This window comes from Knoellia locipacati (assembly GCF_044791685.1).
Taxonomy (GTDB): domain Bacteria; phylum Actinomycetota; class Actinomycetes; order Actinomycetales; family Dermatophilaceae; genus Knoellia; species Knoellia locipacati_A.
The window spans coordinates 628,013-742,739 of sequence record NZ_CP087730.1; the positions used below are offsets into that span (position 1 = coordinate 628,013).

Below are 114,727 nucleotides of genomic sequence, written 5' to 3' on the forward strand. Positions count from 1 at the left end.
GATGGCCCGTGCGGCGGCGGAGTCGGTGCCGGTCACCTCAGCGGTCACCTGAGCCCCATCGCCTTGAAGGCGCGCAGGGCGAGCGTGAGCCCCTGGGTGTAGCGCTCCTGCGAGACACCGGGCAGGCCGGCCATGGGGCCTGCCAGGTGCTGGGCCGTGACGTTCTGGGCCTCGGTGTACTTGAGGATGCCCTCGCGCCCGTGCCGGCGACCGATGCCGGAGGCCTTCATGCCGCCCATCGGCGCACCGGTGCTGGCCCACGCCGGGATGTAGGCGTCGTTGATGTTGACCGTCCCGGTTCGGATACGCGAGGCGATCCGGCGCGCCCGGCGCACGTCACGGCTCCACACCGAGGCGTTGAGGCCGTACTCGGTGTCGTTGGCGAGGGTGATCGCCTCCTCGTCGGAGTCGACCTCGTAGACGGACACGAGGGGGCCGAAGGTCTCGCCGTCGCGGCACTCCATCTCGGGAGTGACACCGGAGAGCACGGTCGGCTCGTAGACGAACGGTCCGATGTCGGGGCGGGCACGACCACCGGCGAGGACGATTGCCCCCTTGGCCCGCGCGTCCTCGACGTGTCGGGTGACCGTGTCGACCTGGTCCTGGCTGACGAGTGAGCCCATGTCGAGGCCGTACTCGAGCGCGGTGCCGAGACGCATGGCCTCGACCGCCTCGACGAACGAGGTGACGAACTCGCCGTAGACGTCGCGGTGGACGATGAGGCGCTCGGCACTGATGCAGACCTGTCCGGCGCCGCTGAAGCAGGCCCGCAGGGCGCCGGCGACCGCCTTGGGGACGTCGGCGTCCGCCGCGACGTACATCGAGTTCTTGCCGCCGAGCTCGAGGCTGAACCCCACGAGCCGCTGGGCCGCGGCGACGCCGACGCTCCGACCGGTGGGCGTCGAGCCGGTGTAGCAGACGTAGTCCGCCTGGTCCACGACGGCCTGTCCGGTCGAGGAGCCCGGACCGAGCACCACCTGGAGCACTCCCTCGGGCAGGCCCGCCTGGACGAGCAGGTCGTGCGCCGCCAGGGCCGTGAGCGAGGTCCGCTGGTCGGGGCGCAGCACGACGGCGTTGCCGGCCATGAGGGCCGGGAGCGCGTCGGTGATGGCGAGGATGAGCGGGAAGTTCCACGGAGAGACGATGCCGACGACACCCTTGGGCAGGTGGCTCACCACGGTCTGGGTGATGACGGGGAAGACCCCCATCGGGTGCTCGTCGCGCAGGTACGACGACGCCCGGCGCGCGTAGTGCCGCGCGGTGTTGGCCGTGTCGGCGATCTCGGCGAACGCGTCGTGGCGGGTCTTGCCGCTCTCGAGCTGGATGAGGTCGAGCAGCTCGACCTGTCGCTCGAGGACGAGGTCGTGGAACCGGAGCAGGATCCCGGCGCGCTGCGACAGCGTGGTGCGCTCCCAGGCGCGCTGGGCGGTGCGCGCCGTGGCGACGGCGACCGTGACGTCCTGCGGCGTCGAGACCGGAAGGGACGCGAGCGGGGCGCCGGTCATCGGCGTGTGGCTGACGTGCTGCTCGGCTCCCGGCCCGGCGACGACGCGAGCGGCGAGCCTGCGGGCTCGGCTCGGGTCCACGGCATACGTGGCGGTGGGGTCGAGCTCCGGGTCTGCGATGACGTCGGCCATTACCCGAGGGTAACCAACGCGACGCGCTCAGGACAGATCGCGTCGGGGTGACCTGCGACCCACCGCCGCGATCACGGGGCGGGTCCGCTCAGCCGCCCTCGTAGGGCGCGACGACGACCTCGACCCGCTGGAAGTCCTTGAGCTCGGTGTAGCCAGTCGTCGCCATGGCGCGGCGCAGGGCACCGACGAGGTTGGTCGTGCCGTCGGCGACCTTGCTCGGGCCGAACAGCACCTCCTCGAGCGAGGCGACGGCGCCGACCTCGACCCGCTCGCCGCGGGGCAGCTCGGGGTGGTGCGCCTCGGGCCCCCAGTGGAACCCGCGACCGGGAGCCTCGGTGGCCCGGGCCAGGGCGGCACCGAGCATCACCGCGTCGGCGCCGCACGCGACGGCCTTGACGATGTCGCCGCTCGTCCCGACGCCACCGTCGGCGATGACGTGGACGTAGCGCCCACCGCTCTCGTCGAGGTAGTCACGGCGCGCGGCCGCGACGTCGGCGATGGCCGAGGCCATCGGCGCGTGGATCCCGAGCGTGCGCCGGGTCGTGTGGGCAGCACCGCCGCCGAAGCCGACGAGCACACCCGCGGCGCCCGTGCGCATGAGGTGCAGGGCAGCCGAGTAGGACGCGGCGCCACCGACGATGACCGGGACGTCGAGCTCGTAGATGAAGCGCTTGAGGTTGAGCGGCTCCGCGCGGCTGGACACGTGCTCGGCGGAGACCGTGGTCCCGCGGATGACGAAGAGGTCGACGCCCGCGTCGACGACGGTCTTCCAGAGCTGCTGGGTGCGCTGCGGCGTGAGGGCGCCAGCCACCGTGACGCCGGCGTCGCGGATCGCACGCAGCCGCTCGACGATGAGCTCCGGGACGATCTCCGCCGTGTAGATCTCCTGCATCCGCGCGGTCGCGAGGGCGGGCTCGAGGGTCGCGATCTCCGCCAGCAGGGGGGCCGGGTCCTCGTAGCGGGTCCACAGGCCCTCGAGGTCGAGCACCGGCAGGCCACCGTGCTTGCCGAAGGCCACCGCGGTCTCGGGCGACATCACCGAGTCCATCGGCGCCCCGATCACCGGGAGGTCGAAGTGGTAGGCGTCGATCTGCCACCCCACGGACACTTCCTCGGGGTCGCGCGTGCGGCGCGACGGCACCACGGCGATGTCGTCGAAGGAGTACGCGCGCCTGGCCCGCTTGCCACGTCCGATATCGATCTCGTTCACGCGTGCAGCCTAACGGGACCCTCACGACGTGAAGCACATCACGTTCCTGTTGTGATTTCCGTCAGTAACCAGAAAACTGGTCGGTGCCCAGCGTCGGGCGCCCCTGCGGTGGCGCACCCCTACCCGGCGCCCCATCGAAGGGACACACCCCCATGGCACAACCCCCTGCCCTCGCCACCGGGATCCTCGCGATCTGCCTCACCACGGCTGCCGCGACCGGCGTCGCCGCGTCCGCGCCCGCGAGCACCCCCCTCCCGTCGACGCTCACCGACGCCGTCGATGCGCTCACCACCACCCTGGACACCCGCGCGGTGACCGAGCCCGTCGTCCCGGCCGCGGCGACGGCCAAGGCCGCCTCGGCCCTGCTCTCATCCTCCGGCAAGGGCGCCCGCGCCAGCTGGGACCCGCGCTTCGGCACGCTGCGATCGCTGCGCGGGCCCGCTCCCCTCACCGGAGCCCGTGAAGGCTCCGCCGTCGAGGTCGCCCGGGGCTGGCTGCGCGAGCACGCTGCCGCGCTCGGGCTGAGCACCGCCCAGGTCGACTCGCTCGCGCTCGTCCGCGACCACACCCTGCCGGGCACCGGCACCCACACGGTCAACCTCGTCCAGACGACCTCCGGGGTCGCAGCGGTCCGTGGCGGCCGGCTCAACGTCGCCGTCACCAAGGACGGCGAGATCCTCTCGTATGCCGGTGACCCGACTCCCGGGACCACGCTCACTTCGGCATGGGTCCTCGGCGAGGGCGGCGCGCTCCTGGCCGCGGCCAAGCAGCTCGCCCCCGGGACGGCATACACGCCGAAGGCCGACGGCGCGAAGGCTGGTTACACGACGTTCGCCAAGGGTCCGTTCGGCGGCCCGTCGTACGCCAAGAAGGGCACGTTCGGTACGCGCAACGGTCCGGTGGCGGCCTACAAGGTGTACTTCATCAAGAGCCCGAGCGAGGCCTGGGAGGTCGTCGTCGACGGCACGACCGGCAAGGTCCTCTACCGGGCGAGCGTCGTCCAGTTCGAGGGCGACCCGGAGGGCACGGTCTACGACAACTACCCGGGAGCGGCCAAGGGCGGCACCCCCCGGGTGCACTCCTTCGGGGCGAAGCCCGAGTCGCCCAAGGGCTGGGTCGACCCGACCGGCGTCGCCGGCACCGGTGTCACGACCCTCGGCAACAACGCCGACGCCTACGCCAACTGGTCGAACTTCATCGGGCCGGTGGACAACGCGCCCCGCCCGGTCGCGCCCGACGGCCGCTTCAACTACACCTTCACCGACGCGTGGCAGACCTCCAAGGGCGCGACCGTCCCGCCGTCCTACGCCGAGGACCTCGACCCGGCCGCGACGAACCTCTTCCACCACCACAACCGGATCCACGACGACTACTACCGCCTGGGCTTCACCGAGTCCGGCGGCAACTTCCAGGTCGACAACGGCGACAAGGGCGGCCTGGGTGGGGACGCGATCCGCGGCCTCGTCCAGGCCGGCGCGGCCTCGGGCGGCGCGCCCACGTACACCGGGCGCGACAACGCCTACATGCTCACGCTCGACGACGGCATCCCGCCGTGGAGCGGCATGTTCCTGTGGGAGCCCATCGACGACGCGTTCGAGGGCCCGCACCGCGACGGCTCGTTCGACATGAGCGTCATCCAGCACGAGTACAGCCACGGCCTCTCGAACCGCTACGTCGCCGGCGGCGGTGCGCTCGGCTCGCACCAGGCCGGCTCGATGGGTGAGGGCTGGGGAGACTGGTACGCCCTCAACCACGCCCAGGTCACCGGCCTCGAGCCCACACGTGCGGTCGTCGGCGCCTACGCCACCGGCAACGAGAAGCGCGGCATCCGCAACTACGACTTCAACGTCAACCCCAACACCTTCGGCGACATGGGGTACGACCTCACCGGGCCGGAGGTCCACGCCGACGGCGAGATCTGGACCGCCGTGCTCTGGGACCTGCACAGGTCCCTCGTCAAGAAGCACGGGCTGGCCCAGGGTGGTGAGATCGCCGCCCGCCTCGTCACCGACGGCATGCCGCTCACGGCGCCGGACCCGTCCTTCCTCGACGCCCGCGACGCCATCCTCACCGCGGACCTGGACCGCAACCACGGCGAGAACACCGACCTCATCTGGTCGGCCTTCGCCAAGCGGGGTGCGGGCCTGAGCGCCGTGTCGGCGGGCGGTGACGACACCGATCCCCAGCCCGCCTTCGACCACCCGGCGTCGGCGAGCAACGGCACCGTCGCGCTCACGGTCGTCAACGCCACGAACGGCAAGCCCGTCCCGAACGCCAAGGTCATCCTCGGCGTCTTCGAGGCCCGGGTCAGCCCCCTCGCCCGCACCGGCTCGACCGGTGGAGCGAGCGTCAAGGCCGTCGCGGGGAGCTACCCGTTGACGATCCAGGCGCCAGGCTTCGGGGTCCAGACGATCGAGGGCTTCTCGGTCACGGCCGGGCGCAACACCGCCAAGGTCGTCAAGCTCGCCCCGAACCTCGCCTCGACCGCTGCCGGCGCGACGATCGTCGACGTCTCCAGCCAGGACGACGGCGCACCGGCGAAGTTCGCGCTGGACGACACCGCTGCCTCGGTGTGGGCCACCAAGGAGGGGACGGCGGCATACAACGCCGGACCGGACGAGCGGCTCACCGTCAGGCTCGCGGCACCGGCGACGGTGAGCAGCGTGCGGGTCAGCGCCTTCAAGGCGACCAACGCCTCGCGCTTCGCGGCGCTCAAGGGGTTCACCGTCCAGACGTCGACCGACGGCGTCACGTGGACGACCGCGCGCACCGGGTCGTTCGGCTACCAGGCGCCGCGACCCACCGCGGCGGACCTCAACTACGTCACCTTCCCGCTCACCAAGCCGGTCAAGGCGAGCCACGTCCGGTTCTTCGTCGACTCGGTGCAGGGCGACACGACCAAGCAGGCGCAGGTCGCAGAGGTCCAGGTGTTCGGCAGCGGTGCGGTCGTCGAGAACGGCAGCGTGACTCCCGACCCGACCTACACCGACTCGGGCACCATCACGGCACCCAACCCTGCCGCCGGTGACCCGACCGGTCTCGCCAACGTCTACGGCGTCACCGGCACCGAGCTCACCACGACGTGCACCTTCCCGCCGGCCAGCCAGGGCGCCGACGCCTGGGTGACGAAGTTCTCCGCCGGCTTCTCCGACGGGTTGCACTCCGTGTCGGTCAAGGGCACGAGCGCGGCGGACGACACGCTCGGGCACGACCTCGACCTGTACTTCGTCGACAGCGCCTGCCAGCCCACCGGCTCGGCCGCGTCGTCGGCAGCGGACGAGTCGGCGGTCATCCCGCCGGGCACGGTCTACCTCATCACCCAGCTCTACACCGGGGCCGACGTCGACGTCGCCGTCACGGCGGTCGACAACCGCTGACCCCCGGCGCGCCTGCGCACACCGCCGCGACCCCCGTCCCTCCTGGGCGGGGGTCGTGGCGAGCCCGGCGGGCGATCGTCCGAGCAGATCGGGCACGCAACAAGAAAGTGGCGTCGAGGGTTCGGCGGAGAGCACAATGCTCCGTGCGGGCGTTCCCGCGTGCCGGCAATGGAGCCGACCTCCCCACCCATTGCTTGAGGAGACACCACTCTTGTCCAGTCCTGCCCACACCGAGTACCCCGACAAGATCGATGGTGCCGTCCTGAAGATCGCGGGTGTCGTCGTCCTCGGCGCCATCATGTCGATCCTCGACATCACCGTGGTCAACGTCGCGCTGCCGGAGCTGCAGACGACGTTCACCGGCGCCGACGACCCGCTTCCGTACTCCACGGTCGCCTGGACCGTCACGGCCTACACGCTGGCCCTGGCCACCGTCATCCCGCTGACCGGCTGGGCCGCCGACCGCTTCGGCACCAAGCGCCTCTACATGCTCGCCCTCGGCCTCTTCACCATCGGCTCCGTCCTCTGCGCCGCGGCGACGAGCATCAACATGCTCATCCTGTTCCGCGTCATCCAGGGTCTCGGTGGAGGCCTGCTCATGCCACTCGGGATGACGATCATGACCAAGGCCGCGGGCCCGGCCCGCATGGGCCGCCTCATGGCGATCCTCGGCATCCCGATGCTGCTCGGCCCCATCGGTGGCCCCATCCTCGGCGGCTGGCTCATCGACACCGTGTCGTGGCACTGGATCTTCCTCATCAACCTGCCGCTCGGCCTCGGCGCGCTCGCCTACGCAGGGTGGGCCCTGCCCAAGGACGCCCCCGAGCCCAGCGAGTCCTTCGACTTCGTCGGCATGCTCCTCATGAGCCCGGGTCTCGCCGCGTTCCTCTACGGCATCTCGTCGATCCCCGAGGAGGGCTCCATCTCCTCCGCCAAGGTCCTCGGCTTCACCGGCCTCGGCCTCGCCCTCATCGCTGCGTTCGTCGTCTACAGCTTCAAGCCCGAGCACCCGCTGCTCGACCTGCGCCTCTTCGCGAACCGCAACCTCACGTGGTCGGTCATCACGATGTTCATCTTCGCGGGCGCCTTCTTCGGCGGGCTGCTGCTCGTGCCGACCTACCTCCAGACGGTCCGCGGCGAGGGCGCGCTCGACGCCGGCCTGCTCGTCGCCCCACAGGGCATCGGCGCCATGCTCACCATGCCCATCGCCGGAGCGCTCGCCGACAAGTACCCGGTCGGGCGCATCGTGCCGGTCGGCCTGGCGACGATCACCGCCGGCATGTTCGCCCTCACCCGCGTCGACGGCGACACGTCCTACTGGGGCTACCTCATCCCCGTGCTCTTCGTCATGGGGCTCGGCATGGGCGCGACGATGATGCCGCTCATGACCGCGGCGCTGCGGACCCTCACGGCGCACCAGGTGGCTCGCGGCTCGACCCTGCTCAACATCACCCAGCAGGTCGCGAGCTCGATCGGCGTCGCGGTCATCTCGGTCGTGCTCACCAACGGCCTCAAGAACGACGCGCTCGTCTCGCAGGCCACGGCGTTCGGCGAGGCGTCCAAGGCCAACCCGAACGACCCGTCGCTGCTCCAGCAGTTCCCGCTCGTCGGCGAGATCCTCGCCCGCTTCGGCAACGACGTGGCGGCCGGCCAGGCGGCGCTGCAGAGCGCGGTTCAGAACGCCATGGGCGAGGTCTTCGGCAGCACCTTCCTCGTCGCCGCGATCATGGTCGCGTTCACGCTCGTGTCGGCGGCGTTCCTCCCGCGCAAGCACGAGGAGAGCCACCTGCTCGACGAGGAGGACGCGGCCGAGGTCGCCCCTCCGGCGATCCTGCACTGACCCGACCGCACCACCCCCGACTTATTGCCAGTTGTGGCCCATCTCGGGTCGGCTCGCCGCCGGCTCGGGCGCCACAACTGGCAATAAGTCGTTCTGGGGTCGGCATGCTGGGGACATGGAGCCACCCCGCCGCGGACCCCTCAACGCCATCACGGACGTCCCCGGCATCCGGGTCGGCCACGTCACCCGCGACGAGCCGGGCTGGCTCACCGGCGTCACGGTCGTCGTGCCGCCCGAGGGCACGGTCGGCGGCGTCGACGTCCGTGGCGGTGCGCCCGGCACCCGCGAGACCGACGTGCTCGACCCCACGTGTCTCGTCGACCGGGTCGACGCGGTGGTCCTCGCCGGTGGGAGCGCCTTCGGCCTGGCGAGCGCGGACGGGGTCCTGCGGGAGGCGTATGCCGCCGGGCTCGGCTGGCCGGTCGGCGACCCGGGCGAGGTGGTCCCGCTCGTGCCCGCCGCCGTGGTCTTCGACCTCGGTCGCGGCGGTGACTTCGGGAACGTGCCGTCGGCGCAGGACGGCGCCCGCGCCTGGCACGAGGCGCGCGAGGGCGGGGTCGAGCAGGGGGCGGTGGGCGCCGGCACCGGGGCGCGCTCCGGTGGGCTGCGGGGCGGGGTCGGCACGGCGAGCGCCGTCGTCGACGGGGTCACCGTCGGGGCCCTGATGGTCGTCAACGCGATGGGCTCACCGTGCGCTCCTGACGGCAGCCTGTATGCCGTCCGCTCCGGTCTCGCGGACGAGTTCGACAACGTGCCTGCGTCCGATCCTGCTGCGGCACAGGGCTACTGGGCTGAGCAGGCGAGGGCCTTCGACGCCCTGCGGGCCGGGACGGCCACGGTCATCGGCGTCGTGGCGACCGACGCCCTCCTCACCAAGGTGCAGTGCCGCAAGCTTGCCGAGGTGAGCCACGACGGACTGGCGCGGGCCGTCTCGCCGGTGCACACGGCATACGACGGGGATGCGATCTTCACACTCGCGACCGGTGACGGCGAGGCCCCCGACGAGCTCGACCTCGTCCGCATCCAGGCCGTGGCGGCGGACTGCGTCGCCAGGGCGGTCGGGCACGCCATGCTGGCGGCGACGTCGGTCGACCGCACCGCCGACGGCGGGATCGCGCTCGACTCGTGGCGCGACCGCCTGACGTGAGGGGCGAAGGGTCAGCCGAAGGGGCGGATCATGAACTCCGTGTCGACGTCGCGACCGCCGGTGGGGTCCGGCGGGGGCGTCGTCTCGAGCGAGGTCACCATCTGGTCCGGCGTGATCCGCGGCAGGTCCACGTGCACGCGCTTCTCGAGGTCGCGGTGCTGCTCGGTGTCGGGCATGAAGGCTCCTGCCGGTCGTCGGTCACCCCAGTGTGACGTCACGCAGGTCAGCGTGAGGAGTAGTTCGGCGCCTCGACGATGCCCGTGATGTCGTGCGGGTGGCTCTCCTTGAGACCCGCCGTCGTGATCCGCACGAAGCGGCCCTTGGCCTTGAGGTCCGGCACGGTGCGGGCTCCGACGTAGAACATCGACTGGTGCAGGCCGCCGACGAGCTGGTGGGTGACGGCGCCGACGGGTCCGCGGTAGGCGACCTGGCCCTCGATGCCCTCGGGGACGATCTTGTCGTCGCTCGTGACGTCGGCCTGGAAGTAGCGGTCCTTGGAGTAGGACTTCTTGCCGCGCGAGCTCATGGCGGCGAGCGAGCCCATGCCGCGGTAGGCCTTGAACTGCTTGCCGTTGATGAACACGAGCTCACCGGGCGACTCCTCGCAGCCGGCGAAGAGCGAGCCGATCATCACCGAGTCGGCGCCGGCGACGAGCGCCTTGGCGATGTCGCCGGAGTACTGGAGGCCACCGTCGCCGATGAGCGGGACGCCGGCCGGGCCGCAGGCCAGCGCGGCGTTGTGGATGGCCGTGACCTGGGGGACGCCGACGCCGGCGACGACGCGGGTCGTGCAGATGGAGCCCGGGCCGACGCCGACCTTGACGCCGTCGACACCGGCGTCAATGAGCGCCTGCGCGCCGCTGCGGGTGGCGATGTTGCCGCCGATGACCTGGACGTGGCGGGTGGCCGGGTCCTTCTTGACCCGCTCGATCATCTCGAGGAGCAGGCGGGCGTGGCCGTGGGCGGTGTCGACGACGAGGACGTCGACCCCGGCGTCGATGAGGGTGGTGGCGCGCTGCCAGGCCTCGCCGAAGTAGCCGACGGCCGCACCGACGAGGAGCCGACCCGAGCCGTCCTTGCTCGCGTGCGGGAACTGCTCGGACTTGACGAAGTCCTTGACGGTGATGAGTCCGGTGAGTCGACCCTGGTCGTCGACGAGGGGCAGGCGCTCGCGCTTGTGCTGGCGGAGCAGGCTGGTGGCCTCGTCGCTGCTGATGTCCTCGGAGCCGGTGATGAGCGGCATGTGCGTCATGACGTCACGGACGAGCGTCGTCCCCCACTCGGCGACGGGGGTGAAGCGCAGGTCGCGGTTGGTGACGATCCCGAGGAGGTGCATCCCCGGGTCGACGACCGGCAGGCCGGACACGCGGTAGCGGCCGCACTCCTCGTCGAGCTCCTCGAGGGTGGCGTCCGGACCGATCGTCACCGGGTTGGAGATCCGTCCGGTCTGGGTGCGCTTGACGAGGTCGACCTGGTAGGCCTGGTCCTCGATCGACAGGTTGCGGTGCAGGATCCCGAGCCCGCCCTGGCGCGCCATGGCGATCGCCATGCGCGCCTCGGTCACGGTGTCCATCGCCGCGGAGACCAGCGGCACCCGCAGGCTGATCTCACGGGTCAGGCGCGAGGTCGTGTCGACCTCGCTGGGGATGACGTCGGTCTCGCCCGGCTGGAGCAGCACGTCGTCGTAGGTGAGACCCAGCTCGGCGAAGGGTGCCGGGAGGCCCGATGCTCCCAGCTCGGCAGCGGCGCTCGCGGCGGGGACGTGGGGTGCGGGGATCGCAGGCGGCGGAGCGGCGGACTCGGCCTCGAGGTGGGTGGGGCGGTCGACACCAAGGCTCATCCAGCAAGTCTAGGGCAGCGGAACGGAGCCGCCGAAACGGCGGCCACGGGCTGACCCTCCACCGGCGCCGCGAGTGCTGAGCACCTCGGCTGACCTGCGGAGTCACGTCCGAGGAGTGGACTTTGCCAAATTCTTACTTGTCTCAGACCCTCGCCTTGCCAAGCGGTTCCTAGCCTGACACTGCCCACGAGGGGTGCTGCGACGAAGGCCTGCCGACGACTCGGCCGGCCACGGACAGGAGGGGACATGACTGACATCGCACGACTGCCCAAGCCGACACTCGATGTCTGGGAGTGGCAGTTCGAGGGTCACTGCCGTCAGGTGAGCCCCGAGGTCTTCTTCCACCCCGAGGGCGAGCGCGGCAACCAGCGACGCAGTCGCGACGACCGGGCCAAGGCCGTGTGCGACTCCTGCCCGGTGCTCCGCCGCTGCCGAGAGCACGCCCTCGCCTCGCGCGAGCCCTACGGGGTCTGGGGCGGCATGACCGAGGACGAGAGGATCCGCATCCTCAACCAACGTGAGCTCGCGAGCTGACCGCCGTCGCCACGAGTGAACGAACCGCCGGGTGGCTGGGAGTGACCAGGGACATTCCCAGCCATCCGGCACAGGGTGCCGGGTGGCTGGGACGGATCAGGGTGTGAACTCCCAGCCACCTGTGCACGCCGGGACGCCTTCTCCGGACGGCGTCAGCCGAGCATGAACCTCACGCCGGCGTCGGCATGGATCTGCGTGGTGTCGTACTGCGGCAGGACGCCGTCGCCCGGCCCCAGCAGGAGCCCGAGCTCGGTGCAGCCCAGGATCACCGCGTCAGCGCCGCGCTGCGCGAGCCGGTCGACGACACCGAGGTAGGCGTCACGCGACTCCGGCCGGACGACGTCGCGGACGAGCTCGTCGTAGATCACGCGGTGGACCGTGCCACGGTCCTCCTCCTCCGGGACGAGGACGTCGATCCCCCTCGCGGCGAGCCGGCCGGTGTAGAAGTCCTGCTCCATCGTGAAGGCGGTGGCGAGCAGCCCGACCCGGGTCACTCCATCGGCGACGATCGCGTCCGCCGTCGCGTCGGCGATGTGCAGCAGCGGCAGCCCGCACGCCTCCTCCAGCTCGTCGGCCACCTTGTGCATCGTGTTGGTGGCCAGCAGCAGCGCCTCGGCGCCGCCGCGCTCGAGCCCCCGGCCCGCCTCGGCGAGGACCGCCAGGGTCGCGTCCCAGTCCCCCTCGTGCTGGGCCTGGGCGATCGGTGCGAAGTCGACACTGTGCAGCAGCAGCCGCGCCGAGTGCAGCCCGCCGAGCTGCTCGGCCACGCCGCGGTTGAGCAGCCGGTAGTAGCTCTCCGTGCTCGTCCAGCTCATCCCGCCGAGGACTCCCAGCATGCGCATGCAGGGCACCCTAGGCCACGATGGGCGAGACCTATCCTTGACGACGTGACCCCCATCGAGATCCCCATCGCCGGCGAGAGCATCCGCCTGGGCCAGCTCCTCAAGTTCGCCTCGGTCGTCGAGGACGGGGCCGACGCCCGCGCCGTCATCGAGGCCGGCGAGGTCGAGGTCAACGGCGAGGTCGACACCCGGCGTGGTCGTCAGGTGCGGCCCGGCGACACGGTCACCTACAGCGGTGAGACCTTCGCCGTCATCCAGGAGCCCTAGGGGCGCGGTCGCGTCGACCGGGTCGGCGAGACGAAGGGCACGAGGACGTCGTCGACGATCTCGATGACGAGGTCGTCGTCGATGGGGTCGCCACTGACGAGCAGGCGGTGCCACAGCACGCTCTGGCCCAGCTCTCGCGCGAGGTGAACGGGGACGTCCGCGCGCACGTCCCCCCGCTCGACGCCGCGGGCGAGCATGGCCGCCATCTCCTCCTTGCGGTAGCCGATGACGTCTGTGCGCAGGGTCTCGGCGAGCTCCTCGTCCTGCACCGACGCCGCGACGACACCGCGCAGGATCGCGGCCTGCGGCCCCGTGAACAGGGCCGCCCAGCCGCGCAGCACGGCGAGCATGTCACCGCGATAGCTGCCGGTGTCCTCGTGTGGGATCGCGGACCTCGCGACACCGAGGAGGGTGTCGCGCAACAGAGCACGGCTGCCCGGCCAGCGCCGGTAGAGCACCGCCTTGCTCGTCTGCGCGGTCGTCGCCACCGCCTCCATGGTCACCGCCGCCGGGCCACCCCGGGCGAGCAGCTCGAGCGTCGCGGCCCGGATCGCGTCGTCGAGCTCGGCACCGCGCCTGCGCGTCGTCACGTTCACCGTCACCTCTCATCAAGAAACGCTTGCGTTTCTTAAACTGTGGGCCTATCGTCGGAGCCATACAAGAAACGCCACCGTACCCTATGGAGTCGTCATGTCGCTTCCCGTCCTCTTCCCGCTCCGCAGCACCGGAACCGCAACCGTCCGCCATACCGAGGCTCGGCACGGACGCCGGCGGATCACCATCGACCACCGGCCCCTCACCGGCGTGACGCCGGCGATGCTGCTCGACTGGTTCACCCACCTCGACGGGACGATCTCCTACGGCGGCGAGACGGTCCCGCGCTACCTCGCCTGGCACCCGATCGACCACATCCGGTGGGAGCTCGACCGGCCCGCCCCCGGAGGTGGGGCGGGCGAGGGCGCCCGCTTCCGCATCGTCGAGGTCTTCGGCGCCCACCCCGAATACGCCATCGACGTCGTGGACCGCGTCGAGAAGCTCGACGAGAGCGGCATCCGGCTGGTGACGCGCGTCGCCGGGGTCATCGCCGTGCAGCTCGAACACACCTGGTCCCCCGGTGTCGACGGCACGCACTACGTCACCGTGATGGACCTGGGCGCGCGCAGCGCCCTCATGTCGCCGGTGAACGCGCACCTGCGTCGACGGTTCCCCGACGACATGGCGCGCGCCTGGGTGCGGCACAACATCGAGGAGGTGGGGCAGCTGGAGCACCTCCTCCCCCAGCTGGCGGCTGAGAGCGCAGCGCCCCTCGTGAGCCGGGCGGCTAGGCCTGAGGCGGCATGCACCGGATGAGCGTCACGTCGCCGCTCACGGTGACGTCACCGGCGGCGTGCGGCACGAGCAGGACGTCGCCGGCGCGGACCTCACGGGTGCCGTGCCCGGACGTGAGCGTGCCGGCCCCGCTGACCACGACCACAGCCGCGTATGCCGCGTCGACCGTGACGTCGCCCGTCACCGGCCGCACGACCTCGGCACGGAAGTAGGCGCTGGCCTCGTCCGGGAGTGCCGGACCGGAACCCTCGACGTCGCTCCACCTCCGTCGGAGGGAGGCGATTCGGGCCGAGTCGACCGGGCCGTGGTCGACGCTCCGGAGCGCCAGCGGCCGGTCGAGGCCGAGGAAGGCGTGCTCGAGATCGAGCCCGAAGCGCTGGTGCTCCAGCATCACCGAGAAGTCGGTGGGCTCCTGCAGCTCGAGGATGAGGACGCCCTCGCCGATGGCGTGGGGCTGGCCGGCAGGGACGAGGACGGCATCGCCCGCGGTGACCTCGATGGGGTTGAGGGCGGCGAGGAGCCGCTCGTCCTGGGCGTCGACGAGCCCCGCCAGCTCGTCGGGTGACAGCTCGTCCCGGAAGCCGACCCAGACAGTGGCGCCCGGCTCGGCCACGAGGACGATCCAGGCCTCGGTCTTGCCGTGGTCACAGTCGAGGTGGGCCGTTGCGAACTCCCGGCTCGGGTGCGAGTGGACCGGCAGCCGCTCACCGCTGTCGAGCAGCTTGGTGAGCAGGTTGGGGTCGCCACCGAAGCGGGCCGCGTGACCCTCACCGAACCAGCCGAGCGGATCCGCGTCGAACGCCTCGGGCAGCTCGGTGCCGCCCTCGAGCGTCGTCACTCCCCCGCCGCCCTCGGCGAAGAGCCGCGCCGTGGAACCCACCCAGTCCTCGGGTCGGTGGCCGTCGAACCCGTCGGGCACCTCGAGCCCTCGGAAGGCGAGGATCCGCTCACCCCCGCGGTAGAACCGCCGTGGCGTGTTGAGCGCCAGCGCAGCGGTTGCGGCGGTCGCCGCGGTGGTCGAGGTGTCGGTCATGGGAGAGCCTTCCGTGCTCGGATGGATGCGGGCAGCCGGCCGGACTCGCGGACGATGAGCCGGGTGGGCATGACCACGGTCTGGGCCGGCGACTCGTCGCCGAGCAGCCGCGCGAAGAGCTGGAGCACGGCCTTCTGCCCGATCGAGGTGGGGTCCTGGTGGACGACGGTGACCGACGGCTCGATGAGGTCGGCGAGCTCGAAGTCGTCGTAGCCGACGAGACCCATCTCGACGCCGACCTGCCGCATCGCGTGCAGGGCGGCGAGGGTGACGCGGTTGTTGCCGGTGATCACCGCGGTGATCGGGGTGCGCTCGCGCGACCATGCGTCGAACCGGGTCGCGAGCGTCTCGACGGTGTGCGGGCCCATCGCGATGCGGGTGTCGCCCGGGAGGCCGAGCGCCTCGTGGATCGAGACGAAGGCCTCGCGGCGCTGGCGTGCCGTCCAGAACTCGGCGTCGTCGCCGAGGAAGGCGATGCGCCGGTGGCCGTTGGCGACGAGGTGCTCGACCGCGCTGCGCACCCCTCCGGGGTTGTCGCTGATGACGGTGTCGCAGGGTTCGCCACGCACGGGCCGGTCGACGTAGACGATGGGCGTACCGCTCGCCGACACGGTGGGGTCGGTGGCCGGGCGCTCGCCCGCGGGGACGACGACGAGGCCGTCGACCCGCCGGTTGATGAGCCCCTCGAGGACGACGCGCTCCCGGGTCGGTGAGCCCTCTGCGGACGCCGTGATGAGCTGGTGCTGGCGGATGCGCGCCTCACGCTCGACGGCCGCCCCGATCTGCGAGTAGAAGGGGTTGGCGAGGTCCTCGACGACGAGCGCGATCGTCTGGGTGCGTCCCTGGCGCAGGATGCGGGCGCCGTCGTGGCGCATGAAGCCGATGCGGTCGATGACGCCGCGCACGCGCAGCTCGGTGTCGCGCCGCACACCCGGCTCCCGGTTGACGACGCGCGAGACCGTCTTGACGGAGACGTGCGCCTCCGCGGCCACGTCCGCCATGGTCGGTCGTGCCGATGTCCGCTTGCCTGACAACGCTGTCACAGGTCGAATCTCACCAAACTCCGTGGCTGGAGGCAACGTGGAGCACGGCGCGCTCCCTCGTGGCTCGCATCCTTGTCCGATCTCCTGTCCTCACCGGACAAGGATGGGATCTCGCCTTGCGGGGCACACGGCATACGGACAGGGTCGGGTGGACGTCGGTCAAGGGTGACCGACCTTGCGTGGGCGACGAGCCCGGAGGAAACATGCGCCTGACGAACGCCATCCCACGAGGGCTGACAGCCGGAGCCCTTGCCCTCGCACTCGGCGGTGCCACAGCCGCCGGTGCCCAGGCCTCACCACCGGCAGCCGCGCCGGCTGAGGCGGCCGCTGCCGCGGAGGGGTCCGCCTGGTCGACCTCCTTCGAGGCGGGCCAGCCGCAGCCGCTCGTGTCGACCGTCGAGGTCGACGGCTCGGGGCCGCGCCAGCAGAACGTCACCGGCGGCGTCGCCGCCGACGGCAGCCTGATGGGCTCGGTCACCGCCATCACCGCGAGCGCCGAGAACGCCCCGGGTGAGGTCGCCGCGAACCTCACCGACGCCAACCCGGACACCAAGTGGCTCGCCTTCGCCACGACCGGCTGGGTCCGCTACCAGCTCTCGTCCGCGGAACGCGCGCTGACGTGGTCACTGACCTCCGGGAACGACGCCCCCGAGCGCGACCCGAAGGACGTCACCCTGCGTGGCTCGACGGACGGCACGACGTGGACCGACCTCGACCGCCGCACCGGTCTCGCCTTCGCCTCCCGCGGGCAGAAGCAGACCTTCACCGTGACGACACCCGGTGACTACACGTACTACCGGCTCGACGTCACGGCCAACAACGGCGGTCCCATCGTCCAGCTCGCCGACTGGGGCCTCTACGGCGAGGTCGACTCGAGCGAGCCGCAGATCGCCCCGATGGTCTCGACCGTGGGGTCGGGCCCGGCCTCGGGCTTCAACGTCAAGTCGCGCGTCGGGTGGACCGGGGTCAAGGCCCTGCGCTACGGCGGCTCCCACACCGCAGCGGGTCGCGGCTTCGCCTGGAACCGGCTCTTCGACGTCGACGTCCCCGTGGGCGACCGCTCACGGCTCAGCTACAAGATCTTCCCGGACATGGTCACCGGTGACCTGAGCTACCCGTCGACCTACACCGCGGTCGACCTGCGCTTCACCGACGGCACCCTCCTCTCCGGGCTCGGCGCCACCGACAGCCACCACACCGCGGCCTCACCGAACGGCCAGGGCGTCGGCAAGATCCTCTACGCCTCCCAGTGGAACTCCGTCAAGATCGAGCTCGGACCCAAGGCGGCTGGCAAGACCATCGACGCGGTCCTGCTCGGCTACGACAACACCGCGGGCCCGACGAAGGAGACGACCTTCGGCGGATGGCTCGACGACGTCTCCGTCGACCCGGCTCCCGCCACCCTCGACCGCTCCAGCCCGACGTATGCCGTCGACGTGCGTCGCGGGACCAACTCCAGCGGGGCCTTCTCCCGCGGCAACAACCTGCCGATCAGCGCCGTCCCCAACGGCTTCACGTTCTTCACCCCCGTGACGAACGCGAACTCGCAGTCGTGGCAGTACTACTACCAGCAGGGCAACAACGCCCAGAACCGCCCGACGCTCCAGGGACTCGGGATCTCGCACGAGCCCTCCCCGTGGATGGGTGACCGCAACCAGATGTCCGTCATGCCCTCGATCAACCAGGGCATCCCGACCGGAAGCGCCTCGGGCCGCCAGCTCGCGTTCGACCACGACGACGAGGTCGCCCGCCCCGACCACTACCGGGTCCACCTCGACGGCGGGATCACCGCCGAGACGGCGCCCGCCGACCACGGCGGCGTATACCGGTTCACCTTCCCCGAGGGTGTCCCGACCGGCAGCCTCGTCGTCGACACGGTCGACAACAACGGCACCTTCACCGTCGACCCCGCCACCGGCACCATGACGGGCTGGGTCGACAACGGCAGCGGCCTCTCCGTCGGGCGCAGCCGGATGTTCGTCCACGGCACCTTCGACCGCGGCGCGACCGCGACCGGCGTGGCACCGAACGGGCACACCGGCACCCGCTACGCGAAGTTCGACACGAGCACCGACCGCGACGTGGAGCTGCGACTGGCCACCTCGTTCATCTCCCTCGACCAGGCCCGGGCCAACCACGGCCTCGAGCTCGTCGGACGCTCGTTCAACGACGTCCAGGGTGCCGCCAAGGCCATGTGGGACAAGCGGCTCAACGTCGTCGAGGTGGAGGGTGCCAACGAGTCCGAGGTGCGCACCCTGTACTCGAACCTCTACCGCCTCAACCTCTACCCGAACAGCCAGTTCGAGAACACCGGCACCGCGTCGGCGCCTCGCTACCAGTACGCCAGCCCGGTGTCGGCCAAGACCGGCAGCGCCACGGCCACCACGACCAACGCCGCCATCAAGGACGGCAAGATCTACGTCAACAACGGCTTCTGGGACACCTACCGCACCGTGTGGCCGGCCTACTCGCTGCTCTACCCCGAGATCGCGGCGGAGATCGCCGACGGCTTCGTCCAGCAGTACCGTGACGGCGGCTGGGTCGCGCGCTGGTCCTCCCCGGGCTACGCCGACCTCATGACCGGCACGAGCTCGGACGTCTCCTTCGCCGATGCGTTCGTCAAGGGTGTCGCGCTGCCGGACAAGGTCGGCACGTACGACGCAGCCCTCAGGAACGCCACCGTGCTGCCCCCGTCGTCGGGTGTCGGCCGCAAGGGACTGGCCACCTCGCAGTTCCTCGGCTTCACGCCGGACAGCACCCACGAGAGCGTGTCGTGGGGTCTCGAGGGCCTCGTCAACGACTTCGGCATCGGCAACCAGGCCGCGAAGCTCGCCACCGACCCGAGCGTTCCCGCCGCACGTCAGGCCGCGCTCAAGGAGGAGTCCGAGTACTTCCTCAAGCGGTCGACGTCGTACACGAACCACTTCGACCCCAAGACCGGGTTCCTCCGGGTGCGCCAGGCCAACGGTGAGTTCGCGCCGAACTTCGACCCTGAGGTCTGGGGTGGCGGCTACACCGAGACCAACGGGTGGAACTTCGCCTTCCACGCGCCGCACGACGGCAACGGGCTCGCCAACCTCCTCGGCGGTCGCCAGGCGATGGCCGACAAGCTCGACGAGTTCTTCACGACTCCCGAGACGGGCACCAAGCCCGGCAGCTACGGCGGGATCATCCACGAGATCATCGAGGCACGCGACGTCCGCATGGGCATGTTCGGGATGAGCAACCAGGTCTCGCACCACATCCCCTACATGTACAACTGGACCGGCCAGCAGTCGAAGACGGCCGAGAAGGTGCGCGAGATCCTGCGCCGTCTCTACGTCGGTGGCGAGATCGGCCAGGGCTACCCCGGCGACGAGGACAACGGCGAGCAGTCGGCATGGAACACCCTCTCCTCGCTCGGCATCTACCCGCTCCAGGTGGGTTCGGCGCAGTGGGCCGTCGGCTCACCGAAGTTCACCAAGATGACGGTCCACCGCACGCAGGGCGACCTCGTCGTCAACGCGCCGGCGAACTCCGAGAAGAACATCTACGTGCAGAAGCTCACCATCAACGGTGAGGGCCACAAGGGTGTCTCCATCCCGCACAGCAAGCTCGCGGGCGCGACGACGATCGACTTCGCCATGGGGTCCTCGCCGTCGGACTACGGCACCCAGCCCAACGCCGCTCCCCCGTCGCTGACCAAGCAGGACGCCATGCCGGCTCCCCTGCGTGACGCCACGGGCCCGAGCCGCGGCACAGCCACCGCACCCGGCGCGACGAACGCCGCCGCGCTGTTCGACAACACGTCGACCACCGCGACGACGTTCAGCACCGCCACCCCGACGGTCACCTACGCCCTCTCGGGCATCGGCCAGCGCGCCTCCTTCTACACGCTCACCAACGGAGCCGCCGCCGGCGAGCCCACCGCGTGGCGGGTCGAGGGCCAGCGCAACGGCAACTGGGAGACCATCGACACCCGCAGCGGCCAGGCCTTCACCTGGCGGACGCAGACGCGCCCGTTCAAGATCGCCGCACCGGGCACCTACACGGCATACCGGATCGTCGTGACGGCAAGCACCGGGACGCCCACGCTGTCCGAGGTCGAGTTCCTCACCGACGGCTCGTTCGCCGCGAACAGCGGGATCAAGGTCTCCGCCTCGAGCACCCTCGACGCGGTCGAGGGCCAGCCGGTCAGCGGCGTCGTCGGGACCTTCTCGGGCGGCAACGGCACCTCGGCGGGCGACTACACCGCCACCATCGCGTGGGGTGATGGCACCAGCTCGACGGGCACCATCACGGCGGGCGAGCTCGGGTCCTACACGGTCCGGGGCGAGCACACCTACGCCGAGCCGGGCTACTACGCGACCGTGGTGACCGTCAAGGACGCCAAGGACGCCAAGGGCGAGGCCAGCGGTACGGGCGGTGCGACCATCCACCAGGCGGTCGTCCCCTCCTACGCCTCGGGCTTCAACCTCGTGTGCATTGGCAACCCCGGCCAGGAGGTCCCCTGTGACGGCGGCGAGGCGGGCGTGTCCCGTCCGGCCCTCGTCGAGGCCGGGGCCTCCCCCGGGAAGCTCCTCACCGTCCCCGGGACCGACCTGCGGTACTCGATGCCGGCCATCCCGGCCGGTGAGAACGACAACGCCACCGGTGCCGGCCAGACCCTGCCGGTGACCCTGGCCCCGGGCGCCACCCAGCTGAGCCTCATCGGCACGGCGACCCAGAAGGACCAGGACACCACCGGGACGGTGACGTTCACGGACGGGACGAGCACGGCATACAAGATCCAGTACGGCGACTGGTGCGGCTCGGCGAAGTTCGGCAACACGATCGCGGTCGAGATGACCTCTCGGCTCAACGGGACGAGCACGGACGGCTGCCACCTCAAGCTGTTCGCGACCGCACCGCTGACGATCCCCGCGGGCAAGACCGTGGCATCGGTGACCCTGCCGACGCAGACGGGCGACCCCCAGTCGGCCGGCCGGATCCACGTGTTCTCGGTCGCCGACAACGGCACCCCGCTCGCGGTCATCCCCGCGACGGGCGTGAGCGCCAAGGCCGGCACGGCCTCGACAGTGACGCTCGGGACGGTCTCCGGCGGCGTGCCCGCCGAGGGCGGCTACACGGCCCGCGTGTCCTGGGGTGACGGCAGCGCCACCTCCGACGCGACGGTGACCGTCGCGGCCGACGGCACGGCAACGCTCAGCGGCTCGCACACGTGGGCGAGCGCCGGCACCTACTCGGTGCGGGTCCTCGTCGGCGACAGCCGCAACGACACCCTCGCCACGGTGACCGTCACGGTCACCTGACCCCGACTGATTGCCAGTTCCAGCGCGGTCCGGATCGGCGGACCAGCCGCCAGCGGCGCTGGAACTGGCAATCAGTGGCGAAACAGAGTCAGAAACGCGTATGCCGCGTGCTTCCCCGGAGGGAGGCACGCGGCATACGCGTTGGTGGAGCAGGCCTCAGTGGCTGTGGCCGTGACCGCCGTGGGCGTGGCCCTGGGCGTTGCCCTCCTCGTCGAGCTTCTTCTCGACGACGAGCGTGTCCGTGGTGAGGACCATCGACGCGATCGACGCGGCGTTGCGCAGGGCGGAGCGGGTCACCTTCACCGGGTCGATGACGCCAGCCTTGATGAGGTCCTCGTACTCGCCCGTGGCGGCGTTGAGGCCCATGCCCGGCTCGAGCTCGGAGACCTTGGCGACGGCGACGTAGCCCTGGAGACCGGCGTTCTCGGCGATCCAGCGCAGCGGCTCGGCCGCGGCCTTCTGCACGATGGCGGCGCCGACCTTCTCGTCGCCCTCGAGGCCGAGGGCGTCGATGACCTTGACGGCCTGGATGAGGGCCGAGCCGCCACCGGCGACGATGCCCTCCTCGATGGCCGCGCGGGTCGCCGAGATGGCGTCCTCGATGCGGTGCTTCTTCTCCTTGAGCTCGACCTCGGTGTGGGCACCGACCTTGATGACGCAGACGCCACCGGCGAGCTTGGCGAGGCGCTCCTGGAGCTTCTCGCGGTCCCAGTCGGAGTCGGTGCGCTCGATCTCGGCCTTGATCTGGTTGACCCGGCCGTCGACCTCGGCGGAGTCGCCCGAGCCGTCGATGATCGTCGTGTTGTCCTTGGTGACGACGACGCGGCGGGCCTGGCCCAGGACCGTGAGGTCGGCCTGGTCGAGCTTGAGCCCGACCTCCTCGGCGATGACCTGGCCGCCGGTGAGGACGGCCATGTCCTGGAGCATCGCCTTGCGGCGGTCGCCGAAGCCGGGAGCCTTGACCGCGACGACGTTGAACGTGCCGCGGATCTTGTTGACGACGAGAGTCGAGAGGGCCTCACCGTCGATGTCCTCGGCAATGATGAGCAGCGGCTTGCCGGACTGCACGACCTTCTCGAGCACCGGGAGGACGTCGGCGATCGCCGAGATCTTGCCCTGGTTGATGAGGACGTAGGCGTCCTCGAGGACGGCCTCCATGCGCTCGGGGTCGGAGACGAAGTAGGGCGAGATGTAGCCCTTGTCGAACTGCATGCCCTCGGTGAACTCGAGCTCGGTGGCGGCGGTCGAGGACTCCTCGACGGTGATGACGCCGTCCTTGCCGACCTTGTCGAAGGCCTCGGCGATCGTCGCGCCGATCTCCTTGTCCTGGGCGGACAGGGAGGCGACGGAGGCGATCTCGTCCTTGCCGTCGACATCGCGGGCGGTCTCGAGCAGCTTGTCGGACACGGCCTCGACGGCCTTGTCCATGCCGCGCTTGAGACCCGCGGGGGCCGCACCGGCGGTGACGTTGCGCAGGCCCTCGCGGACCATGGCCTGGGCGAGCACGGTCGCGGTCGTCGTGCCGTCACCGGCGACGTCGTTGGTCTTGGTCGCGACCTCCTTGGCGAGCTGGGCGCCGAGGTTCTCGTAGGCGTCCTCGAGCTCGATCTCACGGGCGATGGTCACGCCGTCGTTGGTGATCGTGGGGGCGCCCCACTTCTTGTCGATGACGACGTTGCGGCCCTTGGGGCCGAGCGTCACCTTGACGGCGTTGGCGAGGGCGTCGACGCCACGCTCGAGCGCCTTGCGGGCGGAGTCGTTGAACTCCAGTTCCTTGGCCATGAATGTCCTTCAGTAGTCAGAGGGCAGCGACCGGGTCGCTGTGGTCCTGGGGTGCTGATGCACGTATGCCGTGGGCTCACCGTGGGAGGCGGGCCCACGGCATACGCGGTGGTTCAGATGAGCCGAGGGCTCAGTCAGCCGACGACTGCGAGGACGTCGCGGGCGCTCAGGATGAGGTACTCCTGGCCGCCGTGCTTGACCTCGGTGCCGCCGTACTTGCTGTAGATGACGCGGTCGCCGACGTTGACGTCGAGCGGGACGCGGTTGCCGTTGTCGTCGATGCGACCGGGGCCGACCGCGAGGACCTCGCCCTCCTGGGGCTTCTCCTTCGCGGTGTCCGGGATGACGAGACCGGACGCCGTGGTCTGCTCGGCCTCGAGCGACTTGATGACGATGCGGTCCTCGAGCGGCTTGATGGAAACCGACACTGTGTGACCTCCCCTTTGGGATGAGTCGAAGGTGGACAAATGGAGTTTGCGCGCTGCAGGGCAGCAGTGCGGGGGTCCGAATCGCCGTCGCGGGGGTCGAGCCGGTCCGCCTGCGCTGGCACTCACCGGGGGCGAGTGCCAATACCCCAAATCTAGGTCTCCGCTGGCACTCGGTCAACCTGAGTGCCAAACCGCGGTGCCGTGTTCGCCGAGGGCGCACCGGCCCGTCAAATGTGGTTGCAGCCGGCAGGGGTCGACCGGGATGCTCACGCGCATGACCGACGTCGACCACTCCGCCCTCTTCGCCGCCTACGACACCCAGCTGCGACGCGAGGGCGAGGTCTACCCCGCCTCGAGCGTGACGCCGCTCGGACCCCTGCTGCTCGCGACGTTCGGCACGACCCGGGGCTTCATCACCTACGCCACCCTCGACACCGAGGACGGACCGGCCACCACCGACTCGGTCCGAGAGCTGGTGACGGGCGCACTCGAGCACTTCCGGAGCCGGCCGGAGATCCGCCAGGTCGAGTGGAAGTCGCGGGGCCACGACCACGCGCCCGGGCTGCACGAGGCGCTGGTCGCGGCCGGCTTCGTGCCCGAGGAGGCCGAGTCCGTCATGGTCGGCGACGCCCGGCTCCTCGCGATCGACGTCGAGGTGCCCGAGGGCGTGACCGTGCGACAGGTCCGGGACGAGGCGGACGTGCGCGCGATGATGGAGGTCGCGGGCGAGATCTTCGGCGACGACGCCGAGACCACGCAGGCGATGACCGACGAGCTGCTCACCCGGCTGCGCGAGGGTGACCCTGTCGAGCTCTGGGTGGCCGCGGTCGACGGACAGATCGTCAGCACCGGCCGGCTCGAGCCCGTCGACGGCACGGAGTTCGCGGGGGTCTGGGGCGGGGCGACCCGGCCCGAGTTCCGGGGCCGCGGGATCTACCGTGCCCTCACCGCGGCCCGGGCCCGGTCGGCGATCGCCCATGGGAAGCGGTGGATCAACAGCGACTCGACCGAGTTCTCGCGCCCGATCCTCGAGCGGTCCGGGCTGGTCAGGGTCACGACGACCACGCCCTACGTGTGGAAGCGCACGGCTGCGGACACAGATTGATCTCGATTGTGTGACATCCGGCTGGGGTGGAGACACGAACGGCATGCTTGCGCCGTGAAAAAGTTCCCCATCGCCGCTGCCGTCGCGGCCTCCGTGGTCGTCGCTCCGCTCCTGTCCGTGGCGCCCGCTGCCTCGGCGACGCCGGCCGGGGCTCCCGCCGTGACGGCTGTGGACACGAGCACGGTGCGAGCCTCCACCGACGCCGCGCCGGCCGCCGACTCGTTGGCGACGCAGACCTCGCCCACCACTCTCGCTGCCACCTCGGCCCAGGCCGCGGCGGCCACCGGACCGGTGGTCGGGCTGCGCGGCCGTGGGTTCGGGCACGGGCGCGGGATGTCGCAGTGGGGCGCCCGAGGTGCGGCGAGCCAGGGGAGGACCGCCGCGCAGATCCTCGACTTCTACTACCCGGGGACCGTGGCGGCGAGCATCGGCAACCCCGAGGTCCGCGTCCGGCTCACCGCGATGGGCAGTGGCCCGACCGAGGTCGGGGCCGAGACCGGTCTGACGCTGACGGACGGGACGTGCACCGACCCCCTGGTCAAGCCGAACACCTCGAGGTGGCGCGCCACCGAGAAGCTGGGTGGCGGCTTTGCCCTGACGGCCTACGTCAGCGATCCCTCGACCGGGTTCTCGAGCTGGGTGCCGGTGACCTCGCCCTGCGCCTCGTTCGGGACCGCGCGCCACGTCACCTTCGTCGGTGACGGGTCCATCGCCAACTCCGTCCTCACCCTGCACACACCGTCCGGCGCCAGGGAGTACCGCGGCGGCCTGCGCGCCGCGCCGCTGACGCTGCGGGGCAGCGGGGGCACCGTGTACACACGCGGGACGGTCAACGTCCTCGCGATGGACAGCTACCTGCGCTCCGTCGTCCCCGCCGAGATGCCGGCCTCGTGGGGCCTCGAGGCGGTCAAGGCCCAGGCCGTCGCCGCCCGTTCCTACACCGGCGCGCGGCTCGGCAGCGCCGACGGCTTCGACATCTGCGACACCACCGCGTGCCAGGTCTATCCCGGCCTGACCAGCTCCAACCCGGAGCACCCGAACTCCGACGCCGCCGTCGCGGCCACGTCGGGGCAGGTCCGCAAGTACGGCTCGGCCATCGCGGTGACGGAGTTCAGCTCGACCAACGGCGGACAGGTCGTCGGGTCGAACCTGGCCTACCAGGTCGCCAAGGCCGACACCTATGACGGCGTCTACCCCGAGGCCCCAGACACCTGGGCCTACCTGACCCTGCCGGTCAGTGCGATCGAGAAGGCGTGGCCCACGATCGGCACGTTCCGCTCGATGACCCTGTCGCGCGACGGGAAGGGCGCGTGGTTCGGCGGCCGGGCCACGGCGCTGACGCTGTCCGGGACGAACGGCACCCAGGTGGTCGGCGGCGAGTCGTTCCGGTCGGCCATGAACCTGCGCTCCACCTACTTCATCTCGGTGGGTTCCTCGGTCGGCACCGACTTCGCCGGGAACGGGTTCTCCGACGTCATCGCTCGCGACCAGTCCGGCTCGGTGTGGAACTACCCGTCGAACGGGCGGGGAGGCTGGCTGCCTCGCACCCTCGTCGCCAGCGGTGTTCCGGCGGCACCGGAGATCCTCGCACCCGGTGACTTCTCGGGCGACGGTCGACCCGACCTGCTCACCCGCTCCACCGACGGGACCATGACCATCCGCCGCGGCGACGGTGCGGGCAAGGTCCTCTCCACCGCCAAGGTGGGGGCCGGATGGCACATCTTCAACGCCGTGGTGGCTCCCGGCGACCTCGACGGCGACGGAGCCGTCGACATCCTGGCTCGGGACGCCTCCGGCACGCTCTGGCAGTACCCCACCAACGGACGTGGCACATGGAAGTCGCGGGTGAGCAAGGGCACCGGCTGGGGCGGTCTGCGCGAGCTCGAGGCCGTGGGCGACTTCGACGGCGACGGCGGCGTCGACCTCGTGGGCTTCAACAGCCTCGGCACGCTGTACCTCCTGCGCTTCTCGCCGACGGGCACGTACCTCGGCCCGCGGGCGATCGGCTCGAGCTTCGGCGGGTTCTCCGCCTTCACCGGCATGGGCGACGTCGATGGCGACGGCCCGGTCGACCTCGTCGTCCGGGACAGCACGGGACGCCTCTGGGCCTACCGGGGCACCGGGACCGGCCAGCTCGGGACGAGGATCCTCATCGGCTCGGGGTGGACGACGCTGACGTTCGGCAGCTGAGGCCCGGTCGCCGCGACCCGGCGTGGCCCTCGCCTGCGTGACCGAACCGGGCGGCTGACCTGCGTCAACCGGGTTCGGGAGCCCGTTCGGGAGCGGGTCGAGGAACGGACACCGACCACGAGGTGAGAAGGTTGGCCAGTGGACGTGAGCGTGGTGCGGGCCCTGGCGGCTCCGGAGGGGCAGGAGCTGCTGAGGTCCCTTCCTCCCTACAACGACTCCTCCGTCCTCACCCTCCAGGACCGCCTGCGCAGCGCCGGGCACGCCCCCGAGCTCGCGGCCGCCGCCCTCACCCAGCAGCGGCTCCGCGCCCGCGCGACGGCCAAGTTCGGTGAGTTCGCGGCCGACATGCTCTTCACCCCGGACGGGCTCGAGCAGGCGACCCGTCTCGAGGTCGCCGTCGCGCATGCCCACCGGTTCAGCCGGGCGAGCCTGGCGACCGTGCACGACCTCGGCTGCGGCATCGGCGCCGACGCGGTCACCCTCTCGTCGCTCGGCGTGACGGTCCGTGGCGTCGACTCCGACCCCGTGACCGCCGCCGTGGCCGACGCCAACCTCCGGCCGTGGCCGGACTCGCGGGCCCGGCTCGGCCGGGCCGAGGACGTCCGCTTCGGGGTCGACCCGGGCCGCAACCGGGTCGGTGCCTGGCTGGACCCCGCCCGCCGGACGAGGGGCGTCGCGGACATCACCGGCCGCACCCGCCGGACCTTCCGCCTCGATGACATCTCGCCCTCCTGGGCGTTCGTCCAGCAGGTCGCCGCGACAGTGCCGGCCACCGGGGTCAAGCTCAGCCCCGGGTTCGACCACGCGGCGATCCCCGCCGGCACCGAGGCCCAGTGGACGTCGTGGGCCGGTGACGTCGTCGAGTGCGCCATCTGGTGGGGCCCCCTGGTGATGCGCCGGGGACGCACCGCTCGGGTCATGGGCCCGGACACCGCGCCCGTCGTGGTCGACGAGTCCATGGCCGAGGACGTCGCCCGGCTGGCCGACTCACTCGCCGACGTCGGGCCATGGCTGCACGACGTGGACAAGGCCGTGATCCGCGCCGGACTCGTCGGCGCCGCGACCCGCGCGACCGGCGGGGTCGAGTCCGACGAGGGCACCGGCTACGTCCTCGCCTCGCGCGACGTGTCCCTCCCCTACACGCGCCGGTATGCCGTCCACGAGGCGATGCCGTTCACCGTCAAGGCCCTGCGTGGCTGGCTGCGCGAGCACGGCGTCACCGGGCTCACCATCAAAAAGCGCGGTGTGCGGCTCGACGACGAGCAGCTGCGCCGCGAGCTCAAGATCGGCACCAAGGCCGGCAGCGGCGAGCAGGCGACCGTCGTGCTGACCCGGGTCGCGGGCTCGCCGACGGCGCTCGTCGTCTCCCCCGCCTGAGGACTCAGAGGGCAGGGTCGCGCTGGGCTCCCGCGTGCCGGACGGCGACAGCCCCGGCAGCCAGCGCCCGGTCGAGGGCCTCCGCACGGTCGGCACCGGCCGCCAGCGCGGCAGCCAGCGCCCCGCAGAACGCGTCTCCGGCGCCCGTGGTGTCGACGACGTCGGCGGGGTCGACCTCGTGCGCCGGGACGGTCTCACCGTCCCACGACGCACCGTTGGCGCCGAAGGTCACGAGCAGCGACCCCGGGACCGCCCCCGACTCCGCGAGCGCGACCATCTCGTGCTCGTTGGCGACCACGGGGTCGGCGAGCGCGACGACGTCGTGCGGGAGGGCGGCATACGGGGCGGTGTTGACGACGACCCGGGCACCGCGGTGAGCCGCGCGTCTGGCCGCCGCACAGACCACGGGCAGCGGGACCTCGAGCTGGAGCAGCAGGACGTCGCCGGGGCCCAGGGCGTCGACCGCGTCGACCTCGGTGTCGCCGAGGCGGGCGTTGGCGCCGGGGATGACGACGATGGTGTTCTCGCCGCGGTCGTCGACGGCGATGAGGGCATGGCCGCTCGCCTCGCCCTCGACGACCCGCAGCCGGGAGACGTCGACCCCTGCGTCGCGCAGCCGGGTCACGTAGGCCGCTCCGCCCGCGTCGCCGCCCACGCAGCCGACCATGACCACGTCCGCGCCGGCGGCCGCCGCGGCGATGGCCTGGTTGGCGCCCTTGCCCCCGGCGAGCTGCTCGAGGCCCTCGCCGAGCAGGGTCTCGCCCGGGCGCGGGTGACGCTCGACGCGGGTGACGAGGTCGACGTTGAGCGACCCCAGGACCATGACCCGGCCCATCAGTGCGCCCCCCGCACGGTGTCGAGCCAGAGCCGGGCGATGCGCGGGCCGTCGATCTCGAGGGCGACGTCGACCTGAGCCGGCGCGAGGCCGTGCGGGTCGTGCTCCATGTCGCCGGACCAGTCCCGGGTGTCGACGATCGTCCGGCCACGGGTCCACGTGCCCGAGAGCTCGACCCGCACCGGGAGGCGCTCGGTGCGCACCGCCTCGGGGTCGACGAGCATGGCGACGGCCCCGGCGTCACCGATCGTGGCGCTGTCGGTGTCGAACCGGTGGCTCATGAAGCGCATGAGCCCGGCAGCGAGTGCTGCAGGACCACGCTCGTCGAGCGCCGCCAGCTCGTCGCACTGGGCGAGGGTGACCCTAGGCTCGTAGAAGACGTCGAGGCCGTACATCGCCACCTCGACGCCGTGGTCGGCACACGCGTCGAGCACGACCGCCGTCGCCTCCGGGTCGTGGAAGACGTTGAACTCCGCCGCCGCGGTGGCGTTGCTCACCCTCGCCCCACCGCCCATGAAGACGATCCGTCCCAAGCTGGCGAACGACTCCGGGTACATGCGGGCCAGCAGGGCCACGTTGGTCATGGGTGCGAGCGGCACGAGGGTCACGGGCTCGCCGCCGGCATCCCCCGCGTCGATGGTCTGGCGCAGGAGGTCGACTGCGTGGCGCGGGTCAGCGGTGGTCGTCGGTGCTGTCCAGCCGAGGTCGGCCATGCCGTCGTCACCGTGGACGTGGCGGGCGTCGACCGGGCGCTCGAGGAGCGGGTGCGCAGCTCCCGCGGCGACCGGGACGTTCGCGTGGTCGCACACCTCAAGGACCGTCAGGGTGTTGCGGACGACCTCGGGCAGGGGCGCGTTGCCGCCGACGCAGGTCACCGCGCGCAGGTCCAGCCCGGGGTGCAGGGCGGCGAGCAGCAGGGCGCAGGCGTCGTCGACTCCGGTGTCGACGTCGAGGATGACGGGGAGGGGCATGGACCGAGCGTATGCCGTGGGTCGGCTAGCGTCGGGGCGTGACTTCCCGCTCCACTGCCCCGCGCCTTCCCCGCCTGCCTGCCGTCGCCAGCCTGGCCCTCGTCGGCCTCCTGGCGGCTGGCTGCGGCGGCGGCTCGACCCCTGACGACGCCGCCTCGAGCACCCCCTCGCAGCCCTCGGGCTCGTCGGGCTCGTCGGACTCCACCTCACCGTCGTCGAGCCCGTCACCCTCCACGTCCGAGGGTGGACCGGTCGACGTGAGCGCCTGCGTGCGCCAGAAGGCCGAGTCGCTCACCGAGGAGCAGGCGATCGGCCAGCTCCTCATGGTCGCCTTCGACACCGCGGCGCCGCGCACGGCCCTCGACGACCTCATCGCCGACCAGCACGTCGGCAACGTCATCTACCTCGGCGGCTGGGACGGCGCCGCGCGGGTCAAGGAGACGAGCACCCATCTGCAGGAGCAGGCCACGGAGGCCGCGACGGCCGGCATACCGCTGCTCCTGGCCGCCGACCAAGAGGGTGGCGAGGTGCGCCAGCTGCGCGGCGAGGGGTTCACCAAGGTCCCGTCCGCGAAGGTGCAGGCGCAGATGTCCGCCAGCGAGCTGACCGCCGCGGCCAAGGGCTGGGCCGGGGAGCTCAAGGCGGTCGGGATCAACGTCAACCTTGCTCCCGTGACCGACACCGTGCCCGAGGAGATCGGACGGGACAACGAGCCGATCGGCAAGTACGCACGTCAGTACGGCTCCGACCCCGCGACCGTGACCAAGGCGTCGGCCGCGTTCCTCAAGGGCATGATCGAGGGCGGTGTCATGGGGACGGTCAAGCACTTCCCGGGGCTCGGCCGGGTCGAGAACAACACCGACTTCAACACCACCGGCATCACCGACACGGTGGCGACGCCGAAGGACCCGTTCCTCGCGCCGTTCACTGCCGGGGTCAAGGCCGGTGCCGGGCTCGTCATGGTGTCGTCGGCCCGCTACCCCGGGCTCGACGCCACGAAGACGCAGGCCATGTTCAGCAAGCCCATCCTCACCGACCTGCTCCGCGGCCAGCTCGGCTACGAGGGCGTCGTCATCACCGACGACATCAACGCCAAGGCGGTGCGATCGATCCCGTCGGCTGAGCGCGCGACGAGCTACATCGAGGCCGGTGGCGACATCCTGCTCACCGGCGACCCCGAGTCGGTGCCGGGCATGGTCGAAGCGCTGGCGTCGAAGGCGCGCGCGGACGAGGAGTTCGCGACGCTGCTCGAGACCTCGGTGCTGCGGGTCGTGGCCCTCAAGGAACGGATGGGTCTCGTCCGCTGCGGTTGACGAGAGGTGACGTGGCGCCGGCACCGGTCGCTGGCGGTGTTCGCCTTCAGAAGCCGTACGACATCGTCCGCTCATACGATGAGCGGGCGTAGCCCAAGACCAGGGTCCGAGGTGTGAATCGCGAAGTGCGGGACTCTGTGGGAGGTCCCTGCAGAATCGACTGACGTGTCTCGCACCTCACTGGGCGTCTCGCTGATCGCTCGGGCGCGCGACAATGGGGGTAGCTCTCAGGCGAACCAACGCGAGATAGAAGGAACAGTCATGAGCGCGTCACGATCGTTCGCGCCCCACACTCGGACCGGCTGGGTTGCAGTCGCCCTGGGCCTCGGGGTCATCGCCGTCCTGCTACCCCTGTATCTCGTCTCGAGCGCCGTCACGGACGGCGGTTCGCAGGCGGGACCTGTGTGGCTCCCCATTGTGTTTCTCGGGATCGTCCTGGCCCTTGCGGTACCTGCAGTCATCCTCGGCTTGCGCTCGCGCCGCACCGACTCCTCCGGGGTTCGGCTTCATCGCACTGGTGATCGCCGGTGTGATTGGTGCATGGGCGGCGTTCGCCGGAGTGGTAGGCCTCTTCGTCTGAACATTGCGTCCCGGCGCAGGGGTCTCACGGTCGGGTCCGCGTAGGTGCTCTCAGCCAAACGTCCCCTCGTGCCGCGGACTGCGCGATCGGTCGTGACGATGAGGGCTAGATCGATGAGACAGCCCTGGGCTCGCGCTCGTGCAGGTGATCGGGTGTCGTCAGGCTCAAAGCCTGGCAGTCAGTGGAGTGGGTTTCGCCGGTGCACTCGGTGCCACTTCTGAGATGCCGCCGTGTGCACATCGACAGAGACCCACGAAGTTCACCGCCCGAGCGATGATCGCGAAGGGCGTTGATCCACAGCCAAAAGGTCAGGGGCAACGCAGGTGGAAAGACTCGACCTGCGTTGTCAACTCCCCATCGTCCACCACGCCATCGCCGTCAGCGTCCCTCCACGAGGTATGGAGGACCGCGTTCACCCCGAGGGTGCCGACGGCCGTCCCATGGACGTCGTAGATGGTCTCGAAGTCCTGGGTGACACGGTTGAACACCGATCCACGCGGGTTCGCCACGAAAAGGAAGATGTCGCGGTCGATGCCTGCTTCGACATGGCTGCCGTCGGGGAACTCGATCCGGTAGCTGAACTCGTCCACTCCACGGACGATGAAGTTGCCGCTGGCAGTCTCGACCGACTGCCCGGTGCTGATCTCTTGAGTGGTGACGGTCCCAATCATCTCCTCAGGCAGGCAGAACGCCGAGGCCGTGAAAGTCTGGACGTCGTGGACGATCACGAACGGTGTGACTGACGCCGGGGAAGCACCCGCGCCGCTCGCCGGCACCAGCGCGAGCACGCCAACTGCGGCGCCCAGGGCGAGCTTGTGCCACGTCCGGAGCACATATTGGTGTCGCATGGTTTTGCTCCTCCCAAGTGGGACGACGCTGTCGACCGTCTCCAGTGTGCGCGCACCGCCGATACAGGACAAGGGCGTCAGCGCGAGGCCAGCGGGCTCCGGTCCTCATCCCGCTCAGCCGCGGATGGTGCCGCCAGTCGCCGGCGCACAGTCAGCGCCCGAAGGCGCAACTCACCTCGCACGAGCGCCATGCACGTCGCGTGAACGAGCCACTGAACGTCGAAGTGCTCCCGCTCGAACGGGGGCAGGTGGATAGCCGTTATCGAGATGCCGATGATCCCTTCTCGATCGAAGCGCCCACCCCGTCCGAGGTCCAAGCCGAGGTGCGGCGCTGCATCACCGAGGTCTCAGGGCAGGACGTAGTCTTCATGCTCCTCGACGACCACGGCACACCGTGGTCCGTAGGCCGCGCCGAGGAGCAGCTCGCACGGCTGGCGCCCAGCGCGGGCTAGCCGACGGCCGGCTCATGGGGGCAGGGCGACTGCGACGTTTCGCCGGCATCCGCACATGCCGCAAAGGGGATCGCAGGGGTTGCCCGACGGCATGGGGCCATTGGCGCCCGGTCCAGCCAAGGGCACCATGGCCAGATGACCTCCGAAGAGGTGGTGTTTTCAGTGGTCGGCTGGCCGCCTGCCAAGAGTGAAGCCAAGTCCATGCTTGCAGCCGGTCACACACACTCGGATCGGGTGATGAAGCTCCTGTCCGCCGCAGAGGCAGCGATCCGCGGGCACGCATCCCCCTCTTCGGGACTGACGCCGTCGGCCTCGAGCTCCTCGTTCTCTCACCGACCGAGCCGCTGTCCGACGCCACTAACTTCTTGGGTGGAGTGGGTGACGTGTGAAAGAGAAAAGAACGTCGAGGGGTGCTGGAGCCATCTCGGTGCCTTGGCCGCCGTCTCGCTCTACGCGAACGATCGGCAGATCCATGAAGTGAGCTATCGATGGCAAAAGGGACCTGAGACCGGGTATCGCCTGCGCGTGTGGAGGCTGTGACCCCGAGGACAGGACGTTGTCGCAACGCCAGCGACGCACGCTCATGTCGCAGGTGGAGTGGATCGTGATTCCGGTGCCGGAGTGGGGCAAAGAGGGCTCGCAGTCGATCTTTGATGAGCCGCGTTCTAGTCCGGCTGAACGTTCGAATTGCCTTGACCGCCTACATGCCTGCGCGCACATTCCATGACCGCATTGAGGTCGGCGCCGTAGGTGCCGCGTCCAGTCGCGACATACGAAGTCAACTTCGTGCCCGCTCGATCAGCGAGCCGCTCCGCGCCACTCTGGTTGCCGCGGGCAGCATGGGTGATCGCCACGCAGACCTGCGCCAACCCCTGCCAAAGGTCCCGTTCGTCGACCGGCCCAGCCTTCCAGCGGGCTTCCAGAACCTCATGGGCGGCGAACGGACGACCGGCCTCCACGAGTTCTCGTGCTCTTCGCAACGTCTCCTCAGGCGGCAGCGGCTCCTCCGAGACCGGCTCAGCTCCCTCGGTGCCGTACGGCAGAGGCCGGCCCAGCTCATCCCGCGGCCTGGCTTGGCGAGCACGCCCGAGTGCATCGCGGTCGCGCTCAGATCCACTCACCAGAACAGCGTCTCAGGAAACGCACTGATCTGCCGCGGACTGCGCGATCGGTCGTGCCGAGTTGAGTGCGATGGGGCGCACTCCGACGGCCGCCCGGGTCGCATAGCCCCTTGTGGCTATTGCCCCCGGCCGTCGGACTGCGAGATAAAGAGGCCTGCGGCGTCACCCGAAACCGTCCAAGGTCGGCGGGTGGTCCACGTGAAATGAGGACTGCCATGAGACGTCTACTAGTTGTTCTTCCGCTCGCCGTACTGCTGTCCGCAGCCGGTACGGCGTCCGCGGTCGCCATGACAAACGGAGGCGGCACCTCGGGAGATGCACCCGGCCAAGTGCGCGCGGAGACCCAGTGCGTGACCGTCTACAGCGTGCTCCAAGAGGACCTGCGCGCCCAGGGCGGCCCTAAATCGGGGATTTCGGAAGGGCCCATTGGTACGTACCCGGAGGGATCGGGCCCGACGAACTGTGATCACTTCTGGCAGCTCCAGGGGGCGATCGGCAACTGAGCGAGCCGACTCTGCTTGGCTTCAAACATCTCGCCGAAGCGCCACGGCCGAGATGCCCTGCCCTGACTGAGCGGAAGGCGAGAGGCCCGACGCATGGGAATCGGCTACCTCGGAATCGTCGGTGCGTCCATGCAGCGTCTTGGCCGCTTCGCGATCGATTTCTTCTGACCACCGGACATCCGGTCATGCCGCAGATAGTGCTGTGACAAGGCTTGCCGGGCCAGACGGCGCTCGGCGCTGCCCAGTGCCTGGTAGCGGGCGACGGTTCCTTCGAGCTGCGCGACGCTGAGGGTGCGGTGCTGGTCGAGCACAACTTCGCCGACCGGCCGGTGTGCGAGTACGACGAACTGGCAATCACCGACACCCTTGAGCTCGTCTGGGGCGAATAGCGAGGACGACGTCGCACGCACCGCCTGCCACGGACGGCGGGCCCCGGGAGCCCTGGCGACGTCCGTCCATGCCGCTGTCGGCGCGGCGCCGGGCGCCGTGGATGTCGCTGTCGGGCGCTTGCCACGACAGTGAGAGCACCGTCGGACCCGGGCGCCTGTCGCAGTCCCGTCGGGGACACTGGGGGAACACCGACCGTAGCTTCGACAAGGAGTCAGCCGTGACCGAGGGAACCGTCCGCTGGTTCGATGCCGACCGGGGGTTCGGCTTCATCGCCCTCGGGCAGGAGGCAGAGGACCTGTACGTGCACGCCTCCGAGATCGTCAGCGACGACGCGACGAAGGTGCTCCGCGAGGGGCAGGTGGTCGAGTTCGAGATCGGCGAGGGCGACCGCGGCCCGCAGGCACGCCGCGTCCGGGTCACGGCCGACCAGGCCGCCGACACACCGCTGGGCGTGCTCGGCACCGTCTCCTGGTACGAGCCCCCCAAGGGGTATGGCTTCATCACGCCCGACGGCGGTGGAACCGAGATCTTCGTGCACAGTTCGGCCATCGTCGGGGGCGGCGTGGTCTCGGAGGGGCAGCGGGTGGCGTTCCTCGTCGTCGACGGGGAGAAGGGACCGCAGGCTGACCATCTGCTGCCCTTGGGAGCCCAGGCCGCCCAGCAGCCCGTGGCATCCGACGGGGCAGACGGCACCGTGTCCTGGTACGACGGGGACAAGGGCTTCGGGTTCATCACCCCCGATTCGGGCGGCCCGGATGTCTTCGTCCACGTCCGGGAGCTCGCCGACGGGCTCCCCGAGGTGGGAGAAGGAGACCGGGTGACGTACGACATCGTCGTGAGCGAGAAGGGCCCGCAGGCTCGCGACGTGCGCCTCACTCGCAGCTCGACACCTCGGGGCGCAACCACGACGTCGACGACCCGCGCGCGGTCGGGACACCGGGAGGCATCCGCCGTCCCGGCGCGCGGCGGCGAGGGAGTGGTCGCGCGCTACGACGCGGAGCGCGGGTTCGGGTTCATCACCCCCGACGCGGGAGGCGCGGACCTGTTCGTGCACGTGTCGGTCCTTCGAGGCGCCGAGGCGCTGCACCAAGGCGATCGGGTCCGGTACCAGGTGCGACAGAGCGATCGAGGACCACAGGCCGACCGCGTCGAACGGATGTGAGCGGGACGCGGTCCGGGCGGAGCTGGCTCAGGCGTGGCCCGATCCCGCCGCACGTTCATGCCGCGCACCGCGCGTACCACGTCCCCAGCCGCGTTCTCATCACGGTGGCATGGTCGCTGTGACCGCTGTGCGTCGCTTCCGGAAGATGCTCCGGCTCACCGGTCAAACCGGACCTACTCATCGCCTTTCACACGTCTGGTGTCGTGCGCCCACATCGCGATCTCGACGCGGTTGCGAGCGCCGAGCTTGGACATCAACGATGCGACGTGGGTCTTGACCGTGCTCAGGCCGACGAAGAGCTCGGCGGCGATCTCGGCGTTGGTCCGGCCGCGTGCCACCAGCGCGAGCACCTCCTCCTCGCGCTCGGTGATCGGGTCGACGGGCTGCACCGGCACTCCCGGCTTCTGGTCGGCGAAGGTCGCCAGCAGCCGCCGGGTGATGTTGGGGGCGACCAGCGCGTCCCCGCTGGCCGCTGCGTGGATCGCCTGCACGAGCAGCTCCGGTCCGGCGTCCTTCAGCAGGAAGCCACGGGCACCGGCACGCAAGGCACCGAGGACGTACTCGTCGAGGTCGAAGGTGGTGATAACGACGACCGCCATCGGGTCCCTCGCGTCAGGCCCGGCCAGGCGGCGCGTCACCTCGACGCCGTCAAGCCCGGGCATCCGGATGTCGACGACGAGGACGTCGGGACGCAGGCGCGTCGCCAGCTCGAGCGCGGCGAGACCGTCTGCGGCCTCACCGACCACCTCGATGTCGGGTTGCGCGCCGAGGATCATCACCAAACCCGTCCGGACCAGGTCCTGGTCGTCGGCGACGACGACACGGATGCTCATGCCCGCGCCTCCACCGGCAGCACGGCCTCGACCACCCAGCCACCCTGCGAAACCGGCCCGGCGGAGAACGTCCCGCCGAGGAGCTGGGCGCGTTCGGCCATGCCCAGCAGGCCGAACCCGGGTTCAGGGGCCGGCCATGGCTCGGTCTGCCCGTTGTCGATGACCCGCAGCCTCACGGCGTCGCCCTCGCGGCACACCTCGATCCCGACGCGCGTCGCGCTCCGTGCGTGCCGGACGGCGTTGGTCAGCGACTCCTGCGCGAGCCGGTAGAGCGCGGCGTCCACGGGTCGTGCCAGCCGGTACAACGAACCCTCCAGCGAGACCTCGACGGTGGGTGTCGCGTCGGCCCGGGCCAGAGCGGGTAGGTCCGCCACTCCCGGCTGCGGTGCGTAGTCGACGGCCTCCTCCTCACGCAGGACCCGCACCATGGACCTCATCTCCGCCAGCGTTCGGGACGCCTCCGACTCGATCGCGGCCAGCACCTCGGCGGCCTTCTCGGGCTGTATGCCGGCGACCACGCCTCCGGCCTGCGCCTGCACCGCGATGGCCGAGACGTGGTGTGCCACCGTGTCGTGCAGCTCTCGCGCCAGCGCCACCCGCTCCTGGTTGCGGATCTCGGAGAGCTGGCGACGCACGAGGTCCGCCCGGTAGCGGAACACCGCCGCGAGAGCGACGACCAGCAGCAGGAGGACGGTCCCGCCGAAGACGTCGGCCCGGCCCGCGGAGGAGGCATACATCCCCAGCACCACGATGACCGTCACGAACGCCACTCCCAGGACGATCTCCCGGCCCGAGCCCCACCGGACCACGGAGAAGAGCAGGAGCAGGACGGCCATCATCGACCAGAGGCCGAGCTCCCCAGTCCGCGCGGTCAGCTGGATGACCGACAGCACGAGGACGACGCCCCACCCGCCCAGGACGGCCATCAGGGGGTGACTCCGCCGCCAGAGCAGGGCAGGCACGAGCGCCAGGGCGAGCACCGTCACCAGTGGTCGGAAGGCCAAGCCCGGCCGAGCGATGCCCTCGGCCAGGGCTGCGACCGCGAACACGCCCACCAGCAGCCGGTCGAGCCGGTCGACGGCTGGGGCGTCGGCAGGCCGCGGCTCCTGCCAGATGGAGCGCTCTGGCCAGAGGGAGCGGCGGACGGTGACCACGGCCCCAGCCTAGGGACCGGTGCGCTTCGGCGGACCCGCCGAAAGAACGAGGAGGAAACCATGCCTTCGGCCAGGGAAACCTCGGCTTCCGGGCGGAGGCGCCCGCCGCCGGGCCCGGCCATCGTGGACGTACCGATCCCCACCACGACACCAGGAGCCCACGATGAGTGCACGTCAACCCACCACCACCACCGAACTCGACGACCAGCGGATGCCGGTCAAGGCCAGGCTCGCCGCAGCGTGGACGAGCTTCATGTTCCTCTACGCCTACGTGGACATCCTCGGGTTCTACACGCCCGGCACCATCACGGACATCCTCGACAACAGGGTTTTCGAGTTCGACCTCTCCCAGACCTTCTCGGCGTCGGCCCTGACCCTCGTGTCGATCCCGATCTTCATGGTCGTGCTCTCGATGACCCTGCCCGCTCGGGCGAACCGCTTCACGAACCTCGTCGTCGCCGCCGTCTACCTCCCCGCCACGGTGTTCAACCTGGCAGGCGGGTACTACCTGTGGTTCTACGGCCTCGGCGTCGCCCTCGAGCTGGTCCTTCTCGCCCTCATCGTGCGGTACGCCTTGACCTGGCCCCGCACCACGCCGTCGGCGAGCACGGCGAGCACGGCGAGCACGGCGACCAGCCCGGACCGGGAGACGGTACGCGCCCAGCGGTGAACACCGAAGGCGTCGCTCAGGCGGAGATCTGGGTGACCGGCATCGACGAGTCGGCCGACAGGTCGAGCCGCGACGCCTCCCGGCCCTTGAGCACCATCTGGGCACCGAGCGCGGCGACCATGGCGCCGTTGTCGGTGCACAGCCCGGGGCGCGGCACCCGCAGCTCGATGCCGGCGTCGTCGCAGCGCGACTGGGCCATCGCCCGCAGCCGCGAGTTCGCAGCGACGCCACCACCGATCTGGAGGTGCTGCGCTCCCTGCTCCCGGCAGGCGAGCACCGCCTTGCGGGTCAGCACGTCGACGACCGCCTCCTGGAAGGACGCGGCAACGTCGTTGACGGGCACGGCCTCCCCCGCCGCCTCCTTGGCCTGGACCCACCGCGAGACCGCGGTCTTGAGCCCCGAGAACGAGAAGTCGAAGCGGTGGCGCTCCATGTCGCGCCCGGTCGTCAGTCCGCGCGGGAAGTCGATCGTCACCTGGCCCTCGCGCGCCGCCCGGTCGATGTAGGGACCGCCGGGGAACGGCAGCCCGAGAACTCGCGCCACCTTGTCGAAGGCCTCGCCGGCGGCGTCGTCGATCGTCGACCCGAGGCTGCGGATGTCACTCGTGACATCGGGGACGAGCAGCAGCGACGAGTGCCCACCTGAGACGAGCAGTGCCATTGTCGGTTCGGGCAACGGTCCGTGCTCGACGATGTCGACGGCGACGTGCGAGGCGAGGTGGTTGACGCCGTAGAGCGGGATCCCGAGCGAGAGCGCGAGAGCCTTGGCCGAGGCGACACCGACCATGAGCGAGCCCGCCAGCCCCGGCCCGGACGTCACTGAGATGGCGTCGAGGTCGCGAAGCTCGACCCCCGCCTCACGGCACGCCCGCTCGATGGTCGGCACCATCTCCTCGAGGTGCGCGCGGCTGGCGACCTCGGGCACGACGCCACCGAAGCGGGCGTGGTCGTCGACGCTGCTGGCCACCGCGTCGACGAGCAGCGTCTCGCCGCGCACGATGCCGACGCCGGTCTCGTCGCACGAGGTCTCGATGCCGAGGACGAGCGGCTGCTCGGTGCTCATGCCTGGGTTCCCCTCTCACTCAACATCTTGCGCATCACGAGCGCGTCGACGTTGCCGGGCTGGTAGTAGCCGCGACGCACCGTGAGCACGTCGTAGCCACGTCGGTCGTAGAGCGTGCGTGCCGGCTCGTTGTCGGCGCGGACCTCGAGCATGAGCGCCTCGGCGCCATCGGCTGCTGCACGGGTCTCGAGCTCGGTGAGCAGGTCGCCGCCGACTCCAGTGCCCCGGTGCGCGGGCGCGACGGCGATCGTCATGAGGTCGGCGACCTGTCCGCCGTGGTCGATGCCTCCGTATGCCGCGAGCTCACCGTCGCGCTCCACGGCGAGGTAGGCGCGGCGCGGGCGACCGGCCAGCTCACCCCACCACGACGCCTCGGACCAGGCGTCGTCGGGGAAGGCCTCGGTCTCGAGCCGGACGAGGTCCGGGATGTCGGTCCACGCCAGCTCGCGGGTGGCCGTCATCGCGCCGCCCGCTCAGCGGTGGTGAGGGCGTCCGGGCGTCGCAGGTAGAGCGGCTCGACGGGCATCGGGACTCCGGCCATCGACCGCTCCACCGCGATCCGGGCGAGCACCGACGCGTCGACGTCGAGCACCGGCAGCGCCGCGCCGAACAGCTCGGGATAGAGCACGGGTCCACGACCGGCCGTCGGCAGCGCGCGGACCTCGTCGGGCAGGTCCGCCGGACGGTCCACCGCCGGGGAGGTGAGGGCCTCGACGGAACCGGGGCGGACGGCATACCGGGCCCAGTAGACCTCCTTGCGCCGGGCGTCGGTGGCGACGAGCAGCTCGCCGTCGCCGACGCTCGGGGCCGCCTGCCGGGCGAGGACGTCGAGGCTCCCGACCCCGTGGACTGGGACGCCCAACGCGTGGCCCATCGTCAGGCCGGTGACGATGCCGACGCGGAGCCCGGTGAAGGGGCCCGGTCCGTTGCCGACCGCCACCGCCGTGAGGTCCCCCGGGTTGAGCGAGGCCGCGGACAGGCACGACGCGATGAGCGGGCTGACCCACTCGGTGTGGGCGCGGGGGTCGAGGTGCGACTCCTGGGCGAGGACGTCCGAGTCGTCGTGGATCGCGACGGTGATCGCGGAGGTCGAGGTGTCGATGGCGAGGATCAGCACGGCACACCATCCTTCCAGCGGTCGCCGTGGCCGGTGACGGCGACGGTGCGGCGCTCGGTCTCGGGGTCGGCCTCGAGCACGACCTCGAGCCGGTCGTCGGAGAGGTCCTCGGCCAGGCCGTGACCCCACTCGACGATCGTGACGCTGGCCTCGAGGTCGGCGTCGAGGTCGAGGTCGTCGAGCTCGGCGAAGCCGCCGAGGCGGTAGGCGTCGACGTGGACGAGCGCCGGGCCGCCCACGAGCGAGGGGTGGACCCGGGCGATGACGAACGTCGGGGAGGTGATCGGGCCGCGGACCCCGAGCCCCTCGGCGAGGCCCTGGGTGAGCGTGGTCTTGCCCGCCCCGAGGCCGCCGGTGAGGATGACGAGGTCACCCGCGCGCAGCTCGCGTGCCAGGTCCCTGCCGAAGGAGCGGGTGTCGTCGGCCGTCTCGAGCACCCGCGGGGTCACGACGACGCCCTGCTGCGGACTCGCTGGCCGGCGCCGTCCTGACCGGCCCGGACCTTCCTGATGCGGCGTCCCTTGGCGATGTCGATGATCGTGCGGCGGACCCGGGGCTTGGCGGACACCGAGACCGCCTCGGCGGCATCGACCTCGGCGCGGTGCAGCAGCGCGAGGACCTGGCCGGTGATGATCTCGGGGTGCTCGAGCATGATGAGGTGCCCGGCGTCCTGGACGACGACGTGCTCCGACCCGGGCAGCCGGTCGACGATCCGCTCGCTGTGCGCCGGCGGGGTGAGCAGGTCGCCCTCGCCGTTGACGACGAGGACCTCCTTGTCGACGAGCGTGGTCAGGGTGTCGAGCTCGTCGTGGCCCTGGATCGCCGGGATGAACGCCGCCATGACCTCGAACCGGGTCGAGAGGATGAGGTCGGCGGTGAAGCGGATGAGCCCCTCGCTCACCGGCGAGTCGTAGGAGAAGCGGTCGACGATCGAGCCCTCGACGTTGCGGCCGAAGCGGCGCACGGGAGCGAGCCACCGCTGGTGGGGTGCCAGCCGCGAGAGGAGGCGCGGCCCCACCTGTCCGATGGCGCGCCCGACGAGCGGGCCCATGCCGAGGTCGGTCAGGCCCTCACCGCCGGCCGCGGTCGAGATGAAGGCGACCGCGAGCACCCGGTCGCGCACGAGCTCGGGGTGGTGGCGGGCGAGGGCCATCGTCGTCATGCCGCCCATCGAGTGGCCGACGAGCGCGATCGGCCCCTCGGGGCAGGTCGCGTCGATGACGGCGTGCAGGTCGTGGGCGAGCTGCTCGATGGAGAGGTGCGCGAGGTCGGAGATCTCGGACTCGCCGTGGCTGCGCTGGTCCCAGAGCACGACCCGGTAGCCGGCCTGGACGAAGGCGCGACGCTGGAGCACCCAGCTGCGCAGGCTGAGGCAGAAGCCGTGTGACAGGACGATCGTCGGCAGCTCGGGATCGAGGTCCGTGGGGGTGTCGATCTCGACGTGGAGGTTGAGACCGTCGGTCGCGATGACCTTGAGCTCCTCGTCGGCGACGTGGGCGAACCCGTCGGCCGGGTCGAGGGAGTTGAGCCGGCGGCGCTCGGCGGCGGCTCGGTCCGCCGCCACTCCTGCGGCAGCCGCACCGGCCGCCGCGGCGGCAGCCGCTCCGAGCCCGAGGGCCTTGCCCACCCCGGCCATCACGCACCTCCTCCGACGAGCACCCGGGGCAACCGGCTGCTCATCCTCGTGACGATCTCGTAGTTGATCGTGCCGATCGCGGCCGCCCAGTCCTGGGCGGTCGGCTCGCCGTCGGCACCACGGCCGAGGATGACGACCTCGTCACCGGCACCGCCGGCATACGAGGGTCCGAGGTCGAGGACGAACTGGTCCATGCAGACCCGCCCGGCGACCGTGAACCGCCGGCCGTCGACCTGCACCGGCCCGAGCGACCCGGCGTGGCGCGGGATCCCGTCGGCGTAGCCGAGCGGCACGAGCCCGAGCACGGTGTCCTCGGTGGTCGTGTAGGTGTGGCCGTAGCTCACGCCCTGCCCCGCGGGTGCCGGCTTGACGAGCGCGAGCCGCGCGGTGACCCGCATGGCCTCACGCAGGCCGAAGTCCTCGGGTGCGCCGAGGTCGGGGACCGGCGACAGGCCGTAGACGGCGAGGCCGGGCCGGACCACGTCGAAGTGCACGTCAGGGTTGGTGAGCGTGGCCGCCGAGTTGGCGAGGTGGCGGACCTGCGGTCGTATGCCGGCCCGCTCCAGCTCCGCTGCCGCCTCGACGAACCGTTCGCGCTGGGCGAGGACCGTCGGGTGCTGGGGTGCGTCGGCGAGGGCGAAGTGGGACCAGACACCGACGACCTCGACGGCGCCCTCGGCCACCACCGGTCCGAGCGCGACGATGAGGTCGGTCCAGCCTTGGCCGAGCGCGCCGTTGCGCGCCAGCCCGGTGTCGACCTTGACGTGGATACGGGCCGTGCGGCCCCGCTCGCGGGCAGCGGAGGCGACGGCGTCGAGGGCCCACGGTGCCGAGACCGAGATGTCGAGGTCGGCGTCGATGGCCGCGCCGAAGTCCGCGCCGGGGGCGTAGAGCCAGGTCAGCGCCCTCGTCGTGACGCCCGCGGCGCGCAGCTCGAGCGCCTCGGCGAGCTGCGCGACGGCGAGCCAGGTCGCACCGCCCGCGACGGCAGCGCGCGCGCTGCGGGCGAGCCCGTGGCCGTAGGCGTCGGCCTTGACCACGGCCATGACCTCGGCTCCCGGGGAACGGCGGGCGAGCTCACGCACGTTGTCGCGGATGGCGTCGAGGTCGACCGTCACCCAGGCCGATGCGCCCTCGGGCGGCACGGTGGAGTCGGGGGCATCTGGCGTGGTCATGAGACCGACCAGTCTAGGCGGGCGGCCCTCAGCGTCGGGTGAGGAGGTGCGCCACGGCGCCCGGTATGCCGTGCGCCACCGTGAGTGCCCGTAGCGGGCCTCCGCCGCTGGCCCGGTCCGCGGCGACGCCGTGGACGAGGGCGCCGAGGGCTCCGGCGTCGGCGGGCTCGAGGCCTGCGGCCAGCAGGGTGCCGATGAGCCCGGCGAGGACGTCACCGCTGCCGGCCGTGCCGAGCCAGGCCGGGGCGTCGGCCTGCGACCGCACCGGGCCGGCGGCGTCCGGAGGCACGATCAGCGTCGTCGAGCCCTTGAGGAGGACGGTCATCCCCGTGCGGTCCGCGAGGGCACGGGCGTGGCGCAGCGGCTCGGCCTCGACCGCGGCCCGCTCGACCTCGGGGCGGGACCGTGCACGGGGGCCCGAGCCCAGGCGGCTGAGCATCGTCGCGAGCTCGCCCGCGTGGGGGGTGAGCAGGGTCGGTCGGCCCCGACGGGCGTCGATGACCGCGTCGTCGACGAGGCCCAGACCACCGGCGTCGACGAGCACCGGCTCCTCGCCCGCGAGCGCCCGGCGTGCCACCGCGAGCTGGCTCGCCGACTCACGACGGGTCGAGGTGGGGTCGAGCCCCGGCCCCACGACCCAGGCCTGGACCCGGCCCTCGCCGTGGACCGCCTCGGGCACCGCGGCCCGCACCAGTCCGTCGGGGGTCGGTGTCCCGACGTAGCGGACCATCCCCGCCCCGGCCTCCACCGCGGCGGTCACCGTGAGGACGGCTGCCCCGGTGTACTGCTCTCCCCCGGCGACGACGCCGAGGACGCCACGGGAGTACTTGTCGTCGTCGGGCCCGGGCACCGGCCACAGGTCGGCGACGTCGTCGAACGTCAGCCGGACGACCGACGGGTCGGACTCGAACGCCAGCCCGATGTCGACGACGGTGAGCGAGCCGCACGCCTGCTCGGTCGGCGGCAGGAGGTGGACCGGCTTGGCCACCGAGAAGGTCACGGTCTCGTCGGCGAGGACGCCGTCGGGGTCGAAGCCCGACCCGTCGGCGGCCTGACCGGAGGGGAGGTCGACCGCGATGACATGGGCGTCGTCGGAGATGGCCCGGACCCAGGCAGCCGCCTCGGCCGGCAGGCCCGGTCGCCCGCCGAGCCCGAGGATGCCGTCGACGACGACGTCGGCCTCCGCCACGTCCTCGAGTGCCTCGGCGCCGGTGACGAGCACGACGCCGGCGGCGCGGGCCGCCTCGAGGGCGCCCTCGTGGACGCGCTCGGGGTCCAGGGCCGCCGCACAGCTCAGGCCGGCCTCGGCGAGGTGCGCCACGGCATACAGGGCGTCTGCGCCGTTGTTGCCCGAGCCCACGAGCGCCATGACGGTCTCGGCGCCCAGCTGGGCGACGCGGGCCGCGACGACCTCGGCGAGACCCTCGACGGCTCGCGCCATGAGCTCACCCGAGGCGAGCTCCTCCTCGAGCGCCGCCTCAGCGGCATACACGTCCTCCGGGCTCCATGCCTCGATCACGACGACTCCTCGGGCTGGGTGGGGTTCAGGACTCCGCGATGACGACGGCCGAGGCGATCCCGGCGTCGTGCGACAGCGACACGTGCACGTGGTTGACGCCGAGCTCCTCGGCGCGGGCCAGGACGGTCCCCGTCATGACGATGTGCGGCCGGCCGTCCTCGCCGCGCTCGACGGTCGCATCGGTCCACGCCAAGCCGACCGGCGCGCCGAGCGCCTTGGCGAGGGCCTCCTTGGCGGCGAACCGCGCAGCGAGGGACCGCATCGGGAGCACGCGCTCGGACTCGGTGAACAGCCGGAGGCGCAGCCCGGGGGTGCGCTCGAGCGTCTCCGCGAACCGCGGGATGTCGACGACGTCGATCCCGGTGCCGACGATCATCGGTGCTCGCTGCCCGTCACCGTCACGGGGTCACTCGACCGTGACGGACTTGGCGAGGTTCCTCGGCTGGTCGACGTCGAGGCCCTTGGCGGTCGAGAGGTGCAGGGCGAACATCTGCAACGGCACCACGGTGAGGAGCGGCTGCAGCAGCGGCGACGTCTGGGGCACGCGGATGACCTCGTCGGCGAAGGGCACGACGTCCTCGTCGCCCTGCTGCGCGATGACGATGGTCCGGGCGCCGCGGGCGCGGATCTCCTGGATGTTGGAGACGACCTTCTTGTGCAGGTCGTGGGGGGTGTCGGGCCCGGGGACGACGATGAAGACCGGCTGGCCGGCGTCGATGAGCGCGATCGGGCCGTGCTTGAGTTCGCCGGCGGCGAAGCCCTCGGCGTGGATGTAGGCGAGCTCCTTGAGCTTGAGCGCGCCCTCCATGGCGACGGGGAAGCCCACGTTGCGGCCGAGGAAGAGCACCGAGCGGGTGTCGGCCATGAAGCGGGCGATCTCCTTGACCCGGTCCATGGTGCCGAGGAGCTCCTCGATCTTGTCGGGGACCTCGTGCAGCTCCTTCATCACGGCCTGGGCGTCGTCGGCGAAGGCGCCGCCGCGCAGCTGGGCGAGGTAGAGGCCAAGGACGTAGCAGGCGGTGATCTGGGCCAGGAACGCCTTGGTCGACGCGACCGCGATCTCGGGGCCGGCGTGCGTGTAGAGGACGGCGTCGGACTCGCGCGGGATCGTCGAGCCGTGCGTGTTGCAGACCGAGATCGTCAGCGCGCCGAGCTCGCGGGCGTGCTTGACGGCCATGAGGGTGTCCATGGTCTCGCCGGACTGGCTGATGCTCACGACGAGCGAGCGCTCGTTGACGATCGGGTCGCTGTAGCGGAACTCGTGGGCGAGCGCGACCTCGACCGGGATCCGGGTCCAGTGCTCGATGGCGTACTTGGCCACCATGCCGGCGTAGGCGGCGGTCCCGCACGCGACGACGGTGATGCGGTCGACGTTGCTCAGCTGCTCCTCGCTGATCCGCAGCTCGTCGAGGACGAGGCGGCCGTCCTCGTCGGTGCGACCGAGGAGGGTGTCGCCGACGGCGTGCGGCTGGTCGTAGATCTCCTTCTCCATGAACGTCGCGTAGCCGCCCTTCTCGGCGGCGGCGGCGTCCCACGTGACCTCGTAGGCCTTGCCCTCGGCGGGGGCACCGTCGAAGGTGATGACCTCGTGCCCGTCCGGGGTGATCGTGACGATCTGGTCCTGGCCCAGCTCGAGGGCGTGGCGGGTGTAACCGATGAACGCGGCGACGTCGGAGCCGAGGAAGTTCTCGCCCTCGCCGAGGCCGACGACGAGCGGGCTGTTGCGACGGGCGCCGACGACGACTCCGGGCTGGTCGGCGTGCACGGCGAGGAGGGTGAACGCGCCCTCGAGGCGGCCCACGACCTGTTGCATCGCGGTGGTGAGGTCACCCGTCTCGTCGAACGCGCGGCCGACGAGCTTGGCGGCGACCTCGGTGTCGGTCTCGCTCTCGAAGGTGACGCCCTCGGCGAGCAGCTCCTTCTTGAGCGAGTGGAAGTTCTCGATGATGCCGTTGTGGATGAGGGCGAGCTTGTCCTCGTCGCCACCACGGTGCGGGTGGGCGTTGCCGTCGGTGGGCCCACCGTGGGTCGCCCAGCGGGTGTGGCCGATGGCGGTGCGGGACGTGGCCAGCGGGTGGGCCTCGAGGGCGCCGCGCAGGTTCTCGAGCTTGCCGGCGCGCTTCTCTGACGAGACGCCGTCCTCGGTGACGACGGCGATGCCGGCCGAGTCGTAACCGCGGTACTCGAGGCGGGCCAGGCCCTCCATGACGACGTTCTCGGCGCGCTCGTCCATGGACCTGCCGACATATCCCACGATTCCACACATGGCGGCAAGCGTAATGGCTCGCTCCCCCACCCCCGAACCGCCGCGTGGGCGACAATGGCCCGCGTGTCCGCCACACCCGCAGTGCCCGTGTCCGGGTCCGAGCCGACGGCTGCGTCAGGGCCGACGGCTGCGTCAGGGCCGACGGCTCCCTCAGGGCCGACCCCGCCGACGACGCCGCTTCCGTCGCCCTACCTCGACTTCACCCGCGAGGACTGGGCCGCCCGTCGTGACAACCACCCGCTCAGCCTGACGCCCTCCGACATCGCCCGCGTGCGCGGCCTCGGCGACCGCGTGGACCTGCAGGAGGTCGAGCAGGTCTACCTCCCCCTCTCCCGGCTCCTCGCCTTCTACGTCAACGCCACCGCGGGCCTGCACCGCGTCACGACCGACTTCCTCGGCGAGCGCCCGGCCAAGGTGCCCTTCGTCATCGGGATCGCCGGCTCGGTCGCCGTCGGCAAGTCGACGACGGCGCGCGTCCTGCGCGAGCTGCTCCGCCGCTGGCCGCAGACCCCTCGGGTGGACCTCATCACCACCGACGGGTTCCTCCGCCCCAATGCCGAGCTCGAGGCGCGAGGGCTGTTGCAGCGCAAGGGTTTTCCCGAGTCCTACGACCGCCGCGCGCTGTTGCGCTTCGTCGCGGACGTGAAGTCCGGTATGCCGCGTGTCGCGGCTCCGGTGTACTCGCACCTCACCTACGACATCGTCCCCGGGGCCCAGATCGTCGTCGACCAGCCCGACGTCCTCATCGTCGAGGGCCTCAATGTCCTCCAGCCGGCGACGGTGCGCTCGGACCAGCGGACCCGGCAGGTCCTCTCGGACTACTTCGACTTCTCGGTCTACGTCGACGCCCCCGTCGAGCAGCTGCGCAACTGGTACGTGGAGCGCTTCCTCAGGCTGCGCGAGACCGCGTTCGCCGACCCCGAGTCGTACTTCCACCGCTATGCCGGGCTCACCGACTCGGAGGCGCGCGAGACCGCGTCAGGCATCTGGGAGCGGATCAACGAGCCCAACCTGCTGCGCAACGTCGAGCCGACGCGCGACCGCGCCACGCTCGTGCTGTCCAAGGGTGAGGACCACGCGGTCACCCACATCAGGCTCCGCCGGCTCTGACCGACCCTGCGAGGGGGTCAAACCCGCCCGGCGAGCCTGCTCAGTACCAGTGCGGGTAGCGGCCGTTCCAGAAGTCCCAGGCGTTGCACGGGGAGCCGTAGGACTGGTCGATGTACCAGAGGCCCCAGGTGATCTGGGTGATCGGGTTGGTGCGGTAGTCCGCGCCGAACTTCGCCATCTTGCTCGCGGGCAGGCTCTGCGGGATGCCGTAGGCGCCGGAGGAGGAGTTCTCGGCGGTGTAGTCCCAGGAGCTCTCGCCCTCCCAGAGGAGGTTGAGGCAGTTCCACTGGCTGTCGCCCCAGCCGTGGTCGGCCATGAGGGCCCGCGCGGCGGACCGGGGGTCCTGCTGCGCGTTCGCGATCGCGGAGGCACGGGCCTTCTCGCGGGCGGCCTTCTGCGCGGCGGCTGCACGCGCCTTGGCGAGCGCCTCGGCCTTGGCCTTGGCCGCCTTGGCTGCGGCGTCCTCCTTGGCCTTGGCCGCGGCCTGCGCCTGGGCGTTGAGGGCGGCGCGCTGGGTGTTGACACCGGCGCGGTCGCGGGAGATGCGGGCGCTGTCGGTCGCGCTCTCGCGGGCGGACAGGGTCGCCTGGTTCCTCGCGGCAGAGCTGAGGGTGAAGGGCTCGGAATCGGCCACGGCGTCGTTGGCGCTCACGCCCACGGCGCCGGTGCCCACGAGCGCGAGGGCCATGCCGGCGGTGACGGCGGGACGACGGGCGACGCCCAGCGCCACCGTCAGGGGTGCTTCGGATGGACGCGCGTGGCGCCCGCGGTGACGACCGCGGTACCTGCTGCTCACTCGAAGGTTTCCTCTCCACGACACAGAACAGCCCGGCTGACGAGGCAGTCGGGCTGCGTTACCAAATCGAGACCAACGTACGCGATGACCCCTCCCAGGACCAAAACGGGACGCCTCATTGTGCTCAGCGCCACCCGGCCCGGTCACACCGGGGTCGAGTGACCCACGTCACCTCCGCGCGTGGTTCCGTGCACGAACGCGCGGTATGCCGTCCGCCGACGGGAGCGCGGGTCCCACGCTCTGCGTGGGCCGGCATACCGGGTCGTGCGTGGCCCTCCGAGGGGCTCTCAGCCGAGGCCGTCCTCCGACTCGAGCAGGTCGGTGACGAGCGCCGCGATCGGGCTGCGCTCGCTGCGGGTGAGGGTGACGTGGGCGAAGAGCGGGTGGCCCTTGAGCTTCTCGATCACCGCGGCGACGCCGTCGTGACGGCCGACCCGGAGGTTGTCGCGCTGGGCGACGTCGTGGGTCATGACGACCTTGGAGTTCTGGCCGATCCGCGACAGGACCGTGAGGAGGACGTTGCGCTCGAGGGACTGCGCCTCGTCGACGATGACGAACGCGTCGTGCAGCGAGCGACCGCGAATGTGGGTGAGCGGCAGGACCTCGAGCATCCCCCGGTCGAGGACCTCCTCGACGACCTCGCGCGAGACGAGCGCGGAGAGGGTGTCGAAGACCGCCTGCCCCCACGGGTTCATCTTCTCCGACTCCGACCCGGGCAGGTAGCCGAGCTCCTGGCCGCCCACGGCGTAGAGCGGGCGGAAGACGACGACCTTGCGCTGCTGGCGGCGTTCCATGACCGCCTCGAGCCCGGCGCACAGGGCGAGGGCGGACTTGCCGGTGCCGGCGCGGCCACCGAGGCTGACGATGCCGATGTCGGGGTCGAGCAGGATGTCGAGCGCGATCCGCTGCTCGGCGCTGCGGCCGTGCAGGCCGAAGGCGTCACGGTCGCCCTTGACGAGCCGCACCTGCTTGTCGGCGCCGACCCGGCCGAGGCCGCTGCCTCGCGGTGAAAGGAGCTTGAGGCCGGTGTGGCACGGCAGCTCGGCGGCGCCGAGGTGCTCGAGACGGCCGTACTCGTAGAGGTGGTCCATCTCCTCGACCGTGACCTCGACCTCGTCCATGCCGGTCCAGCCCGAGTCGACGGCCAGCTCGGCGCGGTACTCCTCGGCCTCCATCCCGCAGGCCGAGGCCTTGACCCGCATCGGCAGGTCCTTGCTGACGATCGTCACCGCGCGACCCTCGTTGGCGAGGTTCTTGGCGACCGCGAGGATCCGGGTGTCGTTGTCACCCAGGCGGAAGCCGGCGGGGAGCGATGCCGGGTCCGTGTGGTTGAGCTCGACGCGCAGGGTGCCGCCGGCGTCGCCGACGGGGACAGGCGCGTCGAGGCGACCGGCCTGGATCCGCAGGTCGTCGAGCAGCCGCAGGGCCGTGCGGGCGAAGAAGCCCAGCTCCGGGTGGTGGCGCTTGGCCTCGAGCTCGGTGACGACGACGACCGGCAGGACGACCTCGTGCTCCTTGAACCGCATGATCGCCCGCGGGTCGGAGAGGAGGACCGAGGTGTCGAGCACATAGGTCCGCAGGGCCGGTTCGGCCACGGACTCGACCGCCGTGGTGCTCGTGGCGGACGCGCGCTTGCGCCGGGGGCTCCCGGCGGTCGTCGTCGGGGAGGAAGCGGTCGAAGGCGAGGTCGTGGCCACGGCAGGGCTCCTAGGCGCGCACGGTTCAGTCGTGCGCCGGCTCGAAGGTGTGGAACCCGGTCGACCCACTGCCGTGAGCAGGGAGCCGGGACCGGTCCCTCCTCCGGAGCGTGGTGTGCTCCATGCGATGGGCCTCCCGAACGCACCGGGGTGGTGCGTCAGACGCGACGCTACGACTGCCCCACGCTCACGTGTCACGCATCCTCGCGGCGTGTCGAACCGTTCGTCTGGGCTTCACCGGGCGTCTGCGCGACGGAGGTGGCAGGTGGGACGTCTGGGGCCGGTGGGACTGATGAGGTACTGGCTCAGGAGCCAAAGCGGCGGTGCCGCTCACCGAACGCCCGCAGTGCCCGGAGGAAGTCCACCTTGCGGAAGTCGGGCCAGTAGGCCTCGCAGAAGTAGAACTCCGAGTGGGCGCTCTGCCAGAGCAGGAACCCACCGAGCCGCTGCTCCCCCGAGGTGCGGATGACGAGGTCCGGGTCGGGCTGGCCCTTGGTGTAGAGGTGCTCGGCGATGTGCTCGACGTCGAGGATCTCGGCGAGCTCCTCGATCGTCGTCCCGAGGTCGGCGTGCTCGAGCAGCAGCGACCGGACGGCGTCGGCGATCTCGCGCCGGCCGCCGTAGCCGACCGCGACGTTGACGAGCATCCCGTCGACGTCCGCCGTGCGGGCGGCTGCGGCCTCGAGCCGCTCCCGCGTCGCCGTCGGCAGCAGGGTCAGCGCACCGACGACGTGCAGGCGCCACCGCCGGGTGTCGGCGAGCGCGTCGACGGCCCGCTCGATGATCCCCAGCAGCGGTCGCAGCTCGGACTCGGACCGGTTGAGGTTGTCGGTCGAGAGCAGCCAGAGGGTGACGACCTCGACGCCGACCTCCTCGCACCAGCCGAGCAGGTTGGCGATGTTGTCGGCCCCCGCCTGGTGGCCCTCGCTCGTCCCGGCGCCGCGCGCCTTGGCCCATCGGCGGTTGCCGTCGAGCATCACGCCAACGTGCCGGGGGACGCTCTCGGGGCCCAGGTGCTTCGCCAGTCGGCGCTCGTATGCCGTGTACAGGACATCGGTGAGCGCCATGCCGTCACCGTACCGTCGGGACCCGAGGAGACAGAGCGCACGTCACTCCGGGTCCGGAACCTACGGAAACGTAGGTATCGTTGAGTGGATCATGAGCACTCCACGCGAGCCCCGCACGTTCGACGCCCTCGAAGAGCGCGTCGATGCCGTGCTCGACGCCGTCAAGCCCAAGCTGCGCGGTTGGCTGCACCTCGCGATGGCGCCGATCGCCTTCATAGGCGGTCTCGTCCTCGTCGTCCTCGGCGAGACCGTGCAGGCGCGGGCTGCGGCAGCGATCTTCACGGTCACCGCCGTGTTCCTCTTCTCGATGTCGGCGGTCTACCACCGGGGCACCTGGTCACCACGCTGGGGCACGGCCCTCAAGCGGATCGACCACTCCAACATCTTCCTCATCATCGCCGGCAGCTACACGCCGTTCGCGCTGCTGCTCCCCCTCAACCAGAGTCGGACCCTGCTCGCCATCGTGTGGACCGGGGCCCTGCTCGGAGTCATCTTCCGGCTCGTGTGGATCAACGCCCCACGCTGGCTCTACGTCCCGGTCTACGTCGCCCTCGGCTCGGTGGCCGTCTTCTTCCTGGGACCGCTGCTGCGGCACGCGGGCACGGCGGTCGTGAGTCTGGTGCTGGCCGGGGGCGTGCTCTACACGCTGGGCGCCGTCGTCTACGGGATCAAGCGCCCGAACCCGTCACCGCGCTGGTTCGGCTTCCACGAGATCTTCCACGCCCTAACGATCCTCGCGTTCGTCACGCACTACATCGCCGCGTCCATCGCGCTCTACGACCGCGTCTGACCCGGCACCGGTCGTGGCCTCGGCACCGTCCGGCGACCCGACCGCGTCGCGCTCCTCGGCGGCCCTCGCCTTGTAGGACATGCGTCGCAGCCGCGCGTTCATGTTGCGCATGAGCAGCCACAGCGCGACGACCAGGAACAGGAAGGCCACGAAGGCCCAGACGCCCGGGGCCGCGGCCTGGCTCGGCGTGAGGTCACCGGCCGGGCTGGGGCTCGGCGTCGGCGAGAGCGGTGCGGCGAGGAGTCGGTCGAGGATCATGCGGTGCGTTCCTTGCGTCCGTCGTGGGCGATCGTGAGGGAGCCGGACGTCGCGAGCGCGTCGGCGGCGGGAACGTCGGTGGGCAGGCCGGCGAAGAGGTCATCCTCGCCCTCGGCGATCGGGACGTAGGACAGCCCCACCTCGTAGTCCTCCCACGGCCAGACGCGGGCCTGCTCCTCGCGCGAGACCTTGAAGAAGGTGCCGTCGGGGTCGATCTGGGTCGCGTGCGCGAGGAGGGCGGCGTCGCGCCGCTCGAACCACGCGTCGCAGCGGACGCGGGTGGTGATCTCACGCTCTCGTGCGGGGTCCCAGTTCTCGAGCCACGCGGCATACGGGCTCTCCTCGCCGAGCGCGGTGAGGGCCTCGTGGAAGGCGACGACGCGGCCGCGGCTGAACGTCTGGTTGTAGTAGATCTTCAGCGGCTGCCACGGCTCTCCTGCTCCGGGGTATGCCGCCGGGTCACCTGCCGCCTCGAACGCCGCCATCGACACCACGTGGCACATGATGTGGTCGGGGTGGGGGTAGCCGCCGTTCTCGTCGTAGGTCGTCATGACGTGCGGGCGGAAGCGGCGGATCTCGCGCACGAGGGCCTCGGTCGTCACCTCGAGCGGCTCGAGGGCGAAGCAGCCGTCCGGCAGCGGCGGCAGCGGGTCGCCCTCGGGCAGGCCGGAGTCGACGAAGCCGAGCCACGTGTGGTCGACACCGAGGATCTCCTGGGCGCGGCGCATCTCGTCGCGGCGGACCTGGGCGAGGTCGCGCAGGATGTGCGGGTCGTCGGCGAGCTTGGGGTTGAGGACGTCACCACGCTCGCCGCCGGTGCACGAGACGACGAGGACGTCATGGCCCTCGTCGACGTACTTCGCCATGACCGCGGCGCCCTTGCTCGACTCGTCGTCGGGGTGCGCGTGGACGCACATGAGACGGAGACGGTCAGACACGTGAGGGCCCTTCGGGGTCGGGTGGTCGCACAGGCGACAATGGACTGGCACCATCTTCGCACTCCGGCACGACGCCTCGTGCGAGCCCCGTCGAGAGGACCAGGACCCCGCCATGCCGTTGCCCCGACCCGCTCCCGGCACGGGCCGCTGGTGGGTCGTCGGCGCCGTCGGCGTCACCGCGATGGTCGCGCTGATCGTGTGGTTCGGGCTGTCGCAGGCCAACGCGCTGAGCGCGGACGTCACGAGGTACGACGTGGTGTCGGACTCCGAGCTCGAGCTGGGCTACGACGTCCATCGCCCGGACGGGGCTGCGGTGCGCTGCACCATCGAGGCGCAGGACGTGCGCCACGGACGGGTCGGCACCGTGACCGACGACGTCCCGGCCGGGGCGCGGTCGGTGCACCGCGAGGTGACGGTGCGCACGAGCGCCCGTGCGGTCACCGGCGTCGTCGCCTCCTGCGTCCGGCTCCCCTGACCCCTGCCGCTTTCTCGGGCCACCCGATCAAGGGGCGCTCGACCCGAGATCGCAGCCCGGGTCGAGGGGGACCAACCCGGGTCGAGCGCGGGCCCGCGCACCCGTCCTGCACGACGGCGGATGGGCAAGGACGTGCGTTTGCGGGGCGCCGTTGTTATCCTTGTTCTTTGCACCACCGGGTCTGGGGCAAGGCGAACCAAGCAGAGGTTCGTGCCCCGGGCCCTTTCACGTAGGACCACCACCCCCCTGACGCAGGCGGCTCACGCCGTCGGGTCACGGGCACCCGAGGAGTGAACTTCAGTGAGCGAGACCGTCGTCAAGACGAGCTACCTGACCCAGGAGGCGCACGACCGCCTCAAGGCCGAGCTCGAGCAGCTCTCCGGCCCGGGTCGCGCCGACATCGTCGCCAAGATCGAGGCGGCGCGCGAGGAGGGTGACCTCAAGGAGAACGGCGGCTACCACGCAGCGCGCGAGGAGCAGGGCAAGAACGAGGCCCGCATCCGCCAGCTCACCCAGCTCCTCGAGAACGCCATCATCGGTGAGACCCCGCCCGACGACGGCGTCGTCGAGCCCGGCATGGTCGTCAAGGCCGAGATCTTCGGCGACGAGGAGACCTTCCTCCTCGGCTCGCGCGAGATCGCGGACGGCACCCTGCAGGTCTACAGCGAGCAGTCCCCGATCGGCTCTGCCGTCAATGGTCACAAGGCCGGCGACACGGTGAGCTACGAGGCGCCCAACGGCAAGCAGGTCGAGGTCAAGATCCTCGACGCCAAGCCCTACACCGGCTGACCGAACGCCCAGTACCACTGAGCAACCCGAGAGGGCGCCCACTCACCAGAGTGGGCGCCCTCTCGTCGTCCTGTCAGCTTCGCTTTGCGTCCGCCACTGTGGTGGGTATGCCGTCACCTCGCCGGACGCTGCACCCGCACCCTCCCTTTGCGTCCGCCACTGTGGTGGGTATGCCGTCACCTCGCCGGACGCTGTGGCGCGCCTCGCCCACTGCGGTCAGTCCTGCCCGAGCTCGTGCACGATCGTGTAGCCCTTGCCGCGCATGGCGTTGAGCACGCGCTCGCAGTGCTCGGGGCCGCGGGTCTCGAGCCGCAGGGCGATCTCGACCTCGTCCACACTGATCTGCGGGCCGGTGCGGATGTGCTCGATCTCGAGGATGTTGGCGTCGAGGCCGGCACAGTCGGCGAGGATCGCGGCGAGTGAGCCGGGGGTGTCGGGCACCCGCACGGCGAACTGAAGGTAGCGGCCGGCCGCGACCATGCCGTGCCGGATGATCCGCATCATGAGCAGTGGGTCGATGTTGCCGCCGGACAGGACGCACACGACCGGTCCCTCGATCTCGGTGCCGGCGTTCTCGAGCAGCCAGCCCGCGGCCGAGGCGCCGGCCGGCTCGACGACGAGCTTGGCCCGCTCGAGCAGGAAGAGCAGCGCGCGCGAGATGCCCTCCTCGCTCACGGTCTCGACGGAGTCGACGAGGTCCCTCACGATCGGGAAGGTCACGTCACCGGGCAGGCCCACCGCGATGCCGTCGGCCATGGTCGACATGGCCGTCGCTGCCACCGGGTGCCCGGCGGCCAGCGAGCCGGGGTAGGCCGCAGCCTGCTCGGCCTGGACGCCGACGATGCGGACGTCCGGCTTGAGCTCGCGCATGACGAGGGCGATGCCCGCGAGGAGACCGCCACCGCCCAGGCCGACGACGACCGTCCTGACGTCGGGACACTGCTCGAGGATCTCGAGGCCGCAGGTGCCCTGACCGCGGACGATGTCGTCGTGGTCGAACGGGTGGATGAGCACCGCCCCGGTCTCCTCCGCCCACGCCCGGGCATGCACGAGGCTCTCGTCGAGGGTGGCCCCGACCTGCTCGATGGTCGCGCCGTAGGCCTTCGTGGCCTGGACCTTGGGCATGGGGGCGCGGACCGGCATGTAGACCTTGACCTCGATGCCGAGCATCTGGCCTGCCAGCGCCACCCCCTGGGCGTGGTTGCCCGCGCTGGCGGCCACGACGCCACGGGCCTTCTCGGCATCGGTGAGCTTCGACATTCGGGTGTAGGCGCCGCGGATCTTGAACGACCCGGCCCGCTGGAGGTTCTCGCACTTGAGGAACACCTCGGCGCCGACCCGCTCCGAGAGGCCGCGGTTGAACTCCATGGGTGTCGGAGCGATGACGGTCGAGAGAACGTCGGCGGCGGCACGGATCTCGGCCACCGTCACCGACGACGATGTGGGTGTCATGGCGCGAGGGTATCGCCGCGCCGGGTCAGTCCGTCGTGCGGCTGTTGAACGCCCGAAGGGCCAGCGGGGCGATGACCGCGGTGATGGCGAGGGACCAGATGATCGTCGCCAGCTCGGGGTTGTGGAGGGGCCATGGGGCGTCCGCGCGCACCGGGATGCCGGCGATGCCCCAGTTGTCGCGCAGGGCCTGGCTCAGCGCGCTGATCGGGTTCCACTCGGCGACCGTGCGCAGCCAGGACGGCATGACGTCGGTGCGTGCGAAGGCGTTGGACAGGAACGTGATCGGGAAGATCGTCGTGAACATCAGCCCGTTGACCGCCTCGACGGAGCGCATGGCCGAGCCGACGAGGATGCCGATCCAGATCATCGCGAAGCCGAAGAGGAGGAGCAGGGCGTAGGCCAGCAGCCCTCGTCCGATGCCCTCGTTGATGCGCCAGCCGATGAACAGGCCGGTCACGGACATCACCGCGACGCCGATGCTCGAGTGGATGAGCGCGGCGATCGAGCGCGAGATGAGGATCGACGAGCGCTGGATCGGAAGCGACCTCAGGCGGTCGACCATGCCCTTGCCGATGTCGGTGTTGAGGCCGATGGCGACGATGAACGAGCTGAACGCGATCGTCTGCGCCATGATCCCCGGCAGGAGCCACGGCTTGTAGTCGACGCCCGGGATCTCGATGGAGCCGCCGAAGACGAACGCGAAGAGCAGCACGAACATAATCGGCTGGATCGTCACGTCGGTGAGCATCTCGGGCTGGCGCTTGATGTGCGTGAGGTTGCGCCGCACGAGCGTGAGGATCTGGCGCAGGCGACTGGCGCCCTCGGGCTTCGGGGCCGCGCGGTCGATGGCGATGGCATCCGTGGCGGTGCTCATGCCGACACCTCTTCCTGGTTGCTGGTGTCCTCGGCCTTGTGCCCGGTCAGGGCGAGGAAGACGTCGTCGAGGCTGGGTCGCTGCATGCCGAGGTCGTCGACCTCGATGCCGGCGTCGTCGAGGTTGGAGGCGACCTGGCTCAGGGACGAGACGTTGCCGCCCGGAGCGGTCAGCTTGCGTGCGTCGACGTCGACGTGGACCTCACCCTCGACCGACGCGCGGACGAGCTCAGCCGCCTGGTGGACCTTGTCGTGGCGCGACACCGTGACGACGAGGCTGGCCGCGCCGGACTGGTTCTTGAGCTCGAGGGGCGTGCCCTGGGCGATGATCCGGCCGTGGTCGATGACGATGATGTCGTCGGCGAGCTGGTCGGCCTCGTCGAGGTACTGGGTCGTGAGGAGCAGGGTCGTGCCGTCGCGCACGAGGTCGCGCAGGACGTCCCAGAGCTCGACCCGGCTGCGCGGGTCGAGACCGGTCGTGGGCTCGTCGAGGAAGAGCACCGACGGGTGGGCGATGAGGCTCACCGCGAGGTCGATGCGCCGACGCATGCCGCCGGAGTAGTCCTTGACGACCTTGTCACCGGCCTCGGTGAGCGAGAACTGCTCGAGCAGCTCGTCGGTGCGCTTGCGGACGAAGCGTCGGTCGAGCCCGTAGAGGTCGCCGATGAGGCGGAGGTTCTCACGGCCGGTGAGCAGGTCGTCGACCGTCGCGCTCTGGGCAGTGAGGCCCATGCTCGCCCGGACCGCCTCGGGCTCCTTGACCACGTCGTGCCCGGCGACGCTGGCCGAGCCACTCGTCGGGATCGCGAGGGTCGTCATCATCCGCACCGTCGTCGTCTTGCCTGCGCCGTTGGGGCCGAGGAGCCCGAACACGGACCCCCTCGGCACCTCGAAGCTGACGTCGTCGACGGCGGTGAAGTCACCGAACTTCTTGACGAGGTTCTGGGCCTCGATGACGATCTCGCGCATCACGGCTCCCCGACGAGGCAGAACGGGTGGCCGGCGGGGTCGAGGTAGACCTTGAACCCGCCGTTCTCGCTCGGCTGGTGCTCGTGGGCCCTCGCGCCCGCCGCGAGCACGGCAGGCTCGGCCTCGGAGATCACCGGCACGGCGAGATCGAGGTGGAACTGCTGCGGGTGGGCACCACCGGGCCAGGTGGGCTCGACCCAGTCCTCGATCCGCTGGAAGGCCAGCGTCGTGCGCCCGTCGGGTCGCTTCGCACTCACTCCCCCGCCCGGTTTCTCGAGGGTGGCCCACTCACGGTCGGAGTCGTCCTCGAGGGACCAGCCGAGGACCTCGCCGTAGAAACGGGCGAGCTCGAGGGCGTCGGGACAGTCGAGCACGACGAGGTCGAGAAGGGGTCGAGAAGCAGGGCGAGCGGCGTCTTCACTCATCCTGCGAGGGTAGTTCGACCCTCTGACACTGCCCAGCCCTTTTCTCCGCTCCCGGCCTCAGCCCACCGTGAGCGCCAGCGCCCGGGCGGCCTCCGGGTGCGCGTCGGCGAGCAACCCGCAGGCGAACAGCACGTATGCCGTGTCGACACCTCGAGCTGCCGCGGCCGGCACCGTCCAGCCCCCCGCGTGGTCGGCCGTGACCGCGGTGAGCACCCCGTCCGCGAGCACCGAGGGCCCGTGGCGGAACACCCCGCCCGAGCCGAGGACCAGACCGACGTCGGCGAGGGGTCGCGGCCGGTCACCGACGACGCGGGGCCGACCGTGACGTCGCGCCGCCACCAGGGCCGCCACCCGGGCCAGCTCGCCCTCGTGCGCCCACTCCTCCGGGCTCGAAGCCCGGTGACCGGTCGCGGAGGCGACGTGGCCGGCATACGCGATCGCCTCGGGCGACAGCGGGAGGTGCTCGCGCTGCGCGGCCTCGACGATGCCGAGGGCGTTCCAGCGCATGCCGAGGTCTGCCTCGACGGTGCGCTCGTGCCACATCGAGCCGGCGACGTCGCGCTCGATCTCGGCGTCCTCGCCCTGCGGTCTGAGCACCGAGTAGACGTCGGTCGTCGCCCCGCCGATGTCCATGACGACGACGTCCTCGCCGCGTACGTCGGCGAGCAGCTCGACGCCACGCAGGACCGCATCGGGGGTGGCGGCCCGCACGAGCTCGGTGAAGCCGCGCCCGCGGGACAGCCCCTTGCCGCCGATGACGTGCTCGAGGAAGGCGGCGCGGATCGCCGACCGGGCCGCGTCCGGAGCGATGACCCCGATCCGCGGCAGGACGTTGGTCGTGACGACGTGACGGCGACCCGTGCGGGCCAGCTCGGCGGCGACCTCGTCGGCGACCTCCGCGTTGCCGGCGACCACGACAGGTGCGCTCACGCGGGCGCTGGCCAACCGAGCGGCATTGTGCCGCAACACATCTGCGTTGCCGCCGTCCGTGCCGCCCACGAGCAGGACGAGGTCGGGCACAGACGCCCTCAGCTCACGCACGCCCTCACCCGACAGCGACCCGGCGGAGACATGGACGACCCGGCCGCCGGCCGACAGCGCGACGCGGTGCCCGGCCTCGGCCGTCACCTCGCGCTCGTACCCGACGACCGCGATCCGCAGTCCTCCACCCGCCGAGGAGCACACCAACGTCTCCGCGACGGGCCCGTGGGAGGCGAGCTCACGGCCTACGGCATCGACACCGTCCATGACGTCCGTCCCGACGGTGGTCGGCGACGACGCGGCGCCCACGAGCGCTCCGGACGACACGTCGACGAGGACCGCCTTGGTGAACGTCGACCCGACGTCGACGCAGAGGACGAGCGACACGTCAGGTGAGCCGGTCGAGCGCCTGCTTCAGGTCGGCGATGAGGTCCTCGACGTCCTCGATGCCGACGGAGAGGCGGATGAGGTCGGACGGGACCTCGAGCTCGGTGCCCGCGACCGACGCGTGGGTCATGCGACCGGGGTGCTCGATGAGCGACTCGACTCCTCCGAGCGACTCGCCCAGGGTCCAGATCTCCGTCTCGGCGCACACCTTGACGGCGACGTCCTCGCCGCCCTTGACGCGGAACGCGACCATGCCGCCGAAGCGCTTCATCTGACGCTTGGCGACCTCGTGGCCGGGGTGGTCGGGCAGACCCGGGTAGTGCACAGCGGTGACGCCGTCGTGGCCCTGGAGGAAGTCGACGATCGCCTCGGCGTTGTCACTGTGGCGCTCCATCCGGATCGCGAGCGTCTTGAGGCCGCGCTGGACGACCCACGAGTCGAACGGTCCGGCGACGGCACCCATCGAGTTCTGGTGGAAGGCGACCCGGTCGCTGGCGCTCTCGTCGTCGAACCACGGCACGGTCACCCCGTGGCCCACGACGACCGCACCACCGACGACGTCGGAGTGGCCGCCGCAGTACTTGGTCGTCGAGTGCAGGACGATGTCGGCACCGAGGGCGAGCGGCTGCTGGAGGTAGGGCGAGGCGAAGGTGTTGTCGACGATGAGCAGCGCACCCGCCTCGTGGGCGATCTCGGCGAGGGCCTCGATGTCGGCGATGCCGAGCATCGGGTTGGTCGGGGTCTCGACCCACACGACGCGGGTCTTCCCCGGCTGGATCGCGGCGCGCACGGCGTCGTTGTCGGCGATCGCGGCGATGGAGTGGTCGACGCCCCAGTGCCTGAGCACCGTGTTGAAGAGCCGGTAGGTGCCGCCGTAGGCGTCGGAGGGGACGACGACGTGGTCGCCGGGGCTGAGCAGCGCGCGCAGGACGGTGTCCTCGGCCGCGAGCCCGGACGCGAAGGCGAACCCGCGCTCGCCACCCTCGAGAGCGGCGAACCCGGTCTCCAGGGCGGCGCGGGTCGGGTTGGCGCTGCGGCTGTACTCGTAGCCGCCCCGGAACCCGCCGATCCCGTCCTGCTTGTAGGTCGAGGTCTGGTAGATCGGGGTGACGACGGCGCCCGTCGTGGGGTCGGGGTCCTGCCCGGCGTGGAGGGCGCGGGTGGAGAAGCCGAGGGTCTCGTCAGTCATGGGCAACAGGGTATGCCGGGTGCTCCCGGCGCCCTCAGCCGCGCCTCCGCCGCCGCTCGAGGTGGGGGGTCCGCGGGCCCGCCGCGCCACACCGGCGACCGTCGGCGGTCCTCAGGCGAGGCGCCTCTGCCACTCCCGCTGGAGCGCCGTCGTCCGGTAGCCCAAGGCCTCGTTGACCCGGATCATCGGACCGTTCTCCTCGGCGTTCCACGTCCGGACGGTCCGGGTCTGCGGGAACTCGGCGCGCAGCGCCCTCATGTTCGCCGCCTTGACCGCCGCACCGAGCCCGTGTCCACGGTGCTCTCGCAGCACGAGCGTGTCCTGCTGGTAGGCGAGGACCGGGTCGGCGGTCGGGATCTGCAGCTGGGTGAAGGCGACGAGCCGGCCCGACTCGACGTGGCGCGCGACCGACTCGATGGCGCGACGGTTGCTCCGCCGGGTCGAGAGACGCTGTTCGCGCAGTCGTTCGGCGTCCCAGGCCTCCTCGCGGAGGTCGAGGTCCCCGACCGGCGAGTCGGTGCTCATCCGCTGCTGGAGGACGGCGCGGTCGTCCAGCCAGGCGCCGAGCGTGTCGTCGCACGAGGTCTCAATGACGTAGCCCGGCGTCTCGTCGGCGGTGGGGTGGATGACACGGCCGGGGTCGCCTTCACTAGTCGCCTCGGCGGCGTCGACGCCCAGGTCGAGGTCGTTGCGCTGCATCGTCTGGCCGAGCGCGAACCCGTGGCGACGCAGGAACGCGTCGCCCCCGTCCGTGCCACCGGCCGGGACCGTGGTCTCGGCGTGAAGCGTGTCGCGGTCCTGTCGCCGGGCCTCGCGCTCGAGGTGGTCGAGCAGGGCCGTGCCTCCGCCCTCACGCCGACGATCGGGGTGGACGGCGACGTCGACGAAAGCGAGCTGCGGGTTGTCCCGGAGCGAGAGGACGAGCTCTCCCGCCGCCACGAGCTCACCGTTTCCGTCCAGTGCCCCGAAGTAGCGGTGGGACCAGCTCGTGTACTGCTCGTGCGCCCGGCGCGAGTCCATCGACCACACGTCGTGGTCGTCGCCCATCGCCGCGACGGCACTGTCGATGAAGACCTGATGCCACGTCCTCGCCAGCCCGGCCGCCGACGGGTCGGGATCGAGCATGGTGACGGGAACGATGCGCCAGGACATGCGCCCCACTGTCCTCGGGTGGCGCCCGGCGCCGCCAGCGAATAACCCACGCCTCGTGTCGCCTCGTGGGTATGAGGCCACGCCAGAGCGTGGGCTCGGAAACACGAGGCGAGGAACAATGGGCGAGGTCAGACGTTGAATCCCACAGACCCCCTTGTCCCCACTTTCCGGGAGTGACCCATGTTCGGTTCGCGCGCCAAGACCACGATGCCCACCGCCGCTGAGGCGCTGCCCGGCCGCGAGTCGCGGCCCTTCACGGTCCCGACGACGCACGAGGTGCTGGGCACGCCGCTCGAGGGCCCGTGGCCCGACGGCACCGAGGTCCTCTACGTCGCGATGGGCTGCTTCTGGGGTGCCGAGCGCATCTTCTGGCAGCTGCCCGGCGTCGTGACGACGGCGGCCGGCTACATGGGCGGGTTCACGCCGAACCCGACCTACGAGGAGACCTGCACCGGCCGCACCGGCCACGCCGAGGCCGTGCTCGTCGCCTACGACCCGACGCAGACCTCGCCCGAGCTGCTCCTCAAGGCCTTCTGGGAGAACCACGACCCCACCCAGGGCAACCGTCAGGGCAACGACATCGGCACGGCATACCGGTCCGCGATCTTCTGGACCAGCCCGGAGCAGGAGGCCGCCGCGAAGGGGACCCGAGAGGCGTTCCAGGGCGAGCTGACCCGCGTCGGCGCCGGCGACATCACGACCCAGCTCGCGTCGGCGGAGGACGCCGGGACGTTCTGGTACGCCGAGGACTACCACCAGCAGTACCTCCACAAGAACCCGAACGGCTACTGCAACCACGGTCCGAACGGGCTCACCTGCCCCATCGGCGTCGCCAACCTCCCGGCGCAGACGGACATCGCTCCCCCGGCCTGACCGCGCGCAACCGGAGCAATCCGGTATGCCGTGACGCACCTCCGTGGCACAGTGCCGTCCGTGGCCGCTGACTTCACGACCAAGCCGACGCTCGAGGGTGAGCTCGTAACGCTGCGCCCGATCCGCGGCGAGGACGCGGACCTCATCGACGCGATCATCCGCAGCGACGACGAGATCGCGCGGCTCACGGGATCTGTCAGCTCCAGCACCGAGGACCCGCCGGGGATGCCGCTCGAGAAGCTGCGCGAGATCTACGTCGGCTGGGCCGAGGCCGACGACCGGCTCGTGCTCGGCGTCGTCGACAAGACGAGCGGTGACCTCGTCGGCGAGGTCGTCCTGGCCGGCTGGGACGAGGCCAACCGCTCGTGCTGGTTCCGCACGCTCATCGGATCCGCCGGCCGCGGGCGTGGACTGGGGACCGAGGCGACGCGGCTCGTCGTCGACCACGGGTTCCGCGCGCTCGGGTTACACCGGATCACGCTCGAGGTCTACGACTTCAACCCGCGGGCTCGTCACGTCTACGAGAAGGTCGGCTTCGTCCACGAGGGCACCGGGCGCGAGGCACTGCTCTTCGACGGCGAGTGGGTCGACGTCCACTTCATGGCCGTGCTTGAGTCCGACTGGGCCGCCGGCGACTGACCGCAGCCCGACCTTGGGCTGACCGTCGCCGGACGCGGGAAGGTCCCACGGATCGCGGCGTAGGGACCGCGATCTGTGGGACCTTGCTGGCGCTTGGTGCCGCCGGGCTCAGAAGGCTCTGGCGATGGTGAGGGCCAGACCGAGGATGGCGGCGGTGGCGAGGGCGGCGAAGCCCGCGATGCGCAGCTTGGCCCCGACCTTCCAGTGATCGGTGGGCCCCGGCGCCTCGAAGCCCGGGTGGTGGCCGACATCCGAGCTGCCGGCAGGTCCGCCGAAGCCGCCCTTGATGCCGGGCGTCGGGCGGGCACCGCGCATCTGCAGGAACCCGGCTGCCAGCAGGGCGATGCCGAGCACGGCGAGGACGACGACGAGCCACCACCATCCGGTCATGGAGGACAGCGTGCCACGGTGCCCGACTGCGTCGGCCCGTCGTCACTGCCCCAAATCCGGGAGTCGAACCGAGCACCCACGTTGCGAGACGTGCGTTGCCTCATCAAGAGACGCCGGCGTCCGCACACCCACCCCTGTCGGGGAGTGCCTGTGCGCCAGCACCTGACGCACGCCGCACCTTCGACGTACCCGTTCGCGACGTGCCTTTGCATCACCACAAGCCGCAAAGACACGCCACTCGGTCAGCCGTCGTCGACACGTTGGAGTGTCTTTGCACCAGCAGGTGGGGCAACGGGCTTGTGCGTCGGGCGCACGGGGCAGAGGCAGTGTGCGTCAGAAGGTGGCGCACAGGCACGTCTCTGACGGACCTCTCCGTGACCCGGCGCACCACAGCGCGAGGGTCGGGTCAGAGTCGGGCGGCCAGCTCGGTCCCCTGGCGGATGGCTCGTTTGGCGTCGAGCTCGGCGGCGACGTCGGCGCCGCCGATGACATGGACAGGTATGCCGCTGTCGCCCAGCTCGTCCGCCAGCGTCCGGACGGACTCCTGGCCAGCGCAGAGCACGACGGTGTCGACGGGGATGACGCGCGTGGTCCGCGGGCCGTCGTCCTTGCCGTCGGGAGCGAAGGACACGTGCAGCCCGTCGTCGTCGATGAGGTCGTAGGACACCCCGGTCACCTGCTCGACGGCCTTGGCCTTGAGGGCCGCCCGGTGCACCCAGCCGGTCGTCTTGCCGAGTCCCTTGCCGATGCCGGATGCCTTGCGCTGCAGCAGGACGACGTCGTGCTTCGGGGTCTCGACGACCGGCTTGGCCAGACCTCCGCGAGACACAGCCGGGTCACCGACGCCCCACTCGGCGCGCCACAGCGCGAGGTCGAGCGTCGCCGACGGCTGCGCCGTGAGGAACTCGCTCACGTCCACTCCGATACCACCGGCGCCGATGACGGCCACCCGCGCGCCGGGCTCGCGCTCGCCGCGGACGAGCTCGGCATAGGTCATCACGCAGGGGTGGTCCACGCCCGGGATCGACGGCACCCGCGGAACCACGCCCGTCGCGACGACGACCTCGTCGAAGCCACCTTCGCGCAGCTCCGCTGCGGTGACGACCCGCCCCAGGTGCAGGCGCACCCCCGTGACCTCGATGCGGCGCCGGAAGTATCGGATCGACTCGGAGAACTCCTCCTTGCCGGGGATGCGCTGCGCGATGGCGAACTGCCCGCCGATGTCGTCGCGGGCCTCGAACAGGTCGACGGAGTGCCCGCGCTCGGCCAGCGCCGTCGCGCACGCCAGACCCGCGGGGCCGGCACCGACGACCGCCACCTTCTTGGCCGCGCGCGTCGGACCGAGCACGAGCTCGGTCTCGTACACGGCGCGCGGGTTGAGCAGGCAGGTCGCGCGCTGCTTCTTGAACGTGTGGTCGAGGCAGGCCTGGTTGCAGGCGATGCAGGTGTTGATCTCGTCGACTCTCGACTCGGCGGCCTTGCGCACCCAGTCGGGGTCGGCGAGGAAGGGTCGGGCCAGCGACACGAGGTCGGCGTCGCCGGCACCGAGGATGCCCTCGGCCACCTCGGGCATGTTGATCCGGTTCGTCGCGATGACCGGCAGCGACGTCTCGGACTTGAGCCGGCCGGCATACGAGGCGAAGGCCGCGCGGGGCACGGAGGTGACGATCGTCGGGACCCGCGCCTCGTGCCAGCCGATGCCGAGGTTGAGCACTGAGGCACCGGCCGCCTCGACCTCGCGGGCGAGCGCAGCGACCTCGTCCCACGTCTGGCCGTCGGGGACGAGGTCGACCGCCGAGATGCGGTAGATGACGAGGAAGTCCTTCCCGACCTCCTCGCGGATCCGCCGGACGACCTCCACCGCGAAGCGCCGCCGCTTCTCGGGCGTGCCACCCCAGGCGTCGGTGCGGTGGTTGGTGCGCGGCGCGAGGAACTGGTTGATGAGGTAGCCCTCGGAGCCCATGACCTCGACCCCGTCGTAGCCGGCCTCACGGGCGAGCCGCGCCGACCGCACGAACGCGTCGATCGTCCGCTCGACCCCACGGGCCGAGAGTGGACGAGGCCGGAACTTCGAGATCGGGCTCTTGACCGCCGACGGCGCGACGCACCAGGGCGTGTAGGCGTAGCGGCCGGCGTGCAGGAGCTGGAGGGCGATCCGTCCGCCCTCCGCGTGGACCGCCTCGGTGAGCAGGTGGTGCTGGCGGGCCTCGCGCCGGGTGGTGAGCTTCGAGGCCAACGGCAGGAGCGTTCCCTCGATGTTCGGTGCGAAGCCCCCGGTGATGATCAGCCCGGCGCCGCCGCGCGCCCGCTCCGCGAAGAACGCCGCGAGCTTGGGGAAGTCGCGCGCCCGGTCCTCCAGGCCCGTGTGCATCGACCCCATGACGACCCGGTTGGGCAGGGTGAGGTGGCCGAGGTCGAGGGGAGCGAGCAGGTGCGGGAAGTCAGTCACTACTCGAGAGTAGGGAACCTGCCGCACCCGGCCCAACTCCTCGGCCTGTGTCGTTCCTCTCGATGGGTATGCCGTCCGCCGACCCGAGCGGGCGCCCCCTGCCCCGCGCTGGCACAGCCGTGCGAGCCCAACTGTGCGGGCTCAGTCCCGCGGGTCAACGGTCCGCTCGACGAGCCAGGCGATGAGCTCGGCCGACTCCGCGGGCGTGCCGGAGGGACGGATGACGTGGCTGACGACGAGCCTCACGATCGTGTCGACCATGCCGCCGAGCCGGTGACCCTCGATGCCGTGGTCGTAGTCACCCAGCCGGAGCTCGATGACCACGGCCGCGGCGGCGGACAGCGAGGCCGAGTCGGTCGTGAGCAGCGGCAGCAGGCCGGTGTCGGCCCCCTCCGACGCGGACACGGCAGCACGCAGGAGCGGGTTGTCGGCCGCGCGCTCGAGCACCCGGCGGACCGCGTCGCGCGCCGCCGTCGGGAGGTCGTCCGGGTGGGCGTCGAAGCCCGCGTTGACCGCCTCGAGGAAGTGTCCGAGCTCCCACAGGACGAGTGACTCGGCGAGCTCGGCCTTGCCGCCGACCTCGTTGTAGACCGTCTGCCGGCTCACGCCGACACGCTCGGCGATCCGGCCCATCGTCACCGAGGACCAGCCGCCCTCGACGGTGAGCTCGGCGGCCGCCTCGACGATGCGTTCCCGCATGGCAGTGGTCACCGTCGCCGGGACGGTCTGCTCCGCCGGCGCCGCCTGCCCGTTCGCGGACGTCACAGCAGTCGCAGCCGCCTCGCTCCGCGTCGGCCGCGTCGTCCGCGTCGTCGTCCGGGTGCTCACCTCGCCCATCATGCCGCCCGCGGGTCCACCACCACGAAGTCCACCTTGTCGCGGACGCCGCAGTCGGGGCAGCACCAGTCGTCGGGGATCTGCGCCCACGCCGTACCTGCAGCGAACCCCTCGCGCTCCTCGCCGGCGACGACGTCGTAGGTGTAGCCACACCCGGGACAGCTCGCGGCGAGCACCTCGTCCGACGCCGCCCCGGCGCCGAGACCTTCCGCACCAACGGACCCTGCCGCCCCGCCCGCGCTCGCCCCCGCGACCCCGGCGCCGGGGACCGGGTACGCCGCGAGCACCTCGTCTCGCTTGCCCGGCTGGATGTTGGCCCGACCCATGTCACCGCCGTAGTGCGCGAGCACCCTCGGGTCCATGACCCGCCGCCAGACGGGCGGGAAGAGCGCGAGGACGATCATCCCGGCATACCCGGTCGGGAGCACCGGGGACTCCTCGTAGTCGCGCAGGGTCTGGTAGCGCCGGGTCGGGTTCGCGTGGTGGTCGCTGTGCCGCTGCAGGTGGTAGAGGAGGACGTTGGTTGCGATGTTGTTGGAGTTCCACGAGTGCGACGGGTCGACCCGCTCGTAGCGCTGCCGGTCGCCGTGGCCGACCTTCTGGCGCAGCATCCCGTAGTGCTCCATGTAGTTGACGACCTCGAGCAGCGAGAAGCCGACGACCGCCTGGACGACGAGGAACGGCAGGATCCCGACGCCGAGCCAGAGCAGGAGCGCGCCCCAGAGCACCGCCGACATGAGCCACGCGTTGAGGACGTCGTTGGAGAGCCGGAACGGGTGCTGCCTACGTCGCCCGATGCGTCGTGCCTCGAGCCGCCACGCGTTCTTGAGCGAACCCCAGACCGTGCGCGGCCAGAACGCGTAGAAGCTCTCACCCACCCGGCTCGACGCCGGGTCCTCGGGGGTGGCGACGCGCACGTGGTGGCCGCGGTTGTGCTCGATGTAGAAGTGCCCGTAGAAGCTCTGCGCGAGCGCGACCTTGCTCAGCCACCGCTCGTTCTGCTCGCGCTTGTGGCCGAGCTCGTGGGCGGTGTTGATCCCGATGCCGCCGATGCAGCCGATCGAGACCGCGAGGCCGACCTTCTGCCCGAGGCTGAGCTCCCACGGGCTCGACCCCGACACGACCCACATCGCGCCGACGAACCCGGCGTACTGGATCGGCAGGTAGAGGTAGGTGATCCAGCGGTACCAGCGGTCCTGCTCGAGTGCCTCGATGAGGTCGTCCGGGGGGTTCGAGCGGTCGAGGCCGGCGACGAGGTCGATGGCCGGGACGATGCCCAGGACGACGATCGGCCCGAGCCAGAACCACACCGACCAGCCGGTCGCCAGCCACCCGCCCATGCCCACGAAGGCCAGCGAGGGCACGACGAGCCCGATGAGCCAGAGGTGGCGTTTCGGGTCACGCCACTGCTGCGTCGAGCCGCTCGGGACGGTTGCGTTCATCGCCATGGGTCCTGGCCTCCTTGCCGGGGTCACTTGACAAACCACTATGACTTGTCAAGTACCAAGTTGGCAAGGAGTAACCAGACCTTTCGTGCACCCGAGGAACGACGAAGGCGGGGTATGCCGGGAGCACGGGCTCCCGGCATACCCCGCCTCTCGACGTGGCTGGGCGGTGAAGGTCAGTCGACGAGGTGACCCAGGAGGTCGGCCCGGGTGAGGACGCCGACCGGCTTGCCGTCGTCGATGACGAGCACGGCGTCGGCGGTCTCGAGCTCGTGGCGCGCGGTCGCGACCGGCTCGCCGGCGCCGACCAGGGGCAGGCCCTTGCCCATGTGCTTCTCGACCGAGTCATGCAGCGTCGCCTTGCCGACGAAGAGCAGTTCGAGCAGCTCGCGCTCGCTCACCGAGCCAGCGACCTCACCGGTCATGACGGGCGGCTCGGCCTTGACGACCGGCATCTGCGAGACGCCGTACTCGCGCAGGATCTCGATGGCGTCGCGGATCGTCTCGTTGGGGTGGGTGTGGACCAGGGCCGGCAGGTCGCCGGTCTTGGCGCGCAGCACCTTGCCGACGGTCGCATCGGCGTCGGAGTCCATGAAGCCGTAGGAGCTCATCCAGTCGTCGCTGAAGATCTTGGACATGTAGCCGCGGCCCGAGTCGGGCAGGAGGACAACGACGACGGCCTCGGCCGGCAGGTCCTTGGCGACCTCGAGCGCGGCGACGACGGCCATGCCGCAGGAGCCGCCCACGAGGAGGCCCTCCTCGCGGGCGAGGCGGCGGGTCATCGCGAAGGAGTCCGCGTCGGAGACGGCGACGATGCGGTCGACGACCTCGGGGTCGTAGGCGCTCGGCCAGAAGTCCTCGCCGACGCCCTCGACGAGGTAGGGGCGACCCGTGCCGCCGGAGTAGACCGAGCCCTCGGGGTCGGCACCGATGATCTGGACGCGACCACCCTCTCGGGTCTCGCTCTGCTCGCGCAGGTAGCGGCCGGTGCCGGTGATCGTGCCGCCGGTGCCGACGCCGGCCACGAAGTGGGTCAGCTCGCCGTCGGTGTCGCGCCAGATCTCGGGACCGGTGGTCTCGTAGTGCGAGGCGGGGCCGTTGGGGTTGGAGTACTGGTCCGGCTTCCACGCGCCCCCGGTCTCGCGCACGAGGCGGTCCGAGGTGGAGTAGTAGGAGTCCGGGTGGTCCGGCGAGACGGCGGTGGGGCACACGACGACCTCGGCGCCGTAGGCCTTGAGGACGTTGCGCTTGTCCTCGCTCACCTTGTCGGGGCACACGAAGATGCACTTGTAGCCCTTGCGCTGGGCGACGAGGGCGAGGCCGACACCGGTGTTGCCGCTCGTCGGCTCGACGATGGTGCCGCCCGGCTTGAGGGCACCCGACTCCTCGGCCGCCTCCACCATCTTGAGGGCGATGCGGTCCTTCACGGAGCCGCCGGGGTTCATGTACTCGACCTTGGCCAGGACGGTCGCGGCGATCCCGTCGGTGACGGAGTTCAGCTTCACGAGCGGGGTGTTGCCCACGAGGTCGACGATGTGCTCGGCATACTTCATGGCCCCATCCTCCCACCTCCGCTGCGGCGCCCCGAACGGTGACGACCCGGCCTCGGTATGCCGGGTCCGCACCCGGCCGTCGCTGCCGTCGGTTAGCGTGGCCTGACGGTTCGAGGAGGGTGAGCAGACGTCATGGGACGCGCACGGCGAGCACGAAAGATCGCAGCCACGGCGGCATACGGCGGTGGCGGCCTGGCCGCGGCGAGCGCCGCGCTGGGCGCGGTCGGCTACGCCGTCATCAAGGGCGAGGCCAAGCTCGCGCGCCGCATCGTCGGCACGCCGTTCGACTCCTCCCCCGACGACGACGGGACCTACGGCGCCGGGCCGGGCGAGCCGATCGAGATCCTCGTCCTCGGCGACTCCAGCGCCGCAGGCATGGGTGCGCGCCACCCGCACGAGACCGTGGGCGGCATCGTCGCCAGCGGCGTGAGCGCCCTCATGGGCCGCCGCGTCCACCTGACGAACTGCGCGGTCGTAGGCGCCGAGTCGAGCGACCTCGAGCGCCAGCTCGCCCAGGGCCTCGAGTCGGTGACACCCGATGTCGTCGTCATCATGGTCGGGGCCAACGACGTCACCCACCGGGTCGACCGGGCCACCGCGGTGCGCCACCTCGAGGTCACGGTGCGGCGGATCCGGGCGCTCGGCGGCGAGGTCGTCGTGGGCACCTGCCCCGACCTCGGCACCATCGAGCCGCTGGCTCAGCCCCTGCGACTGCTCGCCCGGCGGTGGAGCCGCGACCTGGCCGCTGCCCAGACCATCGCCGTGGTCGAGGCCGGCGGGCGCACCGTCTCGCTCGGCGACCTCCTCGGGCAGGAGTTCGCGGCCTCGCCCCGGGAGATGTTCAGCGAGGACCGCTTCCACCCGTCCCCGGCCGGCTACGCGAGGGCTGCGGCCGCGCTGCTGCCGTCGGTCTGCGCAGCCCTGGGCGTCTGGGGCCACGACACCGCCGACCGGGCCCCCGAGGCCCGTCGCGGCGAGGGCGTCGGCCCGGTGGCGGTGGCGGCAGGACAGGCCGTCAAGGATGCCGGCACCGAGGTCGCCCCGACCGAGGTCGGGGGGCAGGCGCGAGGTCCCCGAGGGCGCTGGGCCGTGCTCCTGAGGCGTCGCCACGACGCGGTGCCGACGGCCCGCAACCCCGAGCCGGACCCCGACACCGACGCGGAACCGTCAGGGGATACGGCGGCGAAGGTCGGCGAGGCGGTCGGTGAGCTCGGGGACTCCCGCTGAGGCGGCGTCCCACACGAGCACGCGCAGCTGGTCGATGAGCACGGCCGGTCCGAGGTCGGGCACCGGCTGACCTGCGGTGACGTCGGCGAGGTCCTGGACGACCTCGCGCACGGCCCCGGATGCGGCGAGCGCGCGGTCCGCGGGCAACTCACGCCACCGACGGACCACGCGCTCGAGCTCCCGAGACACCTCATCGGGCAAGCGGTGCATGGTCACTCACGCATGCGGGCGAACAGGCGCAGGAACTCGATGTAGAGCCACACGACGGTGACGATGAGGCCGTGCGCGAGGAGCCAGCTGTACTTCTGCGGGGCGCCTGTCGCGATGGCCCGGTCGATCATGTCGAAGTCGAGCGCGAGGGAGACGGAGGCGAGACCCACCGCGAAGAGCGAGATGAGAATGCCGGTCGTGCCCCCGATTCCGAAGATGTCGCCGGTGAACATCGGGAGGACGAGGTAGTTGACCAGCGCGAAGATCGCGTAGCCGATGACCATCATCGTGACGATGCGACGGAACTTGTCGGTGACCTTGATGAGTCCGGTCTTGTAGGCGAGGAACATCCCCGTGAACACCGCGACGGTCGCCAGGGCGGCAGTCGGGACGACACCGTCCCACCGGTTCTCGAAGAACTGAGAGATCGCGCCGACGAAGACACCTTCGACGACGGCGTACCCGACGATGAGCGGCACGCTCAGGGTCTTCTTGAAGGCAATGACGAGGCCGAGGATGAGCATCGGGACCCAGGCCATGACGAAGAGGAAGCCGAGCGTCTCGCTCTGGGCCGCGCCGTACCAGCCGACGGCGCCGAAGGTGAGCACGAGGGCGAAGAGGCCCAGGGTCTTCATGATGACGTCGTCCATCGTCACGCGACCGGTGTCGACCGGTCCGGCGGACGGCTGGTTGTACATGTCCTGGAGCTGCTGCTGCGAGCCCCACGTGTCGGTGGCGCCCTGCTGGGCGTACGAGGCGTTGCCGGGGTCGGCGCTGCCGCGGCCCCCGAAGCCGGCGTAGCCGGACTGGGCGTCCTTCTCGAGTCGGTTGAAGGCCGGGTTGCTGGCCATCGTGTCCTCCGTAGGTCTGGCGCTGCGGCGATCCGCGGCGTCGTACACCTATTCAATCGTGCCGGGGGCCGCTGGTGTTCCCGCGGCACGGTCACCTGTGGACAACGATGCGACCGTCCGCGGAGCCTGTGAGTGCCCCCGACGGGACTCGAACCCGCACCGGGAGCGATTTTAAGTCGCCTGCCTCTGCCAGTTGGGCCACGGGGGCGGACTCACCCTATGCGTTTGCGCAGGCCACTCGCCCGCTCACGCGAACCGCCGGAAGCCTTCGGATACGGCGGGTAGGCTCGCAGAGTCTCCTGGCAGCACCCAGATCGGATCCCCTCATCGCATGACCTCCACGGACAGCACGACACCCGCCACTGCTTCGGCTCGCCGCCGTGGGCCCGCCAAGGGCACGCCGCGCGCACCTCGGATGACCCGCGACGAGCGCGAGCGCCAGCTGCTCGACGTGGCCGAGGCCGTCTTCGCCGACCACGGCTACCAGGACACGACGATGGAGCTCATCGCCGCCGAGGCCGGCATCACCAAGCCGGTCATCTACGACCACTTCGGCTCCAAGGAGAACCTCCTTGTCGCGGTCGTCGCCCGGGCCCGTGAGGACCTGCTCACCTCGACCAAGACCGCGCTCGACGCCATCCCGCCGCACTCCCCTGTCGAGGACTACTTCCGCGCGGGTGTGCGCTCGTTCATGGAGTTCTTCGAGCGTCGCCGGGGCAGCTTCCGGGTCTACATGCAGGAGTCGGCCGTCGCGGTCGTCGCCGGCCAGGACATCGAGATGGTGCGCCAGGCCCAGGCGCGGGACATCGCCGAGCGGTTCGGGGACATCCCGCAGATCGCCGAGTACCCCCTGCCCTACCGCGAGGCCATGGCGGAGATCATGATCGCCACCAACGAGCGGGTGGCGGGCTGGCGCCTGCGCAACCCCGAGATCACCCTGGACATGGCCGTCGAGATCGTCATGGCGGTCCTCTGGAACGGCTTCCGCTCCTACACCGCCGAGTCGGTGCCCGAGGTGGACGTCAGCCCACGCAGCTGAGCGCGATCCCGTCGAGGATGTCGTGCTCGGAGGTGACGACCTGCGCCTCGGGCGACCGCTCGAGCACCCGCCCGAGCACCTCGTGCCAGATGAGCGCTCCGGCGCCGATGACGTCGGCGCGGCCGGGGTGCATGAAGCCGAGCGCGGCGCGCTCCGCCGTCGTCAGGTGGAGCAGGCTCTGCGATGCCTCACGGTGCGCTGCCGGCGTCAGGGTCGCGAGGTGGATCCGGGCGGGGTCGTATGCCGTGAGCCCCAGGACGTGCGCCGTGACCGTCGTGATGCTGCCGGCCAACCCGACGACGGTGGCGATGCCGTCGAGGTCGACGACCTCCTGGGCACGGTCGAGGGCAGTGTCGATGTCCACCGTCGCCGCCGCGACCTCGGCGTCGGTCGGCGGGTCGCTCGTGAGGTGGCGTTCGCTGATCCGGACGCAGCCGACGTCGACCGAGCGGGCACCGTCGACGTGTGTCGTGCCGCGCACGAGCTCGGTCGAGCCGCCACCGAGGTCGACCACGAGGAAGGGGCCGGGCACACCCGTCGCGACGAGGTCGCCGGTCGCCCCGGTGAACGAGAGGTTGGCCTCGACGTCGCCGCTCACGACCTCCGGTGAGACATCGAATCCCGTTGCGGCAAAGGCACTTTCGACCCCTGCGACGAACTCTGCCGCGTTGCGGGCGTCACGTGAGGCCGAGGTGGCGACGAAGCGCACACGTTCGACGGAGTGCTCGCGGCACTGGACGGCATACTCGCGGGTCTGGGCGAGCGTGCGCTCCATGGCGACGGGATCGATGACCCCGGTGCGGTCGACGCCGTAGCCGAGCCGGACGACCTCGGTGCGACGCACCACGTCCTCAAGGACACCCAGCTCGTCGACGTCGGCGATGAGCAGGCGGATCGAGTTGGTGCCGCAGTCGACCGCGCCGACGCGGGTGGTGCTCACGAGCCCTCGACCAGCTCGGTGCAGGGGTGGCTGGCCCACCAGTCGGGCAGCATCTCGAGGGCCTCGTCGCCGAGCGGGTTGACGCCCTCGCCGACGGACAGCGAGTGGGCGACGAGGACGTGGAGGCACTTGACGCGGTCGGGCATGCCACCGGCGCTGATGCCGTCGATCTCCTCGACCTGGCCCAGCTCGGCCCGGCGCGCGAGGTAGTCGTCGTGCGCCGCGGCGTAGCGCTGCGCGAGCTCGGCGTCCTCACCGAGGCGCTCGGTCATCTCGCGCATGACACCCTGCGACTCGAGCGTGCTGATCGCGCCGGTGAGCCGGGGGCAGGTGGCGTAGAAGGACGTCGGAAACGGCGTGCCGTCGGGCAGGCGCGGCAGGGTGCGCAGGACGTCGGGCTCCCCGCACGGGCACCGGTGCGACACCTCGACGACGCCACGCGGGATGCGACCGAGCTGGCGCTCGACGGCGTCGAGGTCCTCCTGGGCGACCGACGTCGGGTCGGGGGCGGCGTTCACCGGCGGTTGGCGGGCACGTCGGCCGCCTGCATCGAGGACCAGATGGTGTCGTACCAGGGCCCGGTGGACTTCGGACTGTGCGCGATCGACCCGGTGGTGTCACGCACCTCGGGGTCGATGACGGTGTAGCTCTTCTCGCCGACCTTGACGAACTTGAGGCGGGTGCGGGCCTGCTGCTCGACGTAGGCGGGGTCCTCCCACCGCGCCTGCTCGGTCTGGAGCTCCTCGACCGTGACCTTCTGCTGGGCGACCTTGTCGCGCATGGCGCTGATGTCGGACTTCTGCTGGACGTAGGCCCGCAGCGTGGGGGCCACGAGGACGACGAGGAAGAGCAGCACGACGCCGAAGGCGACGCGGCGCACCGTGCGGCGGTTGCCGCGGGCCGCGGTGAGCCGGCCGCGCCAGCTCGCCGCGGCGATCGCGGCGGCCCTGCCCGAGCCGGGCTGGGCCGCCCCGGCGGCGCGGGTGGCGCGGGCACGCGAGGTGGGTCGCGAGGACGCCGGACGTCGAGGTGACGATCCGGGTCCGCGGCTGCTCCCGCGTGCCATGCGCTCCCGCCTCAGCCCTGGCGCGCCGCGAAGCGCGGGAAGGCAGCGGCGCCGGCGTACTCGGCGGCGTCGTCGAGCTCCTCCTCGATGCGCAGCAGCTGGTTGTACTTGGCGACGCGCTCGGACCGCGCCGGGGCGCCGGTCTTGATCTGGCCGCAGTTGGTGGCGACCGCGAGGTCGGCGATCGTCGTGTCCTCGGTCTCGCCCGAACGGTGGCTCATCATGCAGCGGAAGCCCGCGCGCTGGGCCATCTCGACGGCGTCAAGGGTCTCGGTGAGCGTGCCGATCTGGTTGACCTTGACGAGCAGCGCGTTGGCGGTGCCGGTCTCGATGCCGCGGGCGAGGCGCTCGGGGTTGGTGACGAAGAGGTCGTCACCGACGAGCTGGACCGTGGTGCCGAGGCGGTCGGTCATGGCCTTCCAGCCGTCCCAGTCGTCCTCGTTGAGCGGGTCCTCGATGGAGACCAGCGGGTAGGCGTCGACGAGCTCGGCGTAGTAGTCGACCATCTCGGCCGCCGACTTCTTGCCGCCCTCGAACGCATAGGAGCCACCGTCGGCCTCGTCGTAGAACTCGCTGGCCGCGACGTCGAGCGCGAGCGCGATCTGCTCGCCCGCCGTGTAGCCGGCCTTCTCGATCGCCTCGAGGATGAGGTCGAGCGCGGCGCGGTTGCTCTCGAGGTTGGGCGCGAAGCCGCCCTCGTCGCCGAGGCCGGTCGCCAGGCCCTTCTCCTTGAGGACGGCCTTGAGCGCGTGGTAGACCTCGGCGCCCCAGCGCAGGGCCTCGCGGAAGGTCTCGGCGCCGATCGGCGCGATCATGAACTCCTGGATGTCGACGTTGGAGTCGGCGTGGGAGCCACCGTTGAGGATGTTGAGCATCGGCACGGGCAGCACGCGCGCGTTGGGCCCGCCGAGGTAGCGGAACAGCGGGAGCCCGGCGGACTCGGCGGCGGCCTTGGCGACGGCCAGGCTCACGCCGAGGATCGCGTTGGCGCCGACCTTCTCCTTGTTCTTGGAGCCGTCGATGGCGATCATCTCGGCGTCGATGAGGCGCTGGTCGTGGGCCTCGAAGCCGAGGAGCTTGGGGCCCAGCTCGTCGATGACCGCGTCGACGGCCTTCTCGACACCCTTGCCGAGGTAGCGGTTCTTGTCGCCGTCGCGGCGCTCGGAGGCCTCGAAGGCGCCGGTCGAGGCGCCACTGGGCACGGCCGCACGAGCGATGGTGCCGTCGTCGAGGGCGACCTCGACCTCGACGGTGGGGTTGCCTCGTGAGTCGAGGATCTCGCGTGCGCCGACGGCGTCGATGCTGGCCACTGGTTCTCCTGAGGTGGGGGCGAAAGGGGTGCTTCTGGTCTCGGCTCCGAGCCTAGCCCGTGGGCGGCGCGCCCAGACCGACCGACCCGCTCCCCGGACGGGAGCACTGGGGGTGCGGGCCCGCGAGCCCTGGGTGGGCGCCCGGGTGGGCGGGCGGCATACGGTCCGCAGTGCCCAGAGCGGGCTGATCCCGGCGGGCGATGGACACCCCGTGCCCTCCTACGCAGAGTAGTAGGAGGCTCCACTCCAGCGGAGCCTCGAGGTGAGGACGTGGCCCGATGCCCCAGATCGCCAGACGCACGGTCCTCGCAGGTGGCGCGGGCGGCGCCGCTGGCCTCTTCCTCGGCGGCCTCCCCGCGGCCCTCGCAGCACCGCTGTCCGGGCCGCCCCTGCTGGACCCGTCGAGCATCCCGAAGTACGTGAGCCCGCTGCTCGTCCCTCCCGCCATGCCGGTCACGTCCTCCGGTGCCGTGGACCGCTACGTCCTCGGACTGCGGCAGATCCGCCAGCAGGTGCTGCCGCGGGGTATGCCGGCCACGACCGTCTGGGCGTACGGGTCCGAGAGCGCGAGCGGCACCCACAACGCCCCGTCGCTCACGATCGAGGCCACCGCAGGCCGGCCGGTCGAGGTCACCTGGGTCAACCGCCTCGTCAGCGGCACGTCCGGTCGTCCCCTGCCACACCTGCTCCCCGTCGACCCGACCCTGCACTGGGCCAACCCCGGTGGCGGCGAGGACGGGCGCGACGGCCACCCGACCTTCACCGCGACTCCCGGCCCCTACCTCGGTCCGGTGCCGATGGTCGTCCACCTCCACGGCGGCCACTCCGACGAGGAGAGCGACGGCTACCCCGAGGCGTGGTTCCTCCCCGACACCCGCGGCATCCCGGACGGGTACGCCCACGTCGGCACGCACTACGACCGCATGGCGACGGCCTGGGCGGAGCGGCACGGCGGCGAGTGGGCGCCCGGGACCCAGCGCGCGCACTACGGCAACGACCAGGCCGCGGGCACGCTGTGGTTCCACGACCACACCCTCGGGATCACGCGGCTCAACGTGTATGCCGGGCCTGCCGGGTTCTTCCTCCTGCGCGGCGGTGAGCACGACCTCGAGCCGGGCGTGCTCCCCCACCGCAGTGCGGACGGCTCCACGGCATACGAGATCCCGCTGGCGATCCAGGACCGCTCCTTCCGCCGTGACGGCAGCCTGTTCTACCCGGACACGCGGGAGTTCTTCGACGGGTTCGCCGGTCCGTACGTGCCGCACTCCGACATCGCGCCGATCTGGAACCCGGAGTTCTTCGGCAGCGTGATGATGGTCAACGGCCGGACCTGGCCGGCGCACCGCGTCGAGCGCCGCCGCTACCGGCTCCGGCTGCTCAACGGGTGCAACTCTCGCTTCCTCGTTCTCGCGCTGGTGACCGACCCGATGGCGCGTCCGACCTCACCCGCGGTGCCGTTCTGGCAGGTGGGCGGCGACGGTGGCTTCCTGCCCCGGCCGGTCGCGATGGAGCGCCTGCTGCTCGGGCCGGCCGAACGGGCGGACGTCGTCGTCGACTTCACCGACCTGCCCAGCGGGACCCGGGTCCACCTCGTCAACGAGGCCCCCGACGAGCCCTTCGGTGGCGGCCAGCCGGAGGAGGACTTCGAGTGGGCCGACCCCAGCACGACCGGCCAGGTCATGGCCTTCACCGTCGTCGACCGCGTGGGGCCGGAGACGAGCACGCCACCCGAGCAGCTGGCGCTCCCCGCACCACCGCCCGCGCCCGCCGCAGTGCGCACTCGACGGCTCGCCCTGCTCGAGGCGGACTCGGAGGTGCTCGCCGACGTGGGGCCGCGGGCCGCCTTCCTCGGGACGATGGACGGTGCGGTCGCGGTGCCGCTGGCGTGGGACGACGAGGTGACCGAGACGCCCTCGCTCGGAGACACCGAGGTGTGGGAGCTCCACAACGACACTGCGGACGCCCACCCGATCCACGTCCACCTCGTGCAGTTCTCGGTGGTCGACCGCCAGGCAGCCGGCGAGTCCGCACGCGCACCGGAGCCGAACGAGTCGGGACCCAAGGACACGGTCATCGCCTACCCCGGCGAGGTCACCCGGATCCGCGCCCGTTTCGACAAGCCCGGCCTCTTCGTGTGGCACTGCCACATCCTCGAGCACGAGGACCACGAGATGATGCGGCCCTTCCGGGTGGAGTGACCTCAGGCGTCGGGGCTCGGGCTCGCGAGCGCGGCGTAGGCCGTGGCGAGGGCCGCGCCGAGCCGGGCGTTGTGGCGCACGAGGGCGATGTTGGTGTCGAGGCTGCGGCCGTCGGAGAGCTCGACGATGCGGCCGAGGAGGAACGGCGTGATGTCCTTGCCGATGATCCCGCGCTCGTCGCACTCGGCCACGGCGCGGTCGATGAGCTCCGAGATCTCGTCGGGGGTCATCTCGTCCTCGTCGGGCACGGGGTTGGCCACGGCGATGCCGCCGCGCAACCCGAGGTCCCACTTGACGCGCATCATCTCGGCGAGCTCCTCGACGGTGTCGCTGCGCATCGGCGAGGTGAAGCCGGACGAGCGCGAGTAGAACGACGGGAAATCCTCCGAGCCCACGGTCACGACCGGAACGCCGAGCGTCTCGAGGACCTCGAGGGTGCGGCCGATGTCGAGGATCGACTTCACGCCGGCGGAGACGACGGCGACGTCGGTCTGGCTCAGCTCGGTGAGGTCGGCCGAGACGTCCATCGAGTCCTCGGCACCGCGGTGCACCCCGCCGAGGCCACCGGTGACGAAGACGCGTATGCCGGCCAGCGCGGCCAGGCGCATCGTGCTCGCGACCGTCGTGGCCCCGTGCCGCTTGGTCGCCATGACGTGCGGGAGGTCGCGCAGGCTGACCTTGGCGACGTTCTCGTGGGTGGCGAGCAGCTCGAGCTCGTCGGCGGAGAGCCCGATGCGCGCGACCCCGTCGAGGACGGCGATGGTGGCCGGCGTGGCTCCGCCGTCACGGACGATCTGCTCGACCTCGCGTGCCATCTCGACGTTGCGCGGGTAGGGCATGCCGTGGCTGATGATCGTCGACTCGAGCGCGACGACGGGGCGGCCGGCGGAGAGTGCCTCGGCGACCTCCGGTGCGAGGGCGAGGGCGGGGTGCGGGGTGGCGCTGCTCATGGGGTTCCTTGCGAGGTGAGGCGCCCGGTGACGAGCGCGTGGGTGAGGTCGGGGCGGACGGTGTGGACGGACTCGGTCGTCAGGGCTGCCGTGGCCTGACCGAAGGCGGCGGCGGCGACGGCGTCGTCGTCGCGCAGGAGGGCGTGGACGAAGCCGGCGGTCATCGAGTCGCCGGCGCCGGTGACGTCGACGACGTCGGTGCTGATGGTCGTGTCGGTCGTGACGGCGGGGCGGGCGGTGCCGCCTGCACCACCGGCGCCAGCACCACCCGGCTCGGCGGCCGAGGAGAGCAGGCTTCCCCGGGCGCCGCGCCGCACCCACACGTGACGGACGCCCAGGGCGTGGAGCTCGGCAGCCGCCCTGCTGATCGCGGGGACCGTGTCGGCCACCTCGCGGTCGACGAGGGCGGCGAGCTCGGCGATGTTGGGCGTGACGGCGAGGACGGGTCGGGTCGGGACGAAGAGCGGACGCAGGCGCCGCGCCTTGACCACGGACACCGGCTCGACGACGACGGGGACGCCGGCGGTCGTCGCCACGTCGGCGAGCCACGAGGCGACGACGAGCGGGATGTTGCCGTCGACCACGAGCAGGTCACAGTGCTGGACCAGTGCCCGCGCCGGTTCGACGTCCGCGACGGTGAGGGCATCGGTCGCACTCATGTCCGACACGGCCACGGCCAGGTCGCCCTCGTGGTCGAGGACGGCCAGGTAGGTCCCGGTGGGGCGCGGCCCCACGACGACGTGGTCGAGGCTCACGCCGGCGCTGCGGGTGTGGGTGAGGAGCTCCTCGCCGAACGAGTCGGTGCCGACGGCCGCGACGAGCTGGGTCGAGGTGCCGAGGCGGGCGAGGTTCTCGGCGATGTTGCGGCCCACTCCCCCGGGGTTGGTGGCCACCTCGCCGGGGTTGCTCGTCGCGCGGTCGAGCCGGGCTGTCGAGCGGGCCTTGACGTCCATGACGGCTCCGCCCACCACGACGACCCCTGCTTCGGCGCGCACGACGTAGCCGCGACCGAGGATCGCGCCCTTGCGGGTGAGGTTCGACAGGGCCACCGAGACGGCAGCCCTGGTCGTGCCCAGACGATCGGCGAGACCCGCTGCGTCGAGCAGCGGGTCGGCGCGCAGCTGGCTCAGGATGGCGCGCTCCTGCGGCGTGAGTTTCACATTGAGAATGTAAGCACTACTTGTATTTGTAAGTCAACGCCCACGTCCGGGTCCGAGTAGACGTCGTGGACACCGTGCATCGTGGCGATCTCCTCGAAGTCATGGCCCGGTTCGAAGGTGACCGAACCCGAGTCGTGCAGGACGACTCCGTCGCGCGGTTCCGTGGCCAGGTAGATCGCCCCTCTCCCGGTGAGGGTCCGGGAGGAGAGGTCCCCCGGCACGGCATACACGTAGTGGCGGTTCCCGTCCGACGCTTCATGGTGGGCGTCCTCTCAACTGCCGTAAGGGCGCCCGGAACCGTGGATGGTTCGCCGGTACCGAGCAGACCTGCGACCGGTATCAGGGGGGAGTGACGGCCGCGACCCGTCACGGTCGTCGCTGCCGTCACGGTCGTCACCACGCTCGGGAGGGCCCGGTCCCCCTGCGGACCGGGCCCTCCTCGCGCTGGTGCTGGGTAGCGCGCTGTCGTCACGCGGGGTGGACGGCGTGCCGGTGGCTGCGGCGGGAGGCGACGGCGAGTCCGGCACCCGCGAGTGCGATGCCGGCCAGGACGCCCGCACCGAGCTGGAACATCTCCAGCGCGTCGTCGTCGAGGGTGACGGCGGTCGTGGGGCCGGTGGTGGTCCCACCCTCGTAGCAGTCGATCTGGCAGGTCCACTCCTGCTGGGCGCCGTTGCCGGGGTCCGGCCGGGCACTGGCGGGGCCGGCGACCGAGAAGGCGAGGATCCCGGTGGCACCGGCAACGGTGAGACCCCGGCGGAAGCTGGTGGTGTGCGACATGGCGTGGTCCTTTCGTGACCGGTGGTGGATGTCGGACAGGTCGTCCGGATGCAGTTGTCGCACGGGCCGGTACCAGGTGGTCATCGGGGCGGTATCAGCCCGGTATCAGGGCTATTGACCGACCCGAGGGCCGGCTCCACAGTCGACCCATGCGCATCGCGCTGCTCGGCTCGCTCCAGGTCGACGAAGGACAGACGGCCCTCAGTCCTCGCGACCGGGTGATCCTGCTCGCCCTCGCCTCCCGGCCGGGTGCCGAGCTGAGCACCGAGACGCTGGCCGAGACGCTGTGGGGCGACGAGCTCCCGGACAGCTGGCAGAAGGTCGTGCAGGGGTGCGTCTCCCGGCTGCGCAAGGCTCTCGGACCGGGAGCCGTCGAGACCACCGCCCACGGCTACCGCCTCACGCTCCACCGGGAGGAGATGGACCACGCGCAGTTCGAGCACCTGCTCGCCCGGGCCCGTCAGCTGCTCGCCGACGACGAGCCGGAGCGGGCGCTCTTCGTCACCGAACAGGCTCGGCAACTGTGGCGTGGCGAGCCGTTCACCGACCTCGCCGACTGGGGACCCGGACGCGTGGAGTCCGAACGGCTCGTCGAGCTGTGGCGTGACGCCGAGGACCTGCACGCGGAGGCAGCACTGCGGGCAGGGCGCCACCGCGACGTCCTCGCCGACGTCAGTCGCCTTGTGGCCGAGCAGCCGACCCGTGAACGTCGCTGGGGGCTGCTCGCCCTCGCGCAGTACCAGGACGGGCGGCAGGGCGATGCCCTCCAGACCCTGCACCACGCGAAGCAGACCCTGGTCAACGAGCTCGGGCTCGACCCCGGGCCCGAGCTGGCCGAGCTGGAACGAGCCATCCTCAGGCAGGACCCGAACCTCACGGCCGCCTCCGCGGCCCTGGAGCCGAAGCACACCGACTGCCCGTACCTCGGGCTCCTCGCCTACGACATCTCCGACGCCGCGACCTTCTTCGGACGCGAGTCGGACGTGTCGGCGTGCCTGCGCCGCTTGGGCGAGTCGGGCGTCGTGGCCATCCTCGGGCCGTCGGGATGCGGGAAGTCGTCGCTGGCCCGGGCAGGTGTCGGCGCGGCGCTCGAGCGCGACGGACGACGGGTCCTCGTGATGACACCCGGCACCCACCCGGCCAGGACGCTCGCCCAGCTCGACGTGCGGCCCCGGGACGTGCTCGTCGTCGACCAGTGCGAGGAGGCGCTGTCCCTGGCACCGGACTCGCCGGAGAGAACGGGCTTCGTCGACGCCGTGGTCGCTTTCGCCGAAGCAGGACAGGGCCAGCTCGTCCTGTCGATGCGTGCCGACCGGCTCGGCGAGCTGTCCGGCCATCCCGAGCTCGCCCGGATCGTGGAGTCCGGCCTCTACCTTCTCGGACCCATGTCGGAGGAGGACCTCAGGCGCGCCATCGAGGGGCCGGCGCACCAGGCGGGCCTCCGCCTCGAGCCCGGCCTCACAGACGTACTCCTGCGCGAGGTCTCGGGTGAGCCCGCTGCACTGCCGCTGCTCTCCCACGTGCTCCGCCAGACGTGGCGCCACCGGGAGGGCGCCACGCTCACCGTGGAGGGATACGCGCAGACCGGCGGCGTGAGGGAGGCGGTGTCGCAGTCCGCGGAGGGCCTCTTCCGCAAGCTGGACGCCTCGGGCCAGGCCATCGTCCGCGAGCTGATGCTCCGGCTCGTCTCGCCCGACGAGGGCGGCGACCCCGTGCGGACCCGCGTCTCGCGTCGGGCGGTGACGGGGGACGCCGCTCACGCGGACCTGGTCGAGCAGCTCGTCTCGGCTCGCCTCCTCGCCAGCGACGGAGACACCATCGAGATCGCGCACGAGTCGCTCGCCATCGCCTGGCCACGGTTGCAGTCCTGGCTCGACGAGGACGTCGACGGGCTCCGGATCATGCGCCACATCTCCGTCACGGCAGAGAGCTGGGACGAGCTGGGCCGCCCCGACAGCGAGCTCTACCGGGGCACCCGCCAGGCCAGGGCAGCCGAGTGGCAGGCACGGGCCGCACCTGCACTCACCGCGGAGGAGCGGGCCTTCCTCGCCGCCTCGGCCGACCTCGCCGAGCGCGAGCAACAAGCCACCGAGGAGCAGGTCCACCGGGAACGCCGCCTCAACCAGCGGCTGCGGCTCGGACTGGCTGCGACGGCGGCGTTGCTCGCCGTCGCCATCATCCTCGGCACCGTCGCCAAGGCCAACGGCGACCGCGCCGACCGACAGTCACTCACGGCAGACGCCCGCCGCCTCGGCGCCGAGGCCCTGCGCATCGAAGACCTCGACCAGTCGCTGCTCCTCGCTGCTGCCGGCGTCGCCCTCGACGACTCGACCGAGACCCGCAACTACCTGCTCGACACCCTTGGCCGGGGCCCGGCACTCACCGGCACAGCGCGCACGCCCGGCGACATCTTCAGCATGGACGTCAACCCCGTAACGGGCCAGGTCATCAGCAGCGCCTTCGGCTCGACCACTCTCTTCCATGACGGTGCGACGCTGCGGCTCCAAAAGCAAGAGGCTGGGACCCCCCGCGCGGTCGGCGTCACCGCGAGCCCGGATGGCCGGCGCTATGCCATGACGCCATGGCCCGGACTCGTTCAGGAACGGAAGGAACCCGCGGTCATCCTCCTCGACGCCGAAGGCGCTCGGGCTACCCAACAGCTCGGGGGAATCCCCGACGGCTACTTCGGATACCAGGACATTGGGTTCAGCCCGAACGGTCGCTGGCTCGCTGTGAGCCTTCGACCGTTCGAACGTGATGCCGACTGGCGCACGCTTGTCTGGGACCTCGACGCACCGAGTCGGCCTGTCGCCGTCGTACCCGTCCACGCCTGGAACCCGGCTGTCAGTGCTGACGGGAAGGCGCTCTACGCCATCACCGATGGTGAGCTACAGGTGTCACCCCTGCCGACCGGCCCAGTCCGCCGGGTCACCGCCCCCGATCTGGAGGTCCGCACGCTCGAGGGTGGTCTTGCCCTCAGTCCCGACGGATCGACCCTGGCAGTCGGCGCCGGCATCGAGTCGGTCCTCGTCGACCGGGCCACGCTCACTCCGAAGCACTACCTGTCCGGCCAGGGGTGGACTGACGGTCTGGACTTCTCGCCCGACGGTACGAAGGTCGCCGCCAGCGGGGACCGGCTCCTCGTCTGGGACATCAGCGACGCCGAACCCCGAGAGATCCTTCTCCAGGATTCGCCGACCAGCGCGGTTGCCTTCGGCCCGGACGGCAGGACAGTCTTCACGGCGCACCTGGCCCTGGTCGAGGCGTGGGATCTCACGGGTCGACGGCGGTTCCTCGTCCAACACCCTGCACGTGACATCGGCTGGACGAACCCCGCGGTGCGATGGTCGCCCGACCGCTCGAAACTCGGCTTTGCGAGTGTCGGGCCGAACTTCCGGACACTGGACGTTGCGACGGGTGCGTTGACCCCGGTCGTGGCGGCGGACATGGAGCAGCGCAACTTCCTCGACTTCGCGTGGAGTCCCGACAGCTCGACCGTCACCATCTCGAGCGGCGCTCCGGTCGTGAAGCTCTGGGAGGCAGTCACCGGAGAGGTACTCGCCGAGCATCGGATCGGACCGCCTGGCTCCGCCGAGGGTGCGGTGTGGGGGTGGTTCAGCTCCGACGGGACAGTGCTGCTCGTCGGCACGACGACCGGCCGACTTCACGTCCTCGATGCCAAGACCCTGCGGCCCACACGTGACCCCATCCACGTTTACGAGCCGTCCTCGGACAGGACAACTCGCGATGTCGGCGGCTTCTTCACAGGCGGCGACGGGCACACGGTCTACCTCACGGACCGCATCGTCGACTACGGCAGCGGCACCGTGCGTCCCTACCCGGACCACCTCGGGGTGCAGCTTCAGGAAGTCTTCCCATCACCCGACGGCACCACGCTGTTCGTCGACACCGTCGAGTCCGGCACGGGCGTGCTCGATGTCGAGTCGATGTCGTGGATCTCCCGGCCGAACCCGTCCCAGCCCAGGCTGGTCGGGGGTCAGGGTGCGTTCAGCCGAGACGGCACGCTCTTCGCCAGCATCAGTGACGACGGCGCACTCAGTTTTTGGGACGGCAGGACGGGCCGACTACAGGCCTCTGTGCCATTGGACGCACGCGGGTCGCCCTCGTTCTCCGCGGACAGTTCCACACTCAGTGTCGCCAGCCCGGACGGTTCAATGGTGGAGTGGAATCTCGACCCAGACTCCTGGATCACGACCGCCTGCCGGCTTGCGGGTCGTGAGCTCACCGAGGCGGAGTGGCGCACCTACCTGCCGGACCGTCCGTTCACCCGGACCTGCACGGGCTGACCCGGGCACAGGACCTGCCCGTCGCTGTCACCAGAGGTCGGCCGTGCGGAACTGCCCTTCCGACCCCTCGAAGACCACAACGATGCGCAGGTTCTCGACCCCGTCGCCACCGTCGCAGATCGTCGTGACGTCCGTGGCCACCCGGGCGGTGTCGGGACAGGTGACGTCCTCGTAGTAGAAGTCGCCGCCGTCCTCGAGCGCGTCGGCGAGCACCACCCCGCTCACACCTCCATCCGGCTCGACCACGACCCGGCCGGAGGGCGGCCCCATGAACCCGTCCTCCTCCATGAACCCGCCACCCATGGCGAGCCCGAAGAAGAGCATGGGGATGACCGTCACCGCGATGACCGTGAGACACGCACCCGCGAGGGCGCCGAGGAAGCCCGCCAGCACCGGGCTGAAGCCCTGCCGCTGGGGCGCGGCGGCCGGCACACCCAGGTATGCCGCTGGGCCGGCATACGGGTTCGGCGCACCCTGCCCGGGAGGGCCGGCATACGGGTTCGGCGCACCCTGCCCGGGAGGGCCGGCATACGGGTTCGGCGCGCCCTGGCCGGGAGGGCCGGCATACGGGTTCGGCGCACCCTGGCCGGGTGGGCCCTGGTGCGGGCCGGGGCCGGCGGGCGGTGGGTAGTGCTGCGACAACGGAGCTCCTCGGAACACGGGGTGGCTCAGGCTCCCACACCGGGCCACGTCGTTGCGGACGAACCACGCCGTCGTGACCGGACGGTGCCCTGTGCCGCCCTACCGGTCTACGGTGCGGACCGCTCGTGGCGAGGGTTCAGATCGTCAACCCGTGACCGAACGCGAACAACGGGTCGTCGTACCCGGGAACGTCCTCGGCATGGGACCGGACCTGGTCCATCGAGCGGGGAAGGTCGAAGGGAAGCCGGCCGCGGGGAGCGATGCGACCGGTGAGCGCGTCGAGCAGGGCCTCGTCGCTCGTGCCGTAGCTGCCGACGACGGCAGCGGCCAGGGGCATGAGTGGTGTGAGGACGGCAGGGCGGTCCAGGGTGACGTCGACGACGAGCGGGCAGGCCGCGGCGACCCGGGCCAGCCGCGCGACGAGGCCGGGCGGGAAGTCGAGGGGCCCCTGGTGGAACCACGCCTCGAGGAAGAGGTCGGAGCGCGGCTCGAACGGGGCGCCCAGCCGGACGATGGCGAGATCGGCCTCCTCCGGGCTGTCGACCGGTGTGCCGTGACGGCCCACGACCTCCGGGGCGACGTTCTCGGCATAGATCCGCAGGCCGGTGGCGAGAGGCAGGGCCGGGGCAGGGTGCCCCCCGTTGCTCAGGACGGTGACCGATCCCGCCTGAGCCGCGTAGCCGGCCTCGCGGAAGTCGGCGCGACCGACGGTGCCGGCCGCTGCGTCCTCGTCGACATAGGGGTCGTCGAACAGGCCCAGCCGGAACTTGACGAGCAGCAGGCGGCGCGCCGACTCGTCGATGCGCTCCTCGCTGACTCGACCCCGGGCCACGAGGTCGAGGAGGACCTCGACGCACTCCTCGCCGCCGAACTGGTCGGCACCGGCCTCGAGGATGAGCTCCATCCGGCCGGGCGGGTCGAGGTGCTCCACCCCCCAGGCGCGCGCGGGCAGGACCTGGTCCCCGACGTGGTTGTCGTTGACGAGCTCCCAGTCGGTGACGACGACGCCGTCGTACCCGAGCTGGTCACGCAGCATGCCGGTGACCACCTGCTTGTTGTAGCCGAAGCCGACCTCCTCGATGGCCTCGCCGTCGACCACGAGGCCGATAGGCATCCCGTAGTACGGCATGATCGCGGCCGTTCCGGCGGCGATCACGGCCGGGAAGGGCGCGAGGTGGTCGGCGAAGCGCCCGCCCGGGTAGACCTGCTCGCGACCGTAGGGGAAGTGGGCGTCCTCGCCGTCCTTCTGCGGCCCGCCCCCGGGGAAGTGCTTCGAGGTGCAGGCGACGCTCCCCGGTCCGAGCGAGTCCTGCTGGAACCCGGCGAGGTAGGCGACGGAGAGCTCGGTGACGAGAGCCGGGTCCTGGCCGAAGGTGCCGGCCTGGCGAGCCCAGCGCGGCTCGGTCGCCAGGTCCAGCGTGGGGTGCAGGGCCGCCCGGATCCCGACGGCGACGTACTCCTGACGGGCGATGTCGGCGAACTCGCGCACCGCCGGGGCGTCGCGCAGCGCCGCGAGCCCGAGGGGCTCGGGCCACTGCGAGAACGCCGCCGCGGTGAACGAGACGCCCGCGTTCTCGATGAACGCGTGCCGTGGGTCCGTGGAGACGGTCACGGGTATGCCGTGTGGCGTCCGCGCGGCCATCTCCTGGAGGGCGTTGTGCCACCGCGCTGCCATCCGTGGGTCCTCGAGGACGTGCACGTTGAAGTGGGTGAGGTGCTTGTCGAGGACGACCGTGCTCGTGGCCGACTTGCTGATCCGGCCCGAGGCCTCGACCAAGGTGCCGTCGGCCCCCGCCTCGATGACGGTCTGGAACATCAGCCCGACCTTCTCCTCGAGGGACAGACGGGAGAGGAGGTCGTCCGCGCGGGTTCCCGGATCGAGCCGGGGGTCCTCGTAGACGTCCATCACGCCGTTGCCGTTGAGGTCGCGGTACTCCACGCCCTCCGTGCTCGTCGCCCTCAGCTCGTCCACTGCCATCTCCTCGTCCGTCCGTCCCGTCGTCACCTCAGACCACCCCGCCCCGGGTCACCCGTCGACACCGGCGCCGAACTCCTCGATGCCGATCACCGGCCGCAGGGCGGCCTCGACGTCCGGGGTGCTGAAGGCCCGGCGGAGCACGTCCTTGGCGAGCACGTTGCCGAGGGCGCCCATGACCATCGCCTGGTCGAGCGAGAGGTAGCGGCGCGCGATCGTGCCGTCGATCGCCACCGCGTCGAAGAAGCCGCCCTCGCCGTAGGCCTCGAGCTGCTGCTCGATCCGCAGGAGGTTCGCCGTGGCCTGGCCCCGCTCGTACATCATCGCGAGGAAGGAGGCATGCGGCGTCACGACACCGGTCTTGAAGTCCGGGTTGGGGTTGGTGGCCTTGCGGCACTCCCCGAAGCCGACGTCGTAGTTGGTGTTCTCCTGATCCGAGAAGTACCCCTCGGGGTTCATCCCGAGGGCGTCGACGCCGTACTCGCGGTACCCGCCGGCCGGGTTGCTCGAGGGCGAGAAGCCCCAGTAGCCGTACTCGGCCTCCTCGAGGCCGTGCTCCCGCTCGGCCCGCACGTGGAGTGGGTGGTTGACGCCCCAGCTGCGCGGCGCCCACGTCTCCTCGGGGACGAACACCGCGGGCATGAGCTCCTCGAACATGCTGCCGCCCCAGCCGGGCACGATGCGCATGCCGCGGTAGGTGTAGGCGCCCTCGTAGACCGGGATCCCGAGGTAGGTGCGGGTCACGCCGACCGGCTGCATCTCGTGCCAGGACCAGTCGCAGGTCGCCGGGAAGGTGCGCCACGGGGCGAAGTAGTGCCTGGCCGGGACCTGCCCGGTGAGGATGCCGAGGTAGCTCGTGATCCGCGTCTCGGAGACGATCGTGTCGTAGTGGTGGGTCGTCAGCCAGACGTCGCCGCCACCGATGTGCGTGCCGCGGTAGACACCCCCCGGGCGGTCGTGGTCGAAGACGTAGAAGCCACCGTGCATGAGCCCGCCGGTGCGCACGACCGGGTGCCCGTCCTTGCCGTCACCGGGGTTGTAGAAGGCGTCCCACCGCATGCGGTCGAAGATCTCACCGGCCAGCGGGCCCGCCACGGCATCCGAGTTCTTCACGACGAGCAGGGCTGCGCCGAGCCACCCGCTGTCGACGCTCGAGACGAACGGGTGGACAGTCGTCCCGTTGGTGGGCCAGATGAGCACCGGCTCACCGGTGGCCTCGTCGTACCAGTTGTAGTACATCCCGCTCGGCTCGTGGTGCTCCATACCCTTCAGGGTGGTGAGCGTGCGCACGAGCCGGGCCCGCGCGTCGGCCGCGGTGATGATGCCGAGCTCGCGGGCGACGACGGTGGACCAGAGGTAGCCGCCGATGTTCGTCGGCGACGTGTAGCCGGACCGGTCACCAGCGGCGAGCGACTCAGGGATGTTGTCGGCGGGCAGGCCCGTCGCGGGGACGGTCATCGCGTCGAGGCTGTGCCACGTGTCCGAGGCCCACCGGTGCAGGCGTGAGTTCGGCATCCGGCTCGCTGCCGCGGCGGGCGACGTGGGCCCCGGACGCGCGGAGCGGGCCTGGGCCGGCGGGGCGAGGCCGAAGGCCGCCAGAGCAGCGGCGCCTCCGACGACGACGGCGCGACGGTTGGGCGTGCGGTCGATGGGGCTGGTCGGGTCGGTCATGGGAACTCCATTCCTGGTCACCGCGTCGTTGCGGCTCGTTCGGGCGTGCTGGAGGTGGATCGGTTCCGGGCCCGCGGGCTGGACCCGGTGACAGTGAGGTGGTGGTGCCTGGGATCACTTGATGCCGGTGGTGGCGATCCCCTCGATGACGCGCCGCTGGAACGCGAGGAACACGAGCAGCATCGGGGTGACGACGACCGTGGCCCCGGCGAGCAGGAGGCCGTAGTTGGTCGCGTTCTGTCCCTTCGAGTACAGGGCCAGCGCCACCGGCAGGGTGTAGGTGTCCTCGGTCTGGGCCACGACGAGCGGCCACAGGAAGTTGTTCCAGCTGCCGAGGAAGGTGAGGATGCCGAGGGTCGCCAGGGCGGGTCCGCACAGGGGCAGGATGATCCGGGCGAAGATGCGCAGCTCACCCGCACCGTCGACCCGTCCCGCGTCGAGGAGGTCCCGTGGGAGGCCGAGGATGAACTGCCGCATCAGGAAGACCCCGAAGGGGGCCGCGAGGAACGGCAGCATCAGGCCCGGGAGCGTGTCGACGAGCCCGGCGTTGGCCACGAGGACGAACAGCGGCACGAAGGTGACGACCCCGGGGATGAGCAGCGTGGCCATGACCACGCCGAACAGGGCCCTCTTCCCGGGGAAGTCGAGCATCGCCAGCGCGTAGCCGAGCATCGAGCAGAAGAGCAGGTTGCCCAGGGTGACGACCACGGCGACGACCGTGGAGTTGAAGAAGTAGGTCCCGAAGTCGAGGCGCGAGAAGAGCTCCGAGTAGTTGTCCAGGGTGGCATTCTCCGGCAGCCAGGTGGGGGGGCTCCTGCGGAGCTCCGACGTCGTCTTGAAGCTGCCGACGACCATCCAGAGGAAGGGCGCGGACACGACGACGACGGCCACGCTGAGGACCGCGTAGAGCCACTTCTTGCCCGAGGTCGAGTGGTTCACGGCGTCACTCCTTCTCGCGCAGGGCGCGGAACTGCAGGGCCGTGACGACCGCCACGACGATGAAGATCAGGTAGCTCAGCGACGCGGCATACCCGTAGTTCCCGAAGCCGAACTGCCGGTAGGTGTAGAGCGACATCGACACGGTGCTGTCGAGGGGGCCACCGTTCGTCATGACGAACGGCTCCTCGAAGAACTGCAGGTAGCCGATCATCGTCGTCACCGACACGAAGAGGATCGTCGGGCGGAGCATCGGGAGCGTGATGTGCCGGAAGCGTTGCCAGGCGTTGGCACCGTCGATCGAGGCCGCCTCGTGCAGGGCCCACGGTACGGCCTGGAGCCCGGCGAGGAAGATGATCATCCCCGTGCCGAAGTTGCGCCACGAGGCCATCATGATCAGGGCCGGCATGGACCAGTTCGGGTCACCCAGCCAGTTGGGCCCGGTGATCCCGACCCAGCCGAGCACGGTGTTGATGAGCCCGAACTCCCGGTTGAGCAGGAACTGCCAGACGACGGCCACGGCGACGATGGAGGTCACGACCGGGGTGTAGAACCCGAGACGGAACGCCGACCGGAACCGCGTGATCCCGCGGTCCAGGGCCACCGCCGCGGCCAGCGCCAGCGTGAGGGTCAGGGGAACACCGACGAGGACGAAGTAGGCCGTGTTGCGCACGGCCCGCAAGAAGTTCTCGTCGGACAGGGCCCGCGTGTAGTTGTCCAGCCCGATGATGTCGACCGAGAACGGTGACTTCAGGTCCTTGGCACGGGTGTCGGTGATGCTCATGAAGAGCGACTGGAGCACCGGCCAGACCGTGAAGACGAGGAACAGCAGGCAGAACGGCAGCGCGAGCATCCATGCCGCCCTCCCCTCCTGGAGGCGCCGTCGTGGACGACGCCTCCCGGGGGGAGCCTCTTCACGACGCGCGGTGTCGGCGCCGTCGGCGAGGGCGGTCATGTCAGTTGCCGGTGCCGATCGACTCGGCCTGCGACTGCACGGTCTTGAGTGCGGCCGCGGGGTCGGCTGCGGTCTTGGTGACCTTCTCCATCTCGGTGTCGAAGGAGGTCACGACCTGCTCCCAGGTCGGGAACGACGGCGGGGCCTGGGCGGTCTCGAGCTGCTTGCCGAAGACGGCGAGCTTCTTGTCGGCCGACATGGCCGGGTCCTCCCAGGCGCTCTTGACCGACGGGAGGTCGGTCGAGATGCCGTACCACTTGACCTGCGTCTCGGGCTCGGCGAGCCACTGGACGAACTTCCAGGAGGTGTCGCGCTCCTTGGTGTTCTTGAAGACGACGAGGTTGGAGCCACCCACGAAGGAGCTGGACTCCTTGTCAGCGGGGATCTGCATGACGTCGTACTTCTCCTTGAAGCCCGCGCCGCCGGCCTTCTCGACCGCGGACATCATCCACGGGCCTGAGATGAACATCGGGACCTTGCCGCTGACGAAGTCCGGCTCCGTCGTCGGGGTGGCGGGAGCCGCCTTGTCGGCGAGCCCCTCGTCGAAGAAGGACTTGTAGTACTCCGCCGCCTTGAGCACCTCGGGGCTGTCGAAGTTGTATGCCTTGCCGTCGTCCTTGGTGAGGTCTGCACCCGCCGACCAGGCGAAGGGCATGACCGACTGCCAGGAGCCGACACCGCCGGCCTGCAGGCCGATGCCGTACTTCGCTCCGGCCTTCTCCTTCATGGCCTTGGCCATGTCCTTGAGGCCCTGCCAGTCGGTCGGCGGGGTCGTGATGCCGGCCTTCTGGGCGAGGTCCGTGCGGTAGTAGACGAGGCGGGTCTCGACGTACCAGGGGATGCCGTAGGAGGTGCCGGCCACCTCGGTGGTCTTCTGGGCACCCTCGAAGAAGACCGACTTGTCGATCTCGCCGGGGGTGGGGTCGAGGGCGTCCATTCCGGCGAACTCGCCCATCCACGTCGTCCCGACCATGGCGACGTCGGGCGTCTTGTTGGCGGTGATCGCAGTGGTGAACTTGTCGTGCGCCGCGTCCCACGGGATCGCGGTGACGTTGACCTTGGAGCCGGGGTTGGCGGTCTCGAACTCCTTGGCGAGCTCGGGGAGCTTCTCGCCCTCGGCACCCATCGCCCACACGGTGATGGTGCCTGTCGCGGCTCCGGTGTTGACGGCCTTGCCCGTCTGGGCTCCGGTGCTCTCGGCGGCGTCGCGTCCGCACGCGGACAGGGTCAGGGCCAGGGCGGCCGCGCCTGCCACGGTGATGGTGGACTTGCGTCTCATGGGACTCTCACTTTCTGGGGTGGGGCTGGGGTGGGGGCTGGGGTCGGGGTGGGGACTGCGGTCGGGTGGGGCCGGGGTGGGCTGGGACTGCGGGTCAGGGGTCGGTCGCGAGCTCTGGGCAGCCACACGACCCGCGGATGACGACCTCCGTCGGGAGGACGTGCTGCTCCGCGTCCTTCGCTGTCCCGCTCACCAGGTGGAAGAGGCGTTCGGCGGCCAGGGCCCCGACCGCGCGCACCGGCTGGCGGACGGTGGTGAGGCCCGGGCGCACGTACCTCGCGGTCATCACGTCGTCCCACCCGACGACGGCGATGTCGACCGGAACCTCGATGCCGGCCCTCATGAGTCGCGCCATGATGGCGAGGGCGAGCTCGTCGTTGCCGCACACGAGCGCGTCCGCCTCGAGGTCACCGTCGATGATCCGCTCGGCGACCCGCCGGCCGTCGCTCTCTCGGAACGGGGCGAGGACGGGCTCCCGTGCCTGGAGGCCACGGTCGAGGTGGGCGGCGACGAAGCCCTCGTGGCGCTCCCGGACGTCGTGGGCGGCGCCCGGGTCGCCGACGAACAGGAGCCGGCGGAGCCCGTGCGCGAACAGGTGCTCGGTGAGGAGTTGCGCACCGTGGTGGTTCTCCGTGGAGATGACGTCGACGTCGGGTCGGGCGTCGCCGGCGATGAGGACGACCTTCTTGGCGCTCCTCGTGACACGCTCGACGTCGGTGCCGAGGAAGGCGATGCCGTCGACGCGCGTCGCCAGGCTGTGGACGGCATCGCCGTGGTCCTCGTTGCCGGCGATGACGAGCATGACGCCCTGGCGCAGCTCGGCCGCCCTGGTCTCGAAACCAGCGAGCAGCTCGGCGTAGTAGGGGCCGCCCAGCTCGGGCAGGACGAGCCCCAGGGTGTGGTGGCGGCGCTCGGCGAGGCTGCGGGCGGCGCCGGAGGGGAGGTAGTCGAGCTCACGCACGGCGTCCAGGACCCTCTGGCGCGTGCTCTCGGCGACGAGGGTGGAGCCCTGGAGGACGCGCGACACGGTCGCGATGGACACCCGTGCGTGGTCGGCCACCGCGTAGATGGTCACTGCCGGGCTCTCTGGACTCATGTCGTTCCTCCTTTGCCTTCACCGTTGAAAGCGCTTACACACTCCTTTGAGAGTGCCGACCCACTCACCGGTACCGGGCAGTAGCCGGGTCACGGTTCGATAACGGACCCGATGCTCCTCACCTGGCGGGCCTCAGCGGGCGGGCCGACCACGCGGCCCGCGCTCTCCTCGCAGAGGGACTCAGCCCGTCTCGAAGCCCTCACGGGGGGGGGGGCGCAGGCGGGTATGCCGGTCGACCGGCATACGGGCCGAGCCGACCCTGGCGCCGGGGCGGGCCAAGGGCCGCGACGACCAGACGTCTCAGCGGCGCGACGCGCCTTCCTTCTCCTCGGCCTTGATGCGCGCCCAGGCCTCCTCGACCTCTTCGGGGGTCGAGGCGTCACCGTCGGCGAAGACGTGGGGGTGGCGACGGACGAGCTTGGCGACCAGACCACCGGCGACGTCGTCGATGTCGAAGCGGTCGGACTCGTCGGCCGCATCCTCGGCCACGCGGGAGTGGAAGAGCACCTGGAGCAGCACGTCTCCGAGCTCCTCGGCGAGGTGCTGCCGGTCACCCGACTCGATGGCGTCGACGGCCTCGCCTGCCTCTTCGGTGAGGTACTTGGCGAGCGACTCGTGCGTCTGCTTGGCGTCCCACGGACAGCCTCCCGGCGAGCGCAACCGGTCCATGACGACGACGGCGTCGAGGAGCCGTGAGCCGGGGACGTCCCAGGAGCCGACGACCATCTCGACCTCGGGCGGGGCTTCGAACCGCGAGACCTCGGAGGCGATCGCGTCGGTGAGACCGGGGTCGGCGTCGGAGGAGCCGAGCCAGACGACGTCCTCCTCGACGGCCCGGTCGACGAGCAGTCGTGCGAGCTCAGGCGGCGACAGCTCCTCCCCCACGGCGTCGACCGTGAGGCCCGACTCGACGACCGCGTCGACGAGGGGCTCGGAGACCTCCCGGCACAGGCGAGCGGTGGCCGACTCGACGGCATACCAGGCACTGCGGGACATCAGGCCCGGCGCGACGCGCGGGCTCGTGACGAGGAGGCTCAGCCGCCCCACGACGTCACTGCGCCGGGGAGGGTGCGGCCGCGGGCGCGGCGGGGACGAGCCAGTTGGGCGACGTCGCCACGATCGAGGCCTGCGACGGGTCGAACCTGCCGTAGCGCGGGTTGATCTCCATGTCGAGCTCGGCGAACTTCTGGGTGAGCGCCCGTCGGCCCGCGTCGTCGACCCCCTGGAGGCTGGCCTCGGCCTGGAGGATCTCGACCGTCGAGTCGGCGGGACCCTCGGGCAGCGCCGCGAGCTGCGGGAGGGCGCGGGCCGCCGACTCGCTCTGGGCCTGCCCGGCGGCCGCAGCCGCCTCGTTGACGTAGGGCGCGCGGATGAGGAGCGTGAGGATCTGGGGCGCGGTGAGCGGCTGCTGGGGGTTGAACGCCTCGTTGATCTGGGCGGTCGCCTCGCGCACCTGCTCCTCGGTGATGACGCGTCCGTCGACGACCGCCGCGGTCTCGGCCGACGTCGTGCCGGAGCACGCGGAGAGGGCGAGGGCGCCCGCGAGGGCAATGGCGGTGGTGCGAGCCTTCACGGCCTTCACTTCGGTGTCCCTTCCGTCAACGGGTGGCCCGGGATCCGGTGGTGGATCCGGTGGCCACCGTGGCTGCTACCCCGACATTGTCCATGACGACGCTGCGGATCACCGCACCCGCCCACTCGAGGACGTCGCGGTTGCGCAGCGGCTGCCCGCCGATGCGGGCCGTCATGGGCTTGGGCACGAGGATCGTGCCCAGTGCGGGCTTGATGATCGAGCCCGGGTAGAGGCGCTGGAGACGCAGCTCCTGGCTCTCGCGCAGCTCGACCGGGCCGAACCGCACGGTGTTGCCCTGGACCGAGATGTCGCGGATGCCGGCCGCCCTGGCCACGGTGCGCAGCCGGGCCACCTCGATGAGGTTGTGGACCGGCTCCGGCGGCTTGCCGTAGCGGTCGACGAGCTCGGCCAGGATCTCGTCGAGCGCGGCCTCGTCGGCGACGGTCGCGAGCTTCTTGTAGGCCTCGAGCCGCAGCCGCTCCCCCGGCACGTAGTCGTGCGGCAGGTGGGCGTCGACGGGCAGCTCGATCTTGATCTCGCCGATCTCCTCGTCGGTGTCGCCGCGGAAGTTCGCGACGGCCTCGCCGACGAGCCGGACGTAGAGGTCGAAGCCGACGCCGGCGATGTGGCCCGACTGCTCGCCGCCGAGGAGGTTGCCGGCACCGCGGATCTCGAGGTCCTTCATCGCGACCTGCATCCCGGCCCCGAGGTCGGTGTGGCTGGCGATGGTCTGCAGCCGGTCGTGCGCGGTCTCGGTGAGCGGCACCTCGGGTGGGTAGAGGAAGTACGAGTAGGCACGTTCGCGACCACGACCGACGCGACCACGCAGCTGGTGCAGCTGGCTGAGGCCGAGGCGGTCGGCACGCTCGACGATGAGCGTGTTGGCGTTGGAGATGTCGAGGCCCGTTTCGACGATCGTCGTGCAGACGAGAACGTCGAAGTGCTTCTCCCAGAAGTCGAGCACGACCTGCTCGAGCTTGTGCTCGCCCATCTTGCCGTGGGCGACGGCGATGCGCGCCTCGGGGACGAGCTCGCGGATCCGGGCCGCGGCCCGCTCGATCGTCGACACCTTGTTGTGGATGTAGAAGACCTGGCCCTCGCGGAGCAGCTCGCGCCGGATGGCCGCGGTGATCTGCTTCTCCTCGTAGGCGCCGACGTAGGTGAGGACCGGGTGCCGCTCCTCGGGAGGCGTTGCGAGAGTGGACATCTCGCGTATGCCGGTCACGGCCATCTCGAGTGTGCGCGGGATCGGGGTCGCAGACATCGCCAGCACGTCGACGGCGGTCCGGAGCGACTTGAGCTGCTCCTTGTGCTCGACGCCGAAGCGCTGCTCCTCGTCGACCACGACGAGCCCGAGGTCCTTGAAGCGGATGGAGTCGGACAGGAGCCGGTGGGTGCCGATGACGATGTCGACCGTGCCGTCCGCCAGACCCGCGATGACGGCGTCCGACTCCTTCTTGGACACGAAGCGGCTGAGCGCCTTGACCGTCACGGGGTAGGGCGCGTAGCGCTCCGTGAAGGTCTGGAGGTGCTGCTGGACGAGCAGCGTCGTCGGCACGAGCACGGCGACCTGCTTGCCGTCCTGGATCGCCTTGAAGGCGGCGCGCACCGCGATCTCGGTCTTGCCGTAGCCGACGTCGCCGGCGAGCAGCCGGTCCATGGGGACCTCGCGCTCCATGTCGGCCTTGACCTCGTCGATCGAGCTGAGCTGGTCGGGCGTCTCGACGTAGGCGAAGGCGTCCTCGAGCTCGCGCTGCCACGGGGTGTCGCGCGAGAACGCGTGCCCCTTGGTCGCCATGCGTGCCGAGTAGAGCTGGATGAGCTCGGCCGCGATCTGCTTGACGTAGCGGCGGGCCTTGGACTTGGTCTGCTTCCAGTCCGAGCCGCCCATGCGGTTGAGCGTCGGCTGCTCTCCGCCGACGTAGCGGGTCACCTGGTCGAGCTGGTCGGTCGGCACGAAGAGGCGGTCGCCGGGCTGGCCCCGCTTGGACGCGGCGTACTCGATGACGAGGTACTCGCGGGTCGCACCCTGCACGGTGCGCTGCATCATCTCGACGAACCTGCCGACGCCGTGCTGCTCGTGCACGACGAAGTCGCCCGGCTTGAGCTGCAGGGGGTCGACCTGGTTGCGGCGACGGGACGGCATACGCCGCATGTCCTTGGTCGACGGACCGGACGACGGAGTGCCGGTGAGGTCGGCCTCGGTGAGGACGACGAGCCGGCTGCCGGGGTGGACGAAGCCACGCCCGAGCTGGGCGGTCGTGACGTGGACGACCCCGGGGTCGAAGTCGCCGAGCGCGTCGGGGCCGGCGTCGAGCCGGGCCGGCACCTCGGCCTCACCGAGGACCTCGACGATGCGCTTGGCCGAGCCCTGCCCGTCGGTGGCGACGAGGATCCGCCAGCCCGCGTCGGTCCAGGTGCGCAGGTCCGCTGCCGCCGACTCGATGTCACCGCGGTAGGCCGCAGCGTCCTCGGTGCCGGTCTCGGCCACGTCTCCGTCGGTCGTGTCGGCGGTCTCGGTGTCGAGGGCGAAGGGCGTGAGGTCCCACCACGGGTGCTCGGTCTCGCGGGCGTGGTCGCGCAGGTCGCCGACCGACCAGAAGGAGGCGGACCCGAGGATCTTCTCGAGGTCGATGGGCACGGCGTTGCCCGCGGCGGCGTTGGCCCAGCCGGCCTCGAGGAACTCCTGGCTCGTGGCGACGAGGTCGTGGGCGCGGGTCCGGACGCGCTCGGGGTCGCACGTGACGACCGGCGAGCCGGCGGGGAAGCTGTCGAGCATCGACTCCATGCCGTCGACGAGGGCGGGCGCGAGCGACTCCATGCCCTCGACCGCGATGCCCGCGGCGAGCTTGTGGAGCAGGTCGGCGGCACCGGGCAGCTGGTCTGCCAGCGTGGCCGCCCGGTCGCGCACGGCGTCGGTGAGCAGGACCTCGCGGCACGGCGGGGCCCAGAGCCCGTGCTCGGCGACCTCGAGGGAGCGCTGGTCGGCCACCTTGAACCAGCGGATCTCCTCGACGGTGTCGCCCCAGAACTCGACGCGGAGGGGGTGCTCCTCGGTCGGCGGGAAGACGTCGAGGATGCCTCCTCGGACGGCGAACTCACCGCGACGCTCGACGAGGTCGGTCCGGCTGTAGGCCGCGTTGACGAGGCCCTCGACGACGTCGTCCATCTCGTGGTCCTCGCCGGCCCGGAGCGCGACCGGCGACAGGTCACCCAGTCCGGTCGAGATCGGCTGGAGCACGGCGCGGATGGGAGCAACGACCACCGAGAGCGGGCCGTGGGCAGCGTCGTCCTCGGCCACCGTGGCGGGGTGGGCCAGCCGGCGCAGCACCGCGAGGCGGCGGCCGACGGTGTCGGAGCGTGGGCTCAGCCGCTCGTGCGGCAGGGTCTCCCAGGACGGGAAGTCGGCGACGACGTCGGGGTCGAGGACGCAGCCGAGGGCGGCCGTGAGGTCCTCGGCCTCGCGGCTCGTGGCGGTGACGACGAGCAGCGGGAGCCGGTCGGGCGCACCCGCCTGCAGTCGCTGCACCGCGGCGGCGATGAGGGCTGGTCGCGCACCGGCGCTCACGGAGACGTCGAGCGTCGTCGTGCCGGGGGTGGTGGCGGTGTCGAGGAGGGCGGAGATCTGGGGTGCCGCGCCGAAGTGGTCGACGACAGCGTTCAAGGAAGGCAAGGGCAGCGTGGGCATCGCCCTCGAGTTTAGTGCCGCCGTCCGACACCCCGCGCCACGAGCGGGGGTCCGGCGGGACACCTGTGGTGCTCTCCGGGTCGATGACCTATAGGTGTTCGTGCATACCTATAGGTCATCGACGCCGGGCCTATAGGTCATCGACGCCGGAACGACATCGTGCCCCTGCTGGGTCAGGTCCCGGCGGCCGGCGCGTGGAAGCGCTGCTGGGTGTCGAGCAGGCCGTGGGTGACGAGCATCTCGACGGCGTCAGCCGCGTCGCCGAGCAGGAACGGCAGCTCCTTGCGCTCGGTCGGCGAGAAGTCCCTGAGCACGAAGTCGGCCGCGTCCTGGCGCCCGGGAGGCCGGCCGATGCCGACGCGCACCCGCAGGTAGTCCCGCGTGCCGAGCGACTTCGAGATCGACCGCAGCCCGTTGTGCCCGCCCTCCCCGCCGCCGAGCTTGAGCCGGACGTCACCGGCGGGGATGTCGAGCTCGTCGTGGATGACGACGAGCCGGTCGGGCTCGACCGAGAAGAACCCCATGAGCGCCTTCACCGGCCCACCCGACTCGTTCATGTAGCTGTGGGGGACGGCGATCACCGCGGCCGGGCCGGGCACCCCTCCGGGGCCGGTGCCGATGCGCACCTGCGCCGCCGCAGCTCGTGCCTTGTGCGCGCGCAGGGGGCTCCGCGTCCGCGAAGCCAGCTCGTCGACGACCATCGCTCCGACGTTGTGCCGGTTGCCGGCATACGTCGGTCCGGGGTTCCCCAGTCCGATGACCATCCACGTCTCACTCACAACCGACGAGTATGCCGTCCGCTCCCCGTGCGCCCCAACTTCCCTCACGCTCGTGCGAGCGTCCGGCAGCTAGACGACACAGCCCCCGACCTGCCGGACGCAGGGTGCCGCAGGGGACGCGAACGGGCCCGGTCCGCAGTGGACCGGGCCCGTGTCGGGACTGCGCGTGGCGCGTGGGGACTCAGGCGTCCTCGGACTTCGCCTCGTCGCCCTCGGTGGCCTCGCCCTCGGCAGCCTCGCCCTCGCCCTCGGCAGCGGCCTCGGCCTCCGCGTCGGACTCCTCGTGCTCGATGCCGGCCTCGGCCTCGGCCTCGGCGAGCTCGGCCTCGAGGGCCTCGGCGGAGATCTGCTGGGTGACGTTGACGACGAGCGCCTCGGCGTCGGTGACGAGCGTGGCGCCCGCGGGCAGCTCGACGGCGCCGGCGAGGATCTGCGTGCCGGCCTCGAGGCCCTCGACGGAGACGGTGACCGCCTCGGGGATGTTGGTGGCCTCGGCCTCGAGCTGGAGGGTCGCGTGGTCGACAGTGACGACGGTCTCGGGAGCGGCCTCGCCCTCGAGGTGGACGGGCACGTCGACGGTGACCTTCTCGCCCTTGCGGACGACGACGAGGTCGATGTGCTCGATGACCGGCTTGATCGGGTCGCGCTGGACGTCCTTGGCGAGAGCCATCTGCTCGTCGCCGTCGAGAACGATCGTGAGGAGCGCGTTGGGGTTCTTGAGCGCCATCATGGCGTCGTGGCCCACGAGGGTGATGTGCACGGGGTCCGCGCCGTGGCCGTACATGACCGCGGGGATCTTGTGCTCACGGCGGATCTGGCGGGCAGCGCCCTTGCCGAACTTGGTGCGGGCCTCGGCCTGCAGCTTGATGGTGTCGTTGGACACGGGAACTCCTGGTGACTGGGGGCGAATCGGTCAGGGATGACGCCGGTGGGGGACTCGACGTCTGCGGTGGCCTCGACGCGGGACACGGCACGGACGGGCGCGCTGGTCCGCGGATCATCCGGTCGGTCGGACCTGAGATCAACGGCCACCGCGTCGATCACGGACACGCATGGCCCGAACATCTCTGGCCGGTGCTGTGTCCCTCGCCGAGGCAACCCCGAGAGTCTAGGCGACTCCCGCCGAGCGGGGAAATCGGCGATCAGCCCGGGTGCGGTGCCGAGTGGGTGAGCACGGACTCGCCGGTCGGGACGCCGAGCTCGTCGCCCTCCGCCACCTCCGGCTCCTGGTCGGAGACCTCACCGAGCCGGACCGCGACGACCCCACCGAGGATGAGGACGCCACCGGCCAGCTGGACCAGTCCGGGCAGCTCACCGAGCAGGACCCAGGCGATGAGGACCGCGAAGAGCACCTCGGACAGGCCGACGAAGCTCGCGATGGTCGCACCGACGAGGCGGGTGCCGATGACGCCGACCCCGTAGGCGATCGCCGCGGCGACGACGGCGAGCTCGGCCACCGGCACCCACCAGGCGACCGTGGCCCCGGCGATCTGCACGCTCTCGCGGGCCGTGGCGTAGTCGATGAGCCCGGTGGCGCTGGCGACGACGAGCAGCACGGCACCGACGCCAAGACCGAACCCGGCGAGGGCGAGCGGGGGCAGCGACTCCTCGTGCTCGTGCCCGGACGTGACGTAGAAGGTCGCCAGCCCCACGGCGGCGAGCAGCCCCCAGATGACACCGGCCCACGAGATCTCGACCCCGGAGAAGACGTCGAGCACGAGGACCAGCCCGGCGATCGACAGGGCCACCCCGGCGAGGGTGAGCCGCGAGGGTCGGCGGCCGTGCGCCGCCCACATCCAGCCGACGACGAACACGACACCGAGGTACTCCAGGAGCAGGGCCACCGCGACCGACAGCGACTCGACCGCGTTGAAGTAGGCGAACTGACACCCGGCGACGGCCACCGCACCGAAGGCGAGGACCTGCCCGGCGTTGCGCCGCAGGAGGTGCCACCGGCCGCGGATCGCCCACAAGGCCACCGGCACGAGGAGGAGCGCGGCGAACCCGACCCGCCACGTCACGACCCCTCCGGGAGTCCAGCCCACCTGCAGCAGAGACTTGGCGAACGCGCCCGAGGACCCGAACGTCGCCGACGCAAGGAGGACGAGCAGGAACCCGATGAACATCGCGCGGGGAGTACGCGTCTGGATGCCGGCGTTCACGGTCTCACCTCTGTCAGGAGTAAAATGGGCCCTTGCCCCTTACGAACCACCACGGTAGGGCCGCGAGATGTCAGGAGTCAAGATGGTTTTTGCCCATGACACGGAGCTGTCGCTGCAGTACGCGGCGGCGGTGATCAACACCGCGCCCGGATTCGGCGACGACACCGAGGAGGAGCTCCCGACCGTCGCCGCGCTCGTGGCGCACCTCGACGCGTGGGACTGGAGCGGCGAGCGACCGCGCACGCGCGCGGAGCTCGAGCAGGTGCATGCCCTGCGACCGCGTCTGCGCGAGCTGTGGACCCGCGACGTCGAGGGGCTCGTCGAGGGCGTCAACGAGCTGCTCGCCGAGCACCACGCGCTCCCCCGCGTCGTGCGGCACGACGACCTGGACTGGCACATCCACGCGACCGAGGACGATGCACCCATCGCCACCCGGATGGCGGTCGAGGCGGCGATGGCGATGATCGACCTCATCCGCGCCGGGGAGACCGAACGCCTGCGCATCTGCGCCGCCGACGACTGCGGCGACGTCGTCATCGACCTCAGCAAGAACCGAAGCCGGCGCTACTGCGACGGGACGTGCGCCAACAAGGCCCACGTCGCGGCATACAGGGCTCGTCAGCAGGCCTGACGCCCATCTCCCGACTGATGGCCCGTTCGGCCGCTTCGTCGCTGCGCTCCTCGTCGGCCGAACGGGCCATCAGTCGGGGTTCAGGCGCGACCGCCGAAGAGGCTCGTCACCGAGCCGTCCTCGAAGACCTCCTTGATCGCGGCGCTGATGAGCGGCGCGATCGACAGGACGGTGAGCCCGTCGAACTCGCACTCCGGCGCGATCGGGAGGGTGTTGGTGACGATGACCTCGCGGGCGGCGCAGTCGCGCAGCCGCTCGGTCGCGGGCGCCGAGAGGATGGCGTGCGTCGCCGCGATGATGACGTCCTTGGCTCCGTCGGCCATGAGGGCATCGGCGGCCTTGGTGATCGTGCCGCCGGTGTCGATCATGTCGTCGACGAGCACGCAGACCCGGCCCTTGACGTCACCGACGACGCGGTTGGCGACGGCCTGGTTGGGCTGGTTGATGTCGCGGGTCTTGTGGATGAAGGCCAGCGGGACGCCGCCGAGACGCTTGGACCACTGCTCGGCGACCTTGATCCGGCCGGCGTCGGGCGAGACGACGGCGAGGTCCTCGTGGCCGTACTTGGCCGAGACGTAGTCCGAGAGCACCGGCTGCGCCATGAGGTGGTCGACCGGCCCGTCGAAGAAGCCCTGCACTTGGTCGGTGTGGAGGTCGACCGCGATGAGGCGGTCGGCGCCGGCGGTGTGGAAGAGGTCGGCCATGAGGCGGGCCGAGATCGGCTCGCGCCCACGGTGCTTCTTGTCCTGGCGGGCGTAGCCGTAGAACGGCATGACGACGGTGATCCGCTTGGCGCTGGCCCGCTTGAGGGCGTCGATCATGATGAGGTGCTCCATGATCGCCTCGTTGAGCGGGGCGCTGTGGCTCTGGATGACGAACGCGTCCGAGCCGCGCACGGACTCCTCGTAGCGGACGTAGATCTCGCCGTTGGCGAAGTTGTAGGCGCTCGTCGGGACGAGCTCGGTGCCGATGAGCGCGGCGACCTCCTGGGCGAGCCCGGGGTGGGCGCGCCCGCTGAAGATCATGAGCTGCTTCTTGGGCTTCTTGCGGATGTTGGCCGACTTGGGACGGTCTTCCTTCATGCTCAGGCCTCGCCCTCGTCGTCGGTGGGGTTGCCGGGCAGGTCCGTATGCCGGGTGCCCGCCTCCGCGGCCGCGCGGGCGGCCGCCTCGGTCGCGGTGCCGGCGCGGGCGCGGGACACCCAGCCGTCGACGTTCTTCTGGCGTCCACGGGCCACGGCGATCTGGCCGGGCTCGACGTCACCGGTGAGGGCGCTGCCCGCGGCGACGTAGGCGCCGTCGGCGACGTCGACCGGGGCGATGAGGACCGAGTCGGACCCGACGAAGGAGTGCCTGCCGATCGTCGTGTGGTGCTTGGCGACCCCGTCGTAGTTGGCGAAGATCGTGCCGGCGCCGATGTTGGCGCCCTCGCCGATCGTCGCGTCGCCGCAGTAGGTGAGGTGCGGGACCTTGGCGCCGTCGCCGATCCGCGCGTTCTTGGTCTCGACGAAGCCGCCGATCTTGCCCTTCACGCCGAGGACGGTGCCCGGGCGGAGGTAGGAGTAGGGCCCGACGGTGGCGCCGGCACCGATCTGCGCGAGGTTGGCCTCGGTGCGCTTGACCTCGGCGCCGTCCCCGACCTCGGTGTCGGTGAGGGTGGTGTCTGGCCCGATCCGGGCGTCCGCACCGATCGACGTGGCGCCGAGCAGCTGCGTGCCGGGCAGGATCATCGCGTCGCGGCCGATGCTCACGTCGCTGTCGATCCACGTCGTCGCCGGGTCGACGATGGTCACGCCCTCGCGCATCCACCGCTCGTTGTTACGCCGGTTGAGCTCCTTGCCGAGCGCGGCCAGCTGGACGCGGTCGTTGACCCCCTCGGTCTGCCAGAGGTCGTCGATGACGTGGGCGCTCACCGTCTTGCCCCCTTCGCGGGCGATGCGCAGCACGTCGGTGAGGTACTTCTCGCCCTGCGCGTTGTCCGTGCCGACCTGGCCGAGGGCCTCGCGCAGGACCGCGACGTCGAAGGCGTAGATGCCCGAGTTGATCTCGGTGATCGCCCGCTGCTCCTCCGTGGCGTCCTTCTGCTCGACGATGCCGGCGACGCTGCCGTCGGCGTCGCGCACGATCCGGCCGTAGCCCTGCGGGTTGTCGAGGTGGGCCGTGATGACGGTCGCGGCGCTGCCCGACTCGTCGTGACGGGCGACGAGGTCGACGAGCGTCTCGCCGGTGAGGAGGGGCACGTCGCCGTAGGTCACGAGGACCGTGCCGGTGAGGTCGGCGGGCAGGGCGTCGAGCGCACACTCCGTCGCGCGGCCGGTGCCCTTGACCTCGTCCTGGTCGGCGATGGTCGCAGCGGCGTCCACCTCGGCGATGTGGGCCGCGACGAGGTCGCGCTCGTGCCGGACGACGACGGCGAGGTGCTGGGGACCCGTGACGCGGGCGGCCGCGATGGCGTGCCCGACGAGGCTGCGGCCCCCGATCCGGTGCAGCACCTTGGGGGTGGCTGACTTCATCCGGGTTCCCTCGCCTGCGGCGAGGATGATGACTGCGGCGGGCCGGGCTGTGGTCACGAGCGGTGCTCCCGAGGTTCGTGGCGGCGTACCGCGCCACTGTACCGACGAGTCAGGGGTATGCCGTCCACGCCCGCTCCCACGCAGCTCCCGTCCGCTGTCGGACCTCGGTGCCATCGTGGAGGGATGGCGACGATCTACTACACCGGCTGCTCCCTCGACGGTTTCATCGCGACCCCGGACCACTCCCTCGACTGGCTCATGTCGCGCGACATCGACGGTGGGGCCGACATGGGCTTCGACACCTTCGCCCCCCGGGTCGGGGCCTGCGCCATGGGCGCGAGCACGTGGCAGTGGCTGCTCGACCACGACCCGGAGGGCTGGACACCGAAGCCGACCTGGGTCTTCACCCACCGCGACTTCGCGGAGTCCGACCAGGTGCGCTTCACGTCGGCAGACGTCGCGCAGGTGCATGCCGAGCTGGTCCGTGAGGCGGGTGACAAGGACGTGTGGCTGGTCGGGGGCGGCGACCTCGTCGGGCAGTTCCATGACGCCGGGTTGCTCGACGAGGTCTGGGTCCAGTACGCCCCGGTCACACTGGGAGCGGGCGCCCCGGTCCTGCCGCGGCACGTCGAGCTGAGTCTCGACGAGGTGACGCGGAACCGCGACTTCATGTGCGGCCGCTACACGGTGGTCCGCTGAGCTCAGCCGGCGATCCCGAAGAGGCTGCAGGTGAGGGCGAAGGTCGACGGGTCCTCGGGGTTCTCCGAGACCTTCGGTCCGGCCTCGAACAGCCGCTCCTCCGAGACCCACGTCTCGACGTAGCGTCCGGCCTCGAGCATGACCGGGCCGATGCCGGGCATCGTCACGACGCGGTACTTCCCCCGGCTCGTGAACGTGTCGGCGACGAGGTCGATCGTGACCACCCGCGTCCCGGTGAACTCGACGACCTCGCCACTGTCCTCGTGGGTGAAGTAGCCGTCGTAGTTGACGTTCCGGCTCTCGACGAGCGCCGTGCCCTCGGCGTCGGCCTCACGGATGTGACGGTTCACGGTGATGTCGAAGTAGAGCGTGACCTCCGACCCGTCGGCACAGGTCGCCACCACCTCCTTGTCGAAGGTCAGGCTGTAGCGGGTGTTCTCCTGCGCGGCGGCGACACCCGCTCCGGTCAGGAGCAGGACCGACGTGGCGGCAATGGTTCGAAGGGTGCGGCGGATCTGCATGGCTGTTCTCCCTCGTCGTGGCCTCGCTCGTCGGAGGCCGGTGCATCGAGGGTCGGCCCGGGAGGTCGCGGTCGGGTCGCGATCTGGTCGCGCTCGGGGATCGGGGGTTCGCGGGCCCTTCAGGTCGCGAGCGCGGGCGTCCGCCGCACGAGCAGGCTGAGCGCCCCTGCGGCACCGAAGAGCGTGCCGGCGAGGGCCACGACACCGGGCCACCCGGCATACGACCACGCATGTGCCCCGGCCGTCCCGAAGACGGACGACCCGACGTAGTAGGCGAAGAGGTAGAGCGAGGCGGCCTGGCCGGCGGCGACTCCCCCGGCGTGCGCACGCACGGGAACCCAGCCGCTGGCGACACCGTGCACGACGAAGAAGCCCGCGGTCATGACGGCCGCTCCGGCGACGACGGCCCGGAGGTCGCCCGACAGGGTGGCGGCCAGCCCGGCGAGCGCGAGGACCGCGCCGATCGGCGCCACGGCGCGACGTCCGAAGCGGTCGGCGAGCCGGCCCGCGACCGCCGACCCGAGCGACCCGCACGCGTAGACGAGGAAGACGAGGCTCGCTGCACCCAGGCTCAGCCCGAAGGCCGCGCTCGTGAGCCGGAAGCCGAGGGCGTTGAAGACGGCGACGAACGCGCCGCAGCCGAGCATCCCGATCGCGTACAGCGCGAGGAGAACGGGGTCCGACAGGGCGCGGCGGGTCATCGCGAGGGCGGGGCGGACCCCCGAGTCGCGCGGGGTGAAGTGGCGCGAAGGGGGCAGCGCGAACCACACGACGACGGCGCAGACGAGCGCGAGTCCCGCCACGGCGGCCAGCGCCCACCGCCAACCCCATGCGTCCGCGACGGGTCCCGTCGCGAGGCGACCGGTCATGCCGCCGATCGCGTTGCCGCCGATGTAGAGACCGGCTGCGCGCGCCTGTGCTCCCCGGTGCAGCTCCTCCCGCAGGTATGCCGTGGCCACGGCGGGCAGCCCCGCGATCGTCACGCCGAGGGCGAGCCTCAGGCCGAGGAAGGTCGGCCAGGTCGGCGCCACGGCCGAGGCCGCTGCCACGAGGACGGATGCGCCGAGGCTCGCATGGATGAGCCGGGTGCGGCCGATGCGGTCGGAGAGCGGGCCCGCGAGGAGCAGGGTGAGGGCGAGCGCACCCGTGGTGAGCGACAGGGACAGCGTGCTGTCGGCGGCCGAGACCTCGAGGTCGGAGGCGAGTGCGGGGAAGAGAGCCTGGGTGCCGTAGATGAGCGCGAAGGTCGCGACACCGGCCGCGAAGAGGGAGAGCACGACGCGGCGGTAGCCCGATGTGCCAGGGCTGTGACCCGGCTCGGCCGGCGCGGGGGTCCGCGTCGGTCGGGCCAGTGGAGTCGTCGTGGTCACCCTTCGATGATGGGTCGGCACGACCCATACGTCCAATGTCGTCCATGGCCGTTACCCATACGTCAGGCGCATGATGTCTCCATGGACCTGCGCGACCTCGACTGGCTGATGGCCCTCGCCGAGCACGGCCACGTGACGGAGACCGCGGCAGCGCTGGGGGTCAGCCAGCCCACGCTCTCCCGTGCCCTGGCGCGGGTCGAGTCGCAGCTCGGCGCACGGCTCTTCGAACGGCTGCCGACCGGCGTGGTCCTCACGCCTGACGGTGAGCTCGTCCTCGACGCCGCCCGGGACCTGGGCGCACGCCACCGCCAGTTGCGCGCCGACCTCGCAGGCCGCCTCGACCCCGAGAGCGGCACGGTGCGCCTGGCCTTCCTCGACTCGATGTCGACCTCCCTCGTGCCCCGCGTGCTGCGCGAGTTCCATACCTTCGCCCCGGCCGTGCGCGTCCTGCTCACCCAGGAGCCGCACCACGACATCACCCGTGACCTCGACTCCGGCGCCGTCGAGCTGGCGATCACCTCGTGGCTACCCCGGGGGCCCTTCGGGTGGACGCCGCTCCAGGAGGAGCGGCTCGTCCTCGTCGTGCCGCCGAACCACCGCTGGCGAGATCGGCGCCGGGTCTCGCTCGGCGCACTCGCCGACGAGGAGCTCGTGACGACGCCACAGGGCTTCGGCTACCGCGTGCTCGTCGACGACCTGCTGGGCGAGGCGGGCGTCGCCCCGACCGTGTCGTTCGAGAGCGCGGACCTGGCGACGATCGAGGGCCTCGTCTCCGCCGGGCTCGGCGTCGCGGTCCTGCCGGAACAGTTCGCGGGCCAGACCGGGACGATCGGGATCCCCCTCGCCACGGCCGCCGCGCGGCGCACGATCGGGCTGACCTGGCGGACCGACCGGGACCTCGCGCCACCGGCTGCGCGCTTCCTCGCGTTCGTCGCCGACACCGTCGCCCTGGACGTCTGAGCAGGTCAGCGGGCTGGGCGAGCCAGCCGTGCCGCGGAGCGGGCGATGCGGGTACAGATCACCCCGAGGGAGGCCCTAGCCTAGGGGCAGCACTACTGGTCGGCGGTCGATGACGAGCGCCGATTGCACGTCGAGGAGCTCCCATGATCGCCGCACGTCCACGTGTCAGGGTCCACGTCGTCGCCATCGACGACGAGCACCGGATGCTCCTCGACCGCCGTCCCGGGACCCAGACCTGGGCCCTTCCGTGGGGGTACCTCGGCGTGGGCGAGGACCCGTCCCGCATGGCCCGCTCTCTCGTGCACGACACCGGAGCAGCCCCGACGATGCCCCGGGTCCAGTCCGTCGAAAGCGCCATCGAGCACGGTGACCACTTCCTCGACGTGACCCTGCACTGCAGCGCCGAGCGGATCTGGAAACCCACCACGGGAGGTCGCTCGTCGAACGCCCTGTGGTGGAGCCTCGACGAGATCTCCTCGCTCGAGCTCTCCCCGCGGGCCAGGAGCGCACTCGTCAACGCGTGGGCCGTGCTCTGGCCCCAGGTCTGAGCCGGCTGACCGTCAGCCGCCACACGCCCCCCGAATGAGGAAACGCGCGCCTACGGCTGCCGGGGTGCTCCGCCGCGCTGCTGCAGTGCTGACTGCACCCTCTCCACGGTCATGAGCGGAGTGTGGCAGTCGGCACGGCCGCAGAGGGCGAGCTCCCCGGGTAGGAGTCGAACCTACGTCGCTAGTCCTGATTCAAAGTCAGGCGGGCCCTGCCGGCAGACCAACCGGGGAACGATGCGCGAGAGGCGAGCCCACGGCATACGACGCACAGGGTAGTTGACCCGTGGGAGACCTCAGCCACCTCACTCCTGCGGTGGCAGGGCCTGCAGGGCAGAATGGCGCGAGTGAGTCGAGACCAGGCAGCGCCGAAGGTACGCACTCCGCGGGGGCGGATGACGGGGGCCCAGCGACGCGAGCAGCTCATCGGCATCGGCCGGCAGCTCTTCGCCAACCGCGGCTACGAGGCGACGACGGTCGAGGAGATCGCCAGCGTCGCGGGGGTTTCGAAGCCGGTCGTCTATGAGCACTTCGGGGGCAAGGAGGGCCTGTATGCCGTTGTCGTCGACCGTGAGATCCAGTCCCTTCTCGGGGCGATCGCCGGCGCGCTGACCTCCGAGGGCGGCTCGCGGGCGCTGCTCGAGCGGGCCGCGACGGCACTGCTCGACTACATCGAGACCTCGACCGACGGCTTCCGGATCCTCGTACGCGACTCGCCGCCGGGGCAGCAGACCGGCAACTTCGCCTCGCTCATGTCCGACGTCGCGTCACAGGTCGAGCACCTCCTGGCGGCGCAGTTCACCCACCGGGGACTCGACCCGAAGCAGGCCCCGATGTACGCGCAGATGCTCGTCGGCATGGTCGCGCTCACCGGCCAGTGGTGGCTCGAGAACCCCAAGGCCAAGAAGCGCGACGTCGCCGCGGCCCTGGTCAACCTCGCCTGGAACGGCCTCACGGGGCTGGAGTCCAAACCGACCATCACGCAGACCTGACGCCTGCGACTGACTGCCCCCGCCGCGAGGGCCGAGCGCATCGAGGTCCCTCGCGGTGGGGCACTCAGTCGGGCGCCGACTCAGACGGTGAAGTCGAGCTTCGGCGCGAGCACCTGCTGGAACTCGATGCGGTTGCCGACGGGGTCGTCGGTGTGGAAGCGCTGGACGCCCGGGACTTCGTGGTTCCAGCGCACCTCTCCCCCGGCACCGGCGATCGCGGCCGCGAGGCCCGCCACGTCGTCGACGCCGAAGCACGGGTGTGCCTTGCGGGCAGCGACGAAGGCCTCCTCGACGCCGCAGTGCAGCTCCTGCTCACCCGCGGCGAACCACACTCCGCCACGGGCGGCGAGGATCGGCGGCTTCGGGATCTCGGGCAGACCGCAGACGACGCCGTAGAAGTGGCGCAGCAGGTCCTCGGTGCCCGCCGGGCAGGCGAGCTGGACGTGGTGCAGGCCGACGACCGCCATCAGTCGTTCTTCCGGGCGACCGCGAAGACGCGGCGGAACGGGAAGAGGACACCGACCTCGCTGCGCGGATAGGCCTCGCGCAACGCGGCGGCATACGGCTCGAGGAACGCATCGCGCTCCTCGCCCTCGGGGAGGATGTCGAGGACCGGCCTCAAACCGGTGCTGCTCACCCAGTCCAGGACCGGGTCCTCGGTCTCCCCCGAAGGGTCGAGGACGTGGGCGTAGGTCGTCTCCCAGGCGTCGACGGTGGTGCCGAGCCGGCTGAGGAAGGTGAGGTAGGTCTTGGGCTCGCCGACGGCGGGCAGGTCGAGCGCGGCGAGCAGCTCGTTGGCGCGGGGGTGGTTCGCGGCGGTCTCGCGCATGAGGGCGTGGCTCGGCGCGTCGAAGTTGTTGGGGACCTGCAGCGCGAGCCACCCGCCGGGCGCGAGCGCCTCGACCCAGGTCGGCAGCAGGTCGAGGTGGCGCGGGACCCACTGGAGCGTCGAGTTCGTGATGATGACGTCCGGCGTCTCGCCCAGGGACGCGGGGTCCCAGTCCTTGAGGTCGGCCTGGACCCACTCGACGCGGCTGCCGGTGTCGAGGGTGCGCGCGGCCTCGAGCATCGACTCGGCGGCGTCGACGCCGACGATGCGGGCGTTCGGCCACAGCTCGCCGAGGGTGAGCGTCGCCGGGCCGTTGCCACAGCCGAGGTCGACGACGAGCGCCGGTTCGTCGCAACGGATCTGGGCGACGAGGTCGGCGAACGGCCGGCTGCGCTGCTCGCCGAATCGGGCGTATGCCGCAGGGTCCCAGCTCGGCTGTGTGCGCATCGTTGCTCCTCCTGCTGTTGCGAGCGACCGGGTGTGGCCCTCGTCCCCAACTCTGGACCCGGCGTTATCTTGATGTCAAGATACTTGACGGGAGTACAGTCGCCCTCATGTCCGAGGATGACGTTGACCGTATCGTCTCGGCGTGGCGTCGTGAGCGTCCCGAGCTCGATGTCACGCCCCTGGAGATCCTCAGCCGCGTCTCACGCCTGGCGCGACGCCTCGACCTCGCTCGGGGCGCGGCCTTCAGCGAGCACGGGCTCGACGGCTGGGAGTTCGACGTGCTGTCGGCGTTGCGGCGCGCTGGTGCTCCCTACGAGCTCTCCCCCGGGCAGCTCGTCGCCGAGACGCTCGTGACGAGCGGCACGATGACCAACCGCGTCGACCGGCTCCTCGCCCGCGGGTTCGTCGAGCGCCACCCCGACCCGCGGGACCGCCGAGGCGTCATCGTCCGCCTCACACCCGATGGCATGCAGACCGTCGACGCGGCACTGGACGACCTGCTGGCCCACGAGCGCGACCTCCTCGCCGACCTGCCGAGGGCCCAGCGAGACGCCCTCGCCGCCCAGCTGCGGGTGCTGCTCACCCCGTTCGAGCGCCCCTAGCCACCCACCCGACCGACAACAATCGACCAATAGGTCACGAATTGCTGGCGCAGTTCGTGACCTATTGGTCAATTGTTGTCCCGGGGTGAGGGGGCCTTCAGGGTTCGAGGATGTCGGCGGCCACGAGCCACTCGAGCTCGAGGACCTCGCGCTCGTCGACGACCTCGCGCAGCTCCTGGTTGAGCTCGAGCATCTTGGCGTGGTCACTCACGTGCTCGGTCATCGCCGCATGGATCCGCTCCTCGCGCTGCGCCAGCCGCGTCAGCTGCTTCTCGACGCGCGCCATGACCTTGCGCGCGTCACGCTGCTCGGCCGGGCTGGCCGTCGACACCGGCGCAGCCGCACCCGCACCCGAGTCGGCCGACGGGGCCGGGACCGGAGCGGCGGGTGCGGAGACGGCATACGACGGGG

The 114,727-nt window shown here is 71.1% G+C and carries 104 protein-coding genes and 2 tRNA genes (2 of these 106 cut by a window edge); 31 read left to right on the forward strand and 75 right to left on the reverse strand.

Annotated features, from left to right (window positions below; translation table 11 throughout):
- The 3 genes from LL946_RS02850 to LL946_RS02860 all read right to left on the reverse strand — a co-directional run.
- Positions 1-3 carry the start of a GMC oxidoreductase gene (locus LL946_RS02850; RefSeq protein WP_404386771.1) on the reverse strand. Its footprint begins 1,782 nt before the window's first position, so only the first 3 of its 1,785 coding nucleotides appear in the window; the start codon lies at positions 1-3; its stop codon lies off the left edge, out of view.
- Positions 4-44: 41 nt separating this feature from the next.
- On the reverse strand, positions 45-1,637 hold the full coding sequence (locus tag LL946_RS02855; protein WP_404384588.1) for a succinic semialdehyde dehydrogenase: 1,593 nt from the start codon (positions 1,635-1,637) through the stop codon (positions 45-47).
- A gap of 88 nt (positions 1,638-1,725) precedes the next feature.
- Positions 1,726-2,847 carry a GuaB3 family IMP dehydrogenase-related protein gene (locus LL946_RS02860; RefSeq protein WP_404384590.1) on the reverse strand — a complete coding sequence of 374 codons (1,122 nt, stop codon included), beginning with the start codon at positions 2,845-2,847 and terminating at the stop codon, positions 1,726-1,728.
- A 152-nt stretch (positions 2,848-2,999) separates the two neighbouring features.
- Here LL946_RS02860 and LL946_RS02865 point away from each other — a divergent pair, with 152 nt between their 5' ends.
- The 3 genes from LL946_RS02865 to LL946_RS02875 all read left to right on the forward strand — a co-directional run bounded on the left by LL946_RS02865 (position 3,000) and on the right by LL946_RS02875 (position 9,211).
- Positions 3,000-6,224 carry a M36 family metallopeptidase gene (locus tag LL946_RS02865; protein ID WP_404384592.1) on the forward strand — a complete coding sequence of 1,075 codons (3,225 nt, stop codon included), beginning with the start codon at positions 3,000-3,002 and terminating at the stop codon, positions 6,222-6,224.
- A 211-nt stretch (positions 6,225-6,435) separates the two neighbouring features.
- Positions 6,436-8,064, forward strand: coding sequence for a DHA2 family efflux MFS transporter permease subunit (locus LL946_RS02870; protein ID WP_404384594.1), 1,629 nt, complete (start codon positions 6,436-6,438; stop codon positions 8,062-8,064).
- 115 nt (positions 8,065-8,179) lie between these two features.
- Complete coding sequence (locus LL946_RS02875; RefSeq protein WP_404384596.1) at positions 8,180-9,211, forward strand: P1 family peptidase; 1,032 nt, start codon at positions 8,180-8,182, stop codon at positions 9,209-9,211.
- 11 nt (positions 9,212-9,222) lie between these two features.
- On the opposite strand, the gene LL946_RS02880 is transcribed toward LL946_RS02875, so the two are convergent.
- Together LL946_RS02880 and guaB are read right to left on the reverse strand one after the other, a co-directional pair.
- On the reverse strand, positions 9,223-9,387 hold the full coding sequence (locus tag LL946_RS02880; protein ID WP_404384598.1) for a hypothetical protein: 165 nt from the start codon (positions 9,385-9,387) through the stop codon (positions 9,223-9,225).
- A 47-nt stretch (positions 9,388-9,434) separates the two neighbouring features.
- On the reverse strand, positions 9,435-11,051 hold the full coding sequence (gene guaB, locus LL946_RS02885) for an IMP dehydrogenase (protein WP_404384600.1): 1,617 nt from the start codon (positions 11,049-11,051) through the stop codon (positions 9,435-9,437).
- A 246-nt stretch (positions 11,052-11,297) separates the two neighbouring features.
- Here guaB and LL946_RS02890 point away from each other — a divergent pair, with 246 nt between their 5' ends.
- Complete coding sequence (locus LL946_RS02890; RefSeq protein WP_404384602.1) at positions 11,298-11,585, forward strand: WhiB family transcriptional regulator; 288 nt, start codon at positions 11,298-11,300, stop codon at positions 11,583-11,585.
- 152 nt (positions 11,586-11,737) lie between these two features.
- Here the strand turns inward: LL946_RS02890 and LL946_RS02895 are convergent, their stop codons facing one another.
- Positions 11,738-12,427 (reverse strand): aspartate/glutamate racemase family protein, encoded by a 690-nt coding sequence (locus LL946_RS02895; protein WP_404384604.1) that lies wholly within the window; start codon positions 12,425-12,427, stop codon positions 11,738-11,740.
- A gap of 45 nt (positions 12,428-12,472) precedes the next feature.
- Between LL946_RS02895 and LL946_RS02900 the strand changes: the two genes are divergently transcribed.
- Entirely contained in the window at positions 12,473-12,694 is a 222-nt protein-coding gene (locus LL946_RS02900) for an RNA-binding S4 domain-containing protein (protein WP_404384606.1), read from the forward strand.
- On the opposite strand, the gene LL946_RS02905 is transcribed toward LL946_RS02900, so the two are convergent.
- The gene (locus LL946_RS02905; RefSeq protein WP_404384608.1) at positions 12,691-13,284 is read right to left on the reverse strand and encodes a TetR/AcrR family transcriptional regulator; all 594 of its coding nucleotides are present in this window, start codon (positions 13,282-13,284) and stop codon (positions 12,691-12,693) included. The two genes, LL946_RS02900 and LL946_RS02905, sit on opposite strands and share 4 nt — an antisense overlap.
- 100 nt (positions 13,285-13,384) lie before the next feature.
- Here LL946_RS02905 and LL946_RS02910 point away from each other — a divergent pair, with 100 nt between their 5' ends.
- Entirely contained in the window at positions 13,385-14,044 is a 660-nt protein-coding gene (locus tag LL946_RS02910) for a hypothetical protein (protein WP_404384610.1), read from the forward strand.
- On the opposite strand, the gene LL946_RS02915 is transcribed toward LL946_RS02910, so the two are convergent.
- Positions 14,016-15,056, reverse strand: a complete 1,041-nt coding sequence (locus LL946_RS02915; RefSeq protein WP_404384612.1) for a class I mannose-6-phosphate isomerase — start codon at positions 15,054-15,056, stop codon at positions 14,016-14,018. The genes LL946_RS02910 and LL946_RS02915 overlap by 29 nt on opposite strands.
- Positions 15,053-16,057: a LacI family DNA-binding transcriptional regulator gene (locus LL946_RS02920; RefSeq protein WP_404384614.1), complete on the reverse strand. Its 1,005-nt coding sequence runs from the start codon at positions 16,055-16,057 to the stop codon at positions 15,053-15,055. Before LL946_RS02920 ends, LL946_RS02915 begins: the two co-directional genes overlap by 4 nt.
- Before the next feature lie 245 nt (positions 16,058-16,302).
- On the opposite strand from LL946_RS02920, the gene LL946_RS02925 reads away from it, so the two are divergent.
- A complete protein-coding gene (locus tag LL946_RS02925) occupies positions 16,303-21,390 on the forward strand; it encodes a GH92 family glycosyl hydrolase (RefSeq protein ID WP_404384616.1) in 5,088 nt (1,695 codons plus the stop codon).
- Between the two features lie 156 nt (positions 21,391-21,546).
- On the opposite strand, the gene groL is transcribed toward LL946_RS02925, so the two are convergent.
- Positions 21,547-23,172 (reverse strand): chaperonin GroEL, encoded by a 1,626-nt coding sequence (gene groL, locus LL946_RS02930; RefSeq protein ID WP_404384618.1) that lies wholly within the window; start codon positions 23,170-23,172, stop codon positions 21,547-21,549.
- A 134-nt stretch (positions 23,173-23,306) separates the two neighbouring features.
- A complete protein-coding gene (gene groES, locus LL946_RS02935) occupies positions 23,307-23,600 on the reverse strand; it encodes a co-chaperone GroES (RefSeq protein ID WP_404384620.1) in 294 nt (97 codons plus the stop codon).
- Between the two features lie 274 nt (positions 23,601-23,874).
- On the opposite strand from groES, the gene LL946_RS02940 reads away from it, so the two are divergent.
- The 3 genes from LL946_RS02940 (at position 23,875) to LL946_RS02950 (ending at position 28,272) form a co-directional block, all read left to right on the forward strand.
- Positions 23,875-24,705 (forward strand): GNAT family N-acetyltransferase, encoded by an 831-nt coding sequence (locus LL946_RS02940; RefSeq protein WP_404384622.1) that lies wholly within the window; start codon positions 23,875-23,877, stop codon positions 24,703-24,705.
- Positions 24,706-24,759: 54 nt separating this feature from the next.
- Positions 24,760-26,895 (forward strand): SpoIID/LytB domain-containing protein, encoded by a 2,136-nt coding sequence (locus LL946_RS02945; RefSeq protein WP_404384624.1) that lies wholly within the window; start codon positions 24,760-24,762, stop codon positions 26,893-26,895.
- A gap of 144 nt (positions 26,896-27,039) precedes the next feature.
- Positions 27,040-28,272 (forward strand): class I SAM-dependent methyltransferase, encoded by a 1,233-nt coding sequence (locus tag LL946_RS02950; protein ID WP_404384626.1) that lies wholly within the window; start codon positions 27,040-27,042, stop codon positions 28,270-28,272.
- Between the two features lie 4 nt (positions 28,273-28,276).
- On the opposite strand, the gene LL946_RS02955 is transcribed toward LL946_RS02950, so the two are convergent.
- Together LL946_RS02955 and LL946_RS02960 are read right to left on the reverse strand one after the other, a co-directional pair.
- Entirely contained in the window at positions 28,277-29,107 is an 831-nt protein-coding gene (locus LL946_RS02955) for a PfkB family carbohydrate kinase (RefSeq protein ID WP_404384628.1), read from the reverse strand.
- Entirely contained in the window at positions 29,107-30,078 is a 972-nt protein-coding gene (locus LL946_RS02960; protein ID WP_404384630.1) for a nucleoside hydrolase, read from the reverse strand. The genes LL946_RS02955 and LL946_RS02960 overlap by 1 nt, the downstream gene beginning before the upstream one ends.
- Positions 30,079-30,116: 38 nt before the next feature.
- On the opposite strand from LL946_RS02960, the gene LL946_RS02965 reads away from it, so the two are divergent.
- A complete protein-coding gene (locus tag LL946_RS02965; protein WP_404384632.1) occupies positions 30,117-31,391 on the forward strand; it encodes a glycoside hydrolase family 3 N-terminal domain-containing protein in 1,275 nt (424 codons plus the stop codon).
- A gap of 888 nt (positions 31,392-32,279) precedes the next feature.
- On the opposite strand, the gene LL946_RS02970 is transcribed toward LL946_RS02965, so the two are convergent.
- Positions 32,280-32,819 carry a hypothetical protein gene (locus tag LL946_RS02970; RefSeq protein ID WP_404384634.1) on the reverse strand — a complete coding sequence of 180 codons (540 nt, stop codon included), beginning with the start codon at positions 32,817-32,819 and terminating at the stop codon, positions 32,280-32,282.
- A 200-nt stretch (positions 32,820-33,019) separates the two neighbouring features.
- Between LL946_RS02970 and LL946_RS02975 the strand changes: the two genes are divergently transcribed.
- Positions 33,020-33,271: a hypothetical protein gene (locus tag LL946_RS02975; RefSeq protein WP_404384636.1), complete on the forward strand. Its 252-nt coding sequence runs from the start codon at positions 33,020-33,022 to the stop codon at positions 33,269-33,271.
- A gap of 665 nt (positions 33,272-33,936) precedes the next feature.
- Here the strand turns inward: LL946_RS02975 and LL946_RS02980 are convergent.
- Complete coding sequence (locus LL946_RS02980) at positions 33,937-34,230, reverse strand: DUF309 domain-containing protein (RefSeq protein ID WP_404384638.1); 294 nt, start codon at positions 34,228-34,230, stop codon at positions 33,937-33,939.
- 877 nt (positions 34,231-35,107) lie between these two features.
- Here LL946_RS02980 and LL946_RS02985 point away from each other — a divergent pair.
- Both LL946_RS02985 and LL946_RS02990 read left to right on the forward strand, forming a co-directional pair.
- A complete protein-coding gene (locus LL946_RS02985; RefSeq protein ID WP_404384640.1) occupies positions 35,108-35,284 on the forward strand; it encodes a hypothetical protein in 177 nt (58 codons plus the stop codon).
- 218 nt (positions 35,285-35,502) lie between these two features.
- The gene (locus tag LL946_RS02990) at positions 35,503-36,447 is read left to right on the forward strand and encodes a cold-shock protein (protein WP_404384642.1); all 945 of its coding nucleotides are present in this window, start codon (positions 35,503-35,505) and stop codon (positions 36,445-36,447) included.
- A 173-nt stretch (positions 36,448-36,620) separates the two neighbouring features.
- Here LL946_RS02990 and LL946_RS02995 read toward each other — a convergent pair whose 3' ends face one another.
- Both LL946_RS02995 and LL946_RS03000 read right to left on the reverse strand, forming a co-directional pair.
- A complete protein-coding gene (locus LL946_RS02995; protein ID WP_404384644.1) occupies positions 36,621-37,280 on the reverse strand; it encodes a response regulator in 660 nt (219 codons plus the stop codon).
- Positions 37,277-38,434 carry a sensor histidine kinase gene (locus tag LL946_RS03000; protein ID WP_404384646.1) on the reverse strand — a complete coding sequence of 386 codons (1,158 nt, stop codon included), beginning with the start codon at positions 38,432-38,434 and terminating at the stop codon, positions 37,277-37,279. Before LL946_RS03000 ends, LL946_RS02995 begins: the two co-directional genes overlap by 4 nt.
- A 163-nt stretch (positions 38,435-38,597) precedes the next feature.
- On the opposite strand from LL946_RS03000, the gene LL946_RS03005 reads away from it, so the two are divergent.
- A complete protein-coding gene (locus tag LL946_RS03005; protein ID WP_404384648.1) occupies positions 38,598-39,104 on the forward strand; it encodes a DUF6326 family protein in 507 nt (168 codons plus the stop codon).
- Between the two features lie 16 nt (positions 39,105-39,120).
- On the opposite strand, the gene tsaD is transcribed toward LL946_RS03005, so the two are convergent.
- Genes tsaD through glmS form a run of 9 tightly spaced genes read right to left on the reverse strand, consistent with a single transcriptional unit; the run spans position 39,121 to position 47,880 of the window.
- Complete coding sequence (tsaD, locus tag LL946_RS03010; RefSeq protein WP_404384650.1) at positions 39,121-40,167, reverse strand: tRNA (adenosine(37)-N6)-threonylcarbamoyltransferase complex transferase subunit TsaD; 1,047 nt, start codon at positions 40,165-40,167, stop codon at positions 39,121-39,123.
- Positions 40,164-40,628 (reverse strand): ribosomal protein S18-alanine N-acetyltransferase, encoded by a 465-nt coding sequence (gene rimI, locus LL946_RS03015; protein ID WP_404384652.1) that lies wholly within the window; start codon positions 40,626-40,628, stop codon positions 40,164-40,166. Before rimI ends, tsaD begins: the two co-directional genes overlap by 4 nt.
- On the reverse strand, positions 40,625-41,284 hold the full coding sequence (gene tsaB / locus LL946_RS03020) for a tRNA (adenosine(37)-N6)-threonylcarbamoyltransferase complex dimerization subunit type 1 TsaB (protein ID WP_404384654.1): 660 nt from the start codon (positions 41,282-41,284) through the stop codon (positions 40,625-40,627). The genes rimI and tsaB overlap by 4 nt, the downstream gene beginning before the upstream one ends.
- Complete coding sequence (gene tsaE, locus LL946_RS03025; protein WP_404384656.1) at positions 41,278-41,733, reverse strand: tRNA (adenosine(37)-N6)-threonylcarbamoyltransferase complex ATPase subunit type 1 TsaE; 456 nt, start codon at positions 41,731-41,733, stop codon at positions 41,278-41,280. Before tsaE ends, tsaB begins: the two co-directional genes overlap by 7 nt.
- Positions 41,730-42,920: an alpha/beta fold hydrolase gene (locus LL946_RS03030; protein WP_404384658.1), complete on the reverse strand. Its 1,191-nt coding sequence runs from the start codon at positions 42,918-42,920 to the stop codon at positions 41,730-41,732. The genes tsaE and LL946_RS03030 overlap by 4 nt, the downstream gene beginning before the upstream one ends.
- Complete coding sequence (gene alr / locus LL946_RS03035; protein WP_404384660.1) at positions 42,920-44,095, reverse strand: alanine racemase; 1,176 nt, start codon at positions 44,093-44,095, stop codon at positions 42,920-42,922. The genes LL946_RS03030 and alr overlap by 1 nt, the downstream gene beginning before the upstream one ends.
- Before the next feature lie 28 nt (positions 44,096-44,123).
- On the reverse strand, positions 44,124-45,614 hold the full coding sequence (locus LL946_RS03040; protein ID WP_404384662.1) for a bifunctional ADP-dependent NAD(P)H-hydrate dehydratase/NAD(P)H-hydrate epimerase: 1,491 nt from the start codon (positions 45,612-45,614) through the stop codon (positions 44,124-44,126).
- Between the two features lie 25 nt (positions 45,615-45,639).
- Positions 45,640-45,990, reverse strand: a complete 351-nt coding sequence (locus LL946_RS03045; protein ID WP_404384664.1) for a holo-ACP synthase — start codon at positions 45,988-45,990, stop codon at positions 45,640-45,642.
- A gap of 30 nt (positions 45,991-46,020) precedes the next feature.
- Positions 46,021-47,880, reverse strand: coding sequence for a glutamine--fructose-6-phosphate transaminase (isomerizing) (gene glmS, locus LL946_RS03050; RefSeq protein ID WP_404384666.1), 1,860 nt, complete (start codon positions 47,878-47,880; stop codon positions 46,021-46,023).
- Positions 47,881-47,934: 54 nt separating this feature from the next.
- On the opposite strand from glmS, the gene coaA reads away from it, so the two are divergent.
- Positions 47,935-48,990, forward strand: coding sequence for a type I pantothenate kinase (gene coaA / locus LL946_RS03055; RefSeq protein ID WP_404384668.1), 1,056 nt, complete (start codon positions 47,935-47,937; stop codon positions 48,988-48,990).
- Between the two features lie 40 nt (positions 48,991-49,030).
- On the opposite strand, the gene LL946_RS03060 is transcribed toward coaA, so the two are convergent.
- The 3 genes from LL946_RS03060 to LL946_RS03070 all read right to left on the reverse strand — a co-directional run bounded on the left by LL946_RS03060 (position 49,031) and on the right by LL946_RS03070 (position 52,550).
- The gene (locus LL946_RS03060; protein ID WP_404384669.1) at positions 49,031-49,720 is read right to left on the reverse strand and encodes a hypothetical protein; all 690 of its coding nucleotides are present in this window, start codon (positions 49,718-49,720) and stop codon (positions 49,031-49,033) included.
- A 353-nt stretch (positions 49,721-50,073) separates the two neighbouring features.
- A complete protein-coding gene (locus LL946_RS03065; protein WP_404386773.1) occupies positions 50,074-51,381 on the reverse strand; it encodes a PhoH family protein in 1,308 nt (435 codons plus the stop codon).
- Between the two features lie 407 nt (positions 51,382-51,788).
- Positions 51,789-52,550, reverse strand: coding sequence for an isoprenyl transferase (locus tag LL946_RS03070; protein WP_404384671.1), 762 nt, complete (start codon positions 52,548-52,550; stop codon positions 51,789-51,791).
- A 91-nt stretch (positions 52,551-52,641) separates the two neighbouring features.
- On the opposite strand from LL946_RS03070, the gene LL946_RS03075 reads away from it, so the two are divergent.
- The gene (locus LL946_RS03075; RefSeq protein WP_404384673.1) at positions 52,642-53,340 is read left to right on the forward strand and encodes a hemolysin III family protein; all 699 of its coding nucleotides are present in this window, start codon (positions 52,642-52,644) and stop codon (positions 53,338-53,340) included.
- Here LL946_RS03075 and LL946_RS03080 read toward each other — a convergent pair.
- Both LL946_RS03080 and mca read right to left on the reverse strand, forming a co-directional pair.
- Entirely contained in the window at positions 53,275-53,598 is a 324-nt protein-coding gene (locus LL946_RS03080) for a hypothetical protein (RefSeq protein WP_404384675.1), read from the reverse strand. The genes LL946_RS03075 and LL946_RS03080 overlap by 66 nt on opposite strands.
- Positions 53,595-54,536: a mycothiol conjugate amidase Mca gene (gene mca / locus LL946_RS03085; protein ID WP_404384677.1), complete on the reverse strand. Its 942-nt coding sequence runs from the start codon at positions 54,534-54,536 to the stop codon at positions 53,595-53,597. The genes LL946_RS03080 and mca overlap by 4 nt, the downstream gene beginning before the upstream one ends.
- A gap of 112 nt (positions 54,537-54,648) precedes the next feature.
- On the opposite strand from mca, the gene LL946_RS03090 reads away from it, so the two are divergent.
- Together LL946_RS03090 and greA are read left to right on the forward strand one after the other, a co-directional pair.
- Positions 54,649-55,011, forward strand: a complete 363-nt coding sequence (locus tag LL946_RS03090; RefSeq protein ID WP_404384679.1) for a DUF4307 domain-containing protein — start codon at positions 54,649-54,651, stop codon at positions 55,009-55,011.
- A 300-nt stretch (positions 55,012-55,311) separates the two neighbouring features.
- On the forward strand, positions 55,312-55,800 hold the full coding sequence (gene greA, locus LL946_RS03095) for a transcription elongation factor GreA (RefSeq protein WP_404384681.1): 489 nt from the start codon (positions 55,312-55,314) through the stop codon (positions 55,798-55,800).
- Positions 55,801-56,016: 216 nt separating this feature from the next.
- Here greA and ilvA read toward each other — a convergent pair whose 3' ends face one another.
- The 7 genes from ilvA to LL946_RS03130 all read right to left on the reverse strand — a co-directional run bounded on the left by ilvA (position 56,017) and on the right by LL946_RS03130 (position 63,228).
- Complete coding sequence (ilvA, locus tag LL946_RS03100) at positions 56,017-57,252, reverse strand: threonine ammonia-lyase (RefSeq protein ID WP_404384683.1); 1,236 nt, start codon at positions 57,250-57,252, stop codon at positions 56,017-56,019.
- A gap of 25 nt (positions 57,253-57,277) precedes the next feature.
- Positions 57,278-58,126, reverse strand: a complete 849-nt coding sequence (locus LL946_RS03105) for an ABC transporter permease (RefSeq protein WP_404384685.1) — start codon at positions 58,124-58,126, stop codon at positions 57,278-57,280.
- Positions 58,123-59,094, reverse strand: coding sequence for an ATP-binding cassette domain-containing protein (locus LL946_RS03110; protein ID WP_404384687.1), 972 nt, complete (start codon positions 59,092-59,094; stop codon positions 58,123-58,125). Before LL946_RS03110 ends, LL946_RS03105 begins: the two co-directional genes overlap by 4 nt.
- Entirely contained in the window at positions 59,094-59,519 is a 426-nt protein-coding gene (locus tag LL946_RS03115) for a VOC family protein (protein ID WP_404384689.1), read from the reverse strand. Before LL946_RS03115 ends, LL946_RS03110 begins: the two co-directional genes overlap by 1 nt.
- Positions 59,520-59,576: 57 nt before the next feature.
- Complete coding sequence (locus LL946_RS03120) at positions 59,577-60,887, reverse strand: glutamate mutase L (RefSeq protein ID WP_404384691.1); 1,311 nt, start codon at positions 60,885-60,887, stop codon at positions 59,577-59,579.
- 1 nt (position 60,888) lies between these two features.
- Positions 60,889-62,076, reverse strand: coding sequence for a cystathionine gamma-synthase (locus LL946_RS03125; RefSeq protein ID WP_404384693.1), 1,188 nt, complete (start codon positions 62,074-62,076; stop codon positions 60,889-60,891).
- Between the two features lie 111 nt (positions 62,077-62,187).
- The gene (locus tag LL946_RS03130) at positions 62,188-63,228 is read right to left on the reverse strand and encodes a GNAT family N-acetyltransferase (RefSeq protein ID WP_404384695.1); all 1,041 of its coding nucleotides are present in this window, start codon (positions 63,226-63,228) and stop codon (positions 62,188-62,190) included.
- Between the two features lie 180 nt (positions 63,229-63,408).
- Between LL946_RS03130 and msrA the strand changes: the two genes are divergently transcribed.
- Positions 63,409-64,101 carry a peptide-methionine (S)-S-oxide reductase MsrA gene (msrA, locus tag LL946_RS03135; RefSeq protein WP_404384697.1) on the forward strand — a complete coding sequence of 231 codons (693 nt, stop codon included), beginning with the start codon at positions 63,409-63,411 and terminating at the stop codon, positions 64,099-64,101.
- A 60-nt stretch (positions 64,102-64,161) separates the two neighbouring features.
- Positions 64,162-64,740, forward strand: a complete 579-nt coding sequence (locus tag LL946_RS03140; RefSeq protein ID WP_404384699.1) for a GNAT family N-acetyltransferase — start codon at positions 64,162-64,164, stop codon at positions 64,738-64,740.
- 108 nt (positions 64,741-64,848) lie between these two features.
- On the opposite strand, the gene LL946_RS03145 is transcribed toward LL946_RS03140, so the two are convergent.
- The 5 genes from LL946_RS03145 to LL946_RS03165 all read right to left on the reverse strand — a co-directional run bounded on the left by LL946_RS03145 (position 64,849) and on the right by LL946_RS03165 (position 71,414).
- The gene (locus LL946_RS03145; RefSeq protein WP_404384701.1) at positions 64,849-65,130 is read right to left on the reverse strand and encodes a hypothetical protein; all 282 of its coding nucleotides are present in this window, start codon (positions 65,128-65,130) and stop codon (positions 64,849-64,851) included.
- 406 nt (positions 65,131-65,536) lie between these two features.
- On the reverse strand, positions 65,537-67,579 hold the full coding sequence (locus LL946_RS03150; RefSeq protein ID WP_404384703.1) for an FAD-dependent oxidoreductase: 2,043 nt from the start codon (positions 67,577-67,579) through the stop codon (positions 65,537-65,539).
- A 141-nt stretch (positions 67,580-67,720) separates the two neighbouring features.
- Entirely contained in the window at positions 67,721-68,407 is a 687-nt protein-coding gene (locus LL946_RS03155) for a TetR/AcrR family transcriptional regulator (RefSeq protein ID WP_404384705.1), read from the reverse strand.
- Between the two features lie 8 nt (positions 68,408-68,415).
- Entirely contained in the window at positions 68,416-69,864 is a 1,449-nt protein-coding gene (locus tag LL946_RS03160) for a fatty acid desaturase (protein ID WP_404384707.1), read from the reverse strand.
- 173 nt (positions 69,865-70,037) lie between these two features.
- On the reverse strand, positions 70,038-71,414 hold the full coding sequence (locus LL946_RS03165) for a cystathionine beta-synthase (protein ID WP_404384709.1): 1,377 nt from the start codon (positions 71,412-71,414) through the stop codon (positions 70,038-70,040).
- Positions 71,415-71,546: 132 nt separating this feature from the next.
- Here LL946_RS03165 and LL946_RS03170 point away from each other — a divergent pair, with 132 nt between their 5' ends.
- Complete coding sequence (locus LL946_RS03170) at positions 71,547-72,641, forward strand: SGNH/GDSL hydrolase family protein (protein ID WP_404384711.1); 1,095 nt, start codon at positions 71,547-71,549, stop codon at positions 72,639-72,641.
- On the opposite strand, the gene LL946_RS03175 is transcribed toward LL946_RS03170, so the two are convergent.
- From LL946_RS03175 to LL946_RS03185, 3 genes are all read right to left on the reverse strand, one after another.
- Positions 72,582-72,842, reverse strand: a complete 261-nt coding sequence (locus tag LL946_RS03175) for a hypothetical protein (protein ID WP_404384713.1) — start codon at positions 72,840-72,842, stop codon at positions 72,582-72,584. The two genes, LL946_RS03170 and LL946_RS03175, sit on opposite strands and share 60 nt — an antisense overlap.
- A gap of 11 nt (positions 72,843-72,853) precedes the next feature.
- Positions 72,854-73,702, reverse strand: a complete 849-nt coding sequence (locus LL946_RS03180; RefSeq protein WP_404384715.1) for a Bax inhibitor-1/YccA family protein — start codon at positions 73,700-73,702, stop codon at positions 72,854-72,856.
- 133 nt (positions 73,703-73,835) lie between these two features.
- Positions 73,836-73,910 (reverse strand) — tRNA-Leu (locus tag LL946_RS03185).
- Positions 73,911-74,033: 123 nt separating this feature from the next.
- On the opposite strand from LL946_RS03185, the gene LL946_RS03190 reads away from it, so the two are divergent.
- On the forward strand, positions 74,034-74,741 hold the full coding sequence (locus tag LL946_RS03190; protein WP_404384717.1) for a TetR/AcrR family transcriptional regulator: 708 nt from the start codon (positions 74,034-74,036) through the stop codon (positions 74,739-74,741).
- On the opposite strand, the gene LL946_RS03195 is transcribed toward LL946_RS03190, so the two are convergent.
- The 4 genes from LL946_RS03195 to eno are packed head-to-tail and all read right to left on the reverse strand — an operon-like array spanning position 74,725 to position 78,057.
- The gene (locus LL946_RS03195; protein ID WP_404384719.1) at positions 74,725-75,681 is read right to left on the reverse strand and encodes an exopolyphosphatase; all 957 of its coding nucleotides are present in this window, start codon (positions 75,679-75,681) and stop codon (positions 74,725-74,727) included. The genes LL946_RS03190 and LL946_RS03195 overlap by 17 nt on opposite strands.
- Positions 75,678-76,199: a DUF501 domain-containing protein gene (locus tag LL946_RS03200; protein ID WP_404384721.1), complete on the reverse strand. Its 522-nt coding sequence runs from the start codon at positions 76,197-76,199 to the stop codon at positions 75,678-75,680. Before LL946_RS03200 ends, LL946_RS03195 begins: the two co-directional genes overlap by 4 nt.
- The gene (locus tag LL946_RS03205; protein WP_404384723.1) at positions 76,196-76,747 is read right to left on the reverse strand and encodes a septum formation initiator family protein; all 552 of its coding nucleotides are present in this window, start codon (positions 76,745-76,747) and stop codon (positions 76,196-76,198) included. Before LL946_RS03205 ends, LL946_RS03200 begins: the two co-directional genes overlap by 4 nt.
- An 11-nt stretch (positions 76,748-76,758) precedes the next feature.
- Positions 76,759-78,057: a phosphopyruvate hydratase gene (gene eno, locus LL946_RS03210; RefSeq protein WP_404384725.1), complete on the reverse strand. Its 1,299-nt coding sequence runs from the start codon at positions 78,055-78,057 to the stop codon at positions 76,759-76,761.
- Between the two features lie 278 nt (positions 78,058-78,335).
- Between eno and LL946_RS03215 the strand changes: the two genes are divergently transcribed.
- On the forward strand, positions 78,336-80,255 hold the full coding sequence (locus tag LL946_RS03215; protein WP_404384727.1) for a multicopper oxidase family protein: 1,920 nt from the start codon (positions 78,336-78,338) through the stop codon (positions 80,253-80,255).
- A gap of 2 nt (positions 80,256-80,257) precedes the next feature.
- Here LL946_RS03215 and LL946_RS03220 read toward each other — a convergent pair whose 3' ends face one another.
- The 4 genes from LL946_RS03220 to LL946_RS03235 all read right to left on the reverse strand — a co-directional run bounded on the left by LL946_RS03220 (position 80,258) and on the right by LL946_RS03235 (position 83,145).
- Positions 80,258-81,205 (reverse strand): pseudouridine-5'-phosphate glycosidase, encoded by a 948-nt coding sequence (locus tag LL946_RS03220; RefSeq protein WP_404384729.1) that lies wholly within the window; start codon positions 81,203-81,205, stop codon positions 80,258-80,260.
- Complete coding sequence (locus LL946_RS03225; protein WP_404384731.1) at positions 81,202-82,365, reverse strand: PfkB family carbohydrate kinase; 1,164 nt, start codon at positions 82,363-82,365, stop codon at positions 81,202-81,204. Before LL946_RS03225 ends, LL946_RS03220 begins: the two co-directional genes overlap by 4 nt.
- A complete protein-coding gene (locus tag LL946_RS03230) occupies positions 82,362-82,586 on the reverse strand; it encodes a hypothetical protein (protein WP_404384733.1) in 225 nt (74 codons plus the stop codon). Before LL946_RS03230 ends, LL946_RS03225 begins: the two co-directional genes overlap by 4 nt.
- A gap of 247 nt (positions 82,587-82,833) precedes the next feature.
- Positions 82,834-83,145, reverse strand: a complete 312-nt coding sequence (locus tag LL946_RS03235) for a hypothetical protein (RefSeq protein WP_404384735.1) — start codon at positions 83,143-83,145, stop codon at positions 82,834-82,836.
- A 149-nt stretch (positions 83,146-83,294) separates the two neighbouring features.
- Here LL946_RS03235 and LL946_RS03240 point away from each other — a divergent pair, with 149 nt between their 5' ends.
- Complete coding sequence (locus LL946_RS03240; RefSeq protein ID WP_404384737.1) at positions 83,295-87,452, forward strand: BTAD domain-containing putative transcriptional regulator; 4,158 nt, start codon at positions 83,295-83,297, stop codon at positions 87,450-87,452.
- Between the two features lie 27 nt (positions 87,453-87,479).
- Here the strand turns inward: LL946_RS03240 and LL946_RS03245 are convergent, their stop codons facing one another.
- The 13 genes from LL946_RS03245 to LL946_RS03305 all read right to left on the reverse strand — a co-directional run bounded on the left by LL946_RS03245 (position 87,480) and on the right by LL946_RS03305 (position 104,208).
- Positions 87,480-88,094, reverse strand: a complete 615-nt coding sequence (locus tag LL946_RS03245) for a hypothetical protein (RefSeq protein WP_404384739.1) — start codon at positions 88,092-88,094, stop codon at positions 87,480-87,482.
- A 136-nt stretch (positions 88,095-88,230) separates the two neighbouring features.
- A complete protein-coding gene (locus tag LL946_RS03250) occupies positions 88,231-90,066 on the reverse strand; it encodes a glycoside hydrolase family 3 protein (RefSeq protein ID WP_404384741.1) in 1,836 nt (611 codons plus the stop codon).
- 54 nt (positions 90,067-90,120) lie between these two features.
- The gene (locus LL946_RS03255; RefSeq protein ID WP_404384743.1) at positions 90,121-91,740 is read right to left on the reverse strand and encodes a glucoamylase family protein; all 1,620 of its coding nucleotides are present in this window, start codon (positions 91,738-91,740) and stop codon (positions 90,121-90,123) included.
- Positions 91,741-91,854: 114 nt separating this feature from the next.
- Positions 91,855-92,679, reverse strand: a complete 825-nt coding sequence (locus tag LL946_RS03260; protein WP_404384745.1) for a carbohydrate ABC transporter permease — start codon at positions 92,677-92,679, stop codon at positions 91,855-91,857.
- 4 nt (positions 92,680-92,683) lie between these two features.
- Positions 92,684-93,631: a carbohydrate ABC transporter permease gene (locus LL946_RS03265; RefSeq protein WP_404384747.1), complete on the reverse strand. Its 948-nt coding sequence runs from the start codon at positions 93,629-93,631 to the stop codon at positions 92,684-92,686.
- A gap of 1 nt (position 93,632) precedes the next feature.
- Positions 93,633-94,910 carry a sugar ABC transporter substrate-binding protein gene (locus LL946_RS03270; RefSeq protein ID WP_404384749.1) on the reverse strand — a complete coding sequence of 426 codons (1,278 nt, stop codon included), beginning with the start codon at positions 94,908-94,910 and terminating at the stop codon, positions 93,633-93,635.
- A gap of 94 nt (positions 94,911-95,004) precedes the next feature.
- The gene (locus tag LL946_RS03275) at positions 95,005-96,006 is read right to left on the reverse strand and encodes a LacI family DNA-binding transcriptional regulator (protein ID WP_404384751.1); all 1,002 of its coding nucleotides are present in this window, start codon (positions 96,004-96,006) and stop codon (positions 95,005-95,007) included.
- 300 nt (positions 96,007-96,306) lie between these two features.
- Positions 96,307-97,053 carry a MazG nucleotide pyrophosphohydrolase domain-containing protein gene (locus LL946_RS03280; RefSeq protein WP_404384753.1) on the reverse strand — a complete coding sequence of 249 codons (747 nt, stop codon included), beginning with the start codon at positions 97,051-97,053 and terminating at the stop codon, positions 96,307-96,309.
- Between the two features lie 4 nt (positions 97,054-97,057).
- Entirely contained in the window at positions 97,058-97,579 is a 522-nt protein-coding gene (locus LL946_RS03285; protein ID WP_404384755.1) for a hypothetical protein, read from the reverse strand.
- 25 nt (positions 97,580-97,604) lie between these two features.
- Positions 97,605-101,267 carry a transcription-repair coupling factor gene (mfd, locus tag LL946_RS03290; protein ID WP_404384757.1) on the reverse strand — a complete coding sequence of 1,221 codons (3,663 nt, stop codon included), beginning with the start codon at positions 101,265-101,267 and terminating at the stop codon, positions 97,605-97,607.
- A gap of 173 nt (positions 101,268-101,440) precedes the next feature.
- Complete coding sequence (gene pth / locus LL946_RS03295; RefSeq protein WP_404386775.1) at positions 101,441-102,031, reverse strand: aminoacyl-tRNA hydrolase; 591 nt, start codon at positions 102,029-102,031, stop codon at positions 101,441-101,443.
- Between the two features lie 196 nt (positions 102,032-102,227).
- On the reverse strand, positions 102,228-102,929 hold the full coding sequence (locus tag LL946_RS03300) for a 50S ribosomal protein L25/general stress protein Ctc (protein WP_404384759.1): 702 nt from the start codon (positions 102,927-102,929) through the stop codon (positions 102,228-102,230).
- Between the two features lie 259 nt (positions 102,930-103,188).
- A complete protein-coding gene (locus LL946_RS03305) occupies positions 103,189-104,208 on the reverse strand; it encodes an EamA family transporter (protein WP_404384761.1) in 1,020 nt (339 codons plus the stop codon).
- 82 nt (positions 104,209-104,290) lie between these two features.
- On the opposite strand from LL946_RS03305, the gene LL946_RS03310 reads away from it, so the two are divergent.
- Complete coding sequence (locus LL946_RS03310) at positions 104,291-104,839, forward strand: CGNR zinc finger domain-containing protein (RefSeq protein ID WP_404384763.1); 549 nt, start codon at positions 104,291-104,293, stop codon at positions 104,837-104,839.
- 80 nt (positions 104,840-104,919) lie between these two features.
- On the opposite strand, the gene LL946_RS03315 is transcribed toward LL946_RS03310, so the two are convergent.
- Together LL946_RS03315 and glmU are read right to left on the reverse strand one after the other, a co-directional pair.
- Positions 104,920-105,921, reverse strand: coding sequence for a ribose-phosphate diphosphokinase (locus tag LL946_RS03315; RefSeq protein ID WP_404384765.1), 1,002 nt, complete (start codon positions 105,919-105,921; stop codon positions 104,920-104,922).
- Positions 105,922-105,923: 2 nt separating this feature from the next.
- Positions 105,924-107,351, reverse strand: coding sequence for a bifunctional UDP-N-acetylglucosamine diphosphorylase/glucosamine-1-phosphate N-acetyltransferase GlmU (gene glmU, locus LL946_RS03320; RefSeq protein ID WP_404384767.1), 1,428 nt, complete (start codon positions 107,349-107,351; stop codon positions 105,924-105,926).
- A 183-nt stretch (positions 107,352-107,534) separates the two neighbouring features.
- Here glmU and LL946_RS03325 point away from each other — a divergent pair, with 183 nt between their 5' ends.
- Positions 107,535-108,050, forward strand: coding sequence for a dihydrofolate reductase family protein (locus LL946_RS03325; RefSeq protein WP_404384769.1), 516 nt, complete (start codon positions 107,535-107,537; stop codon positions 108,048-108,050).
- A 2-nt stretch (positions 108,051-108,052) separates the two neighbouring features.
- On the opposite strand, the gene LL946_RS03330 is transcribed toward LL946_RS03325, so the two are convergent.
- Both LL946_RS03330 and LL946_RS03335 read right to left on the reverse strand, forming a co-directional pair.
- Positions 108,053-108,571, reverse strand: coding sequence for a hypothetical protein (locus LL946_RS03330; protein WP_404384771.1), 519 nt, complete (start codon positions 108,569-108,571; stop codon positions 108,053-108,055).
- 119 nt (positions 108,572-108,690) lie between these two features.
- Positions 108,691-109,941, reverse strand: a complete 1,251-nt coding sequence (locus tag LL946_RS03335) for an MFS transporter (RefSeq protein WP_404384773.1) — start codon at positions 109,939-109,941, stop codon at positions 108,691-108,693.
- Between the two features lie 81 nt (positions 109,942-110,022).
- Here LL946_RS03335 and LL946_RS03340 point away from each other — a divergent pair, with 81 nt between their 5' ends.
- Positions 110,023-110,901 (forward strand): LysR family transcriptional regulator, encoded by an 879-nt coding sequence (locus LL946_RS03340; protein WP_404384775.1) that lies wholly within the window; start codon positions 110,023-110,025, stop codon positions 110,899-110,901.
- 143 nt (positions 110,902-111,044) lie between these two features.
- Complete coding sequence (locus LL946_RS03345; RefSeq protein WP_404384777.1) at positions 111,045-111,449, forward strand: NUDIX hydrolase; 405 nt, start codon at positions 111,045-111,047, stop codon at positions 111,447-111,449.
- Between the two features lie 152 nt (positions 111,450-111,601).
- Here the strand turns inward: LL946_RS03345 and LL946_RS03350 are convergent.
- Positions 111,602-111,680: transfer RNA gene (locus LL946_RS03350), tRNA-Gln, on the reverse strand.
- Positions 111,681-111,841: 161 nt separating this feature from the next.
- Here LL946_RS03350 and LL946_RS03355 point away from each other — a divergent pair.
- On the forward strand, positions 111,842-112,438 hold the full coding sequence (locus tag LL946_RS03355; RefSeq protein ID WP_404386777.1) for a TetR/AcrR family transcriptional regulator: 597 nt from the start codon (positions 111,842-111,844) through the stop codon (positions 112,436-112,438).
- An 80-nt stretch (positions 112,439-112,518) separates the two neighbouring features.
- On the opposite strand, the gene LL946_RS03360 is transcribed toward LL946_RS03355, so the two are convergent.
- Complete coding sequence (locus LL946_RS03360; RefSeq protein WP_404384779.1) at positions 112,519-112,905, reverse strand: glyoxalase; 387 nt, start codon at positions 112,903-112,905, stop codon at positions 112,519-112,521.
- On the reverse strand, positions 112,905-113,714 hold the full coding sequence (locus tag LL946_RS03365; RefSeq protein ID WP_404384781.1) for a methyltransferase domain-containing protein: 810 nt from the start codon (positions 113,712-113,714) through the stop codon (positions 112,905-112,907). The genes LL946_RS03360 and LL946_RS03365 overlap by 1 nt, the downstream gene beginning before the upstream one ends.
- Before the next feature lie 107 nt (positions 113,715-113,821).
- Between LL946_RS03365 and LL946_RS03370 the strand changes: the two genes are divergently transcribed.
- Positions 113,822-114,316, forward strand: a complete 495-nt coding sequence (locus tag LL946_RS03370; protein WP_404384783.1) for a MarR family winged helix-turn-helix transcriptional regulator — start codon at positions 113,822-113,824, stop codon at positions 114,314-114,316.
- A 97-nt stretch (positions 114,317-114,413) separates the two neighbouring features.
- Here the strand turns inward: LL946_RS03370 and LL946_RS03375 are convergent, their stop codons facing one another.
- Positions 114,414-114,727, reverse strand: the 3' portion of a protein-coding gene (locus LL946_RS03375) for an ABC-F family ATP-binding cassette domain-containing protein (RefSeq protein ID WP_404384785.1). It continues 1,525 nt past the right edge of the window; 314 of the gene's 1,839 nt are visible here — the last part of the coding sequence; the start codon falls outside the window, past its right edge — the gene reads right to left on this strand; its stop codon occupies positions 114,414-114,416.

Bases quoted from the DNA above. Each gene is read 5' to 3' on its own strand.
- LL946_RS02855 (WP_404384588.1), bottom strand. From the start codon at position 1,637: ATGGCCGACGTCATCGCAGACCCGGAGCTCGACCCCACCGCCACGTAT.
- LL946_RS02865 (WP_404384592.1), top strand. From the start codon at position 3,000: ATGGCACAACCCCCTGCCCTCGCCACCGGGATCCTCGCGATCTGCCTC.
- LL946_RS02875 (WP_404384596.1), top strand. From the start codon at position 8,180: ATGGAGCCACCCCGCCGCGGACCCCTCAACGCCATCACGGACGTCCCC.
- LL946_RS02880 (WP_404384598.1), bottom strand. From the start codon at position 9,387: ATGCCCGACACCGAGCAGCACCGCGACCTCGAGAAGCGCGTGCACGTG.
- guaB (WP_404384600.1), bottom strand. From the start codon at position 11,051: ATGAGCCTTGGTGTCGACCGCCCCACCCACCTCGAGGCCGAGTCCGCC.
- LL946_RS02890 (WP_404384602.1), top strand. From the start codon at position 11,298: ATGACTGACATCGCACGACTGCCCAAGCCGACACTCGATGTCTGGGAG.
- LL946_RS02895 (WP_404384604.1), bottom strand. From the start codon at position 12,427: ATGCGCATGCTGGGAGTCCTCGGCGGGATGAGCTGGACGAGCACGGAG.
- LL946_RS02910 (WP_404384610.1), top strand. From the start codon at position 13,385: ATGTCGCTTCCCGTCCTCTTCCCGCTCCGCAGCACCGGAACCGCAACC.
- LL946_RS02915 (WP_404384612.1), bottom strand. From the start codon at position 15,056: ATGACCGACACCTCGACCACCGCGGCGACCGCCGCAACCGCTGCGCTG.
- LL946_RS02920 (WP_404384614.1), bottom strand. From the start codon at position 16,057: ATGGCGGACGTGGCCGCGGAGGCGCACGTCTCCGTCAAGACGGTCTCG.
- LL946_RS02925 (WP_404384616.1), top strand. From the start codon at position 16,303: ATGCGCCTGACGAACGCCATCCCACGAGGGCTGACAGCCGGAGCCCTT.
- groL (WP_404384618.1), bottom strand. From the start codon at position 23,172: ATGGCCAAGGAACTGGAGTTCAACGACTCCGCCCGCAAGGCGCTCGAG.
- LL946_RS02940 (WP_404384622.1), top strand. From the start codon at position 23,875: ATGACCGACGTCGACCACTCCGCCCTCTTCGCCGCCTACGACACCCAG.
- LL946_RS02955 (WP_404384628.1), bottom strand. From the start codon at position 29,107: ATGGGCCGGGTCATGGTCCTGGGGTCGCTCAACGTCGACCTCGTCACC.
- LL946_RS02960 (WP_404384630.1), bottom strand. From the start codon at position 30,078: ATGCCCCTCCCCGTCATCCTCGACGTCGACACCGGAGTCGACGACGCC.
- LL946_RS02970 (WP_404384634.1), bottom strand. From the start codon at position 32,819: ATGCGACACCAATATGTGCTCCGGACGTGGCACAAGCTCGCCCTGGGC.
- LL946_RS02995 (WP_404384644.1), bottom strand. From the start codon at position 37,280: ATGAGCATCCGTGTCGTCGTCGCCGACGACCAGGACCTGGTCCGGACG.
- LL946_RS03005 (WP_404384648.1), top strand. From the start codon at position 38,598: ATGAGTGCACGTCAACCCACCACCACCACCGAACTCGACGACCAGCGG.
- tsaD (WP_404384650.1), bottom strand. From the start codon at position 40,167: ATGAGCACCGAGCAGCCGCTCGTCCTCGGCATCGAGACCTCGTGCGAC.
- rimI (WP_404384652.1), bottom strand. From the start codon at position 40,628: ATGACGGCCACCCGCGAGCTGGCGTGGACCGACATCCCGGACCTCGTC.
- LL946_RS03030 (WP_404384658.1), bottom strand. From the start codon at position 42,920: ATGGCCGGGGTGGGCAAGGCCCTCGGGCTCGGAGCGGCTGCCGCCGCG.
- alr (WP_404384660.1), bottom strand. From the start codon at position 44,095: ATGACCACGCCAGATGCCCCCGACTCCACCGTGCCGCCCGAGGGCGCA.
- LL946_RS03045 (WP_404384664.1), bottom strand. From the start codon at position 45,990: ATGATCGTCGGCACCGGGATCGACGTCGTCGACATCCCGCGGTTCGCG.
- glmS (WP_404384666.1), bottom strand. From the start codon at position 47,880: ATGTGTGGAATCGTGGGATATGTCGGCAGGTCCATGGACGAGCGCGCC.
- coaA (WP_404384668.1), top strand. From the start codon at position 47,935: ATGGCCCGCGTGTCCGCCACACCCGCAGTGCCCGTGTCCGGGTCCGAG.
- LL946_RS03070 (WP_404384671.1), bottom strand. From the start codon at position 52,550: ATGGCGCTCACCGATGTCCTGTACACGGCATACGAGCGCCGACTGGCG.
- LL946_RS03075 (WP_404384673.1), top strand. From the start codon at position 52,642: ATGAGCACTCCACGCGAGCCCCGCACGTTCGACGCCCTCGAAGAGCGC.
- LL946_RS03080 (WP_404384675.1), bottom strand. From the start codon at position 53,598: ATGATCCTCGACCGACTCCTCGCCGCACCGCTCTCGCCGACGCCGAGC.
- LL946_RS03090 (WP_404384679.1), top strand. From the start codon at position 54,649: ATGCCGTTGCCCCGACCCGCTCCCGGCACGGGCCGCTGGTGGGTCGTC.
- ilvA (WP_404384683.1), bottom strand. From the start codon at position 57,252: ATGACACCCACATCGTCGTCGGTGACGGTGGCCGAGATCCGTGCCGCC.
- LL946_RS03105 (WP_404384685.1), bottom strand. From the start codon at position 58,126: ATGAGCACCGCCACGGATGCCATCGCCATCGACCGCGCGGCCCCGAAG.
- LL946_RS03110 (WP_404384687.1), bottom strand. From the start codon at position 59,094: ATGCGCGAGATCGTCATCGAGGCCCAGAACCTCGTCAAGAAGTTCGGT.
- LL946_RS03115 (WP_404384689.1), bottom strand. From the start codon at position 59,519: ATGAGTGAAGACGCCGCTCGCCCTGCTTCTCGACCCCTTCTCGACCTC.
- LL946_RS03125 (WP_404384693.1), bottom strand. From the start codon at position 62,076: ATGACTGACGAGACCCTCGGCTTCTCCACCCGCGCCCTCCACGCCGGG.
- LL946_RS03130 (WP_404384695.1), bottom strand. From the start codon at position 63,228: ATGTCCTGGCGCATCGTTCCCGTCACCATGCTCGATCCCGACCCGTCG.
- msrA (WP_404384697.1), top strand. From the start codon at position 63,409: ATGTTCGGTTCGCGCGCCAAGACCACGATGCCCACCGCCGCTGAGGCG.
- LL946_RS03145 (WP_404384701.1), bottom strand. From the start codon at position 65,130: ATGACCGGATGGTGGTGGCTCGTCGTCGTCCTCGCCGTGCTCGGCATC.
- LL946_RS03160 (WP_404384707.1), bottom strand. From the start codon at position 69,864: ATGGCGATGAACGCAACCGTCCCGAGCGGCTCGACGCAGCAGTGGCGT.
- LL946_RS03165 (WP_404384709.1), bottom strand. From the start codon at position 71,414: ATGAAGTATGCCGAGCACATCGTCGACCTCGTGGGCAACACCCCGCTC.
- LL946_RS03170 (WP_404384711.1), top strand. From the start codon at position 71,547: ATGGGACGCGCACGGCGAGCACGAAAGATCGCAGCCACGGCGGCATAC.
- LL946_RS03180 (WP_404384715.1), bottom strand. From the start codon at position 73,702: ATGGCCAGCAACCCGGCCTTCAACCGACTCGAGAAGGACGCCCAGTCC.
- LL946_RS03190 (WP_404384717.1), top strand. From the start codon at position 74,034: ATGACCTCCACGGACAGCACGACACCCGCCACTGCTTCGGCTCGCCGC.
- LL946_RS03205 (WP_404384723.1), bottom strand. From the start codon at position 76,747: ATGGCACGCGGGAGCAGCCGCGGACCCGGATCGTCACCTCGACGTCCG.
- LL946_RS03215 (WP_404384727.1), top strand. From the start codon at position 78,336: ATGCCCCAGATCGCCAGACGCACGGTCCTCGCAGGTGGCGCGGGCGGC.
- LL946_RS03220 (WP_404384729.1), bottom strand. From the start codon at position 81,205: ATGAGCAGCGCCACCCCGCACCCCGCCCTCGCCCTCGCACCGGAGGTC.
- LL946_RS03235 (WP_404384735.1), bottom strand. From the start codon at position 83,145: ATGTCGCACACCACCAGCTTCCGCCGGGGTCTCACCGTTGCCGGTGCC.
- LL946_RS03240 (WP_404384737.1), top strand. From the start codon at position 83,295: ATGCGCATCGCGCTGCTCGGCTCGCTCCAGGTCGACGAAGGACAGACG.
- LL946_RS03255 (WP_404384743.1), bottom strand. From the start codon at position 91,740: ATGACCGACCCGACCAGCCCCATCGACCGCACGCCCAACCGTCGCGCC.
- LL946_RS03265 (WP_404384747.1), bottom strand. From the start codon at position 93,631: ATGACCGCCCTCGCCGACGGCGCCGACACCGCGCGTCGTGAAGAGGCT.
- LL946_RS03270 (WP_404384749.1), bottom strand. From the start codon at position 94,910: ATGAGACGCAAGTCCACCATCACCGTGGCAGGCGCGGCCGCCCTGGCC.
- LL946_RS03275 (WP_404384751.1), bottom strand. From the start codon at position 96,006: ATGAGTCCAGAGAGCCCGGCAGTGACCATCTACGCGGTGGCCGACCAC.
- mfd (WP_404384757.1), bottom strand. From the start codon at position 101,267: ATGCCCACGCTGCCCTTGCCTTCCTTGAACGCTGTCGTCGACCACTTC.
- pth (WP_404386775.1), bottom strand. From the start codon at position 102,031: ATGGTCATCGGACTGGGGAACCCCGGACCGACGTATGCCGGCAACCGG.
- LL946_RS03310 (WP_404384763.1), top strand. From the start codon at position 104,291: ATGGTTTTTGCCCATGACACGGAGCTGTCGCTGCAGTACGCGGCGGCG.
- LL946_RS03315 (WP_404384765.1), bottom strand. From the start codon at position 105,921: ATGAAGGAAGACCGTCCCAAGTCGGCCAACATCCGCAAGAAGCCCAAG.
- glmU (WP_404384767.1), bottom strand. From the start codon at position 107,351: ATGAAGTCAGCCACCCCCAAGGTGCTGCACCGGATCGGGGGCCGCAGC.
- LL946_RS03325 (WP_404384769.1), top strand. From the start codon at position 107,535: ATGGCGACGATCTACTACACCGGCTGCTCCCTCGACGGTTTCATCGCG.
- LL946_RS03330 (WP_404384771.1), bottom strand. From the start codon at position 108,571: ATGCAGATCCGCCGCACCCTTCGAACCATTGCCGCCACGTCGGTCCTG.
- LL946_RS03340 (WP_404384775.1), top strand. From the start codon at position 110,023: ATGGACCTGCGCGACCTCGACTGGCTGATGGCCCTCGCCGAGCACGGC.
- LL946_RS03345 (WP_404384777.1), top strand. From the start codon at position 111,045: ATGATCGCCGCACGTCCACGTGTCAGGGTCCACGTCGTCGCCATCGAC.
- LL946_RS03355 (WP_404386777.1), top strand. From the start codon at position 111,842: ATGACGGGGGCCCAGCGACGCGAGCAGCTCATCGGCATCGGCCGGCAG.
- LL946_RS03360 (WP_404384779.1), bottom strand. From the start codon at position 112,905: ATGGCGGTCGTCGGCCTGCACCACGTCCAGCTCGCCTGCCCGGCGGGC.
- LL946_RS03365 (WP_404384781.1), bottom strand. From the start codon at position 113,714: ATGCGCACACAGCCGAGCTGGGACCCTGCGGCATACGCCCGATTCGGC.
- LL946_RS03370 (WP_404384783.1), top strand. From the start codon at position 113,822: ATGTCCGAGGATGACGTTGACCGTATCGTCTCGGCGTGGCGTCGTGAG.